This is a genomic window from Neobacillus sp. SuZ13 (genome assembly GCF_030123365.1).
Lineage (GTDB): Bacteria > Bacillota > Bacilli > Bacillales > Cytobacillaceae > Neobacillus.
Map to the genome: position 1 here is coordinate 5,601,199 of NZ_CP126107.1, position 115,343 is coordinate 5,716,541.

Annotated in this window: 78 protein-coding genes, 1 pseudogene and 2 riboswitches (2 of these 81 only partly in view); of the genes and pseudogenes, 26 read left to right on the forward strand and 53 right to left on the reverse strand. The window is 36.8% G+C overall.

The window, feature by feature from the left end:
* Nucleotides 1-76 carry the final stretch of a MocR-like pyridoxine biosynthesis transcription factor PdxR gene (gene pdxR / locus QNH17_RS27505; protein WP_283876500.1) on the forward strand. The gene continues 1,334 nt to the left of window position 1, outside the view, so 76 of the gene's 1,410 nt are visible here — the last part of the coding sequence; its start codon lies off the left edge, out of view; it ends in the stop codon at nt 74-76.
* A gap of 139 nt (nt 77-215) precedes the next feature.
* Here pdxR and QNH17_RS27510 read toward each other — a convergent pair whose 3' ends face one another.
* Nucleotides 216-1,628, reverse strand: a complete 1,413-nt coding sequence (locus QNH17_RS27510; RefSeq protein WP_283876501.1) for an Ig-like domain-containing protein — start codon at nt 1,626-1,628, stop codon at nt 216-218.
* A 378-nt stretch (nt 1,629-2,006) separates the two neighbouring features.
* Here QNH17_RS27510 and QNH17_RS27515 point away from each other — a divergent pair, with 378 nt between their 5' ends.
* Nucleotides 2,007-2,966 carry a hypothetical protein gene (locus tag QNH17_RS27515; RefSeq protein ID WP_283876502.1) on the forward strand — a complete coding sequence of 320 codons (960 nt, stop codon included), beginning with the start codon at nt 2,007-2,009 and terminating at the stop codon, nt 2,964-2,966.
* Between the two features lie 397 nt (nt 2,967-3,363).
* On the opposite strand, the gene QNH17_RS27520 is transcribed toward QNH17_RS27515, so the two are convergent.
* The 5 genes and pseudogenes from QNH17_RS27520 to QNH17_RS27540 all read right to left on the reverse strand — a co-directional run bounded on the left by QNH17_RS27520 (nt 3,364) and on the right by QNH17_RS27540 (nt 10,380).
* Nucleotides 3,364-4,272 (reverse strand): Gfo/Idh/MocA family protein, encoded by a 909-nt coding sequence (locus QNH17_RS27520; protein WP_283876503.1) that lies wholly within the window; start codon nt 4,270-4,272, stop codon nt 3,364-3,366.
* A gap of 262 nt (nt 4,273-4,534) precedes the next feature.
* Entirely contained in the window at nt 4,535-8,497 is a 3,963-nt protein-coding gene (locus QNH17_RS27525; protein ID WP_283876504.1) for a PAS domain S-box protein, read from the reverse strand.
* A gap of 76 nt (nt 8,498-8,573) precedes the next feature.
* Nucleotides 8,574-8,663: riboswitch (cyclic di-GMP riboswitch) on the reverse strand.
* A gap of 132 nt (nt 8,664-8,795) precedes the next feature.
* Nucleotides 8,796-8,894, reverse strand: a pseudogene (locus tag QNH17_RS27530) (EAL domain-containing protein); the annotation flags it as partial.
* An 8-nt stretch (nt 8,895-8,902) separates the two neighbouring features.
* The gene (locus QNH17_RS27535; protein ID WP_283876506.1) at nt 8,903-9,721 is read right to left on the reverse strand and encodes a hypothetical protein; all 819 of its coding nucleotides are present in this window, start codon (nt 9,719-9,721) and stop codon (nt 8,903-8,905) included.
* 185 nt (nt 9,722-9,906) lie between these two features.
* On the reverse strand, nt 9,907-10,380 hold the full coding sequence (locus QNH17_RS27540; protein ID WP_283876507.1) for an Hsp20/alpha crystallin family protein: 474 nt from the start codon (nt 10,378-10,380) through the stop codon (nt 9,907-9,909).
* Between the two features lie 233 nt (nt 10,381-10,613).
* Between QNH17_RS27540 and QNH17_RS27545 the strand changes: the two genes are divergently transcribed.
* The 4 genes from QNH17_RS27545 to QNH17_RS27560 are packed head-to-tail and all read left to right on the forward strand — an operon-like array spanning nt 10,614 to nt 11,653.
* A complete protein-coding gene (locus tag QNH17_RS27545) occupies nt 10,614-10,853 on the forward strand; it encodes a hypothetical protein (RefSeq protein ID WP_283876508.1) in 240 nt (79 codons plus the stop codon).
* 9 nt (nt 10,854-10,862) lie between these two features.
* Nucleotides 10,863-11,129 carry a hypothetical protein gene (locus QNH17_RS27550; protein WP_283876509.1) on the forward strand — a complete coding sequence of 89 codons (267 nt, stop codon included), beginning with the start codon at nt 10,863-10,865 and terminating at the stop codon, nt 11,127-11,129.
* Nucleotides 11,126-11,359 (forward strand): hypothetical protein, encoded by a 234-nt coding sequence (locus QNH17_RS27555; RefSeq protein WP_283876510.1) that lies wholly within the window; start codon nt 11,126-11,128, stop codon nt 11,357-11,359. The genes QNH17_RS27550 and QNH17_RS27555 overlap by 4 nt, the downstream gene beginning before the upstream one ends.
* Before the next feature lie 57 nt (nt 11,360-11,416).
* A complete protein-coding gene (locus tag QNH17_RS27560) occupies nt 11,417-11,653 on the forward strand; it encodes a hypothetical protein (protein ID WP_283876511.1) in 237 nt (78 codons plus the stop codon).
* Between the two features lie 155 nt (nt 11,654-11,808).
* Here the strand turns inward: QNH17_RS27560 and QNH17_RS27565 are convergent, their stop codons facing one another.
* The gene (locus QNH17_RS27565) at nt 11,809-12,435 is read right to left on the reverse strand and encodes a YcnI family copper-binding membrane protein (protein ID WP_283876512.1); all 627 of its coding nucleotides are present in this window, start codon (nt 12,433-12,435) and stop codon (nt 11,809-11,811) included.
* Between the two features lie 183 nt (nt 12,436-12,618).
* Between QNH17_RS27565 and QNH17_RS27570 the strand changes: the two genes are divergently transcribed.
* From QNH17_RS27570 to QNH17_RS27580, 3 genes are all read left to right on the forward strand, one after another.
* The gene (locus QNH17_RS27570) at nt 12,619-13,419 is read left to right on the forward strand and encodes a sensor histidine kinase (protein ID WP_283876513.1); all 801 of its coding nucleotides are present in this window, start codon (nt 12,619-12,621) and stop codon (nt 13,417-13,419) included.
* Nucleotides 13,419-14,060: a response regulator gene (locus tag QNH17_RS27575; RefSeq protein WP_283876514.1), complete on the forward strand. Its 642-nt coding sequence runs from the start codon at nt 13,419-13,421 to the stop codon at nt 14,058-14,060. The genes QNH17_RS27570 and QNH17_RS27575 overlap by 1 nt, the downstream gene beginning before the upstream one ends.
* A 987-nt stretch (nt 14,061-15,047) precedes the next feature.
* Nucleotides 15,048-15,500 carry a staygreen family protein gene (locus QNH17_RS27580; protein WP_283876515.1) on the forward strand — a complete coding sequence of 151 codons (453 nt, stop codon included), beginning with the start codon at nt 15,048-15,050 and terminating at the stop codon, nt 15,498-15,500.
* A 73-nt stretch (nt 15,501-15,573) separates the two neighbouring features.
* Here QNH17_RS27580 and QNH17_RS27585 read toward each other — a convergent pair whose 3' ends face one another.
* The 10 genes from QNH17_RS27585 to QNH17_RS27630 all read right to left on the reverse strand — a co-directional run bounded on the left by QNH17_RS27585 (nt 15,574) and on the right by QNH17_RS27630 (nt 26,018).
* Nucleotides 15,574-15,762 (reverse strand): hypothetical protein, encoded by a 189-nt coding sequence (locus tag QNH17_RS27585; protein WP_283876516.1) that lies wholly within the window; start codon nt 15,760-15,762, stop codon nt 15,574-15,576.
* Nucleotides 15,763-16,685: 923 nt separating this feature from the next.
* Nucleotides 16,686-17,969 carry an SLC13 family permease gene (locus tag QNH17_RS27590; protein ID WP_283876517.1) on the reverse strand — a complete coding sequence of 428 codons (1,284 nt, stop codon included), beginning with the start codon at nt 17,967-17,969 and terminating at the stop codon, nt 16,686-16,688.
* An 89-nt stretch (nt 17,970-18,058) separates the two neighbouring features.
* Complete coding sequence (locus QNH17_RS27595) at nt 18,059-19,225, reverse strand: sialidase family protein (RefSeq protein WP_283876518.1); 1,167 nt, start codon at nt 19,223-19,225, stop codon at nt 18,059-18,061.
* A 30-nt stretch (nt 19,226-19,255) separates the two neighbouring features.
* Nucleotides 19,256-19,696, reverse strand: coding sequence for a NanQ anomerase/TabA/YiaL family protein (locus QNH17_RS27600; protein ID WP_283876519.1), 441 nt, complete (start codon nt 19,694-19,696; stop codon nt 19,256-19,258).
* Nucleotides 19,697-19,713: 17 nt separating this feature from the next.
* Nucleotides 19,714-20,742 carry a 4-hydroxythreonine-4-phosphate dehydrogenase PdxA gene (gene pdxA, locus QNH17_RS27605; RefSeq protein WP_283876520.1) on the reverse strand — a complete coding sequence of 343 codons (1,029 nt, stop codon included), beginning with the start codon at nt 20,740-20,742 and terminating at the stop codon, nt 19,714-19,716.
* Nucleotides 20,743-20,759: 17 nt separating this feature from the next.
* The gene (dapA, locus tag QNH17_RS27610) at nt 20,760-21,659 is read right to left on the reverse strand and encodes a 4-hydroxy-tetrahydrodipicolinate synthase (RefSeq protein WP_283876521.1); all 900 of its coding nucleotides are present in this window, start codon (nt 21,657-21,659) and stop codon (nt 20,760-20,762) included.
* Nucleotides 21,660-21,670: 11 nt separating this feature from the next.
* The gene (locus QNH17_RS27615) at nt 21,671-22,828 is read right to left on the reverse strand and encodes an iron-containing alcohol dehydrogenase (RefSeq protein ID WP_283876522.1); all 1,158 of its coding nucleotides are present in this window, start codon (nt 22,826-22,828) and stop codon (nt 21,671-21,673) included.
* Entirely contained in the window at nt 22,812-24,062 is a 1,251-nt protein-coding gene (locus QNH17_RS27620; RefSeq protein ID WP_283876523.1) for a four-carbon acid sugar kinase family protein, read from the reverse strand. The genes QNH17_RS27615 and QNH17_RS27620 overlap by 17 nt, the downstream gene beginning before the upstream one ends.
* A gap of 224 nt (nt 24,063-24,286) precedes the next feature.
* A complete protein-coding gene (locus QNH17_RS27625; RefSeq protein ID WP_283876524.1) occupies nt 24,287-24,976 on the reverse strand; it encodes a TerC family protein in 690 nt (229 codons plus the stop codon).
* Nucleotides 24,977-25,040: 64 nt separating this feature from the next.
* Nucleotides 25,041-26,018, reverse strand: a complete 978-nt coding sequence (locus QNH17_RS27630; protein WP_283876525.1) for an alpha/beta hydrolase — start codon at nt 26,016-26,018, stop codon at nt 25,041-25,043.
* A gap of 428 nt (nt 26,019-26,446) precedes the next feature.
* Here QNH17_RS27630 and QNH17_RS27635 point away from each other — a divergent pair, with 428 nt between their 5' ends.
* The 3 genes from QNH17_RS27635 (at nt 26,447) to QNH17_RS27645 (ending at nt 28,897) form a co-directional block, all read left to right on the forward strand.
* On the forward strand, nt 26,447-28,234 hold the full coding sequence (locus QNH17_RS27635; protein WP_283876526.1) for a sigma-54-dependent transcriptional regulator: 1,788 nt from the start codon (nt 26,447-26,449) through the stop codon (nt 28,232-28,234).
* A 164-nt stretch (nt 28,235-28,398) separates the two neighbouring features.
* The gene (locus QNH17_RS27640) at nt 28,399-28,641 is read left to right on the forward strand and encodes a hypothetical protein (RefSeq protein WP_283876527.1); all 243 of its coding nucleotides are present in this window, start codon (nt 28,399-28,401) and stop codon (nt 28,639-28,641) included.
* A gap of 130 nt (nt 28,642-28,771) precedes the next feature.
* The gene (locus QNH17_RS27645) at nt 28,772-28,897 is read left to right on the forward strand and encodes a hypothetical protein (RefSeq protein ID WP_283876528.1); all 126 of its coding nucleotides are present in this window, start codon (nt 28,772-28,774) and stop codon (nt 28,895-28,897) included.
* Nucleotides 28,898-28,996: 99 nt separating this feature from the next.
* Here the strand turns inward: QNH17_RS27645 and QNH17_RS27650 are convergent, their stop codons facing one another.
* Nucleotides 28,997-29,179, reverse strand: coding sequence for a hypothetical protein (locus QNH17_RS27650; protein WP_144555993.1), 183 nt, complete (start codon nt 29,177-29,179; stop codon nt 28,997-28,999).
* A gap of 237 nt (nt 29,180-29,416) precedes the next feature.
* Between QNH17_RS27650 and QNH17_RS27655 the strand changes: the two genes are divergently transcribed.
* Nucleotides 29,417-29,989 (forward strand): DUF6241 domain-containing protein, encoded by a 573-nt coding sequence (locus QNH17_RS27655; protein WP_283876529.1) that lies wholly within the window; start codon nt 29,417-29,419, stop codon nt 29,987-29,989.
* A gap of 59 nt (nt 29,990-30,048) precedes the next feature.
* On the opposite strand, the gene QNH17_RS27660 is transcribed toward QNH17_RS27655, so the two are convergent.
* Nucleotides 30,049-30,444, reverse strand: coding sequence for a VOC family protein (locus QNH17_RS27660; protein WP_283876530.1), 396 nt, complete (start codon nt 30,442-30,444; stop codon nt 30,049-30,051).
* Nucleotides 30,445-30,797: 353 nt separating this feature from the next.
* Entirely contained in the window at nt 30,798-32,012 is a 1,215-nt protein-coding gene (locus tag QNH17_RS27665) for a sensor histidine kinase (protein WP_283876531.1), read from the reverse strand.
* A gap of 447 nt (nt 32,013-32,459) precedes the next feature.
* Here QNH17_RS27665 and QNH17_RS27670 point away from each other — a divergent pair, with 447 nt between their 5' ends.
* Complete coding sequence (locus tag QNH17_RS27670) at nt 32,460-35,123, forward strand: SGNH/GDSL hydrolase family protein (RefSeq protein ID WP_283876532.1); 2,664 nt, start codon at nt 32,460-32,462, stop codon at nt 35,121-35,123.
* A 162-nt stretch (nt 35,124-35,285) separates the two neighbouring features.
* Here the strand turns inward: QNH17_RS27670 and QNH17_RS27675 are convergent, their stop codons facing one another.
* From QNH17_RS27675 to QNH17_RS27695, 5 genes are all read right to left on the reverse strand, one after another.
* Nucleotides 35,286-36,395 carry an FtsZ/tubulin family protein gene (locus tag QNH17_RS27675; RefSeq protein ID WP_283876533.1) on the reverse strand — a complete coding sequence of 370 codons (1,110 nt, stop codon included), beginning with the start codon at nt 36,393-36,395 and terminating at the stop codon, nt 35,286-35,288.
* Nucleotides 36,396-36,853: 458 nt separating this feature from the next.
* Complete coding sequence (locus QNH17_RS27680) at nt 36,854-37,666, reverse strand: ABC transporter permease (protein ID WP_283876534.1); 813 nt, start codon at nt 37,664-37,666, stop codon at nt 36,854-36,856.
* Complete coding sequence (locus QNH17_RS27685; protein WP_283876535.1) at nt 37,663-38,691, reverse strand: ATP-binding cassette domain-containing protein; 1,029 nt, start codon at nt 38,689-38,691, stop codon at nt 37,663-37,665. The genes QNH17_RS27680 and QNH17_RS27685 overlap by 4 nt, the downstream gene beginning before the upstream one ends.
* Nucleotides 38,692-38,816: 125 nt before the next feature.
* Nucleotides 38,817-39,815 carry an NADP-dependent oxidoreductase gene (locus tag QNH17_RS27690; protein WP_283876536.1) on the reverse strand — a complete coding sequence of 333 codons (999 nt, stop codon included), beginning with the start codon at nt 39,813-39,815 and terminating at the stop codon, nt 38,817-38,819.
* A gap of 41 nt (nt 39,816-39,856) precedes the next feature.
* Entirely contained in the window at nt 39,857-40,192 is a 336-nt protein-coding gene (locus tag QNH17_RS27695; RefSeq protein ID WP_283876537.1) for an ArsR/SmtB family transcription factor, read from the reverse strand.
* A gap of 596 nt (nt 40,193-40,788) precedes the next feature.
* Between QNH17_RS27695 and QNH17_RS27700 the strand changes: the two genes are divergently transcribed.
* Nucleotides 40,789-41,073: a hypothetical protein gene (locus QNH17_RS27700; protein ID WP_283876538.1), complete on the forward strand. Its 285-nt coding sequence runs from the start codon at nt 40,789-40,791 to the stop codon at nt 41,071-41,073.
* 279 nt (nt 41,074-41,352) lie between these two features.
* Here the strand turns inward: QNH17_RS27700 and QNH17_RS27705 are convergent, their stop codons facing one another.
* Entirely contained in the window at nt 41,353-43,179 is a 1,827-nt protein-coding gene (locus tag QNH17_RS27705) for a GDSL-type esterase/lipase family protein (protein WP_283876539.1), read from the reverse strand.
* 802 nt (nt 43,180-43,981) lie between these two features.
* On the reverse strand, nt 43,982-50,152 hold the full coding sequence (locus QNH17_RS27710; protein ID WP_283876540.1) for an InlB B-repeat-containing protein: 6,171 nt from the start codon (nt 50,150-50,152) through the stop codon (nt 43,982-43,984).
* Nucleotides 50,153-50,540: 388 nt separating this feature from the next.
* Between QNH17_RS27710 and QNH17_RS27715 the strand changes: the two genes are divergently transcribed.
* A complete protein-coding gene (locus tag QNH17_RS27715) occupies nt 50,541-51,776 on the forward strand; it encodes an IS110 family RNA-guided transposase (RefSeq protein ID WP_283876541.1) in 1,236 nt (411 codons plus the stop codon).
* Nucleotides 51,777-51,901: 125 nt separating this feature from the next.
* On the opposite strand, the gene QNH17_RS27720 is transcribed toward QNH17_RS27715, so the two are convergent.
* Nucleotides 51,902-52,633, reverse strand: a complete 732-nt coding sequence (locus QNH17_RS27720) for a hypothetical protein (RefSeq protein WP_283876542.1) — start codon at nt 52,631-52,633, stop codon at nt 51,902-51,904.
* A gap of 1,041 nt (nt 52,634-53,674) precedes the next feature.
* On the opposite strand from QNH17_RS27720, the gene QNH17_RS27725 reads away from it, so the two are divergent.
* Together QNH17_RS27725 and QNH17_RS27730 are read left to right on the forward strand one after the other, a co-directional pair.
* Entirely contained in the window at nt 53,675-53,896 is a 222-nt protein-coding gene (locus tag QNH17_RS27725; RefSeq protein WP_283876543.1) for a helix-turn-helix domain-containing protein, read from the forward strand.
* A gap of 383 nt (nt 53,897-54,279) precedes the next feature.
* Nucleotides 54,280-54,783 carry a competence protein ComK gene (locus QNH17_RS27730; protein ID WP_283876544.1) on the forward strand — a complete coding sequence of 168 codons (504 nt, stop codon included), beginning with the start codon at nt 54,280-54,282 and terminating at the stop codon, nt 54,781-54,783.
* 441 nt (nt 54,784-55,224) lie between these two features.
* On the opposite strand, the gene QNH17_RS27735 is transcribed toward QNH17_RS27730, so the two are convergent.
* The 3 genes from QNH17_RS27735 to QNH17_RS27745 form a co-directional block, all read right to left on the reverse strand.
* The gene (locus tag QNH17_RS27735) at nt 55,225-60,303 is read right to left on the reverse strand and encodes an Ig-like domain-containing protein (protein WP_283876545.1); all 5,079 of its coding nucleotides are present in this window, start codon (nt 60,301-60,303) and stop codon (nt 55,225-55,227) included.
* Between the two features lie 329 nt (nt 60,304-60,632).
* On the reverse strand, nt 60,633-62,576 hold the full coding sequence (locus QNH17_RS27740; protein WP_283876546.1) for an Ig-like domain-containing protein: 1,944 nt from the start codon (nt 62,574-62,576) through the stop codon (nt 60,633-60,635).
* 143 nt (nt 62,577-62,719) lie between these two features.
* On the reverse strand, nt 62,720-62,989 hold the full coding sequence (locus QNH17_RS27745) for a hypothetical protein (protein WP_283876547.1): 270 nt from the start codon (nt 62,987-62,989) through the stop codon (nt 62,720-62,722).
* A 587-nt stretch (nt 62,990-63,576) separates the two neighbouring features.
* On the opposite strand from QNH17_RS27745, the gene QNH17_RS27750 reads away from it, so the two are divergent.
* From QNH17_RS27750 to QNH17_RS27760, 3 genes are all read left to right on the forward strand, one after another.
* On the forward strand, nt 63,577-63,921 hold the full coding sequence (locus tag QNH17_RS27750; protein WP_283876548.1) for a hypothetical protein: 345 nt from the start codon (nt 63,577-63,579) through the stop codon (nt 63,919-63,921).
* A gap of 42 nt (nt 63,922-63,963) precedes the next feature.
* Entirely contained in the window at nt 63,964-64,599 is a 636-nt protein-coding gene (locus QNH17_RS27755) for an Ig-like domain-containing protein (protein WP_283879614.1), read from the forward strand.
* 119 nt (nt 64,600-64,718) lie between these two features.
* Nucleotides 64,719-65,363: a hypothetical protein gene (locus tag QNH17_RS27760; protein WP_283876549.1), complete on the forward strand. Its 645-nt coding sequence runs from the start codon at nt 64,719-64,721 to the stop codon at nt 65,361-65,363.
* 127 nt (nt 65,364-65,490) lie between these two features.
* On the opposite strand, the gene QNH17_RS27765 is transcribed toward QNH17_RS27760, so the two are convergent.
* From QNH17_RS27765 to QNH17_RS27785, 5 genes are all read right to left on the reverse strand, one after another.
* The gene (locus tag QNH17_RS27765; protein WP_283876550.1) at nt 65,491-68,130 is read right to left on the reverse strand and encodes an Ig-like domain-containing protein; all 2,640 of its coding nucleotides are present in this window, start codon (nt 68,128-68,130) and stop codon (nt 65,491-65,493) included.
* Complete coding sequence (locus QNH17_RS27770; protein WP_283876551.1) at nt 68,127-69,008, reverse strand: SpoIID/LytB domain-containing protein; 882 nt, start codon at nt 69,006-69,008, stop codon at nt 68,127-68,129. Before QNH17_RS27770 ends, QNH17_RS27765 begins: the two co-directional genes overlap by 4 nt.
* Before the next feature lie 663 nt (nt 69,009-69,671).
* Nucleotides 69,672-78,281 (reverse strand): Ig-like domain-containing protein, encoded by an 8,610-nt coding sequence (locus QNH17_RS27775; protein WP_283876552.1) that lies wholly within the window; start codon nt 78,279-78,281, stop codon nt 69,672-69,674.
* A gap of 234 nt (nt 78,282-78,515) precedes the next feature.
* The gene (locus QNH17_RS27780; RefSeq protein WP_283876553.1) at nt 78,516-82,307 is read right to left on the reverse strand and encodes an Ig-like domain-containing protein; all 3,792 of its coding nucleotides are present in this window, start codon (nt 82,305-82,307) and stop codon (nt 78,516-78,518) included.
* Nucleotides 82,308-82,609: 302 nt separating this feature from the next.
* Nucleotides 82,610-90,766, reverse strand: coding sequence for an Ig-like domain-containing protein (locus QNH17_RS27785; RefSeq protein ID WP_283876554.1), 8,157 nt, complete (start codon nt 90,764-90,766; stop codon nt 82,610-82,612).
* A gap of 916 nt (nt 90,767-91,682) precedes the next feature.
* Here QNH17_RS27785 and QNH17_RS27790 point away from each other — a divergent pair.
* From QNH17_RS27790 to QNH17_RS27810, 5 genes are all read left to right on the forward strand, one after another.
* Nucleotides 91,683-92,510, forward strand: coding sequence for a hypothetical protein (locus QNH17_RS27790; RefSeq protein ID WP_283876555.1), 828 nt, complete (start codon nt 91,683-91,685; stop codon nt 92,508-92,510).
* A gap of 385 nt (nt 92,511-92,895) precedes the next feature.
* The gene (locus QNH17_RS27795) at nt 92,896-93,444 is read left to right on the forward strand and encodes a competence protein ComK (RefSeq protein ID WP_283879615.1); all 549 of its coding nucleotides are present in this window, start codon (nt 92,896-92,898) and stop codon (nt 93,442-93,444) included.
* A gap of 44 nt (nt 93,445-93,488) precedes the next feature.
* Nucleotides 93,489-93,743 carry a helix-turn-helix domain-containing protein gene (locus tag QNH17_RS27800; RefSeq protein WP_283876556.1) on the forward strand — a complete coding sequence of 85 codons (255 nt, stop codon included), beginning with the start codon at nt 93,489-93,491 and terminating at the stop codon, nt 93,741-93,743.
* A 577-nt stretch (nt 93,744-94,320) separates the two neighbouring features.
* Nucleotides 94,321-95,049 (forward strand): hypothetical protein, encoded by a 729-nt coding sequence (locus QNH17_RS27805; RefSeq protein WP_283876557.1) that lies wholly within the window; start codon nt 94,321-94,323, stop codon nt 95,047-95,049.
* A 227-nt stretch (nt 95,050-95,276) separates the two neighbouring features.
* Nucleotides 95,277-96,254, forward strand: a complete 978-nt coding sequence (locus tag QNH17_RS27810; RefSeq protein ID WP_283876558.1) for an LCP family protein — start codon at nt 95,277-95,279, stop codon at nt 96,252-96,254.
* 71 nt (nt 96,255-96,325) lie between these two features.
* On the opposite strand, the gene rfbB (QNH17_RS27815) is transcribed toward QNH17_RS27810, so the two are convergent.
* The 17 genes from rfbB (QNH17_RS27815) to QNH17_RS27895 all read right to left on the reverse strand — a co-directional run.
* Nucleotides 96,326-97,342 (reverse strand): dTDP-glucose 4,6-dehydratase, encoded by a 1,017-nt coding sequence (rfbB, locus tag QNH17_RS27815; RefSeq protein WP_283876559.1) that lies wholly within the window; start codon nt 97,340-97,342, stop codon nt 96,326-96,328.
* 105 nt (nt 97,343-97,447) lie between these two features.
* A complete protein-coding gene (locus QNH17_RS27820) occupies nt 97,448-97,558 on the reverse strand; it encodes a DUF3789 domain-containing protein (RefSeq protein WP_251463276.1) in 111 nt (36 codons plus the stop codon).
* 48 nt (nt 97,559-97,606) lie between these two features.
* Nucleotides 97,607-97,692: riboswitch (cyclic di-GMP riboswitch) on the reverse strand.
* Between the two features lie 858 nt (nt 97,693-98,550).
* Nucleotides 98,551-99,000 (reverse strand): VanZ family protein, encoded by a 450-nt coding sequence (locus tag QNH17_RS27825; protein ID WP_283876560.1) that lies wholly within the window; start codon nt 98,998-99,000, stop codon nt 98,551-98,553.
* A gap of 75 nt (nt 99,001-99,075) precedes the next feature.
* Nucleotides 99,076-100,812: a phospho-sugar mutase gene (locus QNH17_RS27830; protein ID WP_283876561.1), complete on the reverse strand. Its 1,737-nt coding sequence runs from the start codon at nt 100,810-100,812 to the stop codon at nt 99,076-99,078.
* Between the two features lie 193 nt (nt 100,813-101,005).
* The gene (locus tag QNH17_RS27835; protein ID WP_283879616.1) at nt 101,006-102,328 is read right to left on the reverse strand and encodes a UDP-glucose dehydrogenase family protein; all 1,323 of its coding nucleotides are present in this window, start codon (nt 102,326-102,328) and stop codon (nt 101,006-101,008) included.
* 353 nt (nt 102,329-102,681) lie between these two features.
* A complete protein-coding gene (gene rfbB / locus QNH17_RS27840) occupies nt 102,682-103,707 on the reverse strand; it encodes a dTDP-glucose 4,6-dehydratase (protein ID WP_283876562.1) in 1,026 nt (341 codons plus the stop codon).
* Nucleotides 103,707-104,561 carry a dTDP-4-dehydrorhamnose reductase gene (gene rfbD, locus QNH17_RS27845; protein ID WP_283876563.1) on the reverse strand — a complete coding sequence of 285 codons (855 nt, stop codon included), beginning with the start codon at nt 104,559-104,561 and terminating at the stop codon, nt 103,707-103,709. The genes rfbB (QNH17_RS27840) and rfbD overlap by 1 nt, the downstream gene beginning before the upstream one ends.
* Before the next feature lie 3 nt (nt 104,562-104,564).
* On the reverse strand, nt 104,565-105,125 hold the full coding sequence (rfbC, locus tag QNH17_RS27850) for a dTDP-4-dehydrorhamnose 3,5-epimerase (RefSeq protein WP_283876564.1): 561 nt from the start codon (nt 105,123-105,125) through the stop codon (nt 104,565-104,567).
* Between the two features lie 17 nt (nt 105,126-105,142).
* Entirely contained in the window at nt 105,143-106,021 is an 879-nt protein-coding gene (gene rfbA, locus QNH17_RS27855; protein WP_283876565.1) for a glucose-1-phosphate thymidylyltransferase RfbA, read from the reverse strand.
* Between the two features lie 274 nt (nt 106,022-106,295).
* Nucleotides 106,296-107,750 (reverse strand): flippase, encoded by a 1,455-nt coding sequence (locus tag QNH17_RS27860; RefSeq protein WP_283876566.1) that lies wholly within the window; start codon nt 107,748-107,750, stop codon nt 106,296-106,298.
* Nucleotides 107,751-107,856: 106 nt separating this feature from the next.
* A complete protein-coding gene (locus QNH17_RS27865) occupies nt 107,857-109,008 on the reverse strand; it encodes a glycosyltransferase family 4 protein (RefSeq protein ID WP_283876567.1) in 1,152 nt (383 codons plus the stop codon).
* Nucleotides 109,005-110,234: a hypothetical protein gene (locus QNH17_RS27870; protein WP_283876568.1), complete on the reverse strand. Its 1,230-nt coding sequence runs from the start codon at nt 110,232-110,234 to the stop codon at nt 109,005-109,007. The genes QNH17_RS27865 and QNH17_RS27870 overlap by 4 nt, the downstream gene beginning before the upstream one ends.
* Before the next feature lie 131 nt (nt 110,235-110,365).
* Nucleotides 110,366-111,451 (reverse strand): glycosyltransferase WbsX family protein, encoded by a 1,086-nt coding sequence (locus QNH17_RS27875; RefSeq protein WP_283876569.1) that lies wholly within the window; start codon nt 111,449-111,451, stop codon nt 110,366-110,368.
* 31 nt (nt 111,452-111,482) lie between these two features.
* Nucleotides 111,483-112,487, reverse strand: coding sequence for a glycosyltransferase (locus QNH17_RS27880; RefSeq protein WP_283876570.1), 1,005 nt, complete (start codon nt 112,485-112,487; stop codon nt 111,483-111,485).
* Between the two features lie 11 nt (nt 112,488-112,498).
* Nucleotides 112,499-113,746 (reverse strand): glycosyltransferase, encoded by a 1,248-nt coding sequence (locus QNH17_RS27885; RefSeq protein ID WP_283876571.1) that lies wholly within the window; start codon nt 113,744-113,746, stop codon nt 112,499-112,501.
* A 1-nt stretch (nt 113,747) separates the two neighbouring features.
* Nucleotides 113,748-114,914: a beta 1-4 rhamnosyltransferase Cps2T gene (gene cps2T, locus QNH17_RS27890; RefSeq protein WP_283876572.1), complete on the reverse strand. Its 1,167-nt coding sequence runs from the start codon at nt 114,912-114,914 to the stop codon at nt 113,748-113,750.
* Nucleotides 114,915-115,036: 122 nt separating this feature from the next.
* Nucleotides 115,037-115,343: the 3' portion of a sugar transferase gene (locus QNH17_RS27895; RefSeq protein ID WP_283876573.1), read on the reverse strand. It continues 368 nt past the right edge of the window; only the last 307 of its 675 coding nucleotides appear in the window; its start codon lies beyond the right edge, outside the window; its stop codon occupies nt 115,037-115,039.

Genomic DNA, 115,343 nt, shown 5'->3' on the forward strand with positions numbered 1-115,343 from the left:
CAGTTTAACAGTGGAAGATATTCAGGAAGGAGTAAAAAGACTTAAAGATGCAATTGAGAATTATCAGCAAAAATAAAAAAGAAAGATTGTCCTATTCTCCAAGATATTGCAAGTGAAGTAAGCTCCCAGCAATAATGGAACCTGTTATTTTGCCTCCTATTTCTAAGGTAAAATGCGAAAAGCCAAGGAATTAATCCTTGGCTCATTCATTAGATTTAATGTCTTACAACTTTGATTGTTCTCTTTTTACTTTTATTACCTGCCTTATCCTTTGCAGTTACAGCAAGTGTTGTTCCTTTTTTCTGTGCTTTGATTTTTACTGAGTAGTTTCCTTTTGAATCAGCATTAGCTGAGCCAAGGGTTTTACTTCCTACTTTCACAGTAACTCTTGAGTTCGCTTCAGCTTTCCCTTTTACTTTTTTATCGTTATCATCTACTTTATAAACAGTTGGCTTTTTCGGTGCAATCACATCTGCAACAGTTACCGATGCACTTGAACTTACATTTCCAGCACCATCTTTAGCGCTAACTGTTAATTTTGCACCTGCTTTTTGAACAGCGATCTTCACAGAATACGCTCCATTAGAGGCTGCTTTCGCCGTTCCTAGCACTTTGCTTCCGTTTTTAACCATAACTGAAGAGCCTGCCTCTGCCTTTCCAGTTACTACTTTGTCGTTATTATCAACCTTGTTCACTACTGGCTTGCTTGGTGCAACAACATCTGCAACAGTTACTGTCAAACTTGCGCTCACATTTCCAGCGCTATCTTTAGCTGTAATGGCTAACTTTGTGCCTGCTTTTTGAACAGCGATCTTTGCGGAGAAAGCTCCAGTGGTTGTTGCAGTATTGGCAGTTGCCAGTACTGTATTCCCACTTTTAATAGTAATAGTAGATCCGGATTCTGCCTTTCCAGTTACAACCGTATCATTATTATCAACCTTATTTACACTCGGCTTATTTGGCGCAACATTGTCTATAAATGCAGCACCGATAAGGTATAAATCATTTTCTGTATTATTGTCCAAGTAGTTATCATAGAAGTTATCTTTATCTAGAACTCCCACATAGTATGTACCACCTTTAGCTTGGTACGCTTGGTATTCAATCCCGGCCGCATCAAATTCCGAGCCTAAATATACTAATTTATCATTCTCAACAAAGTCTTTTTGCTCTACAGCGAATCCTAAATCAATAGCACTCGAGTTAGCTGCCCCAGCTACTAATAAAATACCATCCTTAGGCACGACTACTTTATGAATATCAAGATCAAACAATGGAAGTAATTGACCAATTGTTGGTTTTTCATATGAAGTATCATCTGCAGAATCAAAATCATTGTTGGGCTCCGTTTCAAGCAAATAATCTTCACTACTAGGAATACTACTACTCGTAACACCCATTTTATTAAAGCTTTTTGCTGAATAAGACGGAGAACCTTTTACTACTTTTTCAAGTTGATTTAGCGCATAAGAATTAATAATACCTTTTTGGAGTGGCTTTTCAACCTGACGTTCAATGAATTTCTTTGATAACTCATACTCGTTTCCTTCTGCCTTAACAGTACCAATAGACAAAGATGAAACTAATAACCCTACTGCAGCCAACGACAAAATTCCTTTATTACGCACGAAATCCCCTCCGTTTTTTCATTATAAAGAACACCATGCTATACCTATACTACTACATCCTTCCCGGCACGACCATTAGATTCTATAGGCATTTTTCTACAAAAAATACAGGGATTATATAAAAAGAGAAGTAACCACTTTGGCTACCTCCTGCCATCCACTTGTTCTTCAAATTGATATGAAAAATAGCTGAAATTGCAAAAATCGGCCTCAAATTTCACATTTGAACCCCAAAATGACACCTTTCACTACAAAAACGGCTCCAAATTTGATTTTTAGTCGTTCGATTCGTGCTGCCAAAACCGCTATTATGAATGTGCTGGAATTGTTGATTTGGCGGTTGTAAAGCACAAAATAAGCGGTAGAGGGTGTCTGGAAATGACGGGTTTAAAGTCAGGCAATATTGAGGGATTCGAGCAGTTTTCACAATTTTCTTCACTGAAGGAATTGAATACACATATCGAGAAGTGGTTAACCGTTCACAAGCATGATTTTTCTAAAGGGGAATTGGTAGGGTTTAAGCGGCTGGTTCGTTTTTCTTCAAAATTACCTGGCGTATGCAATGCCAAAATTGGAACGGTCTTAAAAGCGATTCACGAAGAATACCACCTTAATGGAATCTCGCGCTCAACCTTTAAACGAATGATACTAAAAGCAAAAGAATTGGGAATTCTAACGGTTTATGAAACTGAAAGAAAGAATGGTTCGCAATCTAGTAATCTATATATCATCAATCGATTTCCTGCAAATGAACCACCTAAAGAGGAAATACTGGACCACCCAAAAGAAACTAATAATCTTTTAAAAACTGAAAAAGATCAAAAGATAAAAGAACGTAAAGAAGAATCGTCCGTATTAGACCATACCTATGTGAGTGACCGAGTTCCACAACCTTTTGTCCAGCTAGTAAAATGCTTTTTTCCTGAAGCAATGACCATCGAAGAGTATTGGAGGACAGTGAATTTGGCTGCGGCTAGCTACAGGTGGGAACTTGATCTACACCAAATCCAAGATGTGGCTATCCAATCCTTCAAGCAGCTCATAAGGAAGTTGAAGTTCAACAGAAATGTCAGGAATCCATTCGCTTATTTTTACGGAATCGCAGAGAATAAGTTTTGCGTGCTTTTTCATGAAGTACTTAGGGATAAGTATGATTTATCTGATGCGGAAATGGAGTTTAGTCTTGGTTTGAGCAAGAATTACTATTCTATATCATATGACCGTCAAACATATCTTCCGAGAAATTGGGCGAGGATAAATCAAGCCAGCCGACACTCCCTATATCCAATGACACTGCCAATTCATGAACGGCCAACCGCAATGCCATTAATATTATAAAAATTCTCAGAGAGCGAGATATCGTAGTTCCATGAGATACACTACTAGGTCGATTCCCATTGTTCTTTATTAATTTTTTCTAAGGGATTGTTGCTTTCTTAAATTCGCTCATTGGGAGTGAAAATTCGCTCATTGTACAACGGAATTCGCTCATTGATGCTTAAAATTCGCTCATTAAACACAATAATTCGCCCATAGACTAGTTAGGCGTATAAAAACGATGAGATTTATTGTTTAAGGGGCAGATTTACACCGAAATGAAGCTTTGATTTGATTGACTTTGATTTAAAACAACGATGTTTGCGTAAAAATGCTTACTTTTTAAGCACAGAAATCCCCTCCACTTTGTGTGAAGGGGACATATTGTTAATATTTTATTCAATCAGTACCGAAATCTTCATTCATTTGAATCAATATATTTCACGATTTTCTCGCAAATTTCATGGGTAATCAGTGAATCATCAATAGATGGTTCCGGTGTGTTATTATTTTGAACGCAATCAATAAAATGATCTAATAATTGATAAAAGCCGCGTTTATACAGGGTTGGCTCCCAGTCACCGAATTTTGAAATATTTATTTCTTTATTATGATAGTGAGTTGTTTCTACGAGACTGTTTACGACGTATTTATCATGTCCAGTCATGTACTCAATGATTTCTTCTGTGACACCGCTATTTCTGTTCATGATCCCGATAACGGTACATCCTTCTCCAATGAGTGTGATGACCAAATGTTCAAGCATTTCACCATTTTTAAGGTACTCTACCTTGACATCTTTGACCTCTGTATCCATCAAAAACCTGAGTGTATCGACAACATGGATAAAATCTTCCACAACAAACCTTCTTACAAAGTCTGGAGCTGAGAATCTATTTTTTTGCATGATAATTAAGTTGGCTTTTCCCTTTTCTTTCAGCTCTTTGACTTTCGGTATAAATCTTCTATTAAAACCAACCATGGCAATCTTACCGTTCTCTTTTGCAAGCTTGGCAATTGTTTCAGTTTCATGAAAATTCATCGAAATCGGCTTGTCTATGTATGTATGGATCCCATTTCTTAGTAACGTTTCAGCTATTTCAAAATGGGCCTCTGTCGCTGTACTCACAATGGCTGCATCGATGCCTATCATGATTAGTTCTTCTACAGACTGAACCTTTTCTTGAATCCTATATTTTCTTGATAAGCTGTTTAACGTGTCTTGATTTCTTGTACAAAGCACTAATTCAATACCTTCTTTTTCGGAAAGAACAGGTAGGTAGGCTTTTTTAGCAATATCACCTAATCCAATAATTCCAATTTTCATCTTCTTCACTCCATTATAGGCACTAATGAAAATTATACTGTTATAGACATTATTTATCAATTTGGCAAAGGGCGTTTAAACACCCACCTACCAGATTAAAAAAACGAATCGGATAACCGAGTCGCCTTTTTTGGGTAATTGAATTTTCTTTTTATAATAATACTTTTTTGTGATGTTTTTTATCAAATCATACTATTTAACTTTATCTACCTGTTCAATTGCATGTAGTTCATAAATCTTTCAGCCGTTAGTACTATATGGATCACTGACCTTCACCTAAAGCAAGTGGCAGCCTAACCTCAGCCGTTGTACCGTGATTTTCTTTACTTTCAAATGTCAGTGTTCCTTTATGTTGTCTGATAATCCTGAAACAGGTCATCACCCCTAATCCCGTTCCTTTTTCTTTGTTGCTATAGAAAGGTTCACCTAGTCTTTTTAATCGTTCTTCGCTTATTCCGATACCATTATCCCTTATCTGGATGGTGAAATATTCTTGATTGATAAAAGCTTTGACTCTTATGAAACCATTATTCTTTTTATCCGTTGCTTCAAAACTATTCTTGCAAAGATTGATTAATACTTGTTTAATTTGATTGGCATCACACATAACCAATGGGAGGTTCGGTTCCATTTCAACTGAAAAGTCAACATCATTAAGGATTGTTTCTGATTCGAGTAGTGTTTCAATTTCTTTTAACATTGAAGGGATCTGAACTAACTTAGGTTGAATTTCTTGTGGTTTGGCAAGTGAAAGAAATTCTTTTATGATCTCCTCAATCCGATTAAACTCCGTCAGGATGACGTCAAAGTATTCATTTTTTACGAAACCTTCTCGGAATAATTGGATAAACCCTTTTATAGATGTTAGTGGATTTCTAATCTCATGTGCAACCCCTGCGGCCAACTCACCAACTAATGACAACTTCTCAGCATTCAATAGCATTTCTTCCGCTTTTCTTTTCTCTGTAATATCTTTTCCTACAACCATAATGTGTTCAAATTCGTCATTTTCATCTACGACGGGGGTTCCTGTACAATCAAATAATTTCCATTCACCATTTGCATGTAACAGCCTCAGCTCAGCTTTTGCAGGTAATTTAGTCCTGATCACCTCCGCGAATTGGTCCATGGCCCCATCCACATCCTCAGGATGAATAAGATTTAACGTACTATTTCCTTCAAAATATTCTGGTGAGTAACCAAGGACGGATTCGTGTGATGGGGATGCATAGATTCCTTTCCCCTTTAAATCGAATAAAATAATTAAATCTGTCATGTTTTCAGCAATCAACCGATATTTACTTTCACTCTCAAGCAAGGCTTTTTCAGCATTCTTACGGTCGGTAATATCGATACATGAACCAATTACCTCCACTACTTCGCCACCACGTTTAATGGGTCTTAACGCGGCTAGATAAGAGATTCCATTAAGTTTCTCTTCATAATGAACATGTTCTTCCCCATTCCACGCTCTTTGGTAGTATGCTTGCTTATTCTCTGCCATCTCTTTCGGAAGAAAATCACTCAACTGTTTTCCTACTACAATACTCGGAATAAGGCCTAAGCTATACAATAATTCACCATCACACAAGGTGTGAATAAATTTACCGTTTATTTTTTTATATTTAAAGGTCATTCCCTGCTGCAGGCGAATCGTTTCATTTAATTCTTTTTTGGCGATACGTACTAATTCTTCGGACCACATGCGTTCATTAACATCCTGCGAGATTCCATAATCCTTGACTATTTTCTGAATGCTAACGATCGAATTTTCTAATTCGTTTGCTGAAAGTGGTTTGGCGAATAGAAACCCTTGTCCTTCATCACAAAGATGTTCTTGCAAGAACATTAGTTGCTTCTTTGTTTCAATTCCTTCAGCAACTACGTTTAAATTCAAATTATGGGCCATTGAAATAATGGTTTTTACAATCGTTTCATCATTCGGATTATTTTGCAGTCCCCGTACAAAGGACTGATCAATCTTCAAAGTATCCAAAGGGAATTTTTGTAAATAATTCAAAGAACTAAAACCTGTCCCAAAATCATCAATACTAAGGCGAACTCCAATCTTTTTAAGCTTTTGTAAGGTTGTAATGGTGCGTTCTATATTCGCTGTTATGCTTTCGGTAATCTCTAATTCTAAATATTGGGGCTCCAGCCTTGTCTCGTTCAGGATCCTAGCAACTGTTTCATCTAAATTAGAAAGTGTAAATTGCTTGGCTGATAGATTGACAGAAATCGTGGTGGTAAATCCTTTTTGCTGCCACTCTTTATTTTGCTTACAAGCAGTGTATAAAGCCCACTCACCAATAGGAATAATTAATCCTGTTTCCTCTGCAATAGGAATAAAGGTTCCAGGTGCTACCTGGCCCCATTCTGGATGATTCCAGCGGATTAAGGCTTCTACACCTACAATTTTTCCTGTTTTTAAACTCATTTTCGGCTGATAATGGAGGAGTAATTCCTCTTGTTGAATCGCTTTATGAAGATCCATTTCCAATGCCAAGGGATTTATATTGGAAGCCTGATTATTCGATGAATAAAACTTAAAATGATTTTTCCCTTCCTTTTTAGCTTGGTACATGGCAAAATCAGCATGCTTAATTAAGGTTTCCACCGTTTCTCCATCTTCTGGGAATATACTGACCCCCATGCTCGGACGAGCATAGATATCATAATTTTGAATCCTAAATGGAGCAGCCACCACATCCACAATTCTCCTGCACACTTTTGCAGCCACATCTCGATCAGCGTCTTTCAGAATGATAATAAATTCATCGCCGCCTTGCCTAAAAACGATGTCTTTATCTTTTAAAGAAAAGGTAAGCCGTTTGGCTACTTCTTTAAGCAAATCGTCTCCTGTATTGTGACCGAGGGTATCATTGACCACTTTAAACCGATCAAGATCCATAAATAAAACAGCCAATTTTTGTTTTCTTTTTGCCGCACTGACCAGTTCGCTTGTTAGACTTGAATTTAACTTATTGCGATTTGGCAAACCTGTTAAATAATCATGGTAGGCCATATGTTCATTTGCTATTTCAATTTCCACTTGTTTCGTAATGTTCTGAGATATCCCAAAAACACCATTAACTTCTCCATTTACGAAAATAGGTGCCATTGTCACATTTAAATGAATGATCGAACCCTTCCGATCTAATATAGAGGTTCTAAAATTTTGTGCCTCTCCTTTAATGCATCGTGTAAAATGATCTAATACTTCTTCCAGTTTTTCAGGGACAATCATTTCCTTAAAATTGATCGGCTTTAATAATTCTTCCTTACGATACCCCGTTACTTCTTCACAAACACTATTACAGCTAGTAAAATTACCGTCTAAATCAAACGAGTATACACTATTGGCATTATGTTCAAATAGCGATTTATACCGTTGGTCATTTTTATCTAATTGTTCAAGTAAGGCTTTCTTCTCTGTAATATCTATTCCAACCGCCATAATGGCTGGTTTCCCATTAAATAGAATTTTGGTTCCAGATGCTTCTACATCTATGGTCTTTCCATCTACGGTAATTAATTTACATTCACTTGGGCCGACTTTTCCATTTACTAACACTTCCTTAAAACGGTCCGATAAGATTTGCCTACTGTCCGGATGAATAAAGTCAAAGAGATCCCTGCCAACCAGCTGATCATCATAAACGGCACCAAGCCCCTCTAATCCAGCTTGATTTACAAGAACTATTCTTCCTTCTTGATGAACAATAATAGGTGTTGGAGAAACTTCTACTAAACTTCGGTATCGGTCCTCACTTTCTATGAGTGAACGATAATTGTTTTCGTTCATTTTAAGCTGTTCTTGTAATTTTAAAGATTCTCTTTTTTGTAAAGTAATGTCATGTACAAAACCGCTTATGGCGATAACCTTTCCCACTTCATCTAAGATTGGATGAGAACGATCTTGCACCCATCGAACCTCACCATCGGAACGAATGATTCGATATTCTACAACTGTTGACTCCCCTACTAATTGCCTGTTGATTGCATCTTCAATCATCCATTTGTCTTCCGGATAAACCGACTCTAACCATATAAGGGGATTCTCGAAGAAATATTTTTGCGGATACCCAAATATGGAAGCAATACCTTTAGAAACCCATAAAGTATCCTCTTGTAAGTCTTTATACCAAATCGTAAGTTCTGGGCTATCGAAAATTTTATGTACTATATTTTCTTCGAATAGGGAAGCAATAGATCCAACATTCATTTGAATACCCCAATCTAAATGTATTAAAAAAATAAGGCTATTTCTTTTAGAAATAGCCGATGAGATCGTATCATTATTCGGTAACCCGGCGATCATCGTTATGGTTTATAACCTTAGACCCGTAGCTTTGCGCCCTCATCTTTCAGTAAGTTTGCCTCTATCGAATTTTATGGTCTAATTACAGTATTTTCTGAAACTATTATACTATTTTTGATCATAAAATAAACCCCCATTGATTAGGGAATATCGGTAAATCCTTCCAAACCTAATTTCCAATTCAAATGAGGATTTATTTATCTACAAAAGATTGATCAATTTTTAATTGATCAAAAGGAAAATACCTCAGATAATTTAAGGAAGAGTAGCCCGTACCGAAATCATCAATTGATGTGACAAGCACTAATTTCAATCCTCAATCCAAATCTCGGTGAAGTCTTCCTCCCCCTCGTCAGGAATAGGTGTTGAATCGCTAGATGACTCATCTTCTTCAGGCTTGTCCGTTTCGTCTGTACCAGTTGGTGGTTTTTCCATTCCCTCCATGTCGGACTTTATTTTTTCTATTTCCTCCTGTACTTCCTCCGTTATTCTGCTAGGTATAACATCTTTTCCATAGGTCGCTCCAATATTGAGGGCACCGCTCAACGCATGAATGCCAATCTGGCCAATGTTATTGTGTTGTTCATATTTATCTAAATAAAATTTATCAATATATAACGTTTTAATAATAGGATTCTGATTCTGCTGGATCTCCTCGCTTTCTTTTTTCTCCCATTTTTCCAGCATAAGATTATGCTTTTCTACTAGTTCTCCTATTTGAATGATGATCCCAGCTTGTACCTCATTAACAGTTTCATAATTTTTCTCCAGCTCACGAACTCTTATGTTTATAAGAGAGGAGAGGGAGTCATTCTGGTCTTGCCCATCGCTCCTATTTTCCCGCGGACGCTCACTATTCGCACCCATAGCTCTTTTTGATTGACTGGCTTTTTGTGACGAAATAATTTCTTGAACCATATTCTCAAGGCGGTCGATCCTCTGTGACAGCTCATTGATTTTTTGTACTTGCAGATTAAATTCTTGTTTATTTTTAACGTTACTTTTGGAGCGAAACTCCTGTTCAGACTTATTTGCTTCCACCTTTTTCTGCTCTGTCCAAGATCTTCTTTCTTTCTCAAGTTTGTCAGTTCCAACCATCGATAGCCGAAGTTGTTTTTCAAATTCCAAAAATTTTTTCATTTGGACTTCCAGTGCATTTATCCGCAAAATTTGCTTATCGTAATCATTTGTACTGTTTATCGAGTTTTCCTTATTGTTTCCGCCGAATATCCCTTTAATAGGCATAGTAAATCCTCGCAAACTATTATTTATTTTCCTTTATGACAACCATCGTCTGAAATGCTGAAGATTGATCATTCAATTGGCACCTGTTCTTCGTTAGTATATTGCCTTTTATAGGAAACGATTAACAAGCCATTACTAAACTTTGCACGAACTTGATTGGGCAGGGCAGGTTCTGGAAGCTGAATGATCCGTTGGAAATCTCCACTATTTCTTTCTTTTTGTACCAGCTCCCCATTCATGATCTCTTTTTTGCTACCTTTTATTAATATCTTTATGCCTGATACAGACAACTGAATATCTTCCTTTAAATAACCAGGCAAATCGGCTACCAATATAACCTCTTCGTCTGTCATATAGATATCGGTTGGAGGAAAATTTTTCCCCCTCACAGGTTCTGAATTTGCTTCCCCAGGCTGACCAAAGTCAAAATTACTTTTCATAAATTCATCAAAGGAGGGCTGCTCAAAAATACCATTCCAAAAGTCATTGGATTGATACTTCTTCGCTAAATCCATCCATTGTAACATCTTATTCATATCCATGTATGGATCCTCCTCAGAAGACTCAGAAGTATAAAGCTGGTCCAATTATTCGTGTTCATCTTATACCATCGTATTTATGATTTATCAAATCATTCATGGAAAATGGATTATTACTAAAAAAATTCAAAAAGATGTTCCTACTACTGTCTCTAAACTTACTGTCCTAACATAATCATCATGGGATCAGCATAGGCTTAAGTATCCCCGGGTTTGAATAGAAAGGATTCTGGTCTATGTTCTTTTTACCAACGACTATAAATATAAAAGGTATAAAACTGAATAATGTTGATAATTTAAGTACCGTATCATTTAATTCAACCATTATTCAGAACAAAAATGTAAGTGCAAAGAAAAACCAAGGATTTGGCCAGCAATTTGCAGATGGTACACTGAGGGCTTTCACCATCTCTTCAACCATTGATAATGAGCTTCAGGATAGCACGTCACAAAAAACAACGAATAAAAATGCGTAGGAGGGTTTTATGTCTGGTCCGATTCCTTACATCAACATCAATATCAATATCATAAAGGTAAACTCTTTTGAGAATGCCTCTGCCATCAATGTCGGGCAAAACCTACTTGCTGAATGGCATAATTCAGACAAAAAAAATATGGGCTTAGGCCAAAATATGGGAGACGGAAGCAACTTTCTTGGTACAAGAAGTTTTGTGGATGACCGTGATCAACTGGATTCCAACTCTACCTTTGACTCGACGTCCAAAATTCCAATTCCAGGAGTGGGCCTATGACATTTGCACCTGCTTCACTTAACATCTTGGGGATTAAAATTAATGCCATTGACCATGGTGCAGTTGTGAATCTAGGGCCAAGTCAGCATCTGGACTTGTATGTCTCCTATAAGCGAAACCAAGGAATTGGAGAACAAAACGGTGACTTTTGCCCGATTCTGTCATCAACTTCTTGGGTGATTGACAATGATGTAGTTGATAGTTCATCCGTAAAATCAAGTATCCTATAGCCATTTGTTCCATCGTCCTAAGCTTGGGGGTATATATTAAAAACTAGGAGTGTTTACATGTTTTTTATTTCTCCGATGGTCATCAATGTGTTGGGTGTTAAAATTAATAGCAATGACAATGGATCAGTCGCCAATACAGGGTCATTACAATTAATTGACCAATTTATATCCTATAAGCGAAATCAGGCATTCGGAGAACTAATTGGTGACTTGTCCCCTGTCAACCTCTCATCCAATACCGTAGTTGACCCCGATGTCAGTGATAGCAATGCAGTTAAAAATAGTGTGGTTTAACACTTTTCCAAGTCAAAATTTATATAGAAAGAGGCGATTTCTAAATATAAATAGAAATCGCCCTTTTCTATTGTCAATTATTTTGAATGGGGGTCTGCCCCCCCAAAAAAAGAACAGTTGGCCATATAAAGACCACTGCTCTTTGTTTCTAATTATTATTTTTTACGAAAAGCAATGACACTCGCAACTACTGAAAGTAAAAGTGCAAACCCTGATAAGATTAAAGGAAGAGAGTTGCTTGTTTTTTCTGTCTTTGTTTTTACTTTTTCAGTTTTTTGAGTTTCTTGGTTCGTACTCTTTGCATCATGATGATCTTCAGTTGAACCTGCTACAATTTCTGTGATGGAATGTGGAGATTGGGAACTTTCATCTCCTGTCCACTCTACAATACTACCATCTTTATAATATTGAAATGCATCCCAAGCTGCTTTTGTTGCATTGTCTGGATTTTTTCCTACAAAGGTAAACTGTTGGAACTGACCTTGCAAAATTCCTTCCCCTGTAGCTTCAAATGTAAATGATTTTACAAGACCATTCGCATCTTTTTCATCAGAATATTTCCATCCTGGAACTGGCTGATACGATTTGATTTCCACTCCTGCCGGCGCTTTAATCGTAACCTTTGTTGTCGGCACATTCTTTTCAACCGGAACCTTAACTGTATACGTTTCCCACGCACCTGTTGTAGATTGTTTAGGCACTACCGTAACGTGGGCACTTGCTACACTTGCAAATAAGAATAATCCTAAAAAGGTTGGTATTACTAGTTTAAAAACTTTCATGTCTTTACTCCCTCTATAATGAACTTGATAATATTAATTTACATTAGACAGGGTTAAACTACATATGACTCATAAGGGCTATTTTCTTTGAAAAGTGTGACATAATTTTGACAGAGATTTTTTAAACATTATGTTCATGTTACTATTAGGATAAGAAATTCAAGAATTTTAGGGGAATTATCAATGTTATACAGAGATCTTAAATGGATTACGATTTTAATTCCCACCATTCTTATTGGTGGATTTGAGTTTTTACGGCACAGCGGCCCTTTCCTTCAAGGCATGTCAATGGAGACAGGAAATTATTTTATTACAATTTTAACATTTATCGTTTCCTTCGCTTTTTCGAACTGGATGTTTAAGACGATTAAGGAACAAAACCATCGCATCTCTGCAGAACGTGAAATACGTGCTATATACGAAGAACGTGAAAGGCTGGCAAAAGAATTACACGACAACATTGCCCAAACGTTATTTTTATTAAATGTTAACTTAAAAAAGGGAAAACTTAATGATGCACAAGGGTTAGTAAATTCCATTGATTCGAACCTCAGACAAGCCATTTACAATTTAAGAACTAGTCCATCTGAACACGTTACTCTATCAAAGAGAATTGAGAGTTGGCTGGATGATTGGAATACGGTTTCTGGTATAGATCTAAAATTTTCAATTAGTATAAATGAAAACTATTTTACTCCTGCAGAAGAAGTTCAGCTGTTTAGTTTGATACAGGAAGCATTCACAAATATAAGAAAGCACTCCGAAGCAAAATGTGCATCCCTTCACTTCAAAACCCGTCCAAATGAATGGAAGCTAATCATAGAAGACAATGGAAAAGGATTTTTCGAAAATGAAATTTTGCCAAGCAAATACGGGCTTCTTATGATGAAAGAGGGAGTATCCAAATTAGGAGCTGCCATCGATATTTCCTCTGAAAAAAATCTTGGCAGCAAAATAATAATTAAAGGGGTCAAGAAACAATAATGGAAAATTACCGGATTTTGATTGCGGATGATCATCCTCATGCACGTCTTGCCATCACCGAAATGCTGGAGGGGGATTCTCTATTTTCTATTGTGGGGCAGGCAACGAATGGAAAAGAAGCGATTGAGCTCTGTGAAAAACTGCTTCCAGATATATTATTAATAGATATTCATATGCCCGTTTTGAGTGGATTGGAAGCAACGAAAATAATAAAAGAAAAACTCCCATATATAAAAGTTATCATTTTAAGCGTATCAGATTATATCGAGGATTTATTTACTGCTATACAGTATGGAGCTCAAGGGTATTTACTGAAAAACATGGATCCGGATGATTGGCTCCAATACTTACGCTCTATTATAGAGGGGTCTAATACAACTGCTAAAGATTTTGCAGGAAAACTTCTCTATCAATTTAGAGAACGGGATTTACAAAACACTCCATCCATTAGTTCCTTAACTCCTCGTGAAAAAGAAATACTTCTATTAGTTTCAAAAGGGTTAACAAACAAACAAATAGCTGAACAACTGTTTATTTCTGAGAATACCGTAAAGAACCATATAAAAAACCTTTTGGAAAAACTGAATCTAGAAAATCGAGTACAGCTTGCTTCATATGCTTTAAAATATATCACAAAGTAGTTAAGCCAATAGCAACTTCACCCTATAAATTTATTCTTCTAAAAAAGACTATCAATCTTCGACAAAATCATAGGCGAGACAGGCACAAGGATCATCCGTTATTTAAATGAAAAAAGAACCCAAAATAAACTCGGATTCGTTTCTCCTAATAAGACTGAAAGGTCCTTCGCCTCTCTAACGCCCTCTAACGTGTTAAACTTTAGCTGAGTGGGGGTCTGACCCCATTATTCCCACTATTTGTTCCTGTTTTGAGCGTATAACAAGAAAAGGCGATACAGTATCCGTTAGGACGTCAATACTTTGCCATGCCAAGTATTCAATCTTGTTTACTTCGATAAAATGAACTTCTTGCTTAAAGCCTTCCAATCGTTGGCCCATTTCTACTAGAACCCGCGGGTTCATGTTAATTATAAATATGTCTACTTTGCTTTCCACATCTGATGCATTTACTAGTGTAATAATTATACTTATGCCGCCTGCGAAAGAAACACAGGATAAATTTTAACCTCAATTAGAACAACAATTACTTCACCTGTGCACAACCAGGAAAGTCATTAAACGACACCCATTCGATTAAATTCAATATAAGCTATACTAATCAAACGTTTGGTTGTAACAGCTGCAAGTACTGGAAAATAATAATTTCCTCTGTAAATGATGCAAGAGAATTGTCGAGATTCGCTTGAAAATTTCGCAGGAAATAATCCATTATTCAACAAAATCAGATCCGTTTCTTGCAATCTCCCATTATTCGATTAAAACATACCCGTTTAGAAACTACACAAACGTTTGATTAGAAATAGCCTCAGCATGCATTATTTCTGAGCTCCTATTAGTTAGTACACGTAAAGAATGTCAAAGGATGTGTTCAAAATGGGCGGTAACCCTATCTGTTTTTATATTTACATAGTGAATTTTAGGCAGAAAGACTGAATGAATAAATTCTAAGTAGCATAATGATAAAAAAAGCTGATCGGAGTTGATGGCTTGGCCAATTTCATTCCAGAAAAACTATCTGTTGAATACATGGATGGTCTTACGGCTACAGAACCTGTTATTCCAAGATATTACACTCTTACTCACTCTGATGTAACTGGGGAACTATTTTTAGCCATTGGAAAGCAGTATTCCTGGGATAAAATCAATCCATTGAGGGACGAGGTATTAGGTGAATGGAGAACAAACGGAATTTCCTTACACTACTGTGTTTATTTATATATAGATCAAGGAGAACTGAAACAAAATGTAGCAGCAAAACGCACGGAAATATTTAGGCGTGAATTATCGCTTGCGTTAACAGCGATTCGATACGGCGATCGTTTTTTATTCAACGCATACCCAACTCTAGATCAAGCTTCCATAATAGTGAATTTTATGTCCGCCTACCCTCAATTTGCTAAACAAGAGAATTGGGGAAATTTCGGCAGTCTTTCCAAATAGAAACCCCTCTGATATCCCATTAAATCAAAGGGTTGATGAGAAGGGGCTCTAAAGTTCCTTGACTAGATAATATCTAAAATGGTTTATTGGGTTCGTATGTGGGCTGCTGATTTTCCGCCTGGTATTGTTGACTCTTGGCTAAACCTTTTTGGACATTTTCGTCTAATGAAAATTCTGTATCACCTTTTCTAAATTGATTGGCTAGATTTTGGGCTGCAATCACTTTCTGCTGTTCACCTTTTACTTCATTAGAATTTTCCATAATATTTCTCTCCTTTGTTATAAACATAATTTTATTGATTTACCAAAGGCAGATGAATTATTCATTTATCAAAAAAAACCGTCTCTTAATAGGAAACGGTTCAGCGAAATTAACTATATGAGCGGGTCTATGTTCCTTTACAATGGCTGCCTTATTGTGTAACACCCACACACTTTACTCTTATAGTATTAAGTAACCAGCGAAAGTAAAATAAGCTGCGATTTTTCTGTTAGATGCAGAATTTTACTATACAAAAAAATGCAAGGCACCGGTACTCCCGAGAAAAAATTTCACTTTTTTCGAGTCAATAGGCGGAATTCCTCCGTCTATATAAAGCTATTTCTAATGATAATTACCAATTAAGCAGAATTTTTCCGTTATCTATTAAACTAGGGGCAGTTAGTGAAAATCCAATGATTTCAAAAGCCTTTGGTTGGAGAGGATTATGGGATGAGAGAGCTATTTTTCAGCAAATTTCCCTATCAATCAAACGTTTGATTAAAACAGCTTCATCCCTTGGTAGGTAACGCTCAATCATGCATGAGCCAAAAATAATTTGTAGAAAAATAACAAAAAATTAGTCGTTCCCTAGCGAAAAGTCAAAAGGCGACACCTTTTCGACGAAATAACAAAAAGGCTATACTAATCAAACGTTTGATTGAAACAGCCACAGGGACTGATTTATTAGAATTCCTCCTACAAAGTGTGTGCAAAGATTGTCGAGAGGAATAAATTAATTTCGCAGGAAATATCCCTTTATTCCACAAAATTAGATAGGTTTCTCATAAGCTGGGGTCTGACCCCCGAATCAACAAAAAAACACACCCAGACAGCAAGAATTACCTGAATGAGTGTGTGTTTTGCTATTATTGGTTTTTGATTGAAACTTTTAAAGCGATTTCATTTAATCTCATCCCACTTTATCAGTTTACAGGGAAAATAAGCATAGCACCTGCACACAGCACAATTATACGGATCAGGTACATAGGTACTGAGAACAACCAGAACTGTGAAAGCTTATATTTACCCATGCCTAAAATCATTGCAGGCATACCATCGATTGGCATGTACCCGCCGTTCCATCCAGATACTACAACTGCAACTGCGGCAGCAACAGGATTAAGTCCCAAACTAAGGCTAGTTGCAATAGCGATTGGCGCAAAGATGAATACAGAACCCATATTTGAACCAGTAAATGTAGCACAGGTACTAGTTAGAAGTGCAAAGATCAAGATAAGAATGAATGGACTGATATTAGTACCTAATGAATCCGCCACAACCTTTCCGATCATAGCAGTAAATCCAGAGTTAGCCAGAGCGTCAGCAACACCGATCACACCGGCCATCATAAGGATTACAGGTGCACCCATATTGTCGCGAACTTCCTTGAAGTCAAGTACGTTGATGATTAGTAAGACTGCTCCTGCAAGACCAGGGATTACATAGGAAGCATTGCCCAATTGGTTCATAAGCATCATACCAATAACACTAAGAACAAATAGAGCGATGGTAGTGTATTCTTTCCATACAGGCATAGCCACCATATCAGCCGTAGCCGCCACCTCATCCATGACGGAATCTTCCGAAATTGGATGATCTGGTAGAAGACGATAAGCAACCAAACTCCATGCTAAGAACCCAAGAGCCAGGATGAGATTCACTACAGCAAATTTCGTCATTGAAAGCCCGTCATGATAACCTGCCGTTTCCAGTACGCTGACAGTAACACCATAGAAGAGTGCTACATTGAAAGGAATCAAAGGGTGGTTAGTAGCAAACCCCAAAGGCATCATCAGTTTAGACGTAGGCATTTTTTTATTGTAAGGGATAGTAGATATCAAAGATAAAATGAGTACATAGTAACCAGTGGCACCGGCACCTGGTAAACTGGCACCAAGCATAACTACCACAAGCAAAAGAGCATAGCTCTTATAACCGCCTTTATTTACCAAAGCAAGCATAGAGGCCTGAACCTTACCAATCAAGCTAGTCTTCATTAGTCCCGCCATAACAACCATAAAGCCAGCAATCATGATAACACTTGGGTTAATGAAGCCTGCGAAAGCCTGCTGAACAGTAGACAAACCGGTGACTACTAGCAGAAGGCAGGCCAGGATTGGTGGTGCACCAAAGGCCATCTTGTCTGACATAATCAATCCAATCATTAGGATCAAGATACCAAGGGCAAGAATCATGTGCAATGTCATATCTTATTTCTCCTCTCTTAATAACCAAGTTAACTTGATAGTTTGTTAAATTGGTTTTATCCCAAAGCGGTCAGGTGATAACTTACGATCTAACTGATTTCTCCAGATGTAGGATTGTAAACCCCTTCATTTTCACGTTTTTCACCATATATATCTTCAACTGAAAAACTATTATATTTTACACATAATCTATTCTTATATGCGTACACTAAATGTAATCGTCTCTCTGCATCTTGATAAATAGTAGGATATTCAAATTGTGAATTATTCGTTTTATTCTCTGTTCCAATGAAACCTTCTGCGTGTTCAATAATTCGACCGATTGGCCAAGTATGTCCGCCATCTTCAGACACTGATACTACTACCGGGTTTCTTAATCCAGGCCATGCTACTTTCCCTTTTTCAGGATTATTAGCAGCGTTTGCATTATACGCAATAGCAATGGCACCGTTATCCAATTTAATTGCACTTATACTCGCATTATTATTTGGTAAGATGGTTGGCTCAGGCGCTGTCCAAGAATCTCCGAAATCTTTTGACTCACTTCTATAAATATAATCCGCAAATCTACTTCTCATAAATGCCACTAAATGACCATCTTCTAATTCGATAACATTGGCATGTACTCGTCCGTTACTATCAGGCATGCGTACTTCTTTCCATGTTAGTCCTTCATCATCTGATACTTGAAATACGGTAGGATCGTTTGTAAGACCTAATTCTGAATCTTCACAGATCCACGTGCTAAAGATCCATCTGCCATTACTTAATACTTGAATCGCTTGTCGAACAAATATACCTGGCTGGCTAAATAATACTTCCGGTTCTGTCCATGTTTCACCATTGTCGTATGTTTTCTGATATTTAATAATGGATGTAAACTGCATATTATCTTTACCTGGTTGTCGACCTTCCTGGGAAGTATAGATTAACCAGATGGATTTATCAGGCGCTTGGAAGAATGATGGGTTTTGCTCACTACGCGTATCATCTTGCGAGACAACTTTCGGTTCATTCCACTCCCCCGATTCATGATCAAATTTTGATAATACAATGGAAATATCGGGACTGCCTTCAAATGAACCCGCAAACCATGCACATAATAAATCCCCATTGTCTAACTTGATAATAGATGGTGCATGTGCGGTTGGAAAAGGACCAGATGGAATTAAAGAAAAATCAATATTTGTAAAATCATTATGATATAACTTACCATTTGGAATTGACTGGTTAACTACTAATCTTGTATTACTCATACTAATCACCTAATCACCCTATCTTTCTGATTAAATTTCTATCTTAATTACCGCTTTCTTATATTTCGTCGCTTGATTTATATGTTTTAACGCTTTATGTCCATCGTGAGGCAGACAAATATAGGCCATACCCTTATCAATTTTCATGATTTCTTTCGGACTGCCGTTTAATCGAACTACATCCTTTTCCGCATTATATTCAACCTCTACTACTAATTCATTAATGGGGGTCCAGGCAACATATTCCGAACCACCCAAAACAAGTTGAATATCCATATATTTTTTATGTGCTTCAAAGGTTCCTTCATCGATAGGATTCGTAGTACCTTCCTGAAAGAACAAATAACCACCATCAAAATCAAATTGCTTATGATAATCTAGTTCGACTTCATTTAATCTCTCTAAACCGTTGGCGATTTTTGGATTTAATGATCTATATTCATCTAAATTTTCTATTAAATCTATTATCACACAATTCACTTCGTTTCTTAATTAGCATTATTTGCTAGCTGTACCGCGTAATCAATGGCATTTTCAAGACTAAGTTCACTCGCAGTCATCTTACCGGCTTGGTCGAATGCTGTTCCATGATCAACTGAGGTTCGGATAATTGGTAATCCCAATGTAATATTGACTCCAGAAACTTCTTTCCATTTATTTTCTTCTTTATCATATACAAACCCTAAAAGTTTTAATGGGATATGTCCTTGGTCATGGTACATGACCACAACGATATCATACATTCCACCACGAGCTTTTGAGAAAACAGTATCTGCAGGTAATGGTCCGAATACATTAATCCCTTCACTTTTAGCTGCTTCAATAGCAGGGATGATCTCATCAATTTCTTCCGTACCAAACAATCCGTTTTCTCCACAATGTGGATTTAATCCCGCCACTGCAATCCTTGGATTTTCGATCCCCAAGTTTAAACAAGCATGATGTGCAATGTTTATTACATCTAATACTCTCTCTTTTTTAACTAAATCGCAGGCTTGTCTTAAAGAAACATGCGTTGAAACGTGAACCACTCTTAAATCACCATCAGCTAACATCATAGAAAATTTATTCGTATTTGTAAGCTCTCCATAAATTTCAGTATGACCTGCAAAGTGATGCCCTGCTATGTTTAACGCTTCTTTATTTAATGGATTCGTAACGGTAGCATCTACTTTCCCTTCAAGGGCTAATTGAATGACTTTTTCCACATAGAGATATGCCGCATTTCCAGCCACACTAGACACTTCACCAATCGGTAATTCATTTCCATCTACAGAAGCTAAGTCAATGACATCCATTGTTCCCCATTCATACAATCCATCTTCCGGTGTAGTAATGGCATTTACTTTCAAATTAATCTCTGGGTAGTTCTCTAAATATCTCTCGACAATACTTTTATCTCCAATTAGTAAGGGGTTACATTTCTCATATAAGCCTTTCTTTTGAAAAGCTTTGATTGAAATTTCAGGTCCGATACCTGCAGGATCACCCATTGTTATTCCGATAATTTTTTTCATAATGTCCTCCTAACTAACTACTTCATTCCTAATTCAATATTTTCATTTAATACTGATTTTAATGCTGTAATTCCTTCATCAGACACTTGATTAAATGGTGCTCGGCACTTCCCTACCGGATAGCCTAGTAGTTCAACAGCCGTTTTTACCACAGTATTTGGATTCGCAAATTTAAAACAATCTCTGAAACTTCTGATAGAATCTTGATATTTACGAGCTTCTTCGATATCACCATTAATAAATTGTTCATATATTTGTGCCATAGTAAACGGATAAACATTAGAACATCCTGCAATTCCGCCAGTTCCCCCAGCAAGCAGCGTCCATAATATTAAGGAATCATTACCTGATAAGACAGAAAAATCTTCTCTATTTCTTGTTCTTTCAATATATTGAAGAATAGTATCAAAGTTTCCACTACTATCTTTGACACCAACAATATTGTCAATTTGACTTAGTCTTTCAACCGTCGCAGGTTGAATAGAATTACCCGTTCTAGCTGGAATATTGTATAAAACAATTGGCATATCAACCGCTTCAGCAACTGTTTTAAAATGAGTATAGATCTCTTCTTGAGTGGCTGTTGCAAAATAAGGTGTAATGATTGATAGGTAGTCTACACCAACACGCTTTGCTTCTAGTGACAAGCGAATGGTATCTTGAGTTCCAACTAATCCTGTGGATGCATAAACTGGAACTCTCCCGGCTACTGTATCGACTACTGTTTCCATGACTTTCACTTTTTCTTGTTCACTTAAAATATAACCTTCCCCATTCGTACCAAACGCAAAAATACCATGAACACCATACTCAATGACTCTATTCACCTGATTTACGAGTTCTTCATAGTTAACTTCTTCATTGTCATACATGGGTGTAACAATTGGTGAAATAATTCCTTTTAATTTGTTTTGCACACGAATCACTCCTACATAATTTCTAGATAAATTTTACGAGCATCTTCTGGTGTTACTTCTCTCATATTATTCACAAGTAATCTTTGAACTTCCATTCCAGCCTCAACTAATCCTTCAAGATCTTCCTCCGGCACATGGAAAGTTTTTAAGCTAGTTGGAATTTCAAGTGTTTTCACAATGTTTTCAATTAAATCAATGATATATTTTGACTTTTCATTTACAGTTAATTCTTCATCTTTTTCCTTTACCACTCGATCATAGGCTTTAGCTAATAGGTCTTTAATAACTGGCTCATTAAACTTCATAACTGGTGTTAGTAGAATTGCGTTAGAAACACCATGTGCAATGTGATATTTTCCACCTAAAGGATAAGACAAGGCATGAACAGCAGTAGTCCCTGAAGAAGTAATCGCTACCCCAGCATAGAAAGAACCTAATAACATATTACGCTTCGCTTCAAGTGCATCTGGATTTGTGCATGCTTCAATAATGTTATTCATAATTAAATCTAATGCCTCTAGTGCAAAGGTATCACTGATTGGGTTAGCTTTTTTTGAAGTAAAACATTCGATAGCATGTGCTAGAGCATCAATACCTGTTGCTGCAGCAATTGGTTTCGGTAAATTTTTTATCATTTTGCTTTCTAAAATAACATGGTCAGCAATTAATTCACCATTTACAATACCAACTTTTAAATTCTTCTCAGGTACACCTACAATACTATTAGGAGTTGCTTCAGATCCTGTACCAGCTGTGGTAGGAATCATTAATGTTGTCACTTGTTTTTTAGCTACTAACGGATCCTCTAGTAAATCTTTTACAGTATAATCATCAGTCGATAACACGGATGCTAATTTAGCGATATCCATAACACTTCCGCCACCAACTGCAATGATAAAATCAGAGTTCAATGCTTTAAAATGTTCAACAACCTCTTGAGCTTCAATGTAAGATGGCTCTGTTGGTATATCAGATAAGATTTCGTACTCAATATCATTCTTTTCAATAATACTGATGACTTCCTCTAGCAATCCGACTTTAAGGATGCCTTTATCTGTAAAAATCGTAATTTTTGTCACACCGTCTTTGATAATTGTATGGAGGTTTTGCATGGCATCTGAACCTGCAAACACATTTGTTGGCATTTTTAAATTATATTGATTTAACATAATACACATCTCCTTTGTCACTTATCAATGCATCTAATTTAATAAATAGATCTTCATCACCAAATCCGCCAGATTTAGTAATGACATAATGTTCTTCATCCTTAAAATCAATGCTGCCAAGAACAATTCCAGGGAATAATTCTTTCAGAGGTTTAATTTCAGTAAGCCCCAATACTCTCATCGATTGATATAATGTATCTCCACCTGTAAATAAAATCGTTCGCTTAATACCATTTGACAAAAGATTCTTTACTAAGTATCCAAGTGACTGTCCGATCCTAAATCTTAGTTCGTTTCCTTGATCAGGCAGTTGATATACTTGATCTGTCGATACATTCCCAAATGTTTCAAACATGAAAGGTTGTTCAATTTTTAAATATTGATGGATATTTTCTTGCCCTTTTACTGTATCCCAATATTGTTTATCCCAAAGTTGCTCTATCGTTAAAGATACTCTTTCAAATCCATTCACTTCCGCAAATCCGATTTGCTTTTTTGTTACTGGATTCACACTTCCACATACAATCAATAATGGAAGTTTAATATCGTTTTGAGTGGTATCCCTATTTTTAAAGATTATTTTTGCTAATGCTTTAGCAAACCCAGCACACCCCACCGTTATATTTAATGCATCATTCATTAATAGCTCATTCCCTAGAGATAACATCTCCTCATCAGAGTGAGTTTCTATTAACAAAATGCTTTCTTCTTTTGGGGGAATTTCATATTTTTTTGTAATATAAGTTGTTAAATCTGCTTCTTTTAGTAGAAGAGATGGGATATGGCTTTCAGTTACTGGTTCGTACGGATCTTGTCCAAAAACGCTTTCACTTACTGGTATTGAATCGATAAGTAATAATCCTTCACGACTAAAGCGATTTTGTTCTGGATACGCCGGTATAAATGGAATGGATACATCTTCGAAAACATCACTCAAAGCTTTTAACTCAGAAGCTACATTTCCTCTTAATGCTGAATCAACTTTTTTAAATATATATGGAATAGTTTCTTCTTTGGCTTTTAAGGCGATCTTCTTGATCACTTCATAGGCTTCAGATTTCTTCAAATATCTTGTTTCAGTATTGAAGACAAGTACTTCTAATTGATCTGTAGTTTCACCAAATTCAAACTCTAAATCAGAGGTCACTACAGTTTTAACACCATAATTAGAGAATTGGACTCCAGTATCAAGTGCCCCCGTAAAATCGTCAGCCATTATAAGTACCCTTATCATATGTTCACCACCTACTTTATAATTGAATTATAGGTTTATACTCTATCTAAAAAAATATGATATTCATAATTATTGTTACATTTTGAAACTCTTATATTGAAAACGTTACCACAATTCAAAGATTCACGTTATAATGTTTAAATATGAAACATATAAGGAGGTTCGCTTAAAGAATTGAGTAAAGAAAAAGGGAAAGAGTATAATTTCACTCTTTCCCTCAATAATTATGCTGCTTGTCTTTCTTTAACTTTTCTTGCATTTCTTTGGTTTTTAACAAAACCTGCTCCAAGTATCATGGCTGTTACGATAGCTAGAATCGCATAAGACATAGTCCCATGTGGAAGATCAACTAATTTATCTAAACTTTTATCTTTTAAAATCATCTCTCCAGCGGTCCAAGTAAGAATACCAGCCCCAATATAGATAATGATCGGATATTTTTCCATCAAGTAAACAAGAAATTTAGAACCAATAATCATAAGCGGAATACTTATAGCAATCCCAGCAATTAATAGACCCATATGACCACCAGCAGCCCCGGCAACAGCAACAACATTGTCCAAGCTCATGGTTAAATCGGCAACCGCAATCGTAACAACTGCTTTCCAAATAGAGTTATGACTCTTTATGTGAGCATCTTCCTCTTTACCTTGGTCCAATACTCCCCATGCGATATATGCCAGCAATAAACCAGCAACAGCATGAATGTAAGGTATCCCCATAATCATCAGAACAACCGTAGCAAGGATAATACGGGCAATAACAGCAAATGCCGTACCAGCGAAAATCGCTTTATTTTGTAAATCTTTAGGTAATGATCGTGTTGCCATGGCAATGACTACAGCATTATCACCAGATAGAATAATATCAATCATGATGATTTTTAATATTGTTATAATTACTTCTGTCTCCATTTATTAAAACCTCTTTCTGCTCATTAATTATTGTCAGCTTGTCCTAATGCAATAGATAGTTTTCTTACAGTCTGTCTTTTAAGAACTGATAGGCCATTTGATCAGCTTCATTTCCCATCGTTGGGCCATGATTAGCCTGAGAAACCGATAAATACATCGCGTCCGCATTAGAAGACACGAGGGCTTTGTAAAGACTTTCGCTTTGATCAATAGGCACAAGTGGGTCCTTTCCACCGTGCAAAATCATCATCGGTGGACAATCGGCACTTACATATGTAATCGGACTACACTTTTTTGCTAGTTCGATATACTTCCAATCTGGGTCACTAGTATCGCCTCTTTCTAGCAATTGATTCAAATCTGCTAACGATTTTCCAGTTTCATTATATCCAAGAATTTGGGTTATCACATGATCTATGGATTTGCCTGCCTGATCGACTTCGGTTCCAGACAAATTCTTTATGGCTTCATTCGCGTCGTTCCTGAGGAGTGCTACTAGGTCGGATGGCGCATAAAAAATTGTTGCTGCCTTTACTGAACTCGTATATTCTTGGTTACCGCCGACATCGCCTTCCATCTCACTGCAATTTGGGCTCATTGCGACCATTGCGGCTAGATGTCCACCAGCAGAGTTCCCTAACACGCCAATCCGTTCGGGATCGATATGATATTTCACTGAATTTGCTTTTAAAAACCGCACGACTCCCTTGCAGTCGTGGATACACGCTGGGAAAACAGACTGACTAGCCAAGCGATAGGATGGAGATACAACAGTAAATCCTTGCTCTACCAATCTTATAAGTTCCCGACAATATACTGCTTTTTGAGTAACCTGCTTGTATTCTCCATACATCCATCCCCCTCCGAAATAGTAAATGATACATGGGCCTGGCGTTTTTTGGTTTAGATCTTGATAGATATCCATTTTCAGAGTGTATGGCTCCCCATTATCCAGGGTTACCTCAGCAAAGGGAACATCTTCGTAGCGCGGCGTACGCCCCGGTGGACATAAAGGTTTTACTTTAGGTAGTTGTTGTTCCATAAATTTTCCTCCCTATAAATTTTCGCACGCTATTACCAAATCAATTGCAATAATTGTCAGAAGCCCTGTTCCATTTATCTTCCCCATGTATAAAAAGTAAAATATAAAAGAGACCTTCGCCTGCTAATTAGGCAAAGGTCTCGCTAAGCATAAGTTTATGCCAACAAAGCCGATGGAGGAACCCATTGCGCTTTGTTTCAGGATATACCTGACGCTACTCCCCTTTACGAGGATTCATATTGTCCCTCTAGGAAATACAAAGGAACGACACCCATCCCTACTATTTAATTATAGTTTTATACTCTACCTAAAAAAATAAGATAATTATTATTATCGTTACATTTTGAAACTTTTCTATTGAAAACGTTAACACGATTCAAAAATTCGTGGTAAACTGTCTAAATAAGAAACACATAAGGGGAATATATATGCAAAATATAACAAAAATCCTTGGTATCGCACCTTACGAAGAGTTAAGAAAATCAATGGAAAATGTAGGATCTACTTTCTCTAATATTTTGCTAAATACGTATACTGGTGATTTACAAGAAGGAAAAAATCTAGCCCTGGAGGTAATTCATAACGATTACGATATTGTCATATCAAGAGGAGGTACAGCTGAGTTAATTAGGAAGAATATATCTATACCGGTTATAGATGTTTCAATATCCGTATATGACATTCTAGGAGCAATCAAACTAGCAAATAACTACACTTCTAAATTTGCTATCGTAGGTTATTCAAGTATTACTGAAACGGCACATCTAATTTGTGACATATTAGACTATTCTGTGGAAATATATACGATAGATGATTCAAGTGATACGTTAAGTCTGCTAAAATCACTGAAAAACAAAGGGATTAAATTAGTTCTTTGTGATGCAATAACGAATAAACTAGCATTAAAAATTTCTTTAAATACGATCCTTATTACATCAGGCAGTGAAAGTATTAAACGTACATTCGAACAAGCAATAGAGTTAAATATGCATCTTCAAAAATTAAAACTACAAAACAACTTACTTACAGAAGCTATTGAAAATTTTAAAACGGACTGCTTAATTTTATCCAGTCAGTTTGAATTGATTTATTCAAGTTTAGATACAGAAATTAATGACTCAATCTATAATTATTTGCTTCATAAAAAAGATACTACTCCATTTAATGAATCACATACTTTTTATCATTCAGTAAACAACACTCTATATAACTTAAAAGTAAATAGTTCAAATAAGGCAAATGATGTTTTTTATATTGTAACTGTCCAAAAATCTGTAACACCTATCATGAATTCTAAATTCGGTGTTACCTATGAAGATAAGTCAGAAGTGGAACAACAATTAAATAATAACTTATATAAAAATCCTATTATCACAGATGTTATTAAGGATAAAATTAAACAAATGAATTCAAATAATTCTCCAATTATCTTACTAGGAGAAAGAGGCACAGGAAAATATACTGTCTCTCAAAGCGTATTCACCAGTCAAAATAATAACAATAATACAATGGTAACGATTAATTCTAACTTACTAAATGATACAATGTGGAAACATCTTTTAAACACTAGTAACGGCCCTTTCCTTGAAGTGGGTAATACCATCCAGTTTAATCACTTTGATAAAATTTCAAATGAAAACTTCGAAAAGTTAATGACTATTATTGAATCTACTAACTTACACGTAAATAATCGACTGATCTTTATTTGCGAAAAAACATCTGAAGGTATTACATCAGAATCCTATAAAGAATTAATGAATCGAATGAGTTCTATAAGTTTCCTTCTACCTACCTTAAGAGAAAGAAAAAATGAAATATCGGCTATATTAACGATGTTTTTAAATAAGGTAAATATTGAAAATAATACGGATATTATCGGGTACGAACCCAATGCTCTGGCTACTCTTTCGCAATATAATTGGCCAGGTAATTTCATACAATTAAAACATGTTCTAACCGAATTAGTTTACTTATCTAAATCGCTATATATAACTAGTAATAATGTCAATAGTGTTTTGGGTAAACAAAAAATTGTTGAAACTATTTCTTATTCAGAAGATGGAATGAATATTCCATTAAACAGCAGCAAAACATTACATGAATTTAGTTTGGATATAATCAAGCAAGTACTTGATCAACATAATGGCAACCAAACTTTAACAGCTGAGCAGCTTGGTATCAGTCGAACAACGTTATGGAGATATTTAAACAAATAAAAAGGGGTCAGTCCCCCATTGCGCGACACTCTTTCGACTAAATACCAGCTCGCAAATTCAAAAGAGTTTGATTATTGTCAAATCATGAGAACTCATGAGGTAGTCTTTTATCGTATACTTGACTATGGATAACCGATTACCTTAAGGGTGGAGAGGATTATGGTATGAGAGTGGTAACAAAGTTTAAAATTGATGCGCTGGAGATTATTAAGATCTACACTGGCAAAAGTTTAACCATTACAGTAGAAATCTTCACCGTTCCTGAAGGCTACAAAAGCTTTGCAACTAATTCCTACGAATGCCATGATTCTCTAACAGGAATCGGATTTCATAAAGGTAAAAAAGAGAGTGTCAAACTAGCCATCAATGATTTACGCCATTTGATGGCTGAGTATGAGGAAGAATAGTATACAGAATTGTTAAAACCATGCTGGATACAGCATGGTTTTTATAGCTTATTAGGTATACCAATACAGTATTTAATATCTGTTGCTTGTACAAACTAACATTATTCTAAATTTTGGAGGGAGTATTTGGATGGAAGACAATCACAAGGAAAATACCAAAATTGTTTCTAATGACGCAATAAAAGGGAAGCCCTATCTTGATATTGATCGTGTAATTACCGAGGGGAAATCTAGACATTCACAAAAAGAAAGATAATCTTAAAACGCCACAGGGGAGGTTAGAGTGGCAAACTGAACCCTCCCCTGGGCTCCTCTTCAGCGGCCTCTACCGTGCGTGACAAGAACGAAAATCGATTTACTCTTCTGTTTCAAAACGCTTATTTATTTTATGATAAAGATCCGTACCTTTAGGGATACTATATAGCTCCTTTTCTCCATCGAATTTTATTCCGATACCTCCACTCGGTTGTTTCCATATACGATAAGTACCTACGATATACTCGTTGCCACTTTCCTTTTTGATTATCTGCTTTTCCATGTTTAGATCTCCCTTAAATTGTTTTGTCAGTATTCTATCTAAATAGTAATTCTTTGACAGATTACTTACAAGTAATTGATTTAAACCACCATTGTCCCGAACCGATATCCTTTCAATCTATTAAATCAAATGTCGATAGCTGTCTTCTTTGGGTGGATTATGTTAATTAAATAAACTAGAATAATTCTGAATTTTTTGTTAAGTTAGAACTATCCACTACCATCAGGGGGGAATGAAGTGACAAAAGTATCAATCGTAATTGGGATTATTTTGGCCGTTTTAATAGGACTAAATTACGGAGGATTTGAATTAGTAGATATTGGGGCCGAACCTGAAAAAAAGCAAGAGAAAGTAGAAGCGAAAGCTGTTCAAGATAATAACAATAAGGAAAAAAAGAAAGTAGACAAGCAACAAACAGCCAAAATTGGCGGAATTCAATATGATATTGGGATTGATGATAGTAGTTCACAAGATGCTGTTATTGAAGTGATGCACAAAATGACACATCAAAAAGTGAAGGCGAAAGAAAAGTGGGGAGCCATTCCTATGATCCCCGATACGATTAATCAAGTTTATAACATTGTGGAGAACAGTGAGTTTGAACAAAAAGATGAATTGCTAGCCATTTTACGCAAATGGAAAAAGGGCACTTTTTCTGAAATCGATGATGACCACAACTTTTTCTGGACCTACCAAGGAGGGACGGTCGGCGAAGCTTATGGAATCATGAGCAAATCAGAAGAAGAAACTTTCATCCTAAATAACTTCAAAGAAGAAGATCTTGTAAGTGAATCCAACTCCCAACAATAATAGAAAAAAGGGTCAGTCCCCCACTACTTTAATGCAGTGGGGGACTGACCCTTCAGAGGTTAAGGAAGATTTAGTTGCCACGAAACTCCAAAACGGTCATTGACCCAACCAAACTTTTTGCTGAAGCCATAATTGTTTAATGGCATAAGCGCTTGTCCACCTTCCATAAGTTTCTCATAAAGATCGACAAGTTCTTCTTCATTACTACAAGTCACAAAGCTTGAGAAAGAAGGCGTAAAGGAGAATTGATGTTTGACAAAACTGTCAATACACATGAATTCTTGCCCTTTTAAAGTAAAGGTAGCCTGCATTACGGTGCCTTCTGGTCCTGCTTGATTAGCCCCATATCTGACAATGTTTGTAATTCGAGAATCCTCAAAAATGGAAATATAAAAATTCATCGCTTCTTCTGCGTTGCTATCTTGAAACATTAAAAACGGTGTTATTTTTTCCACTTATATCCTCCTCATTTATGTACTAAATTAATTATAATTGATTTTCTTGTGGAACTAAACGTCCCTCTTTGAAAAGAGTAACCTTCCACTAAATTAAAAAAATACTTAAATCATTTTTTGTACTCAATTAACCAGCAGAGTAACCAGCGAAGATAAAATAACCGGAGTTTTTCCGGTTATACAAAGCAAAATCCCTCATTTTCACACTTTTCGAGTCAATAGGCGGAATTTCTCCGCTTATTAAAGCTATTTTTAATTACTAATTAAGCGGAAATTCTCCGTCTATTTATCAGATCGGGTGCTTAACCTGATCCCCCACCCACCGATAAGAACGGGTCCTCGTGCAGTGGGGGTCAGACCCCCACTTTCGGAAACCGAATCGTAACTGTTGTCCCGTTACCTTTTATGCTATCAAAGTCGATGGTTCCTTTATACTTTGTAGCAATGTTAAAGCAAATCATCATCCCCAGGCCAGTTCCTTTACTTTTTAACGAGTAAAATGGAGTACCAAGTGAATCCATTTCTTCTTTGGACATCCCTTGTCCACTATCAATTACTTTAATTTCAACCAACTGCCTTTTACTTTCAGCGGTAACTACAACAGAATCACCAACGTTTGATGCTTCAATGGCATTTTTAATAATATTAATTAATAGCTGTTTAAATTCAATTATATTCGCAGCGATATAACAATCATCAACCATACTTAGCACAATCTTATTATCATGGAGGAGACCATAAGTGTTGAGTAGATCCGTTACACTTTGAAGAACAGACTTTACATTTACTAGTTCAGTTTCAGTGTCTTTATCGGGCTTGGCAATGGATAAAAATTGAGAAATTACCTGTTCTGCCGTGTTTAATTCATTAATCATTAACGAGAAATGCCGCTTACTATTTTCATTATATGTATTATCCTTCTCATATAACTGTAGGAAGCCTTTAACCACTGTTAATGGATTTCTAATCTCATGTGCCACAGCAGCCGCCATCTGTCCAGTTGTTTTCAGACGTTCTGAGTGTTTAATTTGCTCATAATAGAGCTGCTGTTTCTTCAACCGTCCATACGATAAGTAAAAAATAAAATAAAGAATGGCCTGGCTTCCTAAAAAGTTAATAATATTTCCGATTAAATCTTCTCTTATATACGGATAAAGCTCCCCTCGATCAACTATAGCAATATAGCTAAAAAGAAGTATGATGGAGAAAGTATTTAATAGTAAGGAAAGATGAAAAAGTTTTGTATCAAAAAATAAAATTGAAATGGCAGGAATAAAGCATAAAAATATAAAGTTAGACCATGTATTCGGATATAAATAGAAGATGGTATAAAAGTAAGTAGAGGCTACGATGATGATAATTATTCTAAGAAAATGTGACTTATATATAGGGTAAATTAATAAACAAATAGAAAAAAGGAACACTAAAACACCATGCGTAATATAGCCTGGTCCAAGATGATGAAGAAGTGGATTACCTACAAACAGCCCAAGTAGCATAAGTGCAATCGCCACTAATACTGTGCTGTAATATATCTTTTGGTTAATTTGAATATTTTTGTACTTCATACTTTTCCCTTCTGCTGAAAGCCCAAGCTTTTTTTGTATCAAACCACCTATATTTTATCACATATACTTTGTAGAAATGAGTATCACCATTGTTGGAAAACAAAAAATCTGGCTATATAGCCGGGTCTTAAACTCTTCCTTTTCCCTAGCCTTGATATACAGCATATTTCCGCACCAATCTCTTCGATTTTTCACCCCTATGAATTCCTTCCTTATTTCATTTAACTTCATTGGTTTATCATACTTTATGGTAAATAGATATTAACCAAAATATGGTTCTAGTTTAATTGGTTATCAAATATATTGTTAATCGGGTTTTTATCAAGTCCTACAACTTTTAATCTCTCTGTAGTTAAAGAAATATTGTGTCATTCTAAGGATTACTAATAATTCATTGGTTTGTTGGATGATAAATGCCTAAACATTGTTTATCTCAGGAGGAATCACATGTCTACAACTCTAGGAACACAATTTATCCCAGTTGCTCTACAATCCTTTTCAATTAGTTCTAACAGCATCACTTCAGCCTCAACTTCAAGCCAGGACCGATTACAGTATCACAAAGCAGTTCTAGAATCCGTGGGAATTACTTCCCTATCATCCCTTGGAACACTTAATTTATCAGGTAATTTAATACCTCAAGCAGGGCTTACAAAGCCTGACCCTAATTTAGCGGCTACGACCACACAGGCATACTTCCAGTCGGCGTATAAAGTAACGAACACGGCAACCACACCCGTACTTCAACCTGTTGGAGGCCAGGCCACTATTTTGAAAGCAACCCCATTACCATCTAGAACAGTAACTGCTGCCTCCGTACCGGGTATTACCACACAGATTAATGTAGATACCGCTTATTGGGTAGCAACAGAAATTAATTTACAGGACAATACAACAGTGGTCCTAAAGCAACCTCAGCGTTATCTTATTTTAATTGCTGAAAAAATTACAGTTGGCCAAAATGTTACGTTTACATGGGAAAGGCCAAGTAAATCCAGTCCCGCTAAACTTGGGAAACCAGGAACACCACCTCAAGTATCAACTTCGACTACACTAGTAGGCATTACAGGGACAAATGGTAAACATGGTGACAAAGGCGGCAGAGGCCCCGATGGAAATAGTGCACCTGAATTAGAACTATGGGTTCTTGATATGATTGGACGTCCTGCTTTTGATTTAAGGGGGCAGGATGGAACCACCGGTGGTTCTGGTCAGGACGGCGGGAATGGCGGCCAAGGAGGAAAAGGAAAACCTGCCCAATTAGACTGGTCAGGATTCTGTAAGTCAGGGGCAGGTGCTGGCGGCAACGGAGGAACTGGAGGAAATGCAGGTCCGGGCGGAGATGGCGGCAATGGCGGATACGGTGGAAAGCTTTCTTTTTATGCCCCTCAGAACGTGATCAATCAATATCTTCAAGGCTTTTACATAACCGTGGATGGCGGCCGCGGTGGAGCTGGAGGGCAGCCTGGTTATCCCGGTTCAGGCGGCCCTGGAGGACCTGTTGGAAATTCTCTTAAAGCAAATTTTGGAGCCGTTTGTGGACCTGGACCAAGAACTGCTGGATCAAGAGGGCCTGATGGTGCTTACTCCGGTCAGGGTGCCAGCGGGTACGATGGCGGCAAACTTCCGGAACCAATCAGTATGCGTTCCATCGATCCTGATGATTTTCGGAGAAAACTTCTAGAACCGGCAATTTTTGAAGCTACTCCTGCCTATGCCTATGCAGCGGAAACCGTAACATTAAAAGGCAAACGTTTTACGAAATCGGATGTAGTGCTAATCGATGGTTCACCTGTGCCAACAAACGTTTACAGTGATACTTCCCTGCAATTTTCGGCTCCTTTTATAAGAGGGGGGCAGCACACACTTCAGGTAAAACAGGCGGATGGAACATTATCCAATAAAGCCTCTTTGTATATTAAGCCCAAGGTCGACTCTGCTCAGCAAGATAATAAAGAAAATGAACATATGCGAGTCAAGCCAGGGCAAAAGGTAACATTAATAGGTAGTGGATTTTCAGAAAATGCCATTGTTCGGATCAATGATCACGATATGCCGGATGTTACTTTGTTAAGCCCGACCCAGCTAGAGTTCACATTGATTCGACCATCTACAATAGAAGAAAACCCATCAGGTGAGCATGCGGTAGCGCGAGTGATTTTATCAGATGGAACGCCATCTAATACCCTCAACTTAGTATTGGATACCTTTCATATGCTTGTCATTGGTGATTCAGTATCTTGGGGTCAAGGGTTACCAGAACATGAAAAGCACTATTCCCTTGTCGGCAATGCCGTCAAAGCCCGAAATGGAAATATCGGATACTATACCCAAGTGCTTGCACATTCTGGGGCAACGATTGGAGTAGATGATCATACAAACACTCCAGCAGTAGATGGAGAAGTGCCTGTTTCTTATCCGACCATCCTACAGCAGTGCGATCTATTTGTCGGGGAACAATCTGAGGTAGATCTTATCATTATGGATGGAGGAATCAATGATGTTAATATGCGAACCGTCCTGAATCCTTTTATTAATGATGATTTGAGCACCCTTCATCGGACTCACTTTCTTAAAAATAGTAAAACTTTATTTACTAAAGTGGCAACTACCTTTCCAAATGCCAAGGTAATTGTAACTGGATACTATCCCCCTGTTTCTGAACACAGTGATTTAAGCGCTGTAGAAGTCTTACTTGTCGCTTTAGGAATTGCAACTGAGGGGCTACCTGGCGGTGTTGTTGCTGGATTTTTAACTGAACATCACCTACAGATCATCCATGCTAGAAGCCTGCAGCTGGCTACCGAGTCAAAATTGTTTCTCCAGCAGGCTGTTGATGAAACAAATGCTGCCTTGACTGGCGAAAAACGTTTTTTCTTTGCCGATCCAAATATTGGTGTTGAACACTCTGCACTTACCAATGATCCTTATTTATTCGGGATTAATTTGGATATGTCCCCACAAGATTTTATCGCTGCTGATCGGCTGGCCTCTTGCACAGAAGCTGGCTGTACGGGAATAGACTTTGAAATCTGCAAACGAGCTTCAATGGGTCATCCTAACAATAAAGGGGCAATTGCATACGCAAATGCTATCTATCCGTTTTTATAAGTAAGAAAAGACGAATCCACACGGATTCGTCTTTTTGTATGATTGGTCAATAAGAAAATAGCCTATTGCAAAAAGAACACCAACAATACGGTTCCTGATACAAGTCTGATTTTCATTTTGTCTATGAAATGACCATTTTCATTACCAATATTTGCACATTCGTTATTTAAGGTTCTTCGGTAATTTGGACGCTGCTGATCCTACCTGTTTTTCAGGTTTTTTAGCTTTTAGGCCGGATGCCCAAGATACTTTAGACTCATACCTCTGACTTTGTTCCTTGTTGACTAGGTTTTGTAAACGATCTTTATTCTTTTCAAGGGAATCCTCTAGTGATTGCAGGCGTCGGGTAGGGAAGGAAAAGCCCGCTAGAATGGTTGTTATAGTAGCGTCGGTTTCTGAGAAATATGTCCCTTCGAATAATTGTAAAGGTTCTCCAACCCTTTCAAAGATAGATGGTACATTAATTAGCTTAGACATACTCTCTGGCCCTTCGTAGATTAAACCAGCTCGAATGACGCCTGCTGATTCAACAGGACAGAATATGGAGTTAAGCCAAGATTGGTGAATTTCTCTAGATACGTCAGCCGATGTCTTAGCGTCTGTGATCGTGGCAGAAGATATGATCGTTACTCCTCTTGTGTTAAGAATATTCATTAGGTCCGACTCATCAAAGTTACCATAAAAAGAACTTTTATGCGTGACTCGCAGGACACTGTTAATTGCTTCCATGACTTGTTGATTAGAAGAAAGATAGATCAGATGTTTACTGGATTGTGGGTTAAGCTTACGCATCTGATCATTATCTACAAGGAATACAGAAGAGATGGCTTCGATTTTGGAAACCTCTTCAATACATTCAGAAGCATTGATTCGGTTTCCAGCTAACACGTTTCGCTCAGGTAAAATAGCAATAGCACCAATGTTGACGCCAGGCAGATGGTCTAATAACATCTCAATTAATAAAGGACTCATACCTGATCCAGTACCGCCATCGGTAGAGAAGGCTACCAATAACAGCCTTATGTTATTAAAGGACCCCTTTACAAAGTTAATCAACTCTCGATAATTTTCTTTAACTGCTCTTAATCCTAATGATCTATCTTGACCAGCACCATTATAACCAGGGACAAAATACTTCTTTTCTACCCTCGTGTTTACTATCCCATCACGTTGGTTAGTATTGATTAGGGCTGTTTGAAAGCCCATGGTTGTTGCTATCTCAGCTATATTACCGCCTGCTTGACCTACACCCAAGATTCCAATTGATTTCACCAGATCGCCTCCTTCTCTTAATATGATAATACTCAATTTTTATGAATTTAGACTTTTTCATTTTAAAAATGGTTTTAAATTTGGTTAGTGAGGACCATGATACCTGTCCCTAGGGTCTTGGCCACTTCACTAACCGGCGCCTGTCCTTTTCGAGAGGCTGATGTAGATAAAACACCTCCTTATCTAAATCAAAATTAAGATAAAGAAGAGCCGGCCCACTTTTTGCTGGCCAGCTCTTTTGGTAGTTGGAAATCATTTTCCAAAAATTGTTTAATTAGGTGGAGTTTTCGTTTAATTGTGCAGTAGGTTTGTTTAATTATTCTGTAGGTTTGTTTAAAAATCTCGATTTTTGTTAAATAAGTAAGGAATTTTGTTAAATCGGCCTTTTTCTAAAAGAAATAGCGCTATTTTCTGGTTTCCGTCCTATTTTAGTGCATCCCACTACACATGCCTCATGTCTAAGCCCGGCGCATATATGCACGTACTGTGATAGGTGCAAAAATCAATACAATGACAGCAGCCCCAATGAGGGAGATGCCGACATCCATACCAATGGTTCCAGAATTGGCAAGCTCTCTGACAGCTGTCACAAGATGCGAAACTGGGTTAAACTTCACGAACCACTGAAGCCAATTAGGCATGGTCTCAACTGGAACAAAAGCGTTAGAAAGGAACGTAAGTGGGAACAGCACGAGCATCGAGATTCCTTGTACGCTTGAAGCCGTACGTGCGATCACGCCGAAGAAGGCGAAAATCCAGCTAATTGCCCAAGAGCACACAATCACAAGTAGGCCAGCGATGGCGACATAACCTAGACCACCGTCAGGTCTATACCCCATAATGTATCCCATAACAAAAGTAAGCACAGTAGCAATGGTATACCGAATGTTATCTGCCAGCAATGCGCCTGCTAACGGAGCAATACGAGCAATCGGCAAGGACTTAAATCGATCAAACACACCTTTATCCATGTCCTCACGCAGTTGGACGCCAGTGACAATGGAGGTTGAAATCACCGTTTGAACGAGGATACCGGGAATAATGACGGGTAAATAGTTCTGTACATTCCCAGAGATAGCCCCGCCGAAAATGTAAGTAAACATCAGCGTGAAAATAATTGGCTGGAGCGTAACATCAAACAATTGTTCAGGAGTGCGGCGAATTTTCAACAACCCACGATAGGCCATGGTAAACGAGTTACGGACTGCCTGACCAAAGCTCGTGTTATTTTTTAATTGGCGGCCAGAAAACGACTTCGTATGGTTCCTCATATTCCTACCTCCGCTGCTTCTCCCGATTTACTAGGCAATTTTGATGGGTCCTCTACCCCATGACTAGTAATGTTCAGAAAAACTTCATCGAGTGTCGGTTTTTGCACACTCAACTCAGCCAATTGGATTCCAGACTCACGGAAGGCGATAAGTAAGTCCGTCACTTTGTTGGCATCTGCCATTGGTGCAATAATCTTCACACCTTCTGACGACACACTGGACTTAACTTTGAGTACCTGTTCAACCGCTTGACGAGCGTTCTCCATATCTTTTGTATCTTCTAATCTCAAATGTAACGATGAGTTCCCAACTGACGCTTTCAATTCGTCCACAGTTCCCTCTGCAACAACTTTGCCATGATCGATAACCGCTATCCGATCTGCAAGTTCATCTGCCTCTTGCAAGTACTGTGTCGTTAACAATACCGTTGAGCCCATCTTTACCAATCGGCGGATGGTCTCCCACATTTGATTACGTGTGCGTGGATCCAGTCCAGTCGTCGGCTCATCCAAAAAGATAAGCGGCGGCTGTGTAATAAGACTAGCCGCTAAATCTAATCGGCGGCGCATACCACCAGAGAAATTTTTCAAAGGACGTTTGGCAGCTTCTGTTAATCCAAATTCCTCTAACAACTCGTTTGCCTTACGCTTTGATTCTGCACGTCCTAGTCCTAACAGTCGAGAAAAGATGACCAAATTCTCCGTAGCACTAAGTGACTCGTCTACCGATGCGTACTGGCCAGTCACTCCAATGAGTTGACGTACAATTTGTGCCTCTTTCACTACATCGTGCCCAAAGATTCTTGCTGAACCCTCATCGGCTCGTAAAAGTGTCGCCAGCATTCTGATAGTGGTCGTTTTCCCCGCTCCATTGGGACCAAGCACACCGTAGATCGTACCGGCACGTACGTTCAAATCTACCCCATCAACAGCACAATTGTCTCCAAATGTTTTAACAAGTCCACGCGCTTCAACCGCCCAATCTCCATTTTCCGGAAATGCGATTTTTCTATTTATATCATTCATTTCATTCCCTCCCCCTATAAATGAATACATATGAGAGTACCAAATATTTGTGAATTCAAGATGAACGATTAACTAAAGAGATGGTTTAATGCTTTAAACTTTAGTCGAGTGGGGGTCTGACCCCACTATCTTATTTTTAAAATTATTTTCCCTTTAGCTCTTCCTGACTCTGCATATTCCATCGCCTTTTGAGCTTCATGAAAAGGAAAAACTTTATCAATGACAGGTTTGATGTTACCAGACTCAATAAAGTTTCCTATAATACGTAATTGATCTCCACTTGGCTTCATGAACAAAAACGAGTATTGAACATGATGCTTTTTTTCAAGTGCAGTAAGATTATGACTCGCCGCAGAAAACAACAACGTTTTAAAAAATCCTGAACCAAATTCTTTACCAAAACGAGCATTTGGTAATCCCGAAACGGAAACAATTTTTCCTCCGTCTTTTATCACTTCGAATGATTTTTCGAGTGTTTTGCCTCCTAGTGTATCAAATACGGCATCATAATTTTTCAGGATATCTTCAAATTTTTCTGTCTTGTAATTTATAATTTCATCTGTACCAAGTGATTTTACTAAATTCATACCCGCTTCACTGGCAGTGGTTGCAACAGTTGCCCCCATTAATTTGGCCAGTTGAATCGCAAAGGTACCGACACCACCAGCCCCTGCATGAATCAAAATCTTTTGTCCTTTTTGTAATTGCAGGATGTCGTGTAAGGCCTGATAGGAGGTTAATCCAACCAATGGGATCGATGCTGCTTCCTCAAAACTCAAATTTTTAGGTTTTAAGGCGATGTCATCTTCATGAATAGCGATATATTCCGCAAACGTACCGATGTTACTCTTACGTGGACGTGCATATATTTCATCCCCCACTTTAAAACGAGTCACTTTTGCGCCAACCTTTACCACGACACCAGAAAAGTCATTGCCAAGGATAAGAGGCATTTTATACTTAACTAACAATTTCACTTTCCCATCGCGGATCTTAAAATCAACAGGATTAATACTAGCTGCATGAATTTCTGCGAGTACCTCATATTCTCCAATTTCAGGCGTGGGCATCTCTGCCAAACGCATTGGGACTTTCCCATACCGATCAATAACCATTGCTCTCATTGGCTATACCTCCGAAAAATGTATGTTTATCTTCCATCATTTCAATAAAAATTTTGCATGAACTTTTCAATATCCAACACTAGTTTTTTTAATAAACCTAATTCTGTACGCACGTTAATATAGTAAAAATTTTTTGTCCCTTCTTTGCGCATTAAAATGACACCGGCATCTCGTAAAACCTTCAAATGATGGGACACCGCAGGTCGAGAAAGATGTGTTTGTTCTGTGATTTCACCTACACGAAGTCCTGTTTGACAATCCGTTCCCATTAAAACTAACAAGATCGATTGACGTGTTTCATCACCAATTGCCAATAGTACTTTTTGAGAATTAATAAAATCCTCTTTGATCATATTTAGTTGGTCCTGTTTATTCATTCAGTAAAATACCTCCAACGATCAGTTTAATGGTTTAATTTGATGAACCATATAGCCGAATACAACAATATACTATTGTTATGTTAGGTGCAATATTGAGAAAGCAAATCGAGACGAATACATCTTTGAAGTGGAGCATCATAAACTCGCACCATATTAACTAATCTTTTCAGTGACAACCATCGACCATCTTCCACAAGTTTCCCATCTAATCAAACGTTTGATTAGTTTCACTTGAGCCATTGATGAATCTAGCTTAGTCCGCCATTATGCAAAAATAAATTGGTGAAACATGCACGAAAAATAGGAGAAAGATGTCGTTTATGCCGTTATCGTCACCATCCGACACTCTTTCGACTAAATACCATATAGGCTATACTATTCAAACGTTTGGTTAAAACTTCTGCAAGTACTGCTGTGTATGAATTCCTGCAGCAAAGTAGACAAGAAAAATGTCGAAGAGCATCTATTAATTTCGCAGGAAATAACCCATCTTTCAACAAGAACAGATGGTTATTGCACCAATTGTAAATTTACTAACGTATCTTGTTTGATATAATGACTTTACATCTATAAGAATAGGAGTTTATACAACCATGAAACTTAAACATGCAAAAGTACAAAATCTTGATCTAGAAAAGTCTACATTTAACGTCCTGCTAACGTTTGCTGATAATAATCAGGCTATGTTATTTTGCCGTGAAGAAGGTGAAAATATCAACGCCTATAACATTGGAATTATGAAAGGTACTTGCCCCTGTTGCTTGAAACCTAACTGTCCAAGTCTGTTTGCAAAGCGTCATGAACTACTTAATGAAGCAAAAAAACTCACTGATTTCCCAGCGGAAATTAGTACAGCTAGAGTGTTAATTAATAGCTAATTACCTAGTCAACACAAGCAAGCTAGTTTCTTTCGGTTTAATAGAATGGAAGCTATTGTCCTGGCTGGAATGAAATGATCGAAAAATAACAAGGAATAAGCCTGAATCTAAGATTTTTTCGTAATCTTAAAATTCAGGCTTATTTGTTGGTTTATTCTTTTTATGTCCTACCATTGCTGCATTGTAAAAGGAGGATAGTTAATTACTTGACTACATATCTCCAAATATAATAAATTGCTTATCTATTGTTTTTTCATTAATAAGTCCAACTGACAATGATTAATTCATCACTTTCCAAAATTCTTCAGACACTACTTGATAACCTGCGAGACTCAAGTGAATGTTCAATGGATTTGGAAGGTAATCTGCAAAATTTGCTACATTAATAACTTGTGCAGTTGGTACAAATGTATCACCATTCTGTACAGCTTGAGCTTGAATCTGTCCATTAAATGCTAGTAATAATTGTTCTAACTGCGCTTTTTGCTGCACGTCAGTTACATATGGGAATGGGTTATAATACCCCATCACATATACCTTCACATTTGGATTCAATTGATCGATTGCGCTTAAAATTGCATTCAAATTTGCAGTAATTTTTCCAATTTCTGTTGGTGCTTGAGCTGGATTTGCTTGAATGGCAGGTAGGACTGCAAGCAGATCATTCGCACCAATATCAATAGTTAAATGCGTTGCTTCTTTTATTTCTTTTTGGACGTTTGCTTTACTAAAATCAGCTATAACATCATCTGTTTTATATCCAGAAACACCAAAGTTATCAAAATCTAGTAACTGATAGGATTTTGTAAACTTCTCTGAAATATAATTTGGGTATCCCCAATCTAAATCTACTCCGTCGACCGGAATTCTATCTATTCCATAAGGTGTCATACCGGCCGCTAAGGAATCACCTAAAGCAACATATTGAACTTGAATTCGTGCTCCATCAGCACCTAATTTATAGCCATCCACTGTTGTATTGGCTGCCATTACCCCATCTTTATTGAAATAATACCATTTGACACTGATTTGCTTCCAGCCTGTTACCCTTGACCCGTCGGTATTGAGGTAGTACCTTTTCCCTGATAAATCTAACCAACCGGTTTTCATCACACCAGTGCTGTCAAGATAATACCATTTTCCACTTACTAAAACCCAACCAGTTTTCATCACACCTGAGCCATCAAGGTAATATTTCTTGCCACTTACTGTAATCCAGCCGGTTTTCATTACACCTGAGCCATCAAGGTAATATTTTTTACCGCTTACTGTGATCCAGCCTTTTTTCATTACACCTGAACTATCAAGGTAATATTTTTTGCCACTTACTGTGATCCAGCCTTTTTTCATCACACCTGATTTATCAAGGTAATATTTTTTACCGCTTACTGTAATCCAGCCGGTTTTCATTACACCTGACTTATCAAGATAATACTTTTTACCACTTACTGTGATCCAGCCTTTTTTCATTACACCTGAACTATCAAGGTAATATTTTTTGCCACTTACTGTGATCCAGCCTTTTTTCATCACACCTGATTTATCAAGGTAATATTTTTTACCGCTTACTGTAATCCAGCCGGTTTTCATTACACCTGACTTATCAAGATAATACTTTTTACCACTTACTGTGATCCAGCCGGTTTTCATTACACCTGACTTAGTAAGGTAATACTTTTTGCCTTTAACTGTGATCCAGCCTTTTTTCATCACACCATTTTTGTCTAAATAATACTTAGAACCTTTATATGTAAGCCATCCAATCTTCATTACACCGTTTTTGTCAAAGTAATAACGTTTACTATCAATGGTCTTCCAGCCTTTTTGTTTCACACCTTTAACATAGTAATATCGTTTTCCATTCGTTTTTTTCCAACCGCTCTTTTTTACGCTTATGGTCTTTACTTTTGAACTTTCCTTTGGGCTTTCACTTGGACTTTTACCACCGGGATAATGATATTCCCCGTAGGAAAGTCCCCATTTTTCACAGTTTGTCCAACAATAATGTCCCCCATTAGAGTCCGTTCTACCTGGATGCGCATAAGCAGATAAAGGGATTGATAACATCATCAGAGTACAAATAGTAGCGAAGAGTGATTTCTTCATAGTATTCCCCCCTAAAAATAACTTTTTCACTTTTGCAACAATGTAAATTATTGTATTAATAGTATAGTATACAAGTACTGTTATTAGAAGAAGTTTTATAGATAAATAGTATGAAAACCTTCTTAATTAAGAAGGTTTCAGAATGTAGATAAAAGGCATTCGAATGCCTTTTTATTTTTTTTTGCTCGTAACCGCATCACAGAGCGGGGATCTGACTCCACTGGCCATGCAAGGACCAACCATCCTTAACCATTTTTCAGCAAATTTCCCTATCAATTAAACGTTTGATTAAAACATCTTCATCCCTTGGTACATATACCTCAATCTCATATGAGTAAAAAGTAACTTGTAGAAAAATAACAAAAAACAAGTCGCTTCCTAGTGAAAAGTCAATATGCGACACCCTTTCGACGAAATAACAAAAAGGCTATACTAATCAAACGTTTGGTTGAAACAGCCACAAGGATTGATATATAAGATTTCCTCCTGCATAGTAACCATAAAGACTGTCGAGAGGAAAAATCCATTTCGCAGGAAATAACCCCCTATTTTACAGAATCAGCTAGATTTCTCTTAAACTTACATAATTCTTGTAAAACCATCGACTTTCTTCGTATTTATGAAGAATATCCATATAAAGATTAAAGAATTGTTGTGGCTGGGTTACAAGTTAATTCGCAAAACATACAGGAAAAATCCCCTTCACATGGTATGAAGGGGATTTTTAGGTACCTTATTTGTCGTCCATTTTGTCTTGAATTCTTTTTATTTGTTTTTAGAAGCGTGTGAAAACTAAAGTGGTTTAGATCTTTAACACTGCCACTGTAGAATAACCACTATAAACCTTTGTTTTACCAATCATACGATAAGCACGTACTTTAATGTAGTATGTCTTTCCTTTAGATAATCCAGTAATTGTTCCTGCAGTACTTGATACTTCTGCCTTTTTAGCATATACTCCTGTACTGTTTGTTGCAGCCCATACTTCGTATTTGGTTGCACCTGATACTGCAGTCCAAGTGGCTTTGATACTAGTAGTTGTTGCTTTTACTAGTTTTAATCCTACAGGTGTTGAAGGTATTGGTTTTGCACTTACTACAACTGACCAACCGCTATACACTTTCGTTGTTCCAACCAATTTATATGCTCTAACTTTATAGTAATAGATATTGTTAGTAGTTAATCCTTGGTTGATATAACTCGTTGCTGTTGTAGAAGTTAATAACGTATAGGTTCCACTGCTTGATGCTGCTCGGTAAATTTCATATCCAGATGCCCCAGCTACAGCTCCCCAACTTATTTTCACACTATTGTATGAAGAAGATACTGCTTTCACTGTAGTTGGAATTGTCGGATTTGTGACCCATTTTGCATATAGGGTTGTATTATTCAATATCTTTTGTGTGGTAAAGTTCCATACATTTACACCAGAAGACTCTTTGTACCAACCAACAAACGTGTAACCGGTCCTTGTTGGAGGTGCTGGTGTTTGAATAAAAGTATTGTAATTCGTTTTTATCGATTTAACAGTACTTCCGCCTTGGCTGTTGAACGTAACTGTATACGAATTGATAATCCACTTCGCATATAGCGTTGTGTTTGCTGTTATTTTATCTTCTGTAAAGTTCCATTCTGTTGCAAACGCACTGTCCTTATACCAACCAGCAAATGTATACCCTGTTTTTATTGGAGCAATTGGTGATGTGAGCAGTGTATCATAGTTCACCTTTTGATTTGATACCGCACTTCCGCCATTGCTATTAAATGAGACTGTGTAAGAATTGATATCCCACTTTGCATACAATGTAATGCCGTCTACCGGGACTGTATCGTTCTCAAAATCCCAGACTGTTTTGCACGCTGCATCTTTGTACCATCCTCCAAATGTGTAGCCTACCTTAGTTGGTGATGTTGGGGCTGTTATCTTTGAATGATAGTTTGCATATATGCCGGTTACGGTACTACCGCCCTGACTATCAAAATTCACCGTATAATTATTAGTTATCCATTTGGCATACAACGTGATGTTGTCTGCTGAGACAATGTCGTTCACAAAATCCCAGGCCGTTGTGCAGTCTGCATCTTTGTACCATCCTCCGAAGGTGTAGCCAACTTTAGTTGGTGATGTTGGGGCTGTTATCTTTGAATGGTAGTTTGCATGAATGTCGTTTACGGCACTGCCACCCTGACTATCAAAATTCACCGTATAACTATTAATCGTCCATTTCGCATACAACGTGATATTGTTTGTTGAGACTGTGTCGTTCTCAAAATCCCATTCCGTTGTAAAGGCTGCATCTTTGTACCATCCTCCAAATGTGTAACCTACTTTAGTTGGTGATGTTGGAGCCGTAATCTTTGAATGATAATTTGCATTAAATCCCATTACAGCACTGCCACCCTGACTATCAAAATTCACCGTATAACTATTAGCTGTCCATTTGGCATACAACGTGATGTTGTTTGCTGTGAATATGTCGTTCACAAAATCCCAAACCGTTGTGCACGCTGCATCTTTGTACCATCCTCCAAATGTGTAACCTTCCTTAGTTGGTGATGTTGGGTCTGTGATTGTTGAATGGTAGGTTGCATTTATATCGTTTACTACACTGCCACCCTGACTATCAAAATTCACCGTATAACTATTGATTTTCCATTTGGCATACAGAATGATATTGCTTGCTATTACGGTATCATTCACAAAATCCCATTCAGTTGTGCAGGCTGCATCTTTGTACCATCCTTCAAATGTGTAACCTACCTTAGTAGGCGGCATTGGGGCCGTGATCTTTGAATGGTAGTCCGTATTAATGCCAGTTACGGCACTACCTCCCTGACTATCAAAATTCACCGTATATCTATTAATTGTCCATTTCGCATACAACGTGATGTTGTTTGCTGGGACTATGTCATTCACAAAATCCCAGGTTGTTGTGAAGGCTGCATCCTTGTACCATCCTCCGAATGTGTAGCCAACTTTAGTTGGTGGTGTTGGGACCGTAACCTTTGAATGGTAGTTTGCATGAATGCCAGTTACGGCACTGCCACCCTGACTATCAAAATTCACCGTATAACTATTAATCGTCCATTTCGCATACAACGTGATATTGCTTGCTGAGACTGTGTCTTTCTCAAAATCCCATTCCGTTGTAAAGGCTGCATCTTTGTACCATCCTCCGAAGGTGTAGCCAATTTTAGTCGGCGATTCTGGGGCTGTAATCTTTGCATTATATTCTGCATTAATCCCGGTTACTGCACTGCCACCCTGACTATCAAAGGTCACGGTATGACTATCGGTTGTCCATTTTACATACAACGTAATATTGCTTGCAGGGACAGTGTCATTCTCAAAGTCCCAGGCTGTTGTGCATGCTGCATCTTTGTACCAACCACCGAATGTGTATCCAACCTTAGTTGGTGGTGTTGGGGCTGTTATCTTTGCATTGTATTTCGCATTGATGCCAGGTACGGCACTACCACCCTTACTATCAAAATTCACGGTATAACTATTGATGGTCCATTTCGCATACAACGTAATGTTGTTTGCTTTAACTGTGTCTTTCGCAAAGTCCCATGCTAATGTATAAGCGTTGTCCTTATACCAACCACCAAATGTATAACCTGTTTTTGTTGGCTCGGTTGGAGATACCACTAAATCATTATCATAAACTGAAGCTTTTTCATATAAACTCCCATCAACTAGAAAATTGACTTCAAAAGGTTTTTTAATGGTAAAGCTAATTGTTGTCCTATTTCCAACTTCATCTGTTACAACCAAGTTATAATTTCCATTTGAAGTTATTTTTGCTCCACTTTCAATTGCCCCACCATTTAATGTAGCTTTTCCTTCATTAAATATGATAAAAATATCATGATTGAATATGGCACCATCCTGAATTTCTGATACGATTGGCGTAGTTTTATCAAGGACTGTGATTTCTAAACTTTCACTTTCATTTCCATCCGTGTCAGTTGCTGAAATCGTCAATTTTGTATTTGCTATTTGTTTAAAAATTACTACACTGAATCTACCATTTTCATCCGCAGTTGCAGATCCAATAAGCACATTCCCCACTTTAACTTTAACCAAAGAACCTGCTTCTGCTTTTCCTGTTACAGTTTTTGATAAATCTGATACTTCATCCACTTGCGGTGCTACTGGAGAAATAACATCACTAACAACAATTTCAACAGATTCACTATTATTACCATTAATATCTGTTGAAGAAATAGACAATTTTGTACCAGCTAGTTGCTTTGGAATGGTTATAGAGAATTCACCTTGTTGGTTTGCAATGGCACTACCTATAATAGTCGAACCCAATTTGCAGTAGACGGTTGAGCCGACTTCTGCGTAACCATTAATTGAAGTAGAGGCATTCGTAACTTCAAGAACGATTGGAATATCAGGATTCGTCGCATCTAAAACAGTAATGTTAAATGGTTCACTCTCGTTACCACTTGAATCCGTTGATGTTACAACCAATTTAGTATCTGCTTTTTGCTTTGAAATGGAAACTGTAAAATGTCCATTTTCATCGGCATAGGTTGTACCAATGATGTTGTCATTATTTTTTACTTTTATTAATGCGTCTGGCTCAGAAAGGCCAGTTATTTCAGTTGATTTGTCCGTCACAATATCCACTTGAGGAACATCAGGACTAGTTCCATCCTGTACAATTGTCTCTGTCGGTTCACTATTGTTTCCAGCACTATCACTTGAATAAACGTTCAATTTAGTGCCTAAAATTTGTTTTTGAATGGAAACACTAAATTGCCCCTTTTCATCGGCTGTTCCCAAACCAATAACAACGGAACCGCTCTTAACTGTGATAGATGAACCTGCTTCAGCAAATCCAGTAACTGTAGTCGACCGATCGATTACCTCATGCACAATTGGTTTTTCAGGTGCAGTCACATCCTTCACAATGACAATTTCTGGTTCACTCGTATTTCCAGCACTGTCAGTTGCATAGACATATAACTTAGTTCCGGCCTTTTGCCGTGGAATTGGAATTGCAAAAGTATATTGACCTGGGTTAGAACCTGTGGCAATTACCACATCATTTACCTTTATAGTAATCGTCGAACCAGGATCAGCTGCTCCAACAACATGTGTTGATTGATCCGTTTGATTTCCCACACCTACTTGTGGAGGAGTCTTATCAACGACTGTTACAATTTTATCCTTCCCTTTATTACCAGCAGTATCAGTCGCATTTATTATTAATTCTGTTCCTGCAGATTGTTTTCTTGAAAGCGTTAAAGAAAATTCCCCGTTTCCATTTGTTACGGCAGTACCCAAGATTCCGTAGTCATTATAAACATTTACATTTGAATCAGGTTCTGAAGTCCCCGTTACATCCAATGAATTATCTGAGACCTCATTTACAACAGGTGCATCAGGTCCAGTGGCGTCCTGAACAACTACCTTAATCGAATCACTCGTATTTCCTTCATCGTCCGTAGCCACTGCTGATAAAACAGTTCCAGCTTTTTGTTTCGGTATTGAAATATGAAATCCACCATTTTCATCAGAGGTTCCATTTCCAACTAAATGCGAGTCAGACCAGAATTCGATCGTAAGCCCTGGTTCAGCCTCACCTTCCACAAAATCTGAAATGTCATTTATACCATTTACATTAAAAATCATCGGTTTTGCTTCAGGTGAAGGTAAAAGGTCAAGTACATAAATTTGAGGATATCCATTTCCTTCACCTTTCCAAGCTACTTTATTATCATCAATCATTATTTCATCCGTGTAGTATGGAGAAGTGTTAAAAGCCTCTGCAATTTTTGAGGTTAATTTTGTTTCAGTATCATATAGAGTAATACCCGAATAGGAAGACCAAACAATCTTATTCTTATTAACTCTTAAAGTAGAAACAGACTCTTCGCCTAAATCCTTGATTTTCAATTTTTCCTTGGAATCAATATTATAGACAAATATTTCTCTACCATTGGAAAAATACACTTTATTTCCATAGATATCAAAATCTTTGGGATTAATGTTAGCCGTATCAGGAATCATATTTGTTTCATTCGTAATCGTATTAAAGATATAGATACCTGATTGATACCCATTGCCTTGACCCAAATAAACAATATGATTATTATAAATTCTTGGAGATTCCACGTTATAAAAATTGTAAGAAATTTGAGAATCTGCACCAGATTCCAAATCTTTTAAAATAACACATTCTCCATTTCTGTATGCTATATAAACAAGTTTATTACCAAATATCATAGGTGCTGCTGCCCATGAGCTTTCATTAGTTAATTTATTGGTATTATGGGTTATAAGATCATAAAGGAACAATTGATCCATACCATTGACATTTTTATTGTAAACTAACTTATTCTTATAAATAGAAGAACTCCAAGAAGTTTCATTACTCTCTGTTAACTCTTTTGTTTCATCAGTTTTTAGATTATAGTAATTTGTACTAGCGTAAGAGGAATTTTGATTCCAAACAAGGAAATCATCAGCTAAACCTATACTAGAATAATTTGACACCACCCCATTAATCGGAGCATTATTTGTTACTTGTTTAGATCCACCAATTACAACTTTACAAGAATCACTGAATAAACCATCTTCAGATTCTATAACTATCGTTGCAACCCCAGTCCCTTTCGCAATGACTTTCCCATTCGCTAGCACATCTGCAATTTCAGGATTCAGAGATTTCCATTTTAATGTTTGATTACTTGAATTTTTCGGGAAAATTTCTGCCTTCAAATTTTTACTTTCTAGAGAAGGCGAGTATACAATATCATTTGGCAAATTTACACTTTCAACAGGTACAATTGGTACGGGTTGAGTGTAAAAATCAGAATAATCAACATATGTTGCTCCTGGGTTATCTAAAAAATCGTAAATTTTTGACTTAATTTCACTTTCATCAGTTGATCCCCAATAGTTTTTTCCTGCTTCTAACGTACTTATTGCTGGATTGTAGGAAACAGCCATTTTCAAATTCATCTTGTTATTAATGAATGAATTGTTCTTAAAAGGTGTTATATTTTGACCATTCTCAATCGCCACATCATTATTAATAAATTCACTATCAGTTATTAATGAATAATTACCTAATAAAGCACCACTTTCGTATTATAAGTTCAGCCAGATATTTCTGGTTGAACATTTTTTATATCGTTTTATGATATCGGTAGCCGGGGTAGAACGTAAGCACCCGTGGGGCTTGGATCCCGTCAACTAAACAGTTCGCCCCCTACTTGTAGAAACATGATTGAGGCTGGTTGGGACATTAGATCTCGTATAACAAGCGAAGCTATGATACTGCAAGAAGGATCTAGGGGTACCGGTGAATTTAGTTATTATGAGGAGGAGATAGAGAATGAATCCAGTCATTGGTCTGGATGTTGCTAAAGGTGAAAGTCAGGTACAAGCTTTCTTGGATAAGAAAAAGCGTTACAAAATTAGTTTTAAAGTTTCACATACACTTGAGGGATTAGATATGTTACACCAATTTCTTAGAGAAGTTGAGAGCGTTACAGGGATTAAACCTCCAATTGTTCTGGAAGCTACAGGTCATTATCATACTCCTGTTGTTCAGTATTTCGAGGACAGAGACTATTTATTAATAATTGTTAATCCTCTGATCTCCTATCGTGCCAAGAGCTCGAGTTTACGGAAAGTAAAAACGGATATAATTGATGCTAATCATCTCTGCGAGCTGTACTATAAAGAGGATTTAGAGCCATATAAAAAACGTGGGATTCATCTCTTGAACCTTCGTAATCTTACAAGACAACACGATAATCTAACAGGTATTTTTGTTCAAACGAAACTACAGTTTCAGGCAGTGTTGGATCAGGTTTTTCCTGAATATAGAGGTGTTTTTGGGGACTTATATTCAGTTGTTTCTTTATTAACTTTATTAGAATACCCTACATCTAACGATGTTTTAGTAGCTGGTGAACAAACTTTAGCAGCTAAAATTAATGAATTATGTAAAAGTCGTTCTTCTAAGTGGGCAGATACACAAGCAAAGAAACTTATAGCTGCCGCGGCTCGAAATCCTTTTCAGGATACCTTGTATCAAAGCCATATTATAACCCTAGAAATGTATATTAAAATGCTTTTAGAATACCAAAAGCACCTATCAAAGTTTGAGGACGAGATAGATGCTTTAGCAAAAGAAATTGAAGAATATAAGATTATCCAATCAATCCCTGGTATCGGTGAAAAAATCGCGGCAACGATTATTTCTGAAATTGGTGAGATTGATCGGTTTAATCACCCAAAAAAACTTGTAGCATTTGCAGGAATAGACCCCAGTATCTTTGAATCAGGGAGATTCAAGGGAACTGTAAACAGAATAACAAAAAGAGGGTCTAGTAGGTTACGGCACGCCTTATTTATGGCTGTTAAATGTGCCATTCGTGATTGTCGTAAAAAGAAAACGACAGATGAAATCATCCCGCGTAATAAGAGATTACGAGAGTTTTATAATAAAAAACGTGAAGAAGGAAAGCCTTATAAAGTGGCTGTTATAGCATGTGCCAATAAGCTCTTACAATGGATATATGCGATTTTAAAAAGCAATTCACCTTTCCAAGATATAGCTTAAATAAAAAATTTATCTAAATAACACAAAACCTTCCAAAAACATAATTTATGAAGGTTATTTGGCATGCGTATATTTAGTATAGCACGAGAAATTTTAGGTTTTTATTGAAAAATATTGACAAACTATTAGCTGGTTTTGTTATTTTCAATTTTAGTCCTTACAATTTCACTTGCTCCTTGGATCCCCACGTTTGAATCACTAATCACGGAGTCAGAAATTTTAACATTTCCAGAACTTGACACGGCAGTGCTATTATTATTTTTAACAGATGATGAAATGACATTAAATTCAGAATATCCATTATACCCATCAAGAGTTCTCGTATCTCTAATGTCAATGCCACCATCAACTACCGAGTTTACAATATAGTTTTCCCCACCCCATGATGTAATTGAACTATATTGTCTTGAAGTTAGATAATCATATTTAAATATCGAATTAGACACCACATTTTTATCTCCAGCTATTACTAATGAGGTGTTTAAAAAGGTCGTATTGTTTATATTATTTTTAGAACTAGAAAGTTTAATAAAGTTAAATCCATCAAAAATTACTTTTTCCTCTTCGCTCCCAAGTGAATCTATTCTTCCTAAAACAGTAAATTCATTTGAGCTATCCCCAATTATTCTTACACCCTTATCAATTGTAAGTTTGGCACCTTTACTAATCAGTAAATTTCCTGTTAGTTTGTAGGGACTTCCTTCTTTAGTCCAAATAGTGTTCTTAGAAATAACACCACCAACTTCTGTTACAATACTTGGTGTGGCATCTTCAGCGAATACTGTTGGGTTGATTATGCTTATAAAAAAAATAATTACTAAAAAACAAGATAAAAACTTTCTCATTTTCCTTCCCATATTTAAAGCTCCCTTTAAAAATCACTTTATAAGTACAAAAAAATACCACTCTACCAAAAAATATAACTAAATATTACAAGTAATCTGTCTAAAATACTTGTAATATTTCCATTTAAAATCCTCTCATTTCCTTTTTTAGTATCCTAATTTTATCATCAAAATAAAAAGAACGACACACAATTAAATAATATTAATACACCTATTAATCCTACTTGGTAAAAGGAGCTGTCCATAATAATGTATGGATAGTAGGGGCCATCAAGGCATTGACCTAATATCCGTGTTAAAAGGATAACACTTAATAGTAGCAGTTGGAGTAGAAAAAATGAATAAATAGTTTGCCATGACTAAAAATTACTCCTTCTCTATTATAAATAACACTTTTGCCTTCATTGTTGGAATGAAATTAAAAATAGAACGAATTTTTAAAGGGTGGAATGAATGGTTCCATCCCTTTTTCTATTAAAATTCTGAACGGACGTGTCAGACAAGGGAACTAAAGACAGTAGAAATTGACCATCAAAACGACACTCTTTCGACTAAATACCATATAGGCTATACTATTCAAACGTTTGGTTAAAACTTCTTCAAGTACTGATGTATATGAATTTCCGCTGCAAAGTAGACAAGAAGAATGTCGAAGAGCATCTATTAATTTCGCAGGAAATAACCCATATTTCAACAAAATCAGATCGGCTTCTTGGAGTCTTTCATTATTCCACCTAATCCACGCCTTTATTTTCCAATACACAATCCTTTAAATAAAAGTTGACTCCGCACTCTTCTCTAATTGAACTTCACTTTTAATGCCAGAAAAGAACAGAGTATCATGATTCATTCCTGGTGCCTAACACCTGTCTTTTTTCGACAAAATTCCTTAATTTGTTTCAAATTTATTGTTAGTTTATCTAATTATGACAAAATTAGTAATAATTACAATAGTGCCCTCGAAACGGTGATTTTGAGACGCTTTTGTGTTCGCCTTGTTTCTATATATATGCTACTTTGAATAAGGGCATATAAAGGAGGTGATCCAGCCAAGTGAGAAAAAAAGTTGTTGTGAAGATTCATAGTCTATTAAGTAATTTAGACATTTCCATGCGTGAATTATCCCGTATAACAGGCGTGAGATTAGAAGCACTTATTGAATTAGCTAATCAAAAGAGACAAAATATTAACTTCAGTCACATCGAGCAAATTGCCGAAGCACTATGTATAGACGATATTCGTGAAATTGTTGAAATTACAAACATCGATGAATAAAATCATTCTCCATTAGATAATTACTTATTTACATAAATTCATTTCTTGAGATTCAAATCAATTCATTCACAAGTTGCTGGTTTCATCATTTTTTGTTAAAAGAACAGATTCACCCGTTTGATCTTCTGAACAACCTCATCTATGATAACTATTGCCTTATTATAATGACAGTACTCTACATAATAGAAAATCAAGTGCACTTACTACGTATACATATACTGCCTTGATTACTCATCTCCTTAGTGCATAACCACAAAATTTCATTTTAAGATAGGAAATACCACAAAAAACCTTTGGCATCGATTAAGAATGTTCACAAGCGGTACTTATCTGTATATGTCTCAAAAGGTACCCGATCAAACTAATTTAGGGAGTTGAAAATCTTGTTTATTCAAAAAAAGTATATTATCAATCCGCATTTTATGTATATGGCTGGTCAGTTTGATCGAAACGCGAAGCTTTGCACAATTGTAACGGAACTGAATAGAACTTTTATCGTAGACAAATCACCTCTAGAAATACTAAATGACAGTATTAGATGCATTGGTTTTGATTTACGAGGTGCCATGGAAACCGCCAAATTTCTTCTTGGTAATAAATATATGTGTCCGATTATGGTGAACCCAATACATAAGATTTGTGTTTTTCCTGATAAGTCCTCTATACATAACGATGTAAAATGGTTTAATCCGGTTCATATTGCAAGAACGTTTAGTTCTAATCAACAGGCTATGATAGAGTTTACGAACGGACTAATTATTACAGTTCCTATGAAACTTTATTCTTTTAACCATAAATTGCAAACCGCAGACCAATTTAGGAAAATGATGCTTAGTATAGAACAGGACCCCTTTTCCTTTGAGAAAGATCCTAGAAAAGGTGCATGATGCTCCCTATGAGATTGACCTGCCAATTTCATAACTAGTTATATTCATAAGGATAAAAAAGAGAGTGCTAAATTTGCTGTAAATAATTTACGTGAATTGATGGCAGCATTTAAGGAGTAAAATGCAAATCCTTTAATGGTATCCATATATATTTGTATTGCTACTAAGACTTAAATAGGAGACTGATGTTAATGTCGATAAAATTGAAGCAATGTGATGATTGCTATTATCTTTGCATTAATTCAGCATCAAAATGTCAAATGTGCGGAAGTACAAAGTTAGTAAATGGAACTTTTACACCAATAAGAGAGATTCAAAAAAGCGATAGGAACGAGTTAGATAATATAATTAAAGATTTTAATATTAAATATGAGGTATTTAACCGATAAATTCAGAGAAAATCCCCTCCACATTGCGTGAAGGGGATTTCTACTTTAAGAGTTATTTTACTTTAACTGTTACTACCTTACTAACATTCTTCGCTTTATCAGTTGCTGTCACACTTAAAACAGTTTTCCTTTTTTGGGCTTTAATCTTCACTTTAAATTTCCCTTTGGAATCTGTTTTGGCAGTTCCAATAACTTTTTTACCTACTTTAATCGTTATAGTAGAGTATGCTTCGGCTGTCCCAGTAACTTCTTTTGTTTTGCTTTTCACTGTAGTTTTGATTTTCGGTGCGGACGGAGCGGTTTTGTCTATCACAATCACACTCTTAGCGACGCTTATATTCCCTGCTGCATCTTTCGCTGTCACAATTAACTTGGTGCCTGCTTTTTGAACAGGAATCGTTACCTTATAGTTGCCCTTAACATCGGCTTTGGCGATGCACTTTTTCGTTCCGATTGTAACAGTAACAATGGCTCCAACTTCCGCTCTACCGGTTACTACTTTCATTAGATCAGAAACAGTTGAAACGGTCGGAGTAACTGGTGCTGTTTTATCAAGAACTATGATACTTTTCGCGACACTCACATTACCCGCTGCATCCTGAGCAGTTACACTGACCTTAGTACCCGCCTTTTGCTTTGTAATCTTCACTTGGAAATTTCCAAATTTATCTGCTGTTCCGGTACCAATTACTTTTGCCCCCACTTTTACGGAAAGCTTTGCATTGGCTTCGGTTGTTCCCTTCACAAGAGTATCACGGTCCGATAATCCCTTCAGGATTGGAACAGACGGTGCTGTTTTATCCACTACTGTTATGCTAGTTGGATCGCTAACATTACGGCCATCATCCATGACAGTTACAATGATCTGTGTACCAGCTTTTTGTTTAGGGATTTTTACACTAAATTGCCCAGATTGATCTGCTCTGCCTTCTCCAATCTTAGCTGATCCCACTATTACTTCTATCACTCCCAATGGTTCTGCGGTTCCATTTACCATTGAATCGCGATCAGAAACGACATTCACATTAGGAGCTACAGGGGCTGAATGATCCAGAACTGTTACTTCAGCTATATATCTTGTCATGTTTCCGCTAATATCAGAAGATTCGACGACAATAAAATCCTTATCTTGACTCGCATTCAAATGGAGTTCATAAGCAAATTGACCGTTATCTTCAACTGAAACAGGATTACCATTGATCGTCAATATAGCCCCTGGTTCTGTTTCGCCAGTTAGATTTACGTAGGGGCCCTTTAATAAAGCTCCATTTAAATCCTCATTCATAAAAAGTACGGGAGCAATATTATCTACAATGATTTCCTCCACATAAGAAGATTCATCTCCCCTATTATTGGTTGAGACAACTTCGACTTTATTGTATCCATCATCTAAAGTTACAGTTTGATCTAAATTATTCCCAACGATATTCTTTCTTTCGTTCCCATTTATTAAAATTTTGGTATTGGGTTGATCATCACTTGTGATTGTTCCTTTGATCCTTATATTTTTCGAATGAATATACTGAACTGTTTCCTGATTTCCATTGATTTCAACTGTTTTTGTTCCAACCTTTCCCTCTTCCGGCTCCCAACTGATTGCTTGCTTTGGTGGATTTGGTATAGGGAAAAATATTGAAACCAGTGGAGACATGGAACTATAGTGAAAGATTTCACCCGTAAGATTACTTTCACTTTTTATAGACATTACGGAAAGATTGTACATTTTTCCATGCTCCCAGTTTGAAATAATAGCATTAGTTCCATCCTCCACATAAACACTATTGTCCATATGAAATTGCCCAATTTCATCTACATATCCCAGTACATAGCCCTTTGCACCTTCAACTGGGTTCCATTGTACTTCCATCAATCCATTTTTAACTGAAGTAACCTCTAGACCATTCGGTGCTGAGAGGGCCTTTGGATCTTTGTAGTCAATTTGTTGATCAGCATACTTCCAATCAACCCCAATATCAGCTCTTTCTGCCTTGGCATAAATCCAGTAAGTGCCCGATGGCAATGAACTTGGTAATGTCACTGTTGTTTCTCCCGATGGGGCTAAATTATCTTTTAGCAGTTCTCCGGCATATTGTCCTTTTTTATCGCTAAAATACAAGCTTACTTTCGTATCGCTGCTACTGTCTGTGTTCCAATTTACATGATACTGGCCGTTATCCTCTGCAACTTCCATATTAGAAATTTTCGGTGCTTGTTTAATAGAGATGAGTTTAACATTGGGATTCAAGACCGTATCACCGGTTTTGACGGTCCATGTTCCCGGAGCAGGATGTAAAAAGATTACATAAGCCTTTTTCGAGCTACTTTCTAAAATATAATTAGTTTGATCCCCGTTTAGATTTAACGGATAAACGCTTCCGTCAGGTTGGAGAACTTCCCAACTTGGATTGCCATTTTCCCATGTAATTTCAAAAATCGCCGCTTCCTCTTGGCCAATGGGAATATTAATAGAACTTCCTTGGTTAGTTGAAACGGATTTTCCCATCATGTTAGGAGAATAAGATCCTTTTCGGGATAGATTGCTTCCAAAGGTTACTAAGGTTCCATTCTCTGTAAATTGCTGCTTTAAGGAATTTTGTTTAGAGGTACTAGAACTATCGAAATCAAAATCATGGTCCTTAAATGTGTAGCTCACTGAAATGGTAACTTTCCAAAAACTAACCGAACCGCTAATTTTCTTGTCATTTAGATCACCTTCAAAGCCGATTGATTCCCCACCAATCATCCAGATATTGTCAGGTACCTTCAATTCACCTGAGGAATGTCCGTTAAAGGGTTTCCCATCCATTTTTTTCATATCCAAACCAGCATCATAGATGTCTGCGATATTTGCCTTACCGCTTGCATCAAATCCTCTATTGAAAAGCCACTCGGCCCTTGCACTGCCAAGCTTGTATTTATAAAGCTGGAGCACACCTGCCCCTAAACCTAAATGAAGGTCAGATGCTTCTACTTTTAAATCATTTCCGTTAATTAAATGGTTCCCATCAATCTCCGGAGAAAATAGATCGGCAATATCAGATAACACAAACAGCGTCACACCGTAATTACTATTTATCTTTTGGATGTTATCGAGCCCGCCCCCGAGTCCGTTTATTCCAAATCCACTCTCTGCAATCGGCAGCGGTCTTATAAGCTTAGCTTTTAACGAGATTTTGTTTAGATTTCCTTTGACTATTTCAAATTCTCCTGAAATGGTTCCTCTCTCCGGTGTGATAAGCTTTCCGACTTTCCCTACTGTCCCGGAGCCGCCATAGCTATTACTTGCCGTATCAAAATGGAATTCAGCATTCTCAATCCCTAGTGGCCCTTTTTCAAAATCAGGTAAATTCACGTTTGCCTTTAGGTCCAAACCTTTTTCCGTGATATTCGTTGTAATAGATGTAGGATCCATGTCTACCTTTAATACTTTTGCTAAATCAATGGCCCCTTCTACTTTTATACTATTTAGAGTAATTTCAACATTATTTATATCAAAATAAAAACCATCATAAGTTAGCAGTGATTTTCCTGTTACAGATTTCACCAATTTAGACGTTAATCCATCGATGGAAAATTTCCCGTCATATAATGAAATCTGCCCTGCATAATAACTGCTTTTTTCTTTGATTGGAATGTATAACTTACCATTTCCTTCAATTTTTTTAGTATCTGTATCAACCGTTAGTTCACCTGCATAATACAAAAAGTCATTAAATACTATGTCCCCTGTAGCATGGTAAATGTTCTTCTCTTTACTATCTTGTTCAATTTCACCCTTTATCGTAATTTGACCAACCTTTAAAGTTGTCGCATCCCTGTTCTCCCGGTTTGAGTCTTTTAATATCTGAATGGCATTTTCAAATACAAATTCTCCATATTCAGGATGTTGAATAACAAGTTGATAGCTTCCTTCTCCTATCTCATCTGACAATATCATTGTAAAAATTTGATCTGACTTTTTTGAAAGTGAGGAAGAAGGAATTTCGAATTTTTTTCCATCCACAGTATTAATGAGGCTAAAAGTTCCTCTTAATAAATCGGCAAAATCGTCGAATCCCTGGCCCGAAATAGTTACTTGTTTTTCTTTTTCACTTAAAGCAATTTCGTTTGGTGTAACATCTTTAAATTTGATCGTATCGGATTTCCATCCATCCTCTAATTCGAAGTTTAGTTGTGTTTCACTATTAGCAGTTGTGTCGATTAACTTCGATTCAGATTTAAATCCGTCTTTACTCACATTAATTCTGATAATTCCAGCAGGAATATCTAAGCTATAGGAACCATCTTCTATCGTTTTAACAAGGTTGATCCCCTCAACTGAAACCTCAGCATTTTCAATAGGTTTTCCAGATGCTTTTTCAGTAACCACTCCTGTTATTTTCGATAGATTGGCAGTTTGCTTAGGATTGATTAATAATCTTGCAAAATCAATCGCATAACCGTCTCCTGCTCCTGTTACCTGATCATCAATATTGATCGAGAGGCTGCCACTTTGTAAAAGAGGGAGATATTCTTGCGGAATTTGCACCGTTATTAATTTGCCGATGGGTCCCCCTTGTGTTAAGGAATTAATGACATCTTCCAAAAATGGTGCCCTTACCCCATTTAATGTAACTTGATACGATGCTCCCCAGGTAGGTGCTTGGAAATCATCCACGAACATTTGTAATTTCGCAGAATGTAAACTGATTCCGGACATATCGAATTTAAGCGAAATAGGTTGAACATTGTTTTCAGGTCTACTAGAGGATGAGGTGTATCCATCCTGACCATTTGGAGGGTAACCATTATAGCTCGAAAGTAGCATAATTCGATCAGTCCCCGTTGGATCATCCTGGTCTACTGCCCATGGAAAGTAATGTGTAGGCGTATTCTGACCTGAAAAAGGATCAAACCCTTGCGGCCAACCAAATCCAAGATTGTCAATATCCCCCGTTCTTACTACCAAATCAGCTTCCGGTGAATTATGTAAAATACTTGTTTTATCACTCCAATTATCCTGGTCAATAGACTGACTGGTAATGGCCCTTTCTCCCTCTATTGATTCTGCCTTCACCACATTAGGTATAATTGATCCATACACCATCATGATGACAATCATTAATGTGAAAATTTGTTTAAGATTTCTCATTTTCCTCCACCTTTAGAATTAAAATATCAATCTACAACCAACTGTTCCTTCTTTATGACATTTACACTATTACTATAGCACTAAACCCCTGGGGGAATTTGTTGGTTTTTGTCGGTATTTATTCTATATGGAAAATTTATGTATTTTACAATTTTAATAGTAGACAAAATAACAGGTGATCAAAGTGGAAAAAATACTGTTAAAGAGTGGTTAAAAAATGTTGTAAATGCTGAGCATGGGTCTGACCCCGTAAATATGACCCCATAAATAAAAAAATCCCTCTTGAGCAGATTATTCAAATTACTCTGAGGGATATTACTACTTTTATTCTATTTCTCCGTTTTGAATGTCTTTCCAGTTTTACTACTTTCCAACATTCCGCCGCTAGTTACAGTTAAGTATACCTTCCCGGCCTTAGTTCCTATTTGTCTTATACTTATTTTAAGCGAGTTCCCTTTAGATGGAGACGATACCCCAATTAATTTTCCAGATTTGGAGTAAACCCTTATAACATCATTTCTTCTTAGATTGTTAACAAGAATGACATCCTTTTTCTTCTTGTTATTATATATTTTGATTTGATTTATTTTTAACGAATCTGTCTTTTCACCTTTATATTTTACAGCGACCCTTTTGCTTTCCTTAAGACCATTACTTGTAATAGTGAAATAAATGGTTCCGCTAACTTTCCCCAATTGATGTAAGGAAAGAGTGGCTTGCGTACTGGTAGCCTGTTTTTTAATAAGCGCTAACCCGCCTGTACTTTTATTATAGACCTTGATAATCGAATTTTTGGTTATCCCCTTTATTGTAATAAGGTCTGCTTTTCCTTTGTAATTCACTACAGTTACTTGTGATGGAGAGATCGCCCGTGTTACCACTTGTTTCACTGTCATTTCAGGAAGGGTAACCTTTTTACTATAGGCAGCCAGAGTAATTTTTACTTTTGCCCCAGCTGGCAATATCCCTGTTTTCAGCTTGAACATTTTCCCTGGGGAAAAGGCATATGGCCCGTATTTCTTAGTCGATGTATTTGCGGACAAAGAACTAAACGTATTATTGAATGTAACCTCAACTACAGCTGTATTACCAAAGGTGCTGGTTCCGTCAATTGTTTCATTAACCTCATTGATCTCCTCGACATAAACTTTTTCAACATCAGTTAGTGCCTGGGCCACTTCATTCATATTATTTGGCATATAGGATTGAACAGTTATTAAGTCGCCGCCAATTAAAGATGAAACAGGAATATTATAGTTCCCTTTCGAATCTGTTTGTCCTTCTGCAATCACTTCGCCCATTCCATCTATAATTTTGATGTTGCTTCCTGGAGTTGCGGTGCCAGTAATGGCAGTTGATAATTGTGTAATTAGGGAAATTGTTGGCGCTGTCGATCTAAGTGTAAATTTTTGTTCGTATAAAACATTTTCATATACAGGGTCAAGTACTTGAAAAGTATTATTATTCAATAGGGTACTTGTAATTGCATTATCAAAAGAGAATTCAAAGCTGCCATCACTATTGGCCAGAATGGTTTGATTAATTTTCATTGGGCGATAGTACCAATCATAACTTCCATCTGTGAATATTATTTTTGCATTAGGGATGCCTGTTTCACCTTTTACAAAACTCGACCATTTTGTAGTAGGTGTCAATGAAATTTTTCTTGATTGAACCATTTTCTGGTATCGATCAATATTGCTTCCTGTTGTTAATTGGACAGTAAGGAAAGTACCCGCAGGTAACTCTGGCAGACTCAATTTTATGGAGCTACTGAAGACACCAGATGCGATTACAGTTCCATCTTTGATTACCTCTACCTTTGTGTTTTTTACCGTAGTTCCTATTAATTCATGTGTTGTATCATAAATAGAATCTAACATGTGATAGGATCCTTTAAATACATATACCTTATCGGAATCAAGCTTTTCTCCAGTACTGGTAAAAGTGTCTAAATCCAATATTTGCCCTGAGCTGTAATGGGCACTAAATAGTTTGAAGTTTCCATTACTATCTGCCTTTGCGTAATGCGCATAATTGAATCTCCAATTAATTCCATCCCCATCAGGATTTCCTTTCACAAACGCAACAATAGCATTTGGTACAGTTTTCCCAGTAAGTACATCATCTCCATATTGATAACGCTGAACTGTTGTGTTATTAGGATCCATCTGATAAGGGGAATCAGCGCTTACACCAGTTGGCAAACTGAATAATAAATTTGATGCCAACATAATATAAACGATTAAACATCTTACTATTTTCGTAGACATATGTACTCCCTCTATTAATATAATTTTTACTTGGTTATCTTCAACTTCTTATTAAGAAGAACTTATTTTGTGAGAGATTTGGATTATCGTTTCATATCTTGACTCATCATAAGCTCCTATCAATTTAAGATTATAAAAATTGGTTAAACAGTAACTAACTCAGGCTCTATATGGAACTCCTTATCATGCCCTTGGACTTTAATATATTTCTCCCAAACATATAACTTCCAATGTTCTCCCTCATTTGGGTTCTTTAACATTATGTCCGTTGTCATTAGCTTTCTAAGTTCCTTAAAGTCGATATAATAGATTTTATTCCCCTGTAATCGAACTGCCAGTATCGCTATATCAGCATCATCCAACAGGTCAACCTGCTTTGTGGTTAAATCAAACCAGCCTTTGCCACTAACCATGCAACCTGGAAGACGGAGTACAGAGGACTATTCTTTTTCCCTTACTTACCCCTTCATACATAATTTGTTTTCTTTTGATATTTGATAATTGGCTGGTATACTTCTCGCTAACCGTCCTAACTACAATTTGCTTTTCTGGAATTGACATTAATTATACCCCCATATTTTGTTATTTTCTTCATCATATCATATCGGTGTGTAGCCTGTACTTAGCATTTACATGGCTAACAACTAGTGTTTAAACGGTGGTGATAAAGTGCTGGCAGCAAGCTATTTTCCCTTCCTTGCATCTGGTACAGATTCACCACGACACTATTTAACAAAATTGTCAAAGTGGTAGAGGTTTGTATTAACTGTATTTATTGTTGTTTTTTTTATTTATCCCCCTCCCAACATTGTTTCCTACATAACTAATTATCCTCTTTGAACAAAGATACTGAGAGTTGACTTCGACTCTGTCTTTTCGATACTTTTTTCCCAATTATTCTCTAAATTATAGTAATATTTAATCATGAGATTTCCATAAATGCATTTTTATAAAGCTTTGATGGTTGTTATGTAATTGAAGAATCAAGGGAGGTTTGTAAATGAAAAAATTATTTTTGTTTCTGTTAATATTATTTTCGTTCTTTCCAACAATGGAAACTGGAGTAAAGGCGTCCGTAGTATTGCCAGTGTTAGACATTTCAACTATATCTGTTGGAGATTATTCTGTTGATTTCTCATTAAAAAACGCGGGTACCGATTTTGATGGAGAAATTGTTTTAAAAAGTGGAAAAACGATACTGGGGTCTACATATATTTACTCTTTTAGTAGCTATGAAACAATTTTAAGTAATAGAAACTTTAATCTAAATGAAAAATTAGATTTCTATTTTGTAGATGAAGAAGGAAATGAGACATTTTTAATTTCAGAGCTAGCCAAGGATTAGGATAAACCATATTTCGATGAATATTGTGTAAATGATATCAGCATTAGAAGCACAAAAGTAACAGGAAACAATGCAGAAGTCGGTACAAAAATAGAGGTGAAGATTGGCAAAAAGACTTATACGAATTCTGTATCAAAATATGGAACATTCTCTGTAAATATCCCAAAGCAGAAGCTAAATACAAAAATTAAAGTAAGGTCAGTAGACGCTTCAAAAAATGCCTCAGGTTATGTTGAAAAGACAGTAGATACACCTGCAGATACGTATGTTTATTCAAAGGATGTAACTGTAAAAGCGACAAAAATAACAGGTAAGGTAACTAAGAATATTAAAGGTGATACTGTTAAAGCAATAATAGGAAAAAAAGTTTACAAAGGGAAAATTGATAAGAAACATAAATTCTCAATCAAGATTCCAAAACAAAAAGCTAGAAAAATTATTAAGATTCAATATATCGACTCTTTAGGGAGCATTATTGATACCGATAGCGAAAGGGTTTTCACATCCCACTATGTAAAAATTGGTATGACAAAATCACAAGTGTTAGATACATCGTGGGGGAAACCCGATGATATAAATACAACAATTAATGCATATTATACTTGGGAGCAATGGGTTTATGGCTGGAGTACCTTCCTTTATTTTAAAAATGGAAAACTAGTAAGTATTGATAATTAAGTTATGAAGGTCTTCGTGCTGAATCGGAAAGAATGCCCAAAACTGCTCGACAACCATATTTGATTAATAATAGGATTAATTCAATGTAAAATGAGAAAAAACTATAGGGAGAATAAACTATGAAATTAGTCAAATCGTTAGGAATTGTATTGCTATTAACTATGCTAGTTGTAAGTACAGTTTCGGCTGCAACCGTTACTTCCTTTTTACCAAAAAGTAATAAATTGTACTCATATAAATCTACTTATTATAACGATAAGGGGAAAAAAGTTGGTACAGATTTTACGAAGTCAAAGTATAAAAAGGTTGGAAAGAGTATCCTAAAAGGGGAAGACCCAAAAGATCAATACTTAATTTCGCATTGGTACGAAGATAGTAAAAAAGGGATATATTTCATTAGTGGACCTGATACTGCGGTTTGGACGAAAGAAGACGTTCTGGGTATGATTAAAGAAAAAGAGGCAAAACTTTACTTAAAGTACCCTGTTAAAAAGGGCGCAACCTGGAAAGGAAAATATGGAACACTAGTCCAGGGCGATTATCAATTGAAAAACTATTCAGCACAGATTGTTTCTATTAAAGAGACTGTAAAGACCCCCTATAAATTATATAAAAGTGTGATCAAGGTTAAAATGAAGCACCAAGGTTATTATGTTTACCGCTACTTTGTAAAAGGCACAGGATTAATAAAAGAGGAAACCTATACGATCGTAAAGGGAAAACCTCGCAAAGCATCCGATGAAATCTTAACTAAAATCAAGTAACCTGTGCGAAGAGAGACCGGATTCAGTTCGAATCCGGCCTATTTTGTTTCAAGAAAGAATAATGAGGCTACTTCCAGTCTGTAAAGAAATCCCCACCACATTGTGAAGGGGATTTCTCTTTTAAGTGTTATTTTACCTTAAAAGCTACAGCCTTACTAACATTCTTCGCTTTATCAGTTGCTGCCACGCTTAAAACTGTCTTCTTCTTCTGTGCTTTGATTTTCACTTTGAATTTCCCTATGGAATCTGTTTTAGCTGTACCAACTACTTTTTTACCTACTTTAATCGTTATAGTCGAGTACGCTTCAGCTGTTCCAGTCACTTCTTTTGTGGTACTTTTCACAGTAGTTTTGATTTTCGGTGCAGACGGAGCGGTTTTGTCAATGACAATCACACTCTTTGCTGCACTTACATTTCCTTCTGCATCTTTCACAGTCACAATTACCTTGGTTCCTGCTTTTTGGAGAGGAATCGTAATCTTATAATTACCCTTAGCATCCACTTTGGCAATGTACTTTTTCGTTCCGATTGTAACAGTAACAATCGCTCCTGCTTCAGCTTTACCAGTTACCACTTTTGCTAGGTCCGAAACAGTGTAAACTGTTGGAGTAGCCGGTGGCGTCCTATCAATAACTGTGATACTTTTTGCTGCACTCACATTACCCGCAGCATCTGTTGCGATGATCACTACTACCGTTCCGGCTTTCTGAACTCGAATCGTCACTTTATATTTGCCATCTTGTCCTGCTATTCCTGTACCAATTACTGATCCATTTACCTTCACTTCGATTTTGGCTCCCGCTTCTGCTAAACCAGTTATCATTGTATCTCTATCGCTTACTGGACTTACTACTGGTTTCGTAGGGGCGGTTGCATCTTTCACCACTACTGAAGTTTCTCCACTAACATTGCCAGAATTATCAGTAGCAACAATGACTAACTCGGTCCCTGCCTTTTGCACATCAATGGTCACTTTATATTGTCCATCTTCTCCAGCAGTTCCAGTACCGATTACTGAGCCATTTACCTTCACTTCTACTTTTGATCCAGCTTCAGCCTGTCCCATAACAGACGTATCCTTGTCGGTTATTTCCTTTACTACAGGCTTTTCAGGAGCTGTTACATCTATAACCACTACTGTGGTTGGTTCACTTACATTGCCAGCTTTATCTTTAGAAATAATAACTAGTTCACTGCCTGCTTGTTGTGCAGGAATTGTCACTTCATAGCGGCCATCTTCTCCAGCAATTCCAGTTCCAATTACTGGACCATTTACCTTCACTTCTACTTTTGATCCAGCCTCCGCTTGTCCTTTGACTGTCGTATCCTTGTCGGTTACTTCATATACTATTGGCTGTTCAGGTGCTGTTACATCTTTTACAATTACCTTTTCAGCGTCACTCACGTTTCCAGCTGTATCAGTTGACGTAATGACTAGTTCAGTTCCAGCGTTTTGTACTGATATGCTTAACTTAAAATTACCATCTTCATCAGCAGTACCAGAAGCAATTACTGAACTATCTACTACTTTTACTTCGACTTTAGAACCTGCTTCCGCTTTACCTGTAACTACATAATCTTTTTCTGTAACTTCATTTACTTCTGGTTTTCCTGGCGCTGTTACGTCTTTTACCATCACTGTAGTCATTTCACTTACGTTTTCAGCCTTATCTGTAGCTGAAACGACTATTTCTGTGCCGGCAAATTGCACTGGAATCATCACTTTAAATCGACCATCTTCCCCAGCCGTTCCCGTGCCGATTACAGATTCATTTACTTTCACTTCTACTTTAGAATCAACTTCCGCTTCGCCTGTTACCGAAATATCTTTATCTGTGACTTCGTTAACCAGCGGCTTTGTTGGTGCCGTTACATCTTTCACTACTACTGTGGTTATTTCACTTACATTTCCAGCCTTATCAGTTGCAATAACTGCTAGTTCAGTTCCGGGATTTTGAACGGGAATGGTCACACTATATTGACCATCTTCACCAACTGTTTCTGTACCAATTACTGAACTATTTACCTTTACTTCGACTTTAGAACCAACTTCTGCTTCGCCTGTCACTGAAGTATCTTTATCTGTCACTTCATTCACTACTGGTTTCGTAGGGGCTGTTGCATCCTTCACCACTACTACGGTGATTTTACTTATATTTTCTGCACTGTCAGTTGCTGTTATGGCCAATTCTGCTCCTGCTTCTTGAACCGGAATGACCACTGTAAATTTTCCATCTGTACTGGCTTTTGCTGATCCAATGATCGATCCATTTACTTTTACTTCTACTATTGACCCCGCTTCCGCTTTACCTGTCACAGCAGTATCTTTGTCTGTTATCTCGTTTACAATGGGTGTGGATGCGTAGTGCTTAGATAAGACAGTCCCGGGGTAGTAAAAGGATAATATGTCCTTGTATAAAATTCCTGCAGTAGCCCTATCATATGCACCATATTGGCTTAAGCCAACGCCATGCCCATTCCCAGATCCTAAAAATGAATAAGCATCCGTGGTCTCATCGATAGTAAACAAATTACTTGTCATTTTTGAGCTAATAATCGGACGGATAATATCTGCAAGGTCTTTTCCCGTACTTAGGGTTTGAAGTTCAAGCTCCCCATTTGGATTAACTTCATCCTTTATAAAAAATTGGACCGATATTTCACCGAATGAAAATCGACCACTCTCGGTAGGATCGGAAAAGACGACTTTGGGTACTGAAACAATTTTAATTTGTTTATTGCTATAACCTGAGAGATGATGCATCATCCATCCTTTAATATTTTGGAAAAACCAGCATCTAATTCATTAGTTGAATCCCACCAGCTGTCTGGATTCTTTAGGTCCAATGAAGTGATATCGATTTGCTGTTTTTGTAAGGTAGCCTTCCAGGTGATGGTCGTATCATGCTCATCCGTTTGAGCCTTAAAATATGGAAAGGTGCTGCTGTTCCAGCTATTAAACTTGTTTGCCGTTTTTCCACCGTTTGAGGATGAGAAGACAGCATCAATGGCATTGCCATTGTAGGTTAATAGTTCACCAGCAGTCGCGTCAACAGCATCCGAGGAATCACGATATTCGCTTGTAACACCTCCATATACCTGATAGGAGGTGGTATCATTGATTGTTTTATTCAAACGATAATAGGCATAGGTTCGTGCCGCAACAGCTTGAGCCTTCAGAGCTTCCATCGGTCCACTTCCAGCCATTTCACCTGGAACCACACTTTTAACATATTTTTCGAGATTAATGGTATTAATAGGTCTAACATATTGATTTTCTTCTATCGTAAAACGAAAACTACCTGCATATTCACGGTCGTTAATGATAGCATGGTCAATGTGCTGAACCGGAGTAATCGAAATATCGGTTCCGGATGCTAATATAGTATTTCCATCATATAAGCTAAGAGTGCCATTCTCTACCTTTACCGTATAGCTTTTATTAGGAATCAATAAATCCGAAGAATTTCCATTTAAATAGTAGCTTCCCACTATTTTTAATGAAATGCTTGACTGATTACCTAAATATTTGACTAACTTTACTTGAACCTGTGGCTCTGTAGCAGTCGCGGCCGCACCTATGTAACTAGGAACAATCCCAAGAAAGACAACAGTTGCAATCAAAATGCTGAATAATTTTCTCATAAAAATCCCTTTCTAATAGTTTCTTAGATTAATAATATATCTTTTGCTAGCATATATCCTCTATTTTCCATAAAAACCTAAGTTTTTCTGTAAAAATTTTATATCCGTACAAAACAGATGCATTCTATAAATATTCTACCTATTAATCTAATTTGTTCTTAATTAAAACTTACGTCCAAATCTACTTCACCCATGGTACCAAAATAGTGATAAAACGACACCCATTCGACTAAATTCAATATAAGCTATACTAATCAAACGTTTGGTTGAAACAGCTGCAAGTACTGGAAAATAATAATTTCTCTGCAAATAATGCAAGAGGATTGTCGATAAGTGCTTCAAAATTTCGCAGGAAATATTCCATCTTTCCACAAAATCAGATTAGATTATTGTAAACTTCCATTATTCTATTAAAACCCCGCCTTTTCGAAACTAACCAAACGTTTGGTTAAAAGCAACCTCTGCTCGCTCCATTCCTATCTTTCTCTCTGAATTTACCCGAAAAGAATGTCGAGTGATGTCTTCAAAATGACTCTATTAAATAGGAACCGAGGTTAGCGACTGTAAGAAATTAGTTCCCAACTTAACATTACCGGAATTCCATTTTTAACTTTCAATAAAAATCCTCTTCACTAAAAGTGAAGAGGATTTCCTTTTAAAATATTATTTTACTTTGACTGTCGCCGACTTACTAACATTCTTTGCCTTATCAGTTGCTGTCACGCTTAAGACAGTTTTCTTCTTTTGTGCTTTGATTTTCACTTTGAAGTTCCCTTTGAAATCTGCTTTGGCAGTTCCGATTACTTTACTACCGACTTTTATCGTAATGGTAGAGTAGGCTTCAGCCGTTCCGGTAACCTCTTTTGTTGTGCTTTTCACCGTAGTTTTGATCTTCGGTGCCAATGGAGCTGTTTTGTCTATGACAGTTAAACTCTTAGTTGCGCTGATATTTCCAGATGCATCCTTGGCCATTACAGTTATTTTTGTGCCTGCTTTTTGCATTGGAATTGTTACCTTATAGTTCCCCTTAGCATCGGCTTTAGCAATGTACTTTTTCGTTCCAATTGTACCAATAACAATCGCTCCTGCTTCCGCTTTACCAGTTACCACTTTTGCTAGATCAGTCACAGTGGAAACGGTAGGAATAACTGGTGCTGTTTTATCAAGAACTGTGGTAATTTTTGCCACGCTCACATTACCTGCTGCATCCTTGGCAGTTACCGTTAACTTTGTTCCTGCCTTTTGTGCTTGAATAATCACTTTAAAGTTCCCATTTGCGTCAGCTTTAGCTGTATAAATCTTTGTGCCAATTAGGATCGATACAGTCGCTCCCGCCTCAGTCTTTCCGGTTACTTCCTTAGACTTCTCTGTCACTGTATTTACTGTTAAAACAGTTGGAGCTGTTTTGTCGATAACCTTTATTGTGGCTCCTTCACTTTGATTTCCAGCAGTATCTGTTGCAGTGACTTCTAATACTGTTCCTGCTTTTTGAACTGGAATGGTCACTTTATATTTGCCATCTTGTCCTGCTGTCCCTGTACCGATTACTAAACCGTTTGCCTTCACTTCAATTTTGGATCCCGCTTCTGCTTGACCTGTAACTGTAGTATCCTTATCAGTTACTTCATTTACATCAGGCTTCTCAGGGACAGTTACGTCTTTTTCTACTACTGTAACCTCAATGCCTTCGCTCTCATTTCCTGCATTGTCAGTAGCTGTTACTGTTAATTTTGTTCCTGCTTCTTGTAAATCAATAGGGACGGAGAATGTTCCATCATCTTTTGCTACAGCAGTTCCTATTTGGTTTAATCCTGCCTTAACCGTAATCGTTGAACCTGCTTCTGCTGTTCCTGTCACACTAGTTGATTTATCTGTTACTTCATTTACACTTGGAACACTTGGTGGTGTCACATCTTTTACAGTAATTTCAATCGCTTTACTTTCATTTCCTTCTTCATCCTTAGCAGTAACTGTTACCTTTGTTCCTGCCTTCTGTTGTGGGATGGTTATTCTAAAAGCACCTGTACTATCTGTCGTACCTTTATAGGTTTGGGTTCCTATTGTAACTATGATGGTTTCCCCTGCATCTGCTGTTCCTGTAATAACCGTCGTTTTGTCGGAAATCTCATCTACATTTAGTGAAGTGTTATAAACCGTCAAATCAAGCGTATCTACTTTGTTTTCATTTGTTTCTTTCACTTGATTATTAACAGTTTTAATATCACTTAAGGATACTTGAGTTTTTCCAGCCTTAATTATTTTAACAGGAATATAACCGATTGCTACTGAGTCTTCAGTAAAAGTGGTGGATCCTGAATTAATAACTGGGCATTTAACGATTCCATTTACGGTGTCAACAGTACAACCACCAAAACTAGAGAAGTTATTATTAAAATGTACCTGATTATCTACTAGTTGGATTTTCGCAGGGTCGTATTTAAACGTAAATTGAGCCCCGAAAAGACCCTTTGGATTTACAGCATTGACCTTAATGTTTACAACTTCACCTTTCGTTAATTGCTCTAAATCCTGATCAACTGCCAGTTTAACAGAAGTACTATTCACATTACTATTGACAACTGCTGTAGGCTGTATAGCGGAAATCGCAAACGACCTTAAGGCAAAAGTTGAGATCGGTTTATTCAATACTTTGTTTGCCACATAAGCAATATCAATAATATCGATTATACCGTCCTTATTCATATCTAAATTTTCATTATAACCGGCTTCTCCTGCTCGCTTACCAAATGCCTTTGCTACTTTTGATAAGTCATTAACAGCAATCGTATTATCACCGGTTACATCAGCATTGGTGATGGCAATTCCTTTTTGGACGTTACTCTTTAATAAATAAGTAATGTTGTTGTTATCTACGTATTCTGAATTACTCTTTACTATTAAGTTGGAACTCTGTGTCTTAGTTTTTGCTTTTAAAGTCAATTTAACCAATCCTAAAGTTCCGCCTCTGTGTTCTAGGCTATCTTTTAATTTCCCTTTAATAGAAATTTGTCCTTGATTATTTGTTGATGAGAGTTCTGCAGAATCTCCATCAATACCAAATTCCGGATCGAACGTAATATTCACAACATCAAAAAGGTCTTGCGAATAATTAAAATCTAACAAGAATTGGTTTAATCGATTAGCATCGGTAGCTTTTAATGATACGGAAACCGTTTCGCCTTTTTCAATAATGTCTTTACTTGTTTCTACCTTAAAATTAGCAATGCCTGTTACCTTTACATCCGTAGTGGCTGTATATCCATTTTCATCGGTTGTGGCGGTAATCACAGCATTTCCTAAACTAACCGCTTGCACTTTTCCAGTTTGATCAACTGTTGCAACGGAAGGATTGCTAGACGTCCAAATAACCTTTTTATTGGTCGCATTTTCTGGAAGGACTTTTGCTGTTAATACTGCACTTTCTTTTGTTGCTCCATCTAAGATTAATTCTTTCTTATCCAATTCAATGCCCGTTACAGATGAAAGCACCGTAATGGTTGATTCCGCCTTGAATTGCTTATCATTGGTTGTTGCGGTAATGGTCGCTGTACCTGCACTTATTGCAGTCAGCTTTCCAGTTTGGTCAACCTCGACAACACCCGGATCACTGGAAGACCAGGTAATCTCTTTATTGGTTGCATTGTCCGGATACACGGTTGCAACTAATACTCCCTCCTTGTTATTGGAGGTATCAAGAGTCATTGTTGTTTGATCGAGATTAATGCCTTCAACCGGAATAGCAATAGCAAGGTCAGCTTGAACATTCTGATTCGATACATAAAGGGAATCGTCTGTATCAGATACCGAAGATCCTTTTAAAATAGTGAAACCTGCTGTTCCCTCTTTATCCAACGTCTTGAAATCAATATCAACTAAATCTGCCTCTCCAGTGATACCTGGCGTATCTCCTAATTTAGTTCCTACTAATCTAATAACGCCATCTTGGTTAGACTGAAGTAAAGTAGCGCTCGTTCCATTTACTCCAAAGTTCGGATTTAGTTTAATATTCGTTACTTTTATTAGATTCGGGTCATACTTTATCTCGACATCAAATCCATATAAGTTTGTAGCATGACTTGTTTTTAGGGTTAGTGAACTATTTTCATTGACATAAACCTTTTCATTAGCAAAATCGATAGCCAAGTCAGCCTGGGCATGGGTACGAATGGATGTTTCAGGTCCATTTGCAGTCCAGTTCCCTGATCCATCTCCTGCTTCTACCTTAAAGGAATACTGCGTACCGGTTGTTAAGCCCGTCATTTCAGTGGAAGTCTCTGTCCCTGGTATAATTTTTTGAAGCTTGCCATTGACAAATACTTTATAGTTTTCGACCTTCACATTGTCACTTGCTGTTGGCCAAGTCAACGTTACTTTCGTTTCTCCTAAATTAGAGAGTGATAGATTTGCATCTGATGCCCATTCAGGTGCCGCATTGTCACTGGAGGATGCTAAAAGTAAATCCAATGTTGTTTTATTGCCTTTTGTGACTTGTACATTTTCCTTTTTGATGGACAAATAGGTAGGCGCTTCAAACATAACTGTGTATGAGCCTTCCTCAAGAGGCAATGCATAGTAACCAGAGAAATCTGTGTAAACTGGCTCTGCTCCATTATTGGCGTAAACCTTTGCACCTTCAACTGGAACGCCGTTTTCATCCTTGATAATACCAGTGACGACTCCGTTTGTTACTGTTGGGTCTTGCTGGTACGGGGTTAGACCGACGTTTAAGTTGACTCTTTGGCCGGATAGAACTTTGATGGTTCTTGAAACATACTCATAGCCTTCTCCTGGATAGATTTCAACTGTATAATTACCCGGTGAAACGCCATTAAACGTATAGTTCCCGTTTTCATTTACTACCGAACCATAGGATCCATACGGTCCGTATAAGTTCGCATAGATTCCGTTTATCACTTTGTCGGGATTATACAAATCTGTTGCTTTAATCGTTACTTTTCCATATTGCTGATAATAGTTTAAATTAACTCCATTTTCCTTTAGAGTCTGAATATCCGTCCAACTCTTGGACGTTTCACTTAATTCCAAGTAGTTGTTTTGTAGGTCCACATTATCGCCAGATCCTATTCCGCCGTTTTGCATGTTGGTTATGAGCGGTGTGATATCCTCAATCTGGTTATTATATAAATACACATTGTTTAACTTCGTTAATGATTCTATACCTGCTAGGCTTTTAATTTGATTGTTTACTAAATACAAGTAAGTTAAATTTTCTAACCTATTCAAAGGTGATAGATCGCTAATATTATTATAATACACTTGGAGAGTACTAAGTTTTGTCAGACCACTTAGGAAGGAGAGATCTTCCATACCGCTTCTATATATACTTAGAAATGTTAAGTTAGTTAGATTACTTAGAATCGTATCGTTCACTGCTTTATTATTTGAATATGAAGAACTCTCAATCGACAACCAATCTAAATTCTTGGCATATTGCAATCCTGCTAAGTTAGACATATCATACAGACTCAGACTGGTTAATCCAAGCATATCTTCCTTTGTTATATCCCCTGCCGGCTTCCCTAACGAAGACCGAACTGCATCTTCTACACGTGAATCCGCAAAGGTTACTTTTGGATTCTCCGCTGTTGAAACGAGTGTGAAATCTTTTGTTAATTTATGACCTGAAAGTACTCCTAGATTTTCTTCGGTAACCGATTCATAGCCATTCGCTTCAACCACTATATTATAAGAACCTTGGGCCAACGGAAGAATGTAACTGCCGCTATAATCTGTAAAAACAACTTCTGCTCCATTTTGGGCATAAACCTTTGCACCTTCAATCGGTACGCCGTTTTCATCCTTGACAATACCCGTAATAACTCCATTTGTTACCATGGGGTCTGTTTGTATCGAAGTCAACCCGATGTTTAAGTTGATTCTTTGGCCGGATAGGACTTTGATGGTTCTTGAAACATACTCATAGCCTTCTCCTGGATAGATTTCAACTGTATAATTGCCCGGCGATACGCCATTAAACGTATAGTTCCCGTTTTCATCTGCTACTGAACCGTATGATCCATTCGGTCCGTATAAGTTCACATAAGTACCGCTTATTACTTTGTCGGGATTAAATAAGTCCGTTGCTTTAATCGTTACTTTTCCATATTGCTGATAATAGTTTAAATTAACTCCATTTTCCTTTAGAGTCTGAATATCCGTCCAACTCTTGGACGTTTCACTTAATTCCAAGTAGTTGTTTTGTAGGTCCACATTATCGCCAGATCCTATTCCGCCGTTTTGCATGTTGGTTATGAGCGGTGTGATATCCTCAATCTGGTTATTATATAAATACACATTGTTTAAATTCGTTAATGATTCTATACCTGCTAGGCTTTTAATTTGATTGTTTACTAAATACAAGTAAGTTAAATTTTCTAACCTATTCAAAGGTGATAGATCGCTAATATTATTATAATACACTTGGAGAGTACTAAGTTTTGTCAGACCACTTAGGAAGGAGAGATCTTCCATACCGCTTCTATATATACTTAGAAATGTTAAGTTAGTTAGATTACTTAGAATCGTATCGTTCACTGCTTTATTATTTGAATATGAAGAACTCTCAATCGACAACCAATCTAAATTCTTGGCATATTGCAATCCTGCTAAGTTAGACATATCATACAGACTCAGACTGGTTAATCCAAGCATATCTTCCTTTGTTATATCCCCTGCCGGCTTCCCTAACGAAGACCGAACTGCATCTTCTACACGTGAATCCGCAAAGGTTACTTTTGGATTCTCCGCTGTTGAAACGAGTGTGAAATCTTTTGTTAATTTATGACCTGAAAGTACTCCTAGATTTTCTTCGGTAACCGATTCATAGCCATTCGCTTCAACCACTATATTATAAGAACCTTGGGCCAACGGAAGAATGTAACTGCCGCTATAATCTGTAAAAACAACTTCTGCTCCATTTTGGGCATAAACCTTTGCACCTTCAATCGGTACGCCGTTTTCATCCTTGACAATACCCGTAATAACTCCATTTGTTACCATGGGGTCTGTTTGTATCGAAGTCAACCCGATGTTTAAGTTGATTCTTTGGCCGGATAGGACTTTGATGGTTCTTGAAACATACTCATAGCCTTCTCCTGGATAGATTTCAACTGTATAATTGCCCGGCGATACGCCATTAAACGTATAGTTCCCGTTTTCATCTGCTACTGAACCGTATGATCCATTCGGTCCGTATAAGTTCACATAAGTACCGCTTATTACTTTGTCGGGATTAAATAAGTCCGTTGCTTTAATCGTTACTTTTCCATATTGCTGATAATAGTTTAAATTAACTCCATTTTCCTTTAGAGTCTGAATATCCGTCCAACTCTTGGACGTTTCACTTAATTCCAAGTAGTTGTTTTGTAGGTCCACATTATCGCCAGATCCTATTCCGCCGTTTTGCATGTTGGTTATGAGCGGTGTGATATCCTCAATCTGGTTATTATATAAATACACATTGTTTAAATTCGTTAATGATTCTATACCTGCTAGGCTTTTAATTTGATTGTTTACTAAATACAAGTAAGTTAAATTTTCTAACCTATTCAAAGGTGATAGATCGCTAATATTATTATAATACACTTGGAGAGTACTAAGTTTTGTAAGACCACTTAGGAAGGAGAGATCTTCCATACCGCTTCTATATATACTTAGAAATGTTAAGTTAGTTAGATTACTTAGAATCGTATCGTTCACTGCTTTATTATTTGAATATGAAGAACTCTCAATCGACAACCAATCTAAATTCTTGGCATATTGCAATCCTGCTAAGTTTGATATATCGTACAGACTCAGACTGGTTAATCTAAGCATATCTTCTTTCGTAATATCGCCTGCCGGCTTGCCTAGCGAAGATCGAACTGCATCTTCTACACGTGAATCCGGGAAGGTCACTTTTGCAGTTGGTACCGATGCTGCAGTAGCAACTTCTAGAGAAGGTCCTTCACTAGTCCAGTTCCCGCTTGTATCACCGGCTTTAATTTTAAATGTGTAGGTTGAACTAGGGGATAATCCCGTTACTGTGTAAGAAAGAACAGATCCCTCAACAGTAGCTAACAAAATACCATTTTTATAGACTTTGTAATTGGTTACATTATCATTGTCTGTTGCTGAAGGCCAATTCAAAACCAGACTAGAATCGCCTATATTTGAAGCTTCTAATTTTGCGTCGGATGGCCAGTTTGGACTTTCACTATCAGATGATGAAGATGGTGATGTCGCAATTGAATTATCAGTTGGTGAAGAAGTTGCTGTCGAACCTTCACTTGAATTATCAGTTGGTGAAGCTTTGGTTGTCACCTCTAAACTTGGTCCTGACGTACTTACATTCCCAGATGCATCATATGCTTCAATCTTAAATTGATACGTATTTGCAGGTGCCAATCCTTTAACTTCATAGGATATTACATCAGCTGATACAGTATCAATTTGATTACCATTCTGATATATGTAATAACCCGTTACACTGTTGTCATCACTTGCTTGTCTCCAATTCAAAGTAACACTGCTTTCAGTACTATTTGAACTAGACAATTCAATTTCTTGGGACCATGACGGTGCAACAGTATCTTGATTGGTTCCTGATGTATCCTCCACTTGGATATTGATAGGATCTAACGAAAACTCCCGACCAAAGATGTTTCGGACTTTAACGTCAAAATTATTAGAACCAGTCACTACATCTACATCGAGACTAAATGTTCCATTGGAACTGGCTGTGACCTCGGAACCACCGATGTTTACGACAAAACCAGGAACGGTTTTCCCTTGAATTGTTACTTTCCCCATTGAAGGAGTATGAGTATAGGAAAATGGCGGTTCTGGATACTCATCGGCCCTAACAATTAAATTCGCACCGCTTATTTTTCCATGATTCAGGACAACCCCATTATCAGGATAACTTGTATCCCCTGTCATAAAACTACCATACATATTAGCAAACATATTTGTTGCATAGTTGATAGTTCCATAATTTGATAACTTTCCATAAATAATAACATCTTGGTTGAAAGTTATTTCACTCCCAGACGAAATTGTTAATGTGGCATTTGGAGCAATAATAACCGGCTGATCAATGGTCTTAGTTTCACTCCACGTTGTTGACTCGTTAATCAACAAATAATCATCCGGATTTGATGCTGCAAAGGCCCTGTTTAATCCTACTAAATTAGGTAAGATTCCACTCATTGATAAAAACAAAACTAAAAAAAGAATAAATGACTTACGGACGAACCCCCATCGACTTGCCATCTTAGCATTCCATCTCCTACTTTTTTAATAGTCTATAATCACTACTAATTATAACAAGAATAGACAATTTTTTGTTAATTTTTTTCCATAACAACATTTTTTTCCAACGACTATCTGACAAAAAAACAGGAATTATATTCATTAATCCTTCCTAAAAGATGTGGGGGTTTTCGAATTAAAAAGTAGCACCAAAAAATCCCCTCCATCGCGTGAAGGGGATTACTCTTTTAAAAATTATTTCACTTTAACAGTCGTTGCCTTACTTACATTCTTGGCCTTATCTGTTGCTGTCACTATTAAAATCGTATTCTTCTTTTGAGCTTTGATTTTCACTTTGAAATTTCCTTTGGAATCTGCTTTTGCTGTACCGATGACTTTACTTCCGACTTTGATCGTTATAGTAGAGTAGGCTTCGGAAGTTCCAGTCACTTCTTTTGTTGTGCTCCTTACAGTTGTTTTGATTTTCGGTGCAGTTGGAGCAGTTTTGTCAATGACAATCACACTCTTAGCGACACTTACATTTCCTGCTGCATCTTTCGCTGTCACAATTACCTTAGTGCCTGCTTTTTGTACTGGAATTGTTACCTTAAAGTTACCCTTTGCATCCGCTTTGGCGATGTACTTTTTCGTTCCGATTAGAATAGTAACAATGGATCCTGCTTCTGCTTTACCAGTTACCACTTTTGCTTGGTCTGAAATAGTGGTAACGCTTGGAGTAACCGGTGCCGTTTTATCAAGAACTGAGATACTCTTTGCTGCACTTACATTACCAGCAGCATCCTTAGCAGTTACTATTAATTTTGTACCAGCTTTTTGTGCTGGAATGATTACTTTAAAGTTCCCATTTGTATCAGCTTTTGCTGCATAGATCTTTGTACCGATTTTGACTGATATAGTTGCTCCCACTTCCGTCTTTCCGGTTACTTCTTTTGACTTGTCTGAAACAGAATTTACTGTTAGAACTGATGGAGCTGTTTTGTCTGTAACCTTAATTGTTTCCGTTGAACTAATATTGCCAGCAGCATCTGTTGCAACGATAACTAATTCTGTGCCTGCTTTTTGCATCGGAATAGCCACTAGATATTGGCCATCTTCTCCTGCTGTGCCTGCACCGATTACTGAACCACTTTTCTTCACTTCAATAGTGGATCCTGCCTCTGTTTGACCTGCAACAGTTGTATCTTTATCGCTTACTTGATTGACCACAGGTTTCTCAGGGGCGGTTGCGTCTTTTACAACTATTGTAGTTGTTTCACTTACATTACCAGCCGTATCTGTAGCAATGACAACTAATTCTGTGCCTGCTTTTTGAGCTGAAATATCCACTTGATAATGTCCGTTTTCTCCAGTTGTTCCGGTGCCAATCACGGTATCATTTACTTTCACTTTTACTTCTGATCCGGCTTCAGCTTGGCCAGTTACCGAAGTATCTTTATCAGTTACTTCATAAACTATGGGCTTATCAGGAGCCGTCGCATCTTTTACTACCACTGTTGTTGCTTCGCTGATGTTACCATCATTGTCCGTTGAAGTAACTACTAACTCTGTTCCTGCTTTTTGCCTTTGGATATTGATAGAAAATTTGCCGTCAATACCAGCAGTTCCTTTGCCAATCAACGAGCTGTTCGCGAACACTTCCACTGTTGTTCCAGCTTCCGCCTCACCTGATACTGCAATATCTTGGTCAGTAAGATCAATAACCGTAACCTTTCCAGGAGCAGTAACGTCCTTAACGACCACAGTGGTTCCTTCACTAACATTTCCTGCTTTATCGGTTGCTGTAACTTCTAGCTTTGTTCCAGCAGGCTGAACTGGAATACTTATTTCAAATTTCCCATCTGAGTCGGCTGTAACAGAACCAATACTATCCCCACTCTTTTTCACTTCTACAAGGGATCCAGTCTCAGCTGAACCAGTAACAATACTTGAATGTTCTGTTACCCCCGAAACCTCAGGCTTCTCAGGGGCGGTTCCATCTTTGACAACAATTATTGTTGGTCCAGTTGTATTACCGGAGTCATCTGCAACGTATATGTGCAACTCCGTGCCAGCTGATTGTGAAGGAGCTTCTATACTAAATACCCCTGATTCGTTTGTAATTGAAGAACCTAGGTAATGATCGTTAGCATATACATATACATTCGAACCAGGTTCAGCATGACCCGTTATATAAGTGGAGTTATCATATATTTCATCTACTTCTGGTTTTGCTGGAGGTGTCACGTCCTTAACTATTATTCTAGTAACTTGACTTGTATTTCCACTTGAATCAGTTGCTGTAATAAGTATTTGAGATTTTGCTGCTTGCTCTACTATCGAAAACTCATAGTATCCGTTACTATCTGCAATTGCTGACCCAATTAGCACACCGTTGACAGTCGCTGAGACTGTGGCACCTGGTTCTGAGTAACCAGAAAGTAACGTTGAATTTTCATCAATACTACTAGCAGATGGTGGATACGGCGGAGTAATATCCCTTTCATTAACGTGGAAATTGGCACCTGTTAGGTCTTCTCCCCACGAATTTACTAAGTTACTCCAGATATATGTTGAGTTATCATAAATATCATTTACCCACAGATTATATATGCTCCAGTTTCCAACTCCATTTACTGTCTCATTTTCTGGAATGACTGCTTCAAAAACATTGTCATGAGAGTGAGTTAAAGTTAGCGTATAGGTATTTCCATCTGGTTTCAGTAAAGTAGCACTAACATTCTTAACCCCTGATGCGTCATCAACTTCTGCAATTAATTTTACTGAATTCCCGCTTAAGATTTCCTTTTTATCAACAGATATGGATTTTACTGTGGGTGGATCACTCTCTGGCATTACAGTAAAATCGCCTCCATCTAAAATGCCAGTAGGATTAAATTTACTATCAGAAATTACAGTTGAATTATTTTTTGTATCCGTAAGGGTTACATATGTAAGTTCAAATTTCCCTAGCCCATAATCCCCTGTTGTAATAAAACTTGGAAAAACTGCTTGAAATTGATTATTTCCTATATATTGAGCATTAAAACCAACACCCCACCCATTTGGTAAACTATAATTAAGGGAAATATTTTCTACATCACTAAATTCATCTACCGCATTAATGGTAATGGTAACCGAATCACCAGTTAGTATTTTAGTTTTATCCACAGACACACTATTCAATACAGGTCCTTCTGTATCTTGAACGGTTGTAAAATCGCCTCCACTTAAATCACCAGTACGATAGTAACTATAGTCATAAATGGATGTGGCGTTATTGAGATTATCCTTGATTGTTATTGAGACAAGATCAAACTTCCCCATTCCATAATTTTCCGATGTTAAATAGGAGGGAAAACTAAATTGATATTGATTGTTACCAATACTTTCTGCGGTAACACTAATATAATTATTATTTGGAAACAAATACTCGAGTGAAACACTTTGGATACCGCTCAGAATATCTTCTGCCTCTACCGTTACAGTAGAGGAACCGCCCACTAAGATCCGTGATTTATCAACGGAGACACTTTTAAAAACAGGACCTGCCGTATCGGATGCGTAAACAGTATAATTTCCACCGTCTAACTCATAACTTCCACCTTCACTTTTATCAAAATAAACTCTAAATCCGCCGTTGTAAAAATACTCAGTGATATTCGCAACAGTCCATTCACCAGTTTCAGAATAATATGTTGACATATAACCATAAAACGATGAGTCTGACGAACTATCTTTAGATAGATGCACTTGAGTATAACTACCAGAAGGCAACTTATAACTAACAGTCATATCTTTAACCCCTGTAAAGCTTCCTCCTATATAGCCCATTCCATTACTATTTTTAATAGTAACAATTACCTTTTGCCAATTTGGTACGATAATATTTTTCTTTTCAACTGAAATAGTATCGATAACATTGGGGCCATCTTCATCAGAAATAGATTTTGATACATCTATTCCATCTGCTTTAGCAGGGATACTACCAGCACTCATATAGAATATATAAAAAATAACTAAAAAAACTAAAAAACTCTTCTTATTCATAGTTCCACCTCCATAAATCAATTTAATTTCTACAATAAAAATATATTCCTACATTATTAACCTAGTAGCAAAAATAGAATGTCCCGCCTTAATATGTTAAACCCTTCTCACCATCCCTCTACTTCGAACCTATCTATGAATATTTTACCACCCATATGTAAATTGGTGTGAAATATCTAGTCTTCATTCACTAATAAATTAATAGATTTAACAAATTAAATATAGTAAAAATCACCGAAAGTGTTTAGCTGTAGTTTAGGATATTAAAATCCCCTCCACATAGTGTGAAGGGGACTTAGAAATTATTTCACTTTAACAGTTGCAGCCTTACTTACATTCTTCGCTTTATCGGTTGCTGTCACACTTAAAATTGTGTTCTTCTTTTGTGCTTTAATTTTCACTTTGAAGTTTCCTTTGGAATCTGCTTTTGCTGTACCGATGACTTTACTTCCGACTTTGATCGTTATAGTAGAGTATGTCTCGGAAGTTCCAGTCACTTCTTTTGTTGTGCTTTTTACTACAGTTTTGATTTTTGGTGCCAATGGAGCGGTTTTGTCAATAACAATCACGCTCTTAGCGACACTTACATTTCCTGCTGTATCTTTCGCTGTCACAGTTACCTTTGTACCTGCTTTTTGGACAGGGATCGTTACCTTAAAGTTACCTTTAGAATCCGCTTTAGCAATGTACTTTTTCGTTCCAATTGTAACCGTAACAATTGCGCCTGCTTCTGCTTTACCAGTTACCACTTTTGCTTGGTCTGAAATAGTGGTAACGCTTGGAGTAACCGGTGCCGTTTTATCAAGAACTGTGATACTCTTTGCTGCACTCACATTACCAGCTGCGTCCTTAGCAGTTACAGTTAACTTTGAACCTGCTTTTTGTGCTAGAATGATTACTTTGAAGTTCCCAGTTGTATCAGCTTTTGTAGCATAAATCTTTGTGCCGATTAAGATCGATACAGTCGCTCCCGCCTCCGTCTTACCGGTCACTTCTTTTGACTTGTCTGAAACCGTATTTACTGTTAGGACTGTTGGAGCTGTTTTGTCGATAACCTTTATGGTGGTTCCTTCACTTTGATTTCCATCAGAATCGATTGCAATAATCTCTAATACAGTTCCAACTTTTTGAACTCGAATCGACACTTTATATTGGCCACCTTCTCCTCCTGTCCCTGTACCGATTACTGAACCACTTACCTTCACTTCGATTTTCGATCCGACTTCTGCTTGACCTGTTACAGTTGTATCTTTATCGCTTACTTGATTAACTAAAGGTTTCCCAGGAGCGGTTACATCTTTTACAATCACTATAGTTGCTTCACTTACATTTCCAGCCTTATCCGTAGCAATGATAGATAGTTCAATGCCTGCCTGTTGTACTGGAATTGTCACTTCATAGTGACCATCTTCTTCAGTAGTACCAGTCCCAATCACCGAACCATTTACTTTCACTTCTACTATTGATCCAGCTTCCGCTTTCCCTGTAACAGTAATATCTTTATCTGTTACTTCATTTACTTCTGGTTTAACTGGGGCCGTTACGTCCTTCACCACTACTATTGTTGTTTCGCTTACATTACCAGCCTTATCCGTTGCACTAATAACTAATTCTGTTCCCGCTTTTTGCGTTGGAATAGTCACTTTGTATTGACCATCTTCTCCAGCTGTTCCGTTGCCGATTACTGAATCATTTACCTTCACTTCTACTTTCGAGCCAGGCTCTGCTTTACCTGTAACAGTAGTATCTTTGTCCGTTACTTCATTTATTTCCGGTTTAACCGGAGCGGTTACGTCCTTCACCACTACTATAGTTGTTTCACTTACATTACCAGATTTATCAGTAGCGATAATTACTAACTCTGTACCAGCTTTTTGTGTTGGGATAGTCACTTTATATTGACCATCTTCTCCTGCTGTTCCTGAGCCGATAACTGAACCATTTACCTTCACTTCTACTTTCGAGCCAGCCTCTGCTTTACCTGTTACACTAGTATCTTTGTCAGTTACTTCATTTACTTCTGGTTTAACTGGAGCGGTTACGTCTTTCACCACTACTGTAGTTGTTTCACTTACATTTCCTTCCTTATCAGTAGCACAAATTACTAACTCTGTGCCTGCTTTTTGTGTTGGAATGGTCACTTTATATTGACCATCTTCTTCAGCTGTTTCCGTACCTATTACTGAACCATTTACCTTTACTTCTACCTTTGATCCAGCCTCTGCTTTACCTGTTACAGTAGTATCTTTGTCGGTTACTTCATTTACTTCTGGTTTAACTGGAGCGGTTACGTCCTTCACCACTACTGTAGTTGTTTCACTTACATTTCCTGCCTTATCAGTAGCACTAATAACTAATTCTGTGCCCGCTTTTTGTGTTGGAATGCTCACTAAATATTGACCATCTTCTTCAGCTGTTCCCGTTCCACTTAGTGAACCATTTACCTTCACTTCTACTTTTGATCCAGCCTCTGCTTGACCTGAGACAGAAGTATCTTTGTCAGTTACTTCATTTACCTCTGGTTTGGTTGGGACTGTTACGTCTTTTACTATTACTGTAGTTGTTTCACTTACATTTCCAGCGTTATCCGTAGCAATAATAACTAATTCTGTTTCGGCTTTTTGTGTTGGGATAGTCACCTTATATTGACCATCTTCCCCAGCTGTTTCCGTACCTATTACTGAACCATTTACCTTTACTTCTACTTTTGATCCAGCCTCTGCTTTACCTGTAACAGTTGTATCTTTGTCGGTTACTTCATTTACTACTGGTTTAACCGGGCTGGTTACGTCCTTCACCACTACTGTAGTTGTTTCACTTACATTTCCAGCCTTATCCGTTGCACTAATTACTAATTCTGTGCCCGCTTTTTGGGTTGGAATAGTCACTTGATATTGACCATCTTCTCCAGCTGCTCCCGTTCCAATGACTGAATCATTTACCTTTACTTCTATCTTTGAACCTGCCTCTGCTTTACCTGTAACAGTAGTATCTTTGTCCGTTACTTCATTTACTTCCGGTTTAACTGGGGCCGTTACGTCCTTCACCACTACTGTGGTTGTTTCACTTACATTTTCAGCCTTATCAGTTACACTAATAACTAATTCGGTTCCCGCTTTTTGTGTTGGAATGGTCACTTTGTATTGACCATCTTCTTCTCCAGCTGTTCCGCTGCCAATTACTGAACCATTTACCTTTACTTCTACTTTTGATCCAGCCTCTGCTTTACCTGTTACAGCAGTATCTTTGTCCGTTACTTCATTTACTTCCGGTTTAACTGGGGCCGTTACGTCCTTTACCACTACTTTAGTTGTTTCACTTACATTTCCAGCCTTATCAGTAGCAACAATGACTAATTCGGTTCCTGCCTTTTGAGCAGCGGAAATTGTCACTTTATATTGACCATCTTCTCCTGAAGTTCCAGTACCAATTACCAAACCACTTACTTTAACTTCTACTTTTGATCCGGCTTCTGCTTGTCCTGTAACTGTAGTATCTTTGTCGGTCACTTCATTTACTTCTGGTTTAACCGGGGCAGTTACGTCCTTCACCATTACTGTAGTTGCTTCGCTTACATTCCCAGCCTTATCGGTTGCAATAATAACTAATTCGGTTCCTGCCTTTTGTGCGGAAATGGTCACTTTATATTGACCACCTTCTCCAACAGTTCCCGTTCCGATTACTGCACGATTTACTTTTACTTCAACTTTCGAACCAGCCTCCGCCTGACCTGTAACTGAAGTATCTTTATCTGTTACTTCACTTACTGAAGGCAGTGCAGGCGCAGTTACATCTTTCACCTCTACGGTTGTTGCTTCGCTTAAATTACCAGCCTGATCAGTAACAATAACGACTAATTCAGTTCCTGCCCTTTGTAATGGAATAGTCACATTAAATTTGCCATCTTCCCCGACTGTGCCTTTCCCTAAGACCAAATCCTTTACCTTAACTTCAACAGAAGATCCTGCCTCTCCTTCCCCAGTGACTTTGGTATCTTTATCGGTTACTTCATTTACTACCGGTTTAGAAGGCGCGGTTACGTCTTTAACTACCACTGTAGTAGACTCACTTACGTTTCCGGCTTTATCAGTAGCGACAATAACTAATTCCGTTCCCGCCTTTTGCACTGGAATCGTCACCTTAAATTGTCCATCTTCACTGGCGGTTCCTTTACCAATCAGCGTACCATCCACATGCACTTCTACTATAGTACCGGCTTCCTCTTTACCTGTTAGGCTTGTATCTTTATCCGTGACGTTATTAACAACAGGCTTCACTGGTGCTGTTTTATCTTTGACAATAACAGCTTTCACACTGTTATTCCCAGTGGCATCTGTTGAGATCACAAAAACCTCTGTCCCTGCAGCCTGCTTTGGAATGGCAACGGAGAAATTTCCGTCTACATCAGCTGCGCCAGTACCAATCGTAGTTTCACCAACAACAACATCAATTAACGTATCAGGTTCCGCCTTACCAATAACAACAGTTGATAGATCGGTCACTTCCTCGTCTAGTACAGGAATGACTGGAGAAGTCCGATCCTGCACGACCGTAATGAGCGCATCTGACACATTGCCCGCCTCGTCAGTCGCAGTAATGCTCAGCTTCGTTCCTGTCTTCAATACAGGTATTTTGACAGTAAATACCCCATCAAAATCTGCAGCTCCTGAGCCAATCACTTTGCCGTCCACTTTCACTTCCACACTAGCTCCTGCTTCTGCCTGGCCGTTGATTCGGTCGGACTGATTGGTTACTTCCTCGTATAAGATAGGACTTTCTGGAGCCGTTCGATCCAACACCACGACAATCGTCACCTCTGACACATTGCCTGCCTTGTCCGTAGCCGTAACGCTCAACTCTGTCCCTGCTTTTAATACAGGTATCTCGACAGTAAACTTCCCATCTATTCCAACAGTCGCTTCACCTAGCACGGAGTCATCTACATTAACCACAACTTTCGACCCGGCTTCTGCTTTTCCGGCCACGACTGTATCTTTATCGCTCACGTCAGAAACAACAGGTTTCATTGGAGTGGTTTTATCTTTGACAACAATCGATTTCACACTGTTATTTCCAGCTAGATCCGTTGAAATGACAAACACTTCTGTCCCAGCTGGCTGCTTTGGAATGCCTACCGAAAAATACCCAGTGACCGAAGTTTTTCCAGAACCAATCGTGGTATCACCAACCATCACATCGATGGTAGTATAGGGTTCAGCCTGTCCTCTAACTATAGTAGATTGATCAGAAATTTCCTCGGATAAAACAGGAATCTCTGGAGCAGTCCGGTCAAGCACCGTGACCACCGCTGCTGTTGACACATTGCCCGCCTCGTCCGTTGCCGTAATAATCAACTTCGTGCCTGCTTTCAATAAAGGAATCTTGACGGTAAAAGTCCCATCCAAATCGGCCGCCCCTGATCCTATCACCGTACTACCTGCACTAATTTCTACCTTAGATTCAGCTTCTGCCTGTCCATACACCAATGTATCGGAATCATTAACCTCATTCACAATCGGCTTTCCAGGTGACGTTGCATCTTTGACAATCACAGTCACCGAATCACTCACATTTCCTGCCTGGTCCTCAGCCATCACGACTAATTGTGTCCCCGCAGGCTGCTTGTCAATCCCCACCGAAAAGGTTCCATCCTGATTCGAAACGGCAGAGCCCATCATTCCTCCATCCTTAAGGACTCGGACCACAGAACCCTTCTCAGCCGTACCTGTCACCACCGTCGATTGATCAGTGACAACCGAGACCTCTGGTTTTGCTGGAGCGGTTCCATCCTGAACGGTAATATAGGTTGGTTCCGATGAATTTCCACTTGTATCATATACAGAAATACTCAATAACGTGCCCGCTGGCTGCCCGTTAACTGGGACGCTAAATACACCATACACATTGGTTGTAGCCTCTCCAACATAATAGCCATTGGCATAGACATACACGGAAGAACCTGGTTCAGCATAACCTGTCGCATAATAGTCGTAATCATAAACTGTATATACATCCGCCTTAGCCGGTGCAGTGACATCTTGAACAATCACACTTGTTGCTGAGCTTATATTACCGCTTGCATCCGTAGCTGTAACCGAAATGACTGTACTCGCCGCTTGTTGTAGAATATAAATTTGGAAATACCCAAACAAATCAACCGATGCCGATCCAATCTCCACTCCATTTACAGTTGCTTTAACTGTTGAGCCTGCTTCAGCACTTCCATAAACAACGGTGGAGTGCTCATCCACATTATTGACGTATGGTACACTCGGTGGATAACTATCCTTCTCTTTCACATAGAAATTTGCACTGGAAAAATCCCGCCCCCACCAATAGGATGATTGACTCCAAATATAGGTGGAATTCTCAAAGATATCACTAACCCACACAAAAGTGGTCGTCCAGTTCCCGACTGCATTGGACGTTACATCCCCTGGAATATAGCCCTCAAAAATTTGATCATGTGAATGGGACAAAATTGCTGTATAGCTGTTTCCGTTAGGTTGTTGAAAAGTTACCTTGACCTTCGCGACTCCCGAAGCATCCTCTACTTCGGCCAAGACTCGCAAGCTGTCACCGCTAGTAATTTCCTTCGTATCCACCGAAACCCAGGTGACTTCAGGAGCATTTCCCTCTGGAATGACAGAAAAATCCCCTCCACCTAAATCACCTGTACGATAATAACTATAATCATAGATGGTTGTGAAATTGTTCTTGCTATCGATGAGACTGAGCGATACCAATTCAAACTTCCCGACCTCCGATGTTAACGAGGAAGGAATCGTATATTGGTATTGATTGTTTCCGACACTCTGAGCCGTAAAACTGATATAACTATTATTTGGCTGTAAATATTCGAGCGAGACACTAGAAATTCCACTCATGTCATCCACTGCATCCACCGTGACCGTCACCGTTCCATTGGGCAAGGTCTTAGTTTGATCAACAGCTACCTTGTTAAAAACAGGACCAGTTGTATCAGTATAGGTAACAAAATCTCCTCCATCCAATGAACCTGTCCCACTCGTATCAGAAATCCTCGTGTTGTTGTTTTTACTATCATACAGATCCACCATCACCAACTCGAACTTCCCAATTCCATAACTTTCAGCTGTCGAAGCAGATGAAAAAGTATATTGGTATTGATTATTACCAATACTTTGGACGTAATAAGTAACAGACCCTTTATTCGGTGTCTTATAGGTAAGGGTAATCGTATTGACACTGCTTAGTTCATCAACGGCATCTACCGTCACCGTCACGGTTCCACCGGCTTCAATTTGGTTCTTATCAACGGAAATCTTATTAAGAACCGGACCAGTTGTATCGATATAGGTAGTAAAATCACCTCCACCCAAATCACCGGTACGATAATAGCTATAATCATAAATCGAGGTAGAATTATTCTTATTATCCCGAAGCGTAAGCGACACCAATTCAAACTTGCCCGTTCCATGACTTTCTGAAGTTATGGAGGAAGGAATCGTGTATTGATACTTATTTTTACCCGTCATTTGGGCTGTAAAAGTCATATAACTATTATTCGGGAGCAGATATTCGAGCGACACGTTCTTCACTCCGCTCAGCTCATCCTCCGCATTGACCGTAACAGTCACTGTTCCACCAGGTTCTAGCATTGCCTTATCCACCGACACACTAGTGAATATTGGACCTGCTGTATCAGTAATGGTGGTAAAATCTCCGCCATCCAAATTTCCTGTCTGATAATAACTATAATCATAGATGGTGGTGGCGTTATTACTATAATCCTGAAGCGTAAGAGACACTAATTCAAACTTCCCCACCCCATAGTTCCCCGATGTAATCGTGGATGGCAGCGTATATTGATATTGATTGTTTCCAATACTCGCAGCCGTAAAACTCATATAACTATTATTCGGAAGCAGGTATTCCAGCGAAATATTCTTTATCCCGCTCAAATCGTCTTCCGCACTGACAGTTACCGTCACTGTTCCACCTGTTTCGATTCTAGTCTTATCGACCAGGACCTTGCTAAAAACAGGACCGGTTGTATCAGTTGATAACACCTGAAAATTACCGCCGTTTAATTCCGAACTACCTCCAAAATCATTATCCTCAATAACCTTGAATTGCCCGTTTCGATACTCCACAAATAGAGAAGTTACCTTCCATGATCCTTCCGTCGAATAATAGGACGGTACACTCCCTTCAAACACACCCTCGCCGTTCATATACAAAAGAATCTGTGTAGTAGACCCATTCGGCATGAGATAATTTGCCTTGATACTCTTAACGGCAGAGTTATCAATCATACTAACTATTACCGTCTCGACATTCGGGCTAAGGATATTCTTTTTCGTGACACTGATATAATTAATCCCATCAGTACTATCCGCAACCGCTTGAATCCCTCCTAAACTAGTAAAAAACATATAAAAAATAACTAAAAATAAACTAAAACTCTTTCTTTTCATCGTCTGTCCCCCGTATGTAGTGGCTGAAGCTTTAACAACACCAACTAAAATATGTAAAATTATACTATTAGTATAATTCAATCTATTATTATTTGAAACAAGTTAATTACAACAATTGACCTACTTCTACAACTTTCATAGGGTACATTCGACTAGTTTCAATTTCTAATCTACTAATTAAACGTTTGATTAAAACAGCTTCACCCCTTGGTAAATATGCCTCATCCCTGCACCAAACAAAAATAATTTGTTGAAAAATGGTAAATAATTAGGAGCAAAATATCGAACATCCCTACAATGTCACCAACCGACACCTTTTCGACAAAATAACAAAAAGGCTATACTATTCAAACGTTTGGTTGAATCAGATGCAAGTAATGAGTCAGAAGCAATCACCACCAAAGGAGGCAAGAACATTGTCGAGACACGATCGAAAATTCCGCAGGAAATAACCCACTTTTCTACAGAAAAAGATTAGTTTCTTCCAAAGTTTCATTATTCTACTAAAACCCCGACTTTTCGAAACTACACAAACGTTTGGTTAAAATTTGCCTCCGCACGCTCCACATTTATTTTTCTCACTTTAAATGCACAAATAGATTGTCGAAGGATGTCTTCAAAAACCACTCTTCAGAGGGACAGTTCTCATGTTTTCAGCCAAGTTAGTTCCTGGACCAAAAGAGCCTGGCCAGCCGTCCCTCGGTCTACAAATTGATATGAAAAGTGGATGAAATTGCAAAAATCGGCCTCAAATTTCACATTTGAACCCCAAAATGACACCTTTCACTACAAAAACGGCTCCAAATGTGAATTTTAGTCGTTCGATTCATGCAGCCAAAACCGCTATTGTGAAGGTGCAGGAATTGTAGATTTGACGATTAGAAAGCACAAATTATGTGGTAGAGGGTGTTAGGAAATGGCGGGTTTAAAGTCTGGCAATATTGAAGGATTCGAGAAGTTTTCACAATTTAGTTCGTTGAAGGAATTGAATATACATATTGAGAAGTGGTTGACGGCCCACAAGCATGATTTTTCCAGAGGAGAATTAGTTGGGTTTAAGCGGCTGGTTCGTTTTTCTGCAAAAATACCTGGCGTATGCAATGCCAAAATTGGTACCATCTTAAAAGCGATTCACGAAGAATATAAAACTCACGGAATATCCCGCTCTACCTTTAAACGAATGATCTTAAAAGCAAAGGAATTTGGGATCCTAATAGTTCATGAAACAGAAAGAAAGAATGGTTCACAGTCTAGTAACTTGTATTCGTTTAATCGTTTTCCTTCAAATGAACCACCTAAAGAGGAAATCTTGGACCACCCAAAAGAAACTAATAATCTTTTAAAAACTGAAAAAGATCAAAAGATAAAAGAACGTAAAGAAGAATCGTCCGAATTAGATCATACCTACGTGAGCGATCGAGTTCCACAGCCTTTTGTCCAGTTAGTAAAATGCTTTTTTCCTGAAGCAAAGACCATCGAAGAGTATTGGAGAACGGTGAATTTAGCTGCAGCCAGCTATAGTTGGGAACTTGATATCCATCACATCCAAGATGTTGCTATCCAATCCTTTAAGCAGCTCATAAGGAAGCTGAAATTCAGCAGAAATGTCAAAAATCCATTCGCCTATTTTTATGGAATCGCAGAGAATAAGTTTTGCGTGCTATTTCATGAAATACTCAGGGATAAGTATAATCTATGTGATGCGAAAATTGAATTTAGTCTATGCTTGAACAAGAATCATTAACTATTTAGGGAGTCTGCTCCAGAACCGTCCCCATGTTACCTGTCACTAGATTGTCACGAAGATAGTCATATTTTGTAGAATCTACGCACTATAGTACGTGGTAATAAATACCTATTTAGTATTAAATTAATACGAGAGACAAACACGATCACTACTGGTTGCATGGACTCTCAATTGAGCAAATAAGGAAAAGAATCTTACATGCTAAGTGAGCAATTTACCCGCACGCTGCCAAGGTAGTAAGGGATATTCCATACATATAGGCGAGAGCACAGTCTTCCTTTCCGAGGGCAGTACATGACAGTAATAGTAGTAGGTAAGCCTTTTTCAAATCCATTAGATTTTAAAGGAGAGGAAGACTATTTTTATTCAAAAGAACTATTTTATTGAAAAGAAAATGATCTTACTAACAGGAGAATATGATGGTTATGGCAAGCTGTGTGCACGAGTTATGGCAGGAGGTGTGTCTTTTCTGGTGGGTCGCTCACCCTTACAACTATTAAATGATGCCTTAACGTACATTGGGTTTGACCTAAAAGGGGCCATTGGAAGTGCCAAACTTATTCTTGGTGAGAGGTCGAGATGTCCAATTATCGTCAATCCTTACCAAGGTATTTGCCTGTTTCCAAACAAATCACCAAATAATGCCGATTGTATGTGGTTCAACCCCGACCATATTGTAAATACAAGAGCGATGGGAAGATATCAGACAGAGGTCGAATTAAGTAACGGTCACTCGATTATCGTTGATTCAAGATTAACTTCTTTTAATAATAAAATTCACAAAGCCAATAAATTAATGCAGTTATCTATGAAAAGAGGAAACCAGCCTGGACCTATTCTTTTCTATCTTGAATCCCCAAAAGGACATCAGTTAACCAAAGAGAAAACAGGAAACTATAATTTTAATAACTTAGAGGATAACCATAAATAAAAAATACAATCTGTTTAAATGATTGATAGAAAGGGAGTAACTCTTTGAATAATTATCGTTTTGGACATGTATTAAAGAAATTAAGAAATGCACAGAATCTTTCCCAAGAGGGGTTGGCGGACCGCAGCGATCGACATCCGTCCTATATCAGCCTACTGGAAAGAAATCAGAAAAACCCAAGCTTAGATACTCTTGTTGCTCTTGCACTCGGATTGGATATGACAGCTTCTGAAATATTAAAAGAAATAGAGCAACATCCTGAGAACATCTGGATATTCAAAAATAAGAATAGGAAATGAAAGTAAAGGTAGGGTTACTTTGAAAAAATCTCTAACCAGCCAATATTGCCTTTCCCCTTGGTCTTCCAAAAGAGTTTGAATTAGTCAAACCATAAAGGTTCGTGAGGTGTTTTTTAATCTATACTTGACTATGGAAGCATATGAAACCGATTACTATAGGACGGAGAGGATCATGGTATGAGAGTGGTAACAAAGTTTAAATGGGATGAATTAGAAACGATTAAAATTTACTCTGGCACGAGGTTAGGCATTTCGGAGATATTTTCGCCGTTCCTGATGGCTACAAAAGCTTCGCATATAGTTCCCTTCTATGCCATAGTTCCTTATCAGGATACGGATTTCATAAAGAGAAAAAAGAGAGTGCTAAAACTGCTGTTAAAGAACTACGTCAAATGATGGCTGCTTTTAAGGAAGAATAGTACACTGAACCGTTAAACCATGCTGGAACCGCAGCATGGTTTTATCTCATTATCTCTCGGCAACGTATTAATATTAGATCCACTATTAAATAGAATAAACTCTATCTATATGTATTTCATTATGGTAAAATACGAGAAAACTATAGGGAGAATGAACTATGAAATTAATCAAATCGTTAGGAATTGTATTTCTATTAACTCTGCTAGTTGTAAGTACAGTTTCGGCAGCAACCGTTACTTCCTTTTTACCAAAAAGTAATAAATTGTACTCCTATAAATCTACTTATTATAACGATAAGGGGAAAAAAGTTGGTACAACTTATACGAAGGCAAAGTATAAGACGGCTGGAAAAAGTATCCTAAAAGGGGAAGATCCGCAAGATCAATACTTAATTTCTCATTGGTACGAAGATAGTAAAAAAGGGATTTATTTTGTAGATGGACCTGATACAGCGGCTTGGACGAAAGAAGACGTACTAGGCATGATTAAAGACAAAGAGGCGAAACTTTACTTAAAGTACCCTGTTAAAAAGGGCGCAACCTGGAAAGGAAAGTTTGGAACACTTGTCCAGGGCGATTACCAAGTGAAAAACTATTCAGCAAAGATTGTTTCTATTAAAGAAATTGTAAAGACCCCGTACAAATCATATAAAAGTGTAATCAAGGTTAAAATGAAACACCAAGGTTATTATGTTTACCGCTACTTTGTAAAAGGGACGGGATTAATTAAAGAGGAAACCTATACGTACGTAAAGGGCAAACCTCACAAAACAGCCGAATTATTCTTAACTAAAATCAAGTTACCAACAAGAGAGTCCGGATTCAATTTGAATCAGGACTTTTTTTCTAGGAAGATAGAAAATTATTTAACTTCTAAAAAATTATAAAGGCTGACCTAAAAGGTCTTTGAATGACGACTCTTTTGGATCAGCCTCTTATGGTCAATTATCTATTATCATAGTTTAATAAATGGTAAACACCAAAGCATTATTTCGAAGAAACGTGTTTCTTCCAATAATTTATATTGAATCCAACATCCAAAAACAGTAAAATATTTTCATGACTATAAACCTAGTAAATTTAGAGGAATCTCTCTACCAACATCGGAGGAAATATGAAAAAAAAGGGTAAAAATAAATGGAAAATCGTAGGTTTTAGCTTTTTGGGTATCCTTTTACTCATTATCGCAGGCGTAGGGTACGGATATTATCAATTACAGCCAGATAATCATTTTACATCAGTTCCAGTTGTAAGTTCTGGGAATAATGAACAGCAAGTAAATAAGAGTGTAGATATAAAAGAACCTGTATTTAACTTGTTATTAATTGGTTCCGATGAAAGAAAAGGTCAAAATATAGGGCATTCTGATTCAATGATGCTTGTTCATGTTGATTTAACCAAGCATGAATATGATGCAATAAGTATTCCACGTGACACCCGTGTCCATTTAGATGGCTATGGATATACTAAAATTACGAGTGTCCAATATATTATGCAGGCAACAAAAGGAGCCAAAAAAGGGGTAGAGGCTGCTGTCAAAGCAGTTGGAGAATTAACCGGTGTTCCTATCAATTATTACGTAGAAACCAATTATGGCGGCTTTCAAGCGATGGTTGATGCCGTTGGTGGTATTGATATGAATGTCCCATTTGATGTTAAATTAACCCATCCTTGGTATAGTGAAAATAAAAATAAAGTAATAAGTACTGGTACACATGCTTTAAATGGAAAAATGGTCGCAGAGGTTGTCCACGAACGCTATTCTTTAAAAAACGGAGAGTATGGTCGTCAAAAACTCCAAGAAGAAGCACTAAAAGGAATTGCTAAGAAAGCTCTTAGTCCAAGTAATATCAATAATCTGCCTTCACTCGTAAAATCCATTCCTGATTTTGTAATAGCAAGCAATATGTCAACTTCCGATATGTTAAGTCTTGGACTTGCAGCAAAAGACTTCGAACCGAATACACAATTGGAATATCACCAGATTCCAGGTGTTGGAAAAAGAATGTATGATGACATTTTAAAAGCTAATAACTATCAACTGGTAGTTGATCAGGATAAAATCAAAGATTTAATATCCACTCATTTTTAAGAATACTGTTTAAAAAGTTTACACACAGCTATAAAGTTCAAATCAAAGGAGAACTGATTTCAGTTCTCTTTTTAGTTCTCCGTTAAATGGGTAAATTTTCGGTAATTCAGCAACTTTACCTGTTCCGACCACCAATTGATATTTAAATACCATTCAATAGTTTGAGCAATACCAGTTTCAAAAGTAAAAGTAGGTCTCCAACCAAGCTTCTCTATCTTCGCAGGATCAATAGCATACCGTTTATCATGCCCTAACCGATCTGTGACAAATTCAATTAACTCCTCTGATTTACCTAAAGTACGAATGATCGTCTTCACCACATCTAAATTACTCCGCTCGTTATGTCCGCCAATATTATAGACTTCTCCCGTAACACCTTTATGCATGACAAGATCTATGGCTGCACAGTGGTCCAGGACATGTAGCCAATCCCGAATATTCTTTCCATCACCATATACCTGTACCTTTTCATCATTTAGGACACGAGAAATGGTCAATGGTATCAATTTCTCTGGGAATTGGTACGGGCCATAGTTATTGGTGCAGCGTGTAATATTGACGGGAAGTCCGTATGTTGCATGGTAGGCTCTTACTAGAAGGTCTGATGATGCCTTACTTGCACTATAGGGGCTATTTGGCTGCAATGGTGATTCTTCTGTAAAGAAAGTGGCTGGATCAAAGTCCAATTCACCATATACTTCATCGGTTGAAACATGGACGAATTTCTTAACATCAACCTTCAGAGCAGCATCTAGTAATACTTGCGTCCCTAAAACATTGGTTCGAACAAAGATACTCGGATCAGTAATCGACCGATCGACATGACTTTCCGCTGCAAAATGAACCACATAATCAAATTTCTCTTGTTCAAACAGAGAATTTATTGCCTCACGCTCCGTGATATCAGCCTTAATAAAATGATAGTTTCGTCTCCCCTCCATTTCACGATGCTTTGTTAAATCACCGGCATAGGTTAATAAATCTAGATTATAAATATTGTATTGAGGGTATTTATTCATCATATAGTGAACGAAATTCCCGCCAATGAATCCAGCACCGCCGGTAATCAGTACATTTTCCCTTTTCACCCCGTTCTCCCCTTTCGTTTTTGATTAATTATAAATAATTTATAAGCATATTTTGAAAAATAAAAAACAACCCCAAAGTCGAGGTTGTTCGGTAAACGCTTTCAATTATTGTTGTGATTCAAGGAGTCGGTCTCCCCTTTTAGCTGCAACCATAAGACTCATTACTGTAAGCATAGAGAAAGATCCAACAAATAATCCTGCGATAAAGATAACCATAGTGTAACCTCCCAGAGTATATTCATAATCCGTAGTAAGGTGATCATATTCGGTAGCTGGCTGGCATAGTTGTGAGAACCTTAGCCCCTTTAGTTTTGCGCCTCCATTTTTCAATGGGTTTGCCCTTTCGTACGAACTATGTGCTTATATTGATAGTATACTAATTGTTACTAGTAATGAATAGCCCTAATAACCTATTTATATGTTAATAAAGTGGGAAATACCCAGCCTTCTCATTCTGATCCCTTTCGACATGACTAAGAATAATTTGTAGCTATTCTTCGAACGATTTAAATATAACCGTTCCTCTATACATGGTTAAATAGTGATAAGCAACCTGTTTCTTTGAAGTGGAGTGATCAATATGGCAGAGAAAGAAGATGGGAGAAATTTCGGTAGGGGCTGCCTTTGGGGTATCCTTTTATCATATCCTTTATGGGTAATCGTCTATTTTATACTACGTAAAATCTTCCATTAAAGTAGCAACAATTTTTGTTCTTAATGAAAAGAACTTATTTTGAAAAATAGATTTACAGCCTTCCTTATATGGGTATTATATATAGAAAAGAAACTGAAAGCGTTTATATATACTAAAAAATAGAACCGTGCATCACCAGATTTATCTACAACTAACAATAGGAGTGGATTTCATGGACAAGCAAGGGAATCTTTTATTAGGATTATTGTGGGGAACATCTTTAAGTGTTCCATTATGGTTTGCGTTTTTCGGTTGGATTAAATTAGTAATTCAAATGATTCATTAGTATTATAAATAACAATAGAATAAAATAATGATCAGTTTACGCCAGATAGATTTGGACACTAGATTACAAATCTAGACTCCCTACTTAAGATAGATTTTCAAATATCTATCTTAAGTAGGGAGGAAATAGAGTCATATTAGGTATGTAAAGCGATACTCTCACATTCCCCATCTAATTTAAACTCCCCAAAACCAACAGGAAGGATCAGAATACGTAAAAATCAATAATCTAAGTTGTATGAATTAGCTTTCTCTTTCTATTAATCAATAAGATTAATGATAAAACAAGAAAGGCCCCAAGAGAATCAAACAAGACATCCCTAAAAGATGAGACTCTCCCTGGCATAAACGATTGATGATATTCATCTGTTACCGCATAAAGAAAGGTTAGCATCCATGAAAGAATATAAGAATATCGATAGATTTCAAGAGATTTAAACAATAATAGAGCAAGTATCCCGAATACCGTAACATGTGTTGCTTTCCTCACAATCAGGTTCAGCACATTAATCTCTTCATGGTCCGCACTTGATGTGTGAATAGTATTGTGTTCTTTCACTACTACATGTTGAATAGCTTTGGATGTTTTTTCTCCAGTAAAATACGGAAGCTGTGTGAAGCAAAAGATTAATGTCATCCAAATAATCGCTGCTAATAGCCACCCTTTTCTGCTATTCATTTATTAACCCCCTTCCCTTTAGTAAAACAAATAATCCCCCATGCCTACGATTTTAGGGCATGGAGGATTCATCATTTACTTCGCTAAAATAGTATTCACTTTATCCATGACAGCATTTTGAAGAGTAGATACCTTCTCCTGGCTCTCTTCTATAGACATACCTTTTACTCCAAAGTAAAACTTCGCCTTTGGTTCTGTTCCTGATGGACGTAAACAGAACCAAGAACCGTCGGCTAAATGATACTTAAGAACATTGGATTGTAGCAAATTGATCTTGCTTTCTTTTCCATTTGCATACCTTACAGAAGTTGAGTAATCCTCAATAATCGCAACCTCAATTCCAGCCACTTCACTTATTCGTTCATTCCTAAAGGTATCCATTAATCCAGCAATTTGTTCTGCCCCATCTTTTCCTTTTAAGGTAATTGATTGAAGTGATTCTTTATAGAATCCGTACTTATCAAAAATAGTCAGAAGCCCTTCATACATAGTCATGCCTTTGGATTTGTAATAGGCAGCCACTTCAGCAGCAAAGATAGCTGACTGGACAGCATCCTTGTCACGGACAAAGTCGCCAATCAAATACCCATAGCTTTCTTCATACCCAAATAAGAAGGTAGAAGCGCCCGTTTGCTCAAACTCATTAATCTTTTCACCAATGAATTTAAATCCAGTTAGGGTATCCAATGCTTGGATTCCGTAATGCTCAGCAATCGCTCGGCCAATTTCAGAAGTAACAATTGTTTTAATGACAACTCCATTTTCAGGCAGCGTTCCATTTACCTGTTTTTGTGATAACAAATACTCCAGCATTAACGCACCCATCTGATTACCAGTCAAAACAACATACTCACCTTCACCATTTTTAACTGCCACACCTAGACGGTCTGCATCAGGGTCTGTAGCCATGAGGATATCAGCATTGATCTTTTCTCCATACCCAATGGCCAATTCAAATGCCGCATGTTCTTCAGGATTTGGAGACTTAACGGTAGAGAAGTTTGCATCCGGCAACTCTTGCTCTGTAACAACAGTAACATGCTCAAAGCCAAATGCTTTTAATCCCGCACGAACTGGTTTATTACCCGTACCATGCAATGGGGAATAAACTACTCGCATATCTTTTGCCACACTTGCAACCATTTCTGGGTTCAATTGAAGTGTTTTTAATTGTTCTGTATAAGCATGATCTATCGCTTCACCTACGTAGGTTAATAATCCGCTTGTTAGAAGTTCCTGCTCGTCAGCTACTTCTACCGTTAACTCATTTTCCACTGTATTCACGTAACGAATAATCGTATCGGCAGCTTCTGGCGGAAGCTGGCCCCCATCCTCACCATAGACCTTAAAGCCATTGTACTCAGGCGGATTATGACTAGCTGTGATTACTACACCCGAAATGGCGTTCAAATACCTAACCGCGAAAGAAAGGACAGGTGTGGGACGAAGTTCGTCGAATACATACGCTTTGATGCCATGCTTTCCAACTGTTTTAGCCACCTCTAACGCAAACTCAGGAGATTTATGGCGGGAATCATAGGCAATAACAACACCACGTTGTTTCACCGCTTCGCCTTGTTCCACAATGTACTGTGCAAGCCCTTCAGCCGCCCTACGGATCGTGTAAGTATTTAAGCGATTAGTACCAGGTCCAAGCTCTCCCCGCATACCGCCCGTACCAAATTCTAAATGTTTATAAAAACTATCCTCTAATAATTTCTTAATGATATCCATTTCTAGTAACTTTTCTTTTAAATCATGATCTAGTTTATTAAAAGAAATCCATTTTTCTGCATTATTTAACCAAGTCATCAAAAATTCTCCCTTTTTCACTAAGATGTCTATTATAAAATCCTAAATGTACCTAGAAGCAATAAACGGCTTATTTGATAATGCTACAAAAAGCAAAAAGAAGGGGCGGACAAATGTCCCCCCTAATATTAAAACAATCTTTTACTTTTTATTTTGGATATTATAACTTACATAATCTAATCACCAAAAAATATTAAACTAGTGAGACTTCTAAGCTATTAATAGTTTCTCTTCCGATAGAATCATAAATGATTTTCGCATCTTTTGCACTAGTAAGGTCATAACAATTTCTACCATCCAGTATGATAGGGTTTCTCATTAGTTTGCTATAATTGGATAAGTTAAAGTTTTTAACTTCATCCCATTCAGTAAAAATAAAGCATAAGTCTGCATCTTTAAGAGTATCTTCAATTGATGTGGAGTAAGTAATATTCTCAGGATATAATTTTTCGAAGTTTTCAATACCTACAGGATCCCATGCTTTTACATTAGCGCCATCTTCAAGCAAAATTGGAATGTTTACTAGTGATGGAGCTTCCCTTAAATCGTCCGTACCTGGTTTAAAGGTTAATCCAAGAACAGCTACATTCAAACCTTTCAAACTATCAAAATACTTTCGAGATTTTTTTACTAATTTTAGCTTTTGATTTTCATTTACATCAATAGCGGCTTTAATAGTCTTTAATTCATGATCATGAAAATTGGCTAACCAATGTAATGCTTTTGTATCTTTAGGGAAACAAGAGCCTCCGTAGCCGATACCTGAATTTAAGAATCTATTACCGATACGATTGTCATAACCCATACCTAGCGCAACATCTTCTATGTCTGCTCCTATAATTTCACAGAGATTAGCTATTTCATTAATAAAAGAAATTTTTAATGCTAAAAAATCATTAGATGCATATTTAATCATTTCTGCACTTTTCCTATTTGTAACCAATATTGGTGCCCCAAAATCCTTATATACATCGCTCAATATCTCGCCTGCACGAGGCTCTTCCACCCCAATTACAATCCTAGATGCATTTAAAGTATCTCTAACAGCTGTACCTTGTGACAAGAATTCCGGATTCGAAGCAACACTTACTTTTACATTATGAACAAGGTTTGTTTTGATCAAGTCCTCAATCTTATCATTGGTTCCAACTGGAACAGTAGATTTAATAACCACTACACAATCATTCTCAATACTTTCAGCAATTTGAACAGCTACTGCATTGACATAGGATAAATTCGCTGAGCCATCTGGCTTTTCTGGAGTTCCAACACCAATAAAGATAACATCGGCATCTTTATATGCTTCCTTGTAGTTTGTTGTAAAGTTCAGTCTATCCATGTTTTTTACCATTAACTCTTCTAAACCTGGTTCATAAATAGGAGAGATTCCTGAACTCATTAAGGCTACTTTTCTATCATCTATATCTACACAAAAAACTGAATGTCCATTTTCTGCTAAACATACACCGGTTACTAAGCCAACATATCCAGTTCCTGCAACAGCAATTTTCACTATATATTCCACCTTTAAGAATCTTTAATAAAAGAATTTTAGATTTTATAAAAACAGATTATCTTATAATCTGTAATAAGTATCATTTTATACTAAATTTAGTAGTTAACTTAAATTAACAAACAAACCTATTTTATAACATGATTACATAATTGTATATATGAGTATCTATACATAAAAACCATTTTGAGGAATTTTTACAAATTGTTCATGAGACTATTGCAATTATAACAACACTAAATAAATCTAAAAATTCATGATAACACCCACACTAACTTAAACTAATTTCTGAATTAATAAAAGATATAAATAACCCGTATCCACACTGTGAATACGGGTTATAAATTTAGAAAAAATTATTTTCCTAATGAATACTGTTTCTTAAAATAATTCTGATATTCTCCACTAATGATTTGCTCCCACCACCATTTATTATCTAGATACCATTCAATAGTTTGAGCAATTCCTGTCTCAAATGTATAAGTCGGTTTCCAACCTAACTTTTCTAATTTAGTTGGGTCAATGGCATATCGTTTATCATGTCCTAAACGATCGGTTACAAATTCCACTAACTCTTCTGATTTTCCTAAAGTCTTAATGATAGTTTTAACAACCTCTAAATTTGTCCGCTCATTATGTCCACCAACATTATAGACTTCACCATTTATTCCTTCATGTAAAACTAGGTCAATAGCTGCACAGTGGTCTATAACATGCAACCAGTCACGAATGTTTTTACCATCTCCATAAACAGGTACTTTTTCATCATTTAAAACACGAGAAATGGTTAATGGTATCAATTTTTCTGGGAAATGAAACGGTCCATAGTTATTTGAACAACGAGTAATATTAACTGGCAGCCCAAATGTTTCGTGGTAGGCACGTACCATAAAATCGGATGAAGCTTTACTTGCACTATATGGACTGTTAGGCTGCAATGGAGTTTCTTCTGTAAAGAATGTTGTTGGATCAAAATCTAATTCACCATAAACTTCATCAGTAGAAACATGAACAAACTTTGTCACTCCAATTTGTTTAGCTGCATCGAGTAGTACTTGTGTTCCTAATACATTCGTTTGAACAAATATTTCTGGTTCTGTAATAGAACGATCCACATGGCTTTCAGCAGCAAAGTGAGCCACATAATCAAATTTCTCATTAACAAAAAGTGACATAATTGTATCACGGTCAGCAATATCAGCTTTAACAAAATGATAATTCACTTTCTTTTCAATATCTCTGTGCTTAGCTAAATCACCAGCATATGTTAATAAATCTAAATTATAAATATCATAATGAGGATATTTGTTAACCATATATTGTACAAAATTCCCACCAATGAAACCGGCCCCACCGGTTACAAGAATCTTTTTCTTTTCCATTATTTCACCTCATGTTTTAATGCCTTTAAGTATTGTTCTAGGGATTCCTTCCAGTTAGGTAATCCTTCAAATCCATTATCGATCAACTTCTGTTTAGACATTCGTGAATTTGCTGGTCGAACTGCTCTGGTAGGATAATCTGCTGTTGGTATAGAATTCACTTTAACAGCTTTCCCTGAAAGTCGAAAAATCTCCTTAGCAAAGTCTGCCCAGCTACAAAACCCTTCATTTGTTGCGTGATAGATACCATAGTTATCCGTTTGAATCATATCAAGTAATAAACGAGATAAATCAAATGTATTCGTTGGTGAACCAACTTGATCGCCTACTACACTTAACACATCACGATTTTCCGCTAAGCGCAGCATTGTTTTAACAAAATTGTTTCCATTTATCCCAAAAACCCAAGATATACGGACTATAAATGATTCTGATAATAAAGATTGGACTTCTTTCTCTGCTTCAAGTTTGGTTCGACCATAATATCCCAATGGGTTAGGTTCATCCGTTTCAACGAAAGGAATCTCTCCAGTCCCATCAAAAACATAATCAGTACTAATATACATAAATTTAGCATTTACTTCTTTTGCCGCACTTGCCAAGTACTTTGTCCCATTTACATTAACATTCCAACAATTTTCCTGATCATCCTCTGCCTTATCAACTGCAGTGTAGGCGGCACAATGGATGATAGCATCCGGATTAATTTCTTTTACAAAATGATTAACCATTTCTTCATTAGTTATATCTAAATTTTTGGATCCAACACCCACCATGTTAAAGCCACGGTTCAACCCTTCACGAACAACATCAAACCCTAGTTGACCAGTAAAACCTGTTACAAGAATTTTCATGGTTTACTCTCCAAAATAAAAGTTATTTTCCGCATCTGTTAGTAGTGGAGCTTTTTCATCTTTTGCTGATAATACCGGGCTAATCTCCATAGGCCATTCAATACCAACCGCGGGATCATTCCAGATAATTCCACGGTCACATTCTGGTGCGTACAACTCATCCACTTTATATTGAACCTCTACATCATTTGTCAAAGTCATAAAACCATGAGCGAATCCTTTTGGAATCAATAATTGTTTTTTATTTTCTGCAGTTAACTCAATTCCAAACCATTTTCCAAATGTGGGACTTTCTTTTCTAATATCCACCGCAACATCAAAAATTGCTCCTTTTGTGCAGCGAACAAGCTTCGTTTGAGCCTTTGGATTTAATTGATAATGCAATCCTCTTAATGTCCCCTTTATTGCAGAAAATGATTGATTATCTTGTACAAATTTAATGCCAATTCCCTCTTTTTCAAAAATTGCATCACTATACGTCTCCATAAACCACCCGCGATGATCCCCGAATACGTTGGGCTCTATAACCTTTACTCCGGGTAATAAAGTTTCAATTACTTTCATCTTGCCTCACCTCTTTGTTAATACTTTATGCTGCCATTTGCTACTTTTAGTAAATATTGCCCATAACCCGTTTTAGAGAACCTTTCGCCAGATTTATATAATTCATCCTTACCAATCCAACCATTTATATAAGCAATCTCTTCAGGTGCAGCAATTTTAATTCCTTGGTGTTCTTCTACAGTTTTAACAAAATTAGTTGCTTCTATTAAACTTTGATGAGTTCCCGTATCTAACCATGTAAATCCACGTCCAAGAAGTTCTACATCAAGTTCACCCATATGTAGATATGCTTCATTTACCGAGGTAATTTCTAATTCGCCTCGTGCAGACGGTTGTACTTTTTTGGCAATATCCACTATCCTATTATCATAGAAATAAAGTCCCGTAATAGCATAATTTGATTTTGGAAATTCTGGTTTCTCTTCTACACTTAATACCTTGCCATTATCATCAAATTCTACAACCCCAAAACGTTCTGGATCTTGGACATGATATCCAAACACAGTTGCTCCACTATTTTTATTAGCAGCCCTCTGAAGGATTTTTCTCATACCACTACCGTAGTAGATATTATCTCCTAAGACCATTGCAACTGAATCTCCATCAATAAAGTCCTCACCAATTATAAAAGCCTGGGCTAATCCGTCTGGGCTCGATTGAACTTTATATTGTAGATCTATACCGAATTGAGATCCATTACCTAACAATGCCTTAAAACGGGGTGTATCCTCTGGTGTTGATATTATTAGAATATCACGTATTCCTGCAAGCATTAGTGTAGACAATGGATAATAAATCATAGGTTTATCATAAATTGGTAGCAGTTGTTTACTAGTAACCATTGTTAATGGGTATAACCGCGTCCCACTTCCACCAGCTAAAATAATTCCTTTCATCTAAAAACCACCATTCATTGTTTTTTTTATTTTTAAAAGCTAATTAAATTCGATTTGTCAAAATAAAAATAATTTTTTCTTTATAATGTGTTGGACTAAAAGAATCGCATTTGATAACTGTTTTATGCCAGTTTAGTTTAATAGGGTTCCGAACCGGCATATGATGCCCCCCTTAGATTGGCGCAAGGTAAGACTGCACTTGGAAAGGCTAATCCCAAAACCGACCTCCAATGGTCTTTTCAGAATCAAGCAGGTGCACTATGTTCAAGGGGGATCATATTAATCTACTAGTTTTTTTTATCTTATTTAAGACAAATAATGTAACTTTCTCTTGAAGTATCATTAAGACTACAAAATAAACGGTTGTTCCTACAACTACTCCAACTACAAATGATATTATTAAGTTACCAATTAACAACCTAATAATTGACACGACGAAACCCATTATTAGTGCCGCAATAACATAAGTAATTGTGGACTTGTTAATAAATGTTATTTCATTATATCCCAATCTCTTTTTTGCAACGTAATATCTCATACCAACTGCGCTAAACTCAACAAAGACTTGTACCATACCAGCTCCTATAACACCAATCATAGGAATAAATATAATATTAAGCGCTAAACTTAATCCACTTGTTATTATTGCACAATACAAACCTACTTTTTCTTTTCCTGAAGCAACAAGCACCTGATACTGGAGGTAAGAAGATAATGGTGAACAGATAATTGTTATCGACATTACTTGTAATAGCTTTCCTGCCTCTAAAAACTCCACACCGCCTAGAATGTACATGATATTTGGTGCTAGACATAAACAACCAATCGATATTGGTATTGTAATCCACATAATATAATTCGGCATCTCAGATAGAAGACTTCTAAACTTTTTTTCGCTATTTTCCTTGTAATACGACGCTCTAGATAAGGTAGCATTAGAAACTGCTGTAGATACAGTCATTGCCATCATTACAAGCATTTTACTCCTGTTCATGAATGCAACTGCCTTTGTATCAAGGTAAAATCCAAGCATTATTTGGTCAAAATTTGTGTAGATATTGACAATAAAAGCATGAAGAAAAAAAACACGTAGACTTTTTAAATGTCTAAATGGATTTACGTTCTTCCATTCCCACCTAACATATTTTCTACTATATATAAAATTTAATATACCACTTAAACTTGTAGCCATTACGCTAATTAAACCATATATAACGTAGTGTTCTGCCTGTTTTACAAACAAAAAAATACAGATAAGTGAGATTAACTTAACTATCGCACTTCTAATTGTAATATATCGATACTCCTCAATCCCTTGGAAAAACCAGTCTATTGCGAACATGTTCAATATAATGCTTACCGACATAATCAAATATATTGGTAAATCCAAATAAAACTTCTCAATATTAAATAAAACTAAAAAATAAACAATTGTAACTATTAGTGATAGTATCCCATTAATGATAACTATTTCAGAAAATAACCTATTTAACTTATTCTTATCATCGCGTATTTTTGCTACTTCACGAACGCCATATGTTGTTGTTCCAAATACTGCAAACAGTATAAACCAATTAACAACAGCTGTAGCAAAATTTACCAATCCTAAATTTGACGCACCTAGAATTCGTGAAACGTAAGGAGCAGTTAAAAGAGGGAATAATAAATTTAAGCCCGTGTATAAAAAATTAAAAATAACATTTTTAAATAAAGACTTTTGTTGAGCCATATTTTATCTGTATCGTGATAGATACTACACTCCTTCTAGGATTTTAAAAACTTAAATAATATTTAGGTAACAGTAGCTATAGCCTATCTGATATAATTAAATAACTTTATTTTTTCACAATGCTTTCCCGAGAACTAAGTAACAAGTTATATACGTTTAGTATTTCGTCGACACATCGTTCTATTCTAAAATGCTTCTCTGCATATTCTCTAGCTTGCCGTCCCATCCTGTCACGCAAATCTACTTCTTTGATCATCCTCTGCATTTTTGCAGCCAAATTATCTACACTATTGTAGTCATAAAGAAAACCGGTCACGCCATCTTGAACCAGTTCAACAGTCCCCCCTGTATTACTTCCTATAACGGGGATTCCCCCCATCATCGCTTCCGCAGTGACACGACCAAAGGCCTCTGCCGTAGAACATACCAATTCAACATCCATATCTTTACGTAATTCAGGCATATTTTTTACCAAGCCTAGTACGCTCACAAAATCAGTCAATTGAGATGGTAATTCTTCTTGCAATCCACCAGAACCAGCAATATACAAATGAAAGTTGTTAATTCCTTTTTGAATCAACTTCAAACAAGCCTGAATAGCATATTCCTGCCCTTTAGCTTTACTAATACGACCAGCAATTAAAAAATTTACACTATGCTTCATATTACCTGTATGTTCAATTAAATTACTACTATCTACACCATTATATATAACCCTTTTCTTTCTTTTGTCGAGTAAGTCATAATGGTTAAACACTGCATTGGATATACAAATAAAACGATCTGTATATTGATTCATTATCCTAAAATATCTTTTCTTAGAGATAATAGGATACATTTGAAAATCTAAATCAGCAAATTCCCTAATATGCCAAACATGTTTAATCCCACTATATTTTTTTATTAGGGCGCCAATATTAATAACACTTGAATTAGAATGAATAATGTCAATACTTTCTTCTATTGCAAATTTTGCAACCTTTTTCGCAGTTATTTCGTTTATCTCTTTTTCATAAAAATACCATCGAAATTTATGTTTTACCCATTGAACATTATTTTCCTTTTTTAAACACCACCTATAAAATGAATAACAAAGAATTTCGACATTCCTCTTAATTAACTCTTCGTAAAAATCTCCCGATTGAAATGACGTCAATACATAAATCTTATGTTTCGCTCTAAGCGTGTCAATAATGTTTAGCATTGATTTACTTGCTCCGTTTAAATATGGTTCATGTCCAATAAATAATATCTTCACAATACGTTTCTCCCATATCTAACTTTAGACTTTTGTTTTTGAAAATCATCATCCCACAATACATATGCTAAGTACAAAAGCGTAAAATTAAGTGGCAATTGGATTATACTTGATTCCGTAATACCGTACACACTATATAAAGATAAGACTGTCAAAAGTGCAAAGTTTTTCTCTTTAACTACTCTTCGGAACAAAAAAAACTCCCCTAAAATGAACAGAATAAAAAATATGATTCCGTAACCTAGTAGCAAGTAAATAAAGCTGTTATCCAGGGTATATAAATCACTAACTAATGACCAACCTTCAACTCCGCTGTTAATTTCCAATTTAGCCCCAAATAATGAAATCCCATAATGTTGAAAGTATAATAAGGCCTGCGTTCCTCTAGATGCAAATGTATCTGAGAGGTTATTAGTAAACGAAGAAATATTCAGTATTGCAAATGTAGCTAGAAAGGGGATAATTATCACAGTATATTTTAATTTATCTAAACAAAACCTCACACACTGCCTCAAATAATTATTCCTATTTTCTTTACTCGCATAGCTAACTAATACGGACAAAACAACTAAGCTAAGCATCAAAAAGGATGCCGTCATACTATCTGTAACTCTATAATTTAAAAATGTAACAATTGCAAAAATAAACGCATCCAAAAAATTCAATCTTTTACTTTTTATGCAAACATACATAGACATAAGTTGAAATGTTCTTGCTGCAAGTGTATTTGGATGATAAAATCCAAAAGAATATCGTACTTTACCATCAATTCTAGTTGTAGATGTATTTGTTATCATATCTAATCCTGCTAGAGCTACAATAATCAGGTATGCTAGTAATTGACTAATAAACAACCTTCGAATCAGTTTTTCTAAGTCAACTCGTTTCGCTCCACAAATAAACCATAATATAGTTACAATCCAGTTTCCATCACTATAAAGAATTGAAAAGAAACCTAATATAACTAATAAAGCTATTCGCCAATCCTTATATTGTAATTCTTTAATAACTTTTACTATAATAAATCCTCTAACCACTATCCATACAACATGTTGAATGTGATATAAGATTATGGCAAAGTTTCCTAAGTCACTTATTCTAGTACCATTAACAAGGGCGGTAATAAAAAACCATATACAGGCAAGAAAAATATATATATCTGCTAAAGTATAGACTCCCTTTCCCCTACTTTTTTCCAACCGCGAGAATTTAGCATTATATATCATTCATCTAACCTCCGGATTGATTTGCCATTAAGTAATATTTAATATCATTATACATCTTTACTTCCTCCAAAAAGCTTTTTTATTCACTTATACACCACCTACGCTATATTATTTAATAAGATAGCTCTTACTTATTTGACATTCTGCTTCAAAGCTTCCTTAACCGCTTCTAAATAGGCAAATCCATTTTTCTTATCAGGTTCTAAATAGGTTCCTTCTGCCCATTCGTTCCAAGCATTTATGAATAAAAAGTCACTTCCGTGTACTTCTTTTCCTCTCTTTATTTGTTGCCCCAAATATTTTTGGAATTTCTTCGGAGTTGCACCGTTAAAAACTAATGCTTTATCCCCTTTTCTAGCGGTGTTATCCCAATCAATAAATGCACCTAAGTATACCTTCTTATCCTTAACTTCCATATTTCTCTTAAGGATTCTCTTCCAAGTTATATCGTAATCCATCGTTTTGTAAATAAATTTCCCCTTACTCGGGATCATTGATAAGTTTTTCAATTTATTCTTTACTTTATCTATAACCGGCCGATCATGATGTATTGTATAATTCGGTTCAAATTGTATTACAGCTTCAGATAAGTTAGAAACTTCCTTTTTCTGCAATCCATTTAATGTCTCTACTATATATAATCCCTCTAAACCATTTTCCTTTGCTTTCTCAATCCAGTATTCAAAAAGTTCCTGATGATTAGGTATACTCTCAACCTTATAGATAACTAAAACAGGTTTATTATCAATTTTTATATATCGATCGTCTTTGAAAAACTGTAGCAGATAGTTAAAGTGGTTTAACCAATCTCCTTTATCTCCGTACTTTTGAGATAAAAGAACCTCACTGGTTTTACCATCCCACGAACGTGTCCACGGCTCGTTAGCCCATGATACGCAGAATGGTAAATCAAGATCTTTGTTTTCTAGTACCTGTTCTAATGGTTTTTGTAAAACCATTTTTCCATTAAACCAATAATGGTAATAACAAAATCCATATATTCCATACTTTTTTGCTAAATCAATTTGCCACTTTTTGGTCCCATCATCTAATAAGTTATAGTAATTATCATTATATGGTTCTCTTGGCTGATCTTGTCCATTAAATAGTGTTTTGGCTTTTGTAGTATTAGTCCACTCTGTAAAGCCTTTCCCCCACCATTCATCATTCTCTGGTATAGCGTGAAACTGTGGTAAATAGAAAGTAATTAACTTCATTCATATACCCCTTTAAATATGTTCAATAATTTTATAAAATGTCTACTTTTCCTAATCTCTCATTAAATCCATCTGACATGGCACGTTTAATTAAATCCTTTCTATCTTTCTTTTTATAGAAGATAGATGCTAGTTGAATAAGAGTCAAAAACAGAGTTTTGTTAATAGAATAAATGAATCTATTATTAACTAATTCTTTTGTTTCAAAATAAATTCTATTTCTAATACTGTAGTAAATCCTTACTTCAGAGTCACTTTTAAATAATGATAAGAAGAAACCATTATTCTCCTTGATAAACCAAGATTTATCAATATCAGAAATCCTACTTGAAGGAATTAAAATGATTTTCCCACTTGATTTTATAATTCTATTGCTAAATTCATAATCATCAGAATATAAATAGAATTGATCATTAGGTAATCCAATGGTATTAATTAAACTTTTATGAAAGAATAATCCTCCGTATGGGGCTAATGGTACCTTAACAATATGCTGATTTCCATCAGAGGTATTATTACTTTTTTTGTGAATTTTGTTTAAAACCTTCTTAAACAAATCTTTATAATGAACTCCTAAGCAACTGTTCCTCATTGGGAAAAATTTCTCAGCTTCCTGGTGTTTGGAGGCTAAAATAAACTCTTTCCTATCATCTCTTAAGGAAAGTAGAGCAAGTAAATTCTTTGAAGTATTATTCTGAAAGTGATCATATTGGACAATTAATTCGTCTAAAGCATCTTTTTCTGGTTTATTGTCATCATCCAATAACCAAATATATTCACTATTCTTATCCTCTAAAGCTCTAGAAATACCTACCTTATAACCATATGCTGAGCCTGTATTGCTGTTCATTTTAATAACTTGTATTTTATCGGAAAGCTGTCTAGCAGCATTTGTTAAATCATTTTTGGAATCATTATCAACAACGATAATCTTCTTTACCACGGGATTATCAATGAGAACCTCCATTACCTCTTTAAGGATATTCCACCTATCTCCATAAGTTACTGTTACAACGCACACACTGTTTTTTGTCATCTTTCCAACCCCTATGACTTCAACTCTTTTTCAATAAATGTCAACATATCTTTTAACCTTTCGCTCCAATCTTCCGATTGAATTGCATTAAGGATGTCCTCTTCTTCAAAACGGTTAAAAGGAGTTTTTATACACATCATTATTTGTTGTGAAAACTCCTTTTCTCCATCACAAATATGAACAACATGTTGATATTCATCAGAAGGTGGAACAGACGTTGTAATAATTTCTTTACCTGAAGCAAGGTATTCATATAATTTTAAGGGATTCATTGACTTTGTAAATTTATTCACTTTATGTGGGATGATACAAACATCAAAATATTTTAAATACGATGGAATCATAGAATGGTGCTTTGACCCTAAAAAGAATACATTTTCGTATTTTTGAATATTTTTAAAATGAGACTTTGATAAAACTGGGCCAATAAAAACAAAATTAACATCGGAGTTTTGTACAATCGACTCCTCAAGAATGTTTGTATCTATTCTCTCTTGCATAAGTCCAACGTATCCAACAATTGGTTTCCCCATAGGTAAATCCTCGGGTCTTGATAAATCCTTTTGTTTATAAGATTTTAAATTTATCGCATTTGGAATATAAAAGGTATTATGATGATTCGAGAAAATAGATTCTTTTAAATCTCTTGATACTGTAAAAATGACATTCGAGTTTTCTTTCGCTAATCTATACATTTCTGAAAGATAGGTAAAATCATTTTTTTTCTGATCATGCTCTAAAAGATTATCAATTGCATCAAAAATCATGACGTCCTTTTTAAATCTCCTAGCTATTTCTATTCTAGTTAGATCGAAACACCATGTAATATAATTTTCAAATCCTAAGGTTTTTAGGGCCACTTGAATTTCCTTTTCCAATATATCTTGAACACTATTTATTCGCTCTAGGATGTTACCTCTCGGATTAGGAATATGGTAATTTATATCAAGAACAACTAGTTTTTCATTAATCAATTTTAATTGTGAAAAAAGCCGCTTGTACATTAACTTTTCCTGATCAAAATGTACATGGTTATCGCTATTTATATCTTTATTTTTCTTAGAAAATCCTTCCCCATTTTTCAATGCTAAAAGAAGTTGAATGTATTTAGGAATTTGGGCTCTATTTACACAAATAATTTTTTCAATATTAGGATTATTGATCATTGAAAGAAGTATATTCGCTTCTCTAGTTCTAAAACCATCAACTTTCATTGCGTTCCAATCACGCCATGGAAAGAATAATACATTGTAACCCATCTTATATTCCTCCATTTGCTTTTAAGAAACACTCTTCATATTGATTAACAATTAAATCCCATGAATAGGCATCCTGAATTCTTTGTTGAGCTTTTTCTTCCTTATTCTTAATATCCGAATCTGAAAAAGAGTCAGCAGTTTTAATCATTTCAGCTAAATTTCCTGCTTCTTTGGTAAAATAGATAGCTGCATCTTTCCCGACTTCTTTATTAAAACTTACATTTAAAAGTAAATTCAATGAAGTGGTGGCCATAGCTTCTAAAAGTGAAGGGTTTGTTCCTCCTACTTCGTGACCATGGAAATATCCAAATGCACCTTTTCTAACTTGGAATAATAAATCTTGGTCATAAATTGTTCCAACAAACTTTATTCTTGGATCCAAGTGAAATTGGGTTCTTTCCTTTAGAGCATTATAGAACTTGTTTTTCTCAACATTCGTTACTATAATTAAAGATTTTTTTGTCTTTGATTTCATAAATTCACGTATTACTAGCTCATAATTATTTTCTTCCACAAACCGGCCTACTATTAAATAGTAATCTTTCCCCTTTAAATCCCACTTCTTTAACCATTCATTGTACTTGTTTGCATCCAGGTTTTCCGGTTTATTTACGGTTGCTCCGTAGGCTATAAACGTTGTTTTAGGTTGATAGGATTTATAATCTTCTTGAATATATTTTTCAATCGCTCTAGAATCACAAATTGCCAAGTCAGTATTCTTAATCATCAGTTTCTCGGATAGTTTCCAATATTGACGAATTAACCAATTCCATTTAGCCCTTTTCCATTCATGTCCATCTGGATTCACATATACAGGAATGTTTAATTCGCTAAATTTATTTTTATAGCCTTTCATAAAAGGCCCAATCCTGCATGCCAATATATAAACGATGGCATCATTGATGTTGCGCTCCTTTATATATTGATATACTAAATCTAAAGATTTTATATCATAATAAACAGCCTTAGCTGGTCCAATGTTTGGTACTTTAACATTAAAGCAACGTGCACCGTTATACTCAAACTCGTTATAATTATCAGACATACAAGCGACATGATATTTTATTTCGGATGATTTCTTATACTCTGTTAGTTTATCTACGAATGTCTCGAAACCTCCATAATTAGAAGGAATTCCTTTACTTCCTATAATAAAAATATTTTTCATACTTGATTGTTTTCACTCACTTTAATATTCAAATTTTTGATGCTTTTCGAAATATTGTTTGTTTGTGCTAAAACATATTCAAATCATTCTTTAATTGAAGAACTTTCCTTCGGATTGGGTAATTAATACGCATCTTTATTGCCGAACAATACCAGTACAGTTTTTAAGATAATTTTCAAATCAAATGAGAGTGTCCTTTTGCGAATATATATTAAGTCTAATTCAACCATTTCCTCAAATCCAAGACTATTCCTACCACTTACTTGCCAAAGGCCTGTACATCCTGGGGTAACCATTAATCGCTGTTTATCATTTTCAGAATAAAGCTCTACTTCGCGAGGAAGTGGTGGGCGAGGGCCAACTAAGCTCATATCACCTTTCAACACATTATACAATTGAGGGAGTTCATCGATGCTAGTTTTACGAATA

What these genes read in the sequence shown, in the direction of transcription:
- QNH17_RS27515 (WP_283876502.1), top strand. Translation starts at nt 2,007, where the DNA reads ATGACGGGTTTAAAGTCAGGCAATATTGAGGGATTCGAGCAGTTTTCA.
- QNH17_RS27520 (WP_283876503.1), bottom strand. Translation starts at nt 4,272, where the DNA reads ATGAAAATTGGAATTATTGGATTAGGTGATATTGCTAAAAAAGCCTAC.
- QNH17_RS27525 (WP_283876504.1), bottom strand. Translation starts at nt 8,497, where the DNA reads ATGAATGTTGGATCTATTGCTTCCCTATTCGAAGAAAATATAGTACAT.
- QNH17_RS27540 (WP_283876507.1), bottom strand. Translation starts at nt 10,380, where the DNA reads ATGGATATGAATAAGATGTTACAATGGATGGATTTAGCGAAGAAGTAT.
- QNH17_RS27545 (WP_283876508.1), top strand. Translation starts at nt 10,614, where the DNA reads ATGTTCTTTTTACCAACGACTATAAATATAAAAGGTATAAAACTGAAT.
- QNH17_RS27550 (WP_283876509.1), top strand. Translation starts at nt 10,863, where the DNA reads ATGTCTGGTCCGATTCCTTACATCAACATCAATATCAATATCATAAAG.
- QNH17_RS27555 (WP_283876510.1), top strand. Translation starts at nt 11,126, where the DNA reads ATGACATTTGCACCTGCTTCACTTAACATCTTGGGGATTAAAATTAAT.
- QNH17_RS27560 (WP_283876511.1), top strand. Translation starts at nt 11,417, where the DNA reads ATGTTTTTTATTTCTCCGATGGTCATCAATGTGTTGGGTGTTAAAATT.
- QNH17_RS27565 (WP_283876512.1), bottom strand. Translation starts at nt 12,435, where the DNA reads ATGAAAGTTTTTAAACTAGTAATACCAACCTTTTTAGGATTATTCTTA.
- QNH17_RS27570 (WP_283876513.1), top strand. Translation starts at nt 12,619, where the DNA reads ATGTTATACAGAGATCTTAAATGGATTACGATTTTAATTCCCACCATT.
- QNH17_RS27575 (WP_283876514.1), top strand. Translation starts at nt 13,419, where the DNA reads ATGGAAAATTACCGGATTTTGATTGCGGATGATCATCCTCATGCACGT.
- QNH17_RS27585 (WP_283876516.1), bottom strand. Translation starts at nt 15,762, where the DNA reads ATGGAAAATTCTAATGAAGTAAAAGGTGAACAGCAGAAAGTGATTGCA.
- QNH17_RS27590 (WP_283876517.1), bottom strand. Translation starts at nt 17,969, where the DNA reads ATGACATTGCACATGATTCTTGCCCTTGGTATCTTGATCCTAATGATT.
- QNH17_RS27595 (WP_283876518.1), bottom strand. Translation starts at nt 19,225, where the DNA reads ATGAGTAATACAAGATTAGTAGTTAACCAGTCAATTCCAAATGGTAAG.
- pdxA (WP_283876520.1), bottom strand. Translation starts at nt 20,742, where the DNA reads ATGAAAAAAATTATCGGAATAACAATGGGTGATCCTGCAGGTATCGGA.
- QNH17_RS27615 (WP_283876522.1), bottom strand. Translation starts at nt 22,828, where the DNA reads ATGTTAAATCAATATAATTTAAAAATGCCAACAAATGTGTTTGCAGGT.
- QNH17_RS27620 (WP_283876523.1), bottom strand. Translation starts at nt 24,062, where the DNA reads ATGATAAGGGTACTTATAATGGCTGACGATTTTACGGGGGCACTTGAT.
- QNH17_RS27625 (WP_283876524.1), bottom strand. Translation starts at nt 24,976, where the DNA reads ATGGAGACAGAAGTAATTATAACAATATTAAAAATCATCATGATTGAT.
- QNH17_RS27630 (WP_283876525.1), bottom strand. Translation starts at nt 26,018, where the DNA reads ATGGAACAACAACTACCTAAAGTAAAACCTTTATGTCCACCGGGGCGT.
- QNH17_RS27635 (WP_283876526.1), top strand. Translation starts at nt 26,447, where the DNA reads ATGCAAAATATAACAAAAATCCTTGGTATCGCACCTTACGAAGAGTTA.
- QNH17_RS27640 (WP_283876527.1), top strand. Translation starts at nt 28,399, where the DNA reads ATGAGAGTGGTAACAAAGTTTAAAATTGATGCGCTGGAGATTATTAAG.
- QNH17_RS27645 (WP_283876528.1), top strand. Translation starts at nt 28,772, where the DNA reads ATGGAAGACAATCACAAGGAAAATACCAAAATTGTTTCTAATGACGCA.
- QNH17_RS27650 (WP_144555993.1), bottom strand. Translation starts at nt 29,179, where the DNA reads ATGGAAAAGCAGATAATCAAAAAGGAAAGTGGCAACGAGTATATCGTA.
- QNH17_RS27665 (WP_283876531.1), bottom strand. Translation starts at nt 32,012, where the DNA reads ATGAAGTACAAAAATATTCAAATTAACCAAAAGATATATTACAGCACA.
- QNH17_RS27670 (WP_283876532.1), top strand. Translation starts at nt 32,460, where the DNA reads ATGTCTACAACTCTAGGAACACAATTTATCCCAGTTGCTCTACAATCC.
- QNH17_RS27680 (WP_283876534.1), bottom strand. Translation starts at nt 37,666, where the DNA reads ATGAGGAACCATACGAAGTCGTTTTCTGGCCGCCAATTAAAAAATAAC.
- QNH17_RS27685 (WP_283876535.1), bottom strand. Translation starts at nt 38,691, where the DNA reads ATGAATGATATAAATAGAAAAATCGCATTTCCGGAAAATGGAGATTGG.
- QNH17_RS27690 (WP_283876536.1), bottom strand. Translation starts at nt 39,815, where the DNA reads ATGAGAGCAATGGTTATTGATCGGTATGGGAAAGTCCCAATGCGTTTG.
- QNH17_RS27695 (WP_283876537.1), bottom strand. Translation starts at nt 40,192, where the DNA reads ATGAATAAACAGGACCAACTAAATATGATCAAAGAGGATTTTATTAAT.
- QNH17_RS27700 (WP_283876538.1), top strand. Translation starts at nt 40,789, where the DNA reads ATGAAACTTAAACATGCAAAAGTACAAAATCTTGATCTAGAAAAGTCT.
- QNH17_RS27705 (WP_283876539.1), bottom strand. Translation starts at nt 43,179, where the DNA reads ATGAAGAAATCACTCTTCGCTACTATTTGTACTCTGATGATGTTATCA.
- QNH17_RS27710 (WP_283876540.1), bottom strand. Translation starts at nt 50,152, where the DNA reads ATGGCTGTTTCCTACAATCCAGCAATAAGTACGTTAGAAGCAGGAAAA.
- QNH17_RS27715 (WP_283876541.1), top strand. Translation starts at nt 50,541, where the DNA reads ATGAATCCAGTCATTGGTCTGGATGTTGCTAAAGGTGAAAGTCAGGTA.
- QNH17_RS27720 (WP_283876542.1), bottom strand. Translation starts at nt 52,633, where the DNA reads ATGGGAAGGAAAATGAGAAAGTTTTTATCTTGTTTTTTAGTAATTATT.
- QNH17_RS27735 (WP_283876545.1), bottom strand. Translation starts at nt 60,303, where the DNA reads ATGAGAAATCTTAAACAAATTTTCACATTAATGATTGTCATCATGATG.
- QNH17_RS27740 (WP_283876546.1), bottom strand. Translation starts at nt 62,576, where the DNA reads ATGTCTACGAAAATAGTAAGATGTTTAATCGTTTATATTATGTTGGCA.
- QNH17_RS27745 (WP_283876547.1), bottom strand. Translation starts at nt 62,989, where the DNA reads ATGGTTAGTGGCAAAGGCTGGTTTGATTTAACCACAAAGCAGGTTGAC.
- QNH17_RS27750 (WP_283876548.1), top strand. Translation starts at nt 63,577, where the DNA reads ATGAAAAAATTATTTTTGTTTCTGTTAATATTATTTTCGTTCTTTCCA.
- QNH17_RS27760 (WP_283876549.1), top strand. Translation starts at nt 64,719, where the DNA reads ATGAAATTAGTCAAATCGTTAGGAATTGTATTGCTATTAACTATGCTA.
- QNH17_RS27765 (WP_283876550.1), bottom strand. Translation starts at nt 68,130, where the DNA reads ATGATGCATCATCTCTCAGGTTATAGCAATAAACAAATTAAAATTGTT.
- QNH17_RS27770 (WP_283876551.1), bottom strand. Translation starts at nt 69,008, where the DNA reads ATGAGAAAATTATTCAGCATTTTGATTGCAACTGTTGTCTTTCTTGGG.
- QNH17_RS27775 (WP_283876552.1), bottom strand. Translation starts at nt 78,281, where the DNA reads ATGGCAAGTCGATGGGGGTTCGTCCGTAAGTCATTTATTCTTTTTTTA.
- QNH17_RS27780 (WP_283876553.1), bottom strand. Translation starts at nt 82,307, where the DNA reads ATGAATAAGAAGAGTTTTTTAGTTTTTTTAGTTATTTTTTATATATTC.
- QNH17_RS27785 (WP_283876554.1), bottom strand. Translation starts at nt 90,766, where the DNA reads ATGAAAAGAAAGAGTTTTAGTTTATTTTTAGTTATTTTTTATATGTTT.
- QNH17_RS27790 (WP_283876555.1), top strand. Translation starts at nt 91,683, where the DNA reads ATGGCGGGTTTAAAGTCTGGCAATATTGAAGGATTCGAGAAGTTTTCA.
- QNH17_RS27805 (WP_283876557.1), top strand. Translation starts at nt 94,321, where the DNA reads ATGAAATTAATCAAATCGTTAGGAATTGTATTTCTATTAACTCTGCTA.
- QNH17_RS27810 (WP_283876558.1), top strand. Translation starts at nt 95,277, where the DNA reads ATGAAAAAAAAGGGTAAAAATAAATGGAAAATCGTAGGTTTTAGCTTT.
- QNH17_RS27820 (WP_251463276.1), bottom strand. Translation starts at nt 97,558, where the DNA reads ATGGTTATCTTTATCGCAGGATTATTTGTTGGATCTTTCTCTATGCTT.
- QNH17_RS27825 (WP_283876560.1), bottom strand. Translation starts at nt 99,000, where the DNA reads ATGAATAGCAGAAAAGGGTGGCTATTAGCAGCGATTATTTGGATGACA.
- QNH17_RS27830 (WP_283876561.1), bottom strand. Translation starts at nt 100,812, where the DNA reads ATGACTTGGTTAAATAATGCAGAAAAATGGATTTCTTTTAATAAACTA.
- rfbB (WP_283876562.1), bottom strand. Translation starts at nt 103,707, where the DNA reads ATGGAAAAGAAAAAGATTCTTGTAACCGGTGGGGCCGGTTTCATTGGT.
- rfbD (WP_283876563.1), bottom strand. Translation starts at nt 104,561, where the DNA reads ATGAAAATTCTTGTAACAGGTTTTACTGGTCAACTAGGGTTTGATGTT.
- rfbC (WP_283876564.1), bottom strand. Translation starts at nt 105,125, where the DNA reads ATGAAAGTAATTGAAACTTTATTACCCGGAGTAAAGGTTATAGAGCCC.
- rfbA (WP_283876565.1), bottom strand. Translation starts at nt 106,021, where the DNA reads ATGAAAGGAATTATTTTAGCTGGTGGAAGTGGGACGCGGTTATACCCA.
- QNH17_RS27860 (WP_283876566.1), bottom strand. Translation starts at nt 107,750, where the DNA reads ATGGCTCAACAAAAGTCTTTATTTAAAAATGTTATTTTTAATTTTTTA.
- QNH17_RS27870 (WP_283876568.1), bottom strand. Translation starts at nt 110,234, where the DNA reads ATGATATATAATGCTAAATTCTCGCGGTTGGAAAAAAGTAGGGGAAAG.
- QNH17_RS27875 (WP_283876569.1), bottom strand. Translation starts at nt 111,451, where the DNA reads ATGAAGTTAATTACTTTCTATTTACCACAGTTTCACGCTATACCAGAG.
- QNH17_RS27880 (WP_283876570.1), bottom strand. Translation starts at nt 112,487, where the DNA reads ATGACAAAAAACAGTGTGTGCGTTGTAACAGTAACTTATGGAGATAGG.
- QNH17_RS27885 (WP_283876571.1), bottom strand. Translation starts at nt 113,746, where the DNA reads ATGGGTTACAATGTATTATTCTTTCCATGGCGTGATTGGAACGCAATG.
- cps2T (WP_283876572.1), bottom strand. Translation starts at nt 114,914, where the DNA reads ATGAAAAATATTTTTATTATAGGAAGTAAAGGAATTCCTTCTAATTAT.